Raw genomic sequence first — 115343 nt, 5'->3', positions numbered from 1 at the left:
AAATCCCATTTTTCTCCATAATCAATACGCTTTTGCAAAAAGTACGCGCTGCTCAGAAGGGTTTCCGGTAAGAATACATTTTCCTGATTCCTTTTTGTTTTCTAAAGGAATACAGCGAATCGTAGCTTTTGTCTTTTGTTTAATCTGCTCTTCCGTTTCAGAAGTTCCATCCCAGTGAGCTGAAACAAAACCACCTTTGTTTGCGATAATATCGGTAAATTCTTCCCAGGTATCGGCGTTATGCATATTCGAATCTCTGTAAGCGCGCGCTTTAGCTAGCATATCGCTTTGTATAGTTTCCAAAAGGCCTTCTACTGTGTCGGCTACATTTTCAAAACTAACATTTGTTTTTTCAAGCGTATCACGACGAGCAAGTTCTATGGTATTGTTTTCCAAATCGCGCGGACCCATTGCCAATCTTATCGGAACACCTTTCATTTCATACTCGGCAAATTTCCAACCCGGCTTGCGGTTATCATCATCATCAAAAACAACAGAAATTTTTCGCTTCTTAAGTTCAGCCACAAGTGGTTTAAGCTTATCTTGTAATTGCTCAAGTTGCTCCATACTTCGGTAAATAGGAACAATAGCTACCTGTATTGGCGCAAGTTTTGGAGGTAAAACCAATCCGTTATCATCGCTATGCGTCATAATCAATCCACCGATCAACCTGGTAGAAACACCCCAGCTGGTAGCCCAAACATATTCTTCCTTTCCTTCCTTATTTACATATTTAACATCAAAAGCCTTGGCAAAATTCTGTCCAAGAAAATGGGAAGTGCCGGCCTGAAGTGCTTTTCCATCTTGCATCAATGCTTCAATACAATAGGTATCCAAAGCACCTGCAAATCTTTCACTTTCTGTTTTTACACCTTTTATTACCGGCATCGCCATCCACTCTTCGGCAAAAGTTGCATATACATCAAGCATTTGTTCTGCTTCACTTATGGCTTCTTGCTTAGTAGCATGAGCAGTATGTCCTTCTTGCCATAAAAATTCTGCAGTTCGCAAAAAGAGACGGGTTCGCATTTCCCAGCGCACCACATTTGCCCATTGGTTTACAAGAATGGGTAAATCGCGGTAACTTTGAATCCATCCTTTATAAGTATTCCAAATGATAGTTTCTGAAGTGGGTCGCACAATGAGTTCCTCTTCCAGTTTGGCCGTTTCATCTACTACTACCTCACCCGTTTCGGGATCAGTTTTAAGTCTATAGTGCGTCACTACAGCACATTCCTTGGCAAAGCCTTCCACGTGGCTGGCTTCTTTACTGAAATATGATTTTGGAATAAAAATCGGAAAGTATGCATTTACATGACCTGTTTCTTTAAACATATCATCGAGGCTGCGCTGCATTTTTTCCCAGATCGCAAAGCCGTGCGGTTTGATTACCATACAGCCACGAACTTCTGAATGCTCGGCCAAATCTGCCTTTCCAACTAATTCGTTATACCAATTAGAATAATTATCTTCACGTGTCGTTAATTTCTTGCTCATCTTTTGAGTTTGGAATAATATTTGTTACTTTAAGGGTGCGAATTCAAGTTCGCAGCAAACTTCAATAAGGCTGCCGAAATTAATCTTTTTAACTTTAGCACAACCTTATTTTAAAAGGAGAAAGACATGAAAAATTTAAATCTTTACTTAATCCTGGCCTTTGCCACATTGTTGTCGGCATGCTCAAGCAACAAAGATCTGGCAACGCTAGGTGAATACGATGACATTTACTACACGGGCCAGCCTGCTTTAACAGCGAGTCTGAATTCTAATCCATCTGCAGAAAGCAATATGGATGGCGCTACGAGTGCTGAACGCAGCTATTACGAAAATGTGCCTTACGATGAAACAGAAGGAAGTTCTGATGAAGTTATTCAAAATGATGAGTCTGATTATTACGACGAAGATTATGCAAATAGGATTGATAATTTTCACGGGTCAAATCAGGGCGATTATTTATACTCTAACCCAGCCAACAATAATATCTCACCAAATATCAGTATGAACATGATGTACGGAATGGGATCTTTTGGTTCAGGTTTTGGCATGGGTCTCGGCTACGGCACTCCTGGTTTTGGTTTTGGAGGCTCTCCCTATTTCAGTCCTTTTTATATGAGACCATGGTATGCAAATCAGTGGTACAACCCATATCGTTTTAACGGCTTTGGTCCGGGCTTTTATGATCCTTTCTTTCCCACATACGGTTTTGGATATGGCTTAGGCTATGGTTATGGCGGTTATGGCGGTTACTACGGTGGTGGTGGATATTATGGCAATTACCCTCCTTATTACGGTGGAGGCGATTACCAGGGAAGTAACGGAATAACTAGTGCCCCACGTCAAAACGCAACTTCTGTAAGGCCATCAAGAGGTGGTACTATAAACCAAAACTCTGGAACCGACGGTAGAAAAAATGTAAGCGACGGCACTAAAAGCAATACAGATGAAAAAGCGCGAAGTGTTGATAACACGCGTCGATCGGAAGTAGCAGGTCGTACTGAAAATGTAGAATTGAGAAGAACTGAAGTGCAGAATTCTGAATCTAATTCACGTGAAAATTATACCCGTGATAATACAAGAGAATATACCAGACCGGGTACATCAAGAAGTGACTTTACACGCAGCGAGCAGCAAACCCGCGAAACGCGTCCGGTAGCATCTCCAACTTATGCACCTGACAGAACCGAAAACAGAAATGTAGTTTCACCTGCTCAGAGATCACGTTCTGTGGCACCTTCTAACGATCGTCAACGATCTACAGTAGCTCCTCAGTCACGTCCGGCCAGAACATCTCCTTCTAACAATAGAGGAAATACCAGATCTTCAAGCCCATCTTTTAATACACCATCCAGAGATTCATCACCATCGCGCAGTGTTTCTCCTTCGCGAAGTAATAATTCGGGAAGCAGCTCACCATCAAGAGGTAGTAGAAGATAGACCAAAATAGAATTTGCAAACAATTAATGGTTACTGTTCAGTTTTGAGAATCGAAATTAGAAAATTTTTGATTCTCAAAACAAAATTCGAATGCGAAGTTCTTTAAAAACGAAAGGAGCTTCTATTAAATCAAAATTATGAAACGATTCATTTTTAGCTCGGTATCTATCTTACTGGGGCTGGCAGCTACAGCCCAAAATGATGCCGACGTACTTAGATATTCTTCTCAATATGTATTGGGAACAGCCCGCTTTTCAGGACTGGGCGGCGCCATGGGTGCCCTCGGTGGTGATATGTCGGCAACACATATAAACCCTGCGAGTATTGCGCTTTATCGCTTTGGTGATATTTCATTTACACCATCAATGGAGTTCAACGTTATTGAAAGTGAGCTAAATGGAAACACAGCAAGCGCTGATCAAAATAAGCTGGTGATCAATAATATTGGTTTCGTTTTGGCTAACGAAACAAAAGACCCCTACTGGAAATCAGTAAATTTTGGCGTTTCTTATAATAGGCTTAATACGTTTAATGACAACCTGGTCGCTAAAAGTACGCTGCCGGTTGGGAACTCTATGATGCAGGATTTTGCAAATCAGGCATATGGATATGCGCCGGGTGACTTATCTGAATTTAGTTCACTCCTCGCCTACAACAGCTATGTAATTGACAGGATTGACACGATTAACGATATCTATGATGGCAGAGCTTTTACAGGAGATTTGACTCAGTTTCAAAATGCAGAAAGATCCGGAAGACTCTCTGAAACATCACTGAATTTCGGCGCCAACTATAATGACAAAGTATATATCGGAGCTTCGCTTAACTTTCAGTCGCCTTATTACAAATCAAAAGTGGAAACTACTGAAACCCCTTTGGACGTAGCGAATACAGATTTAGTAAAATATACGTACTCCGAAATACTTGAGACGACAGGACTTGGATTCAATTTTAAGCTTGGCGGAATTGTAAAAGCAGGAGACTATTTGCGATTTGGAGCTTCTGTGCAAACACCAACTACCTTTACGCTTACAGATAATTATCGTACAAAACTTACTAGCGAGCTTCGCGAACCGTCTGAAACATTTAGCGAGCAATCGTCACTTAGCGTTTTTGAATACCGCGTTAGAACCCCGTGGAGATTTATGGGAAGTATAGCCGGCATCCTGGGCAAAAAAGGGTTGGTTAGTTTCCAGTATGAATTTGCTGATTTTAGCGGTGGAAAGCTTAAAAATGCCAGCTCTTATGGCAGCAATGGCGATTTCAGTGATAGTAATGAATCCATTCTTAAGAATTTTTCAATTTCAAATATCTACCGCGCCGGAGCTGAATACCGCTTTACAAATGAGTTTTATGGAAGAGCCGGATTCGCTTATTTCTCAAATCCAAATAGAGCAAATGAATTTACAGATGCTGACCTCAACAGATACCAGTACAGCGGAGGTTTGGGATACCGCGCAGCCTCATGGAGTTTAGATATGACTTACCAATTAGCAAAGTTTCAGGAAGTTTATCAAACCAATAACTCGGCTGATATTACCACCCTTTCAAATAATCTCTCCAGTATAATTCTGACTCTTGGTTTCAGGCTGTAGCCGCGCCGATTTATCGAGAGGCAACGAACGCCTCGTCGATTGATCCTGAAAATATCACCGAACATTTCAAATGTTTTTTTGAATAATATTATTCGAAAAAAAGCCTCGTAAAAACGAGGCTTTTTTAAATATAGATAATAGGTTTTAGTCAACCAAATCTTCAAGTCGTTTTACAGCCGACAAAGTTTGCTGAACTTTAGCTCTTTGTTGGGTTAAAACCGTTTTTGCAGATCCGGTAACATAGGCCGATTCCAATTGATCTTTGTACTCATCTGCACTCGCTTTCTCTCCGCGTATACATTCTTCAAGTATTGATTCGTCCTTGTCTGATGAAAGTGCAGTCTTTACGTCAATCCATACGCGGTGAGCTGAACCGGCAAAACTACCCTCATCTCTGGGCTTCGCATTTAAAGTTCTCAACTCCTGGTCAATTTCATTGGCAAAGCCAGATCGCTCAACAGCTTTCTTTTGCAACCAATTTTTCAATTTGGGACTCTCTGCTTTTTGCATGACTTGCTTGAATCCTTTTTCAGCATCGTAATTCTTCTGAAGCAACTCCTGTAAGGAGCCTACTAATTTTTCATTGTGATTTGAATTTTCCATGGTATCGTTTTAGGGTTTATAAATACGCCAAAAGCAGCGTTCTAACTACCTATTTAACAGCTCCGGCTATTCAATTGTTTAGTACCATTTACTCACACTAACGCATCCAAAAGGGATAAAAATAGACTTACATGCCAATTTACTATCAGGTATAAAAATTGAAACATACCATAAATACGGGTATAAAAAAAGCCCCGAATCGGGGCTTTTAAATAGTATGTACGCCATACTCTATACTAAATACTCTATACTAAATACTCTATACTAAATACTCTATACTAAATACTCTAAAAAAATTATTTCAAAATCTTGGCGAGCATTGCCTCCATTTTTTCATTCTCCTCGATTGCCAATTCAGCATCTACCAGAATTCTTCCGCTGTGCTCATCAACTATAATTTTTTGACGGGCAGCAACATCAAGCTGACGTTGTGGTGGAATTTTAATATAAGAACCTGCAGAAGCCTCACGGTCAATCGGAACAACTGCCAATCCGTTTTTAGATCCTGTTCTAATTCTTTCGTAAGCCGTTACCAGACGATCGTCAATTTTAGCACGAGCCTCTTCAGATTTTTTCAAAAGGGCTTCTTCTTCCTTCTGCGTTTCGCCAACTATTTCGTCAAGCTCTTTGCGCTTAGTCTCCAAATCTTTTTTGCGGCCATCAAGCTCCGATTTTGTTTCGTCAAGGATTTGCTTCTTGCCGTCCATCTTTGCTTTGAACTCCTTAATTCGTTTCTCGGCAAGTTTTATTTCCAGATCCTGATATTCAAGCTCTTTGCTAAGCGATTCAAACTCGCGGTTGTTTCGCACATTGTCTTGCTGCTCTTTATACTTCTTAATTAAAGCTTTCGAGTCAGTGATCGCATTCTTCTTGCTTGAAACTTCATCATTCAACTCCTCTGCCTCATCTTGCATTTTCTTATAGCGGGTTTCCAATCCGGCTATATCATCTTCCAAATCTTCTACTTCGAGCGGAAGCTCACCGCGAACGGTTCTAATCTTGTCTATGCGCGAATCAATCAATTGAAGACTGTATAATGCGCGCAGTTTTTCTTCTGATGAAAGGGTCTTTTTCTTTGCTGCTGTTGCCATATATCAAATATAATGGATGGGATTTGTATTTACTTCCGTTAAATGGGTCGCAAAAGTACGAAATTTTTTGCTTAGTTTTTCGGCAATTAAGTCAATTGTAAATCGCTCGCTTTCATAATGTCCGATATCGGCAATAATCAATGCGTCTTCAGCGTCAAAAAATTCGTGATATTTAAAATCTGAAGTTACAAATACATCGGCTTTCTGGCGCTTTGCATCGTTTAATAAAAAACTTCCGCTTCCACCACACACTGCGATCGTTTCAACCTTTTTCGGCAAAAGCGCGGTACACTTTACAACCTGCAATCCCATTTTAGCTTTTAGGGTTTCTATAAATTCTTTCGCTTCCACAGGCTTTGCCAAAGTGCCAATCATTCCTGAACCAATTTCCTGATGTACATTTTCGAGATTGTGAAGAAAATAAGCTACTTCTTCATACGGATGGGCTTCTTTCATTGCCGTAAGAACCGACCTGCTCAAATAATCGGGAATTAAAACTTCGACGCAAATTTCATTTTCTTGGTGCGCCTCTCCCCTTTTACCAATCGTGGGGTTGGCATTGTCCATCGGCGTAAAGGTTCCAATACCTTTTGTATTAAAACTACAGCCTTCGTAATTCCCAATTTTTCCGCCTCCCGCATCAAAAATAGCTTCTCTCACATTTTCCAAATCTGCCTCGGGCACAAAAAATTCAAGTTTCTGAAGTCTTCCGCTTTTAGGAGCCAGAATGCGCGTGTTTTCCAAACCAAGTTTATCAGCTATCATTTTATTCACACCGGTATTTACATTGTCTAAATTGGTGTGAATAGCGTAGAGCGCAACGTCATTTTTAATCGCAAGCTCCACGGTACGTTCCACATAATTAGATCCGGTAAGCTTTTTCAACCCTTTAAAAAGTAATGGGTGATGGCTTATTACCATGTTGCAATTCTTCTCAATAGCCTCTTCCACAACCCTTTCTGTGCAATCAAGGCAAATCAATACACCAGTTATTTCGCGGTTATGGTCTCCTACCAATAAGCCCACATTGTCATACGATTCGGCTAAAGCTTGCGGTGCCCACTCTTCTAATGAATGAATTATATCTTTGATGCGCGTCATTTCATATACTTGTAAGTGGCAAAAATAAGCAATGCAAAAGATTCGAACTCTGCTTCTCCCCTTTTCCTTCGTCTATGGCTGGATTTTATGGCTCCGGAATGCGCTGTACAACAGAGGTATTCTAAAATCGGTAAGTCCTTCAATAAAAACTATAGCCATAGGAAATATTTCGCTGGGCGGAACCGGAAAAACACCACACATCGAATATATTTTGACCTTATTGGCACATAAAAACCTGGCCGTTTTGAGCCGAGGTTATGGAAGAAAATCTAACGGCACTCTTAATGTAAATGCAGAATCGAGTACCCTTGAGGCAGGTGATGAGCCACTACAGATAGCTCGAAAATTCCCAAATGCAAAAGTGGTTGTTGATGGAAATCGCTTACGCGGAATAGCGTACATTCAAAAGCACTACCCCGAAACAGAACTTATTTTGCTCGATGATGCATTGCAACACCGAAAATTAAAAGCTGGGCTTAATATTTTACTAACCACCATCGATCAGCCTTTTACAAAAGACTACTATTTGCCGTCAGGAAATCTCCGCGATCATAAAATACGAGCCAAAGATGCAGATATCATTGTAGTTACTAAATGCCCGAAAAACCTCCACATCACGCAAGTAGAATATTTAAAAAGCAAGCTGAGCAAATACAGCAAAAAAGTAATTTTTGACCATATTAATTACAAGAATATATCGGCGCTGACTGATGGAGGAGTGAAATCTATAAAAGATTATTCCAAAGTATTTCTAATAACGGGCATCGCCAAACCTGATTTTTTTCGAAAAAAGGCGATAGCACAATTCAATGTGGTAAAACATTTCGATTTTAGAGATCATTACCAGTTCAAAGAAGCGGATGTGGAGCGGTTTCGTAATTTTATTGGTAGCTTTGCGCCCGGAGAAATAGCCGCATTGACTACTGAAAAAGACGCCATGCGTTTATTAGACTTCAACAAAACCTCAAACCAATCTCAAATGCCCCTTTTTTACTGGGAAATAGGGATAGATTTTGGTGATTTTAAAATGGATTTTGATAACTTAATTATTGATTATGCCGAACGAACTTGATGCGATACTTGAATTCTTAAAACGCGAATTACCTTACACTCCTGAAGTTGGAATAATACTTGGATCGGGGCTTGGTACACTTGCCGACGAAATAGCCATTGATAAAACGCTGGCTTACAAAGATATTCCCGGTTTTCCACAATCTACCGTTAAAGGCCATTCAGGCGAACTGCTTCTGGGCAAGCTCGGCGGTAAAAAGGTTATTGCCTTTAAAGGTCGCTTTCACTTTTACGAAGGCTACTCTATGGATAAAGTAGTTATTCCCGTAAGGGTAATGGCGCTACTCGGTGCAAAATACATGGTCGTTTCAAATGCCTGCGGGGGTGTAAATCCTGCCCAGGAAATTGGCGAGATTATGCTCATTAACGATCATATAAATCTTTTTCCTACCAATCCTTTAATGGGGCCCAACAACGATAACTGGGGAACCCGCTTTCCCGATATGAGCAAAGCGTATTGCCCTACCCTATTGGCAAAAGCCGAAGCTGTCGCTAAAAAACTAAACATAAAAGTATCAAAAGGAGTTTATGCCGGGCTTACAGGGCCATGCCTTGAAACTCCAGCAGAGTATAAGTACGTGCGCATAATAGGTGCCGACGCTGTAGGAATGAGCACCGTACCAGAAGTAATTGCCGCTAACCATATGGGCATGAAGTGCTTTGGTGTAAGCGTAATTACCGACCTGGGGGTAGAAGGAAAAATCGTAAAAACTACGCATGAAGATGTGGTGAAAGCAGCGCAGGAAACCTCAAACAGACTAAAGCCCTTAATTAAAGGCTTAATCGAATCAATATGATCGAAGAGCGAAAAGAAATATTAGACAAATACCAGTTGGTAGTTGGCCTTGAAATACACACCCAGCTATCAACTCTTTCTAAGGCATACTCGGGCGACAAAAATGAATTTGGAAGTCTTCCCAATTCAAACACCTGTCCGCTCACCTTGGGTCATCCGGGTACGCTCCCGCGAATAAACGAGCAAGTAATAGAGTCTGCAATAAAGCTGGGACTTGCCACCAATTGCGCCATTTCGCGCGAAATGCACTTCGCCCGAAAGAATTATTTTTATGCCGATTTGCCGAAGGGATACCAGATAACCCAAGACACAACTCCTATTTGCACTGCCGGTAAACTGGTAGTAAAAGGAGCCGACAATACCGATAAAACAATTCGAATTACTCGGATTCATATTGAAGAAGATGCCGGAAAAAGTATTCACGATCAAGATCCATACAATACACTTGTTGACCTTAACCGCGCTGGAGTTCCCCTTCTGGAAGTGGTTTCTGAACCCGACATAAGAACACTGGAAGAGGCCTATAATTTTCTGGCAGAAGTACGTCGCCTGGTGCGCTACCTTGAGATTTGCGATGGAAACATGGAAGAGGGAAGTATGCGCTGCGATGCCAACGTATCTGTAATGCTTAAAGGCTCAGACACCTACGGAAAACGTTGTGAAGTAAAAAACATGAACTCGCTGCGTAATGTGCAGCGCGCTATTGATTTTGAAATGAAGCGCCAGATCAAAATCATTGAAGCCGGTGGGCAAGTGTATCAGGAAACAAGGAGTTTTGATGCTGTAAATGGCATTACTTTTACGCTGCGCGATAAGGAAGATGCGCACGATTATCGCTACTTTCCGGAGCCAGATATCCAGCCGCTAAGTGTGACGCAGGAAGAAATAGACGCTGTAAAAGCCGGTATGCCACCACTACCCCGTGTCCTTTTTGAAAAGTACACTTCGCAGTTAAAGCTTTCAGACTACGACGCCAATTTAATTATTGACGCAAAACCTATTGCATTGTACTTTGAAGAGCTTATTACGCTTACAAAAAATTATAAAGCAGCTGCAAACTGGATGATGGGCGAAATAAAATCGCACTTAAATCACAATGCAATTGATATTGAATCGTTTCCGCTTTCGCCAAAAAGAATTGCCGAATTAATTGAATTAATTGATCAGGACTTGGTTAGCAGCTCGAGTGCCGCCCAGCAGCTATTCCCTAAAATGCTTGAGAACCCGGAAAAATCGCCCAAAGAAATTGCAGAAGCAGAAAATCTTCTTCAAAAAAGTGATGACGATTGGCTTTTAAACCTGGCAAAACAGGCTTTAGAAAAATATCCTGACAAAGTGGAAGCGTACAAAAATGGCAATAAAGGATTGCTCGGACTGTTTATGGGAGAGGTAATGAAACTATCAGAGAGAAAAGCCAATCCAAAAATGTCAACTGAAATTCTAAAAAAATTACTAGACTCATGAAAAAATTAATTTTTGCATCTACAATCATCCTTTTAATAGCAAGCAGCTGTGGTTCTACATCAAGCAAAGAACAAACGGTAAGCGGAAAAATTGACAATGCCGAAGGGCAGCAGATTACCTTAATTGGTTACCCCAAAGGTCAACCCGATACACTTGGGTCAAAAACCCTAACCGCCGATGGTGCATTTTCATTTAATGTAAGTGGTGGAAATATAGCCTTCTACACTTTAAATGTAGGCAATGAAGGGTCTGTTGTACTCGCCTTTGATAGCACTCAGTCACCACAGGTTACTGCCAATTATCCCGAAATAAAAAAAGACTATCAAATTGCTGATTCTAAAGAAAGCAAGGAAATAAGAGACTTGTATGTAAAAAGTTACTACTATGAAACCACCCTCGACTCGGTAATGAAAGCGCTTCAGGAAGCGGCTAAAAACGAGCAAAATGCCGAGCGAATTGAGCTTAGTGCAGCGTACAACGAAATGCGTAAAGAGTACAAAGACTATCTTACCGGAACGATAGATTCAGACTCGACTAGTGTGGCCAATTTTTCAGTTTTGCAAAGGCTCAATGCCGACCAAGATTGGGAGTACTTCCTAAAAGTGCGCAATGGATTAAATTCCCGACTAAAGGGGAATCCGTTTTACGACCAGTTAGCGAACAATATCGCCCAGCTTGAAAATAAGAAAAAGGCTGAATCGGCGTTTGGACCTGGCGCTGTAGCTCCCGATATTGTATTACCATCGCCGGAAGGTAAAGAAATTGCACTTTCATCACTACGCGGGAATTACGTTTTAATAGACTTTTGGGCCTCGTGGTGCAAGCCATGCCGTATTGAAAACCCCAACGTGGTAAAGATGTACAACAAATACTCAGACGATAATTTTGAAATCTTTGGTGTTTCGCTTGATAAAGACAGAGCTAAATGGATTGAGGCTATAGCGGCAGACAAATTAACGTGGCCGCAAGTTAGCGATTTGGGTTTTTGGAATTCAGCGGCAGCTCAATTGTACAATGTTCGCTCTATTCCATATACTGTATTGTTAGATCCCGAAGGTAAAATTATTGCCACCAAATTGCGCGGGCAGGCTCTTGAAGCCAAAATGGAATCTATTTTCGGGCATTAAGTTTACGAGCTATCGCCACAAAAGGAAAATACTATTTTGCTTCTGACTTTCACCTCGGCGCACCCGATAAGGAGAGTAGTTTTGCCCGCGAAAAGCGCATTGTGGCATGGCTCGATGAAATTAAAAAAGACGTTACTGAATTATTTATTCTCGGCGATGTATTCGATTTTTGGTTTGAATACAAAACTGTGGTGCCTCGCGGATATGTACGCTTAATGGGCAAGCTGGCCGAAATAAGCGATTCGGGAATTCCGATTCATTGGTTTATTGGAAACCATGATATGTGGATTTTTGATTACATACCTCAGGAACTCAATGTTACCATGCACCGCCATCCCATTAGGCGCGAGCTGAATGGAAAGAAACTTTGCATCGGCCACGGCGATGGATTGGGTCCCGGAGATCACGGGTACAAATTTATTAAAAAGGTTTTTCGAGCACGTTTTTCTCAATGGCTATTCGCGCGGTTACACCCTAATTTTGGCGTTGGCCTGGCCGATTATTTTTCATCATCGAGCCGCAAAACAAGCCAGGAATCAGACAGGAAGTTTTTGGGTAAGAAAAATGAATGGCTTGCCATTTATTGCGAAGAGATTGCCGCAAATGAAGATGTCGACTATTTTGTTTTCGGTCACAGACATTTACCGATGCGTCTAAACCTCGATAATGGCGGAGAATATATCAATATTGGGGACTGGATTACCAATTTCTCTTACGGCGTTTTAGACGAAAGTGGTTTCGAAGTAAAAGGCTACGGCACTAATCCCATTGTTTACTCCAATACCTCACCAGGTCAATAAGGCGCGACGAGTAGCCAATTTCATTGTCGTACCAGCCTACCACTTTTACCATATTGCCTATAACCGATGTCAGCAGCGAATCGTACACACAAGAATGCGTATTGCCCACCACATCTACACTTACGATAGGTTTATCGGTATATTCCAAATATCCCTTCCACCTGCCGGCGGCCGCTGCTTCTTCAAACACACGGTTAACTTCAGCTGCATCGGTTTTTTTCTTAACAATATAAGTTATATCTGTTAACGAGCCATTTGGCACCGGCACCCGAATACCTGCACCTCCTAAACGACCATCAAGCTTTGGAAAAACTCGGGTTATGGCTTTTGCTGCTCCTGTAGTAGTAGGAATGATAGAAAGGGCAGCTGCTCTTGCTCTGCGAAAATCTTCGTGCGGTCTATCGTGCAGTGTTTGATCGCTTGTGTAAGAATGCACAGTGGTAATGTATCCACTTTCTATTTCGAAATTCCGGTCTATAATTTCAACCATTGGCGCGGCACAATTCGTAGTGCACGAAGCGTTCGAAATCACTTTTTCCGATCCATCAAGCAGCTCTTCGTTGGCACCGAGTACAATTGTTTTAATCTCTTCGCCTTTTGCTACAGCACTTATTATTACCCGCTTCGCACCTGCCGCAACATGCTTTAAGGCGGCTTCTTGGGTTTTAAACTTGCCGGTGCATTCTATTACCACATCAGGTGCATACGGCTTCCAGTTAAGTTTATCAGGATCTGAAATATGAGTCAGTGGTATTTCCAAACCATTAAATATAAGCGCATTTTCTGAAAACGTCACAGCTCCTGTAAACCGCCCGTGCACGCTGTCAAACTCAAATAAGTGAGCCAAAACATCAGCCTTGCCGAGATCGTTTATCGCTACGATTTCAATTTCATTGGCATATGGCGAAGCGAGAAGTTGCCGCATAAAGCCACGACCTATTCTTCCAAAACCATTGATTGCTACCCGAGTTTTTTCGTTCATATCATATAGATAGAAAAAGGCCTTCGAATGAAGGCCTTTTAATTAATAATTAGAAATTAGAATATTCAAAACGAACTTATCGTGTTTTAACGAACTTAGAAGTTTGAACAGTATTTCCGGCTTTAATTTGAAGCAGATAGGTACCTTGGGCAAGATCTGCTGCATTAAAGCGAAGTTCTTTTTTCTGACCCGGCTCCATTCTTTGCGCAGATCTTGACTCAACCAAACGTCCATCGAGTGAATAAATATTCATACTCACGTCGCCGCTCACGCCCAGATCAAACTGAACTGTTCCATTATTTGTAACTGGGTTCGGGAATATTTTCAATTTACCCAGCGCAGGAAGGTCAGCAATCTTATTGTCGTCAATTCCAGTGTTTAAGTTAAGCAGGTAGTCAGATCTAAATACACCACGCCCGTGAGAACCGGCATAAACTACTCCACTGTTTTGCACTTTCCATGCTTCTTTTTTCTGCTGTCTGAGATCAAAAACCGGAACGCGGTTCATATCACCGTTGTTTGCAGGAGACCAGCTTGCGCCACTATTATCAGAATAGTATATTCCAAATTCAGTACCGGCAAGAATCACATTGGGGTTGTTTTTGTCCATTACCACAGAGTAGCAAGGCATCCCTTCAATGCTGGCATCAACATTCCACGCATTAGTAAAACTAAAAGCGCCTGTAGCAGTTGCTGCATTATCAGAAATTCTGATTTTTCCGGAGCCGCCATAGTTACCTATTGAAACTGCAACTCGCTCGCTTGCGGGTCCATTTCCGGCAATAGTGCCTTGCCCTTGCGAGTAGTCAACTTCTATATCGGTAATCGTTCCAGGCGCATTTAAAATCTCTGTTGTGGTAAGTCCGAAAGTTGGAAAATTAAATGTAAGCTGTTCCTTAGTCCACGCACTGTTAAAACCAGAAAAACGCACTAGTTTACCATTGGTAAAGCCTACGTAGAGGTGATCTCCATCAGGCGAAAACTCAACAGAAGAAGGGATTACACCACTTCCTTGCCCCTGAGCAATTTTATACCATTTAATCTGACCATTCGTTTTAAGCGGTTTACGGGTGACGTAAACCCCATTAGAAAGTGCAGCAGCCAACATAAATTGCGAAAGCTCCTGAACCTTAGCAGTGTCGCCAATATTGTGATAAATAAATTCTTCGCCATCGACTGTTCTCACAAAGTAAGAATAGTAGTTCAAATCTTCAGTAAGCACTTTTGAGAATTCATAGGGGCTGTCATTAGCCGTAACTATAATTTGAGTGCCTGCGGGAACTTTTCCAATAATGGTATCGCCACTGCTTGTAAGCTCATAGCCTCCATCTGGAAGAAACTGAATATTTGGATCATCTTCTACCGGGAAATAATCAATATATACGGTCGAGAATTCATTGTTTTCATTTTCATGAAGAGCGATATCAGTGTTAAAGTCGTTGCCACCCCCTTGGGAAACTTCGAAAAGATCACCCACAGAAGTAACACCTTCACCACCAAGAGCCGATCTGAAAACTGAACCAAAATATAGGGTAGAGAACATATAATTTGGAAAAACTTGCGATATTTCAGTGGTAAAGCCATCTCCGCCGGTAAATTGTATAGCATCACCGGGATTGGCAGCATTTAATGACAACCAAGGAGTTCCATTGTCCTGTGTTCCTCCAAGCACCTGTCCGGTAGGAGTAAAAGCTATAGCGTAGTACTGGGTGGTAACATAATTATTGTTTAGGCTAACCCATGTAGCACCACGGTCGTTTGAACGGAATATTCCACCATCGCAGCCTATGTATAGTCTGCCATTGGCATCCCAGGCATACGCGTGAATATCAGAGTGCACATAAAATGGGCTTGGAGCCTGGCCCGGAGAAGATGCGAAATTGGCATTGATATTTTCCCATAGCGAAATACCGGGTGTACTGTTTTCTGGTAGCGTATATTTATAAAGTTTTATTCCACCCATTACAACTTCCATACTTCCATTTGCTGATGTACCCGGAGCTACAGTAATCATATTATCGTAATTACCCTGTGCGGATATGGATGTACTAAACGGAGAAAAAATCGCAGATTGACCATCATTACTCGAAGGCGCAATAACATACCAGTTTTGACCGGCATTTTCAGTAGCATAAATCCCTCTTAATGTACCGTTTTGTTTAGGAACAGATGCCACCATAAAGTCCTTATTGTCTGGAGATATAGAAAAGCTAATCGATCCTATAAAATCATTATTGCCTATAGGCGGGAAAATATTTTGGTTGGGACCATTTGTTCGAACGAAATTAGCGCCAAAGTCAGTAGAGACATATACACGCTCACTAATTGCAAAAATAATATTCTGTCCATCGCTTGAAATCGCTAAATCTTCTACACGACCCGGAGTTGCACCTGTTGGCATAGGTTCTAAATCTGCAGATTCGTGAATATATGGGAAAAGACCAAAGTTGGTTCCTATCCACAATCTGTTCGGATTGCTTCCGTCAGCAACTATTTTGTTTGTAACAGCCCATTGACTACCAGCGTTGAAATAGTTTGGCGCAAAATCGCTAACAAGAGACCAGTTTTCACCTTGATCTGTTGATACAAAAAGGCCACCGCCCATAAAACCTGACGATTCATTTCCAATAATATTCTCGCGCGAATTACCTGTACCTACGTATATGGCTCCATTGCCAATCATAGCGATGGTACTAACACATAGATTGTCGTCAAAGGTTTGGATTCGATTCCAGCTTTGCCCGGCATTGGTACTTTTAAAAAGTCCACCCGAAACACCTCCGGTAATAAGCGTATTTACATCATTTGGGAAAGGCAATATAGCCCTGGTTCGTCCACCAATATTGGTAGGCCCCATAGAAGCCCAGTTAACATCGGTATTCTTGGCAGAACCTTGGGTTTTTTCCAAAGTCTTTACAGCATTTTTGGCTTGTAAATAATCTTCCGACTCAATTTCGCCGGTATAGATATTCGATTTTATAGTTTTATAGTATTCAAAGGCTCCTTTTATGCCTTGGGCAGATTGAAACTGACTGCGCGGAATATATGCGTTTGCAAGATTACCATCGTTGCAGCATCCATTATAGCTAAACCAAGCCGCAGCCCCGATTGCTATTGTTGTGATTGAAAAAAGTAAAATTCTGAACTTCATCTGTTTATATTTAATTTCAAATAATTTGCAAGCTCTTTTTGCAAAGGCTAAAAATAGTTAATACAATTGATATCGGCTCATCTTCGTCCGATTCATTTTTTCAAATTCTTTACATCTCAAAACAAGTGCTTTTCGGCGTGATAAGACGAGCGCACCAAAGGACCACTCTCTACATATCTAAAACCTTTCTCAAGACCTATGTCTTTATACTCGGCAAATTTCTCTGGAATAATAAAGGAATCTACCGGCAAATGCTTACGTGTGGGCTGAAGGTATTGACCTAAGGTTAAGACATCTACACCAACCGAGCGCAGATCGTCCATGGTTTCAAGAACTTCGTTTTCAGTTTCGCCAAGACCAAGCATCACACCCGACTTTGTGCGCATTCCACCCTTCTTGAGTCGTCTCAAAACTTCGAGGCTTCTATCGTACTTAGCTTGTATTCTTACCTGCTTGGTAAGCCTTCTGACCGTTTCGAGATTATGCGAAACTATTTCGGGAGCTACATCTATAATACGCTGCAAGTTCTCCCATTTTCCTGCAAAGTCAGGAATCAGCGTTTCCATCGTAGTGTTTGGCGATTGGTACCGGATGGCATGAACCGTTTTGGCCCATATATCACTACCTCCATCTGTCAGGTCATCACGATCAACTGAGGTGATTACGCAATGCTTCACTTCCATAAGCTTTACTGATCGCGCCACTTTGCCAGGCTCAAATTCATCGACTGCTCCCGGCCTGCCCGTTTCTACGGCACAAAATCCGCAAGAGCGCGTACATATATTACCCAAAATCATGAAGGTTGCTGTTCCTGCTCCCCAGCACTCACCCATATTCGGACAACTTCCGCTTTCGCAAATGGTATGCAGCTGGTGCTCATCAACAATTCTTCTGACCTTCTTAAATGATTCACCAGTAGGCAGTTTTACTCTAAGCCATTTTGGTTTTTGAACCTTTGAAGGCCGCTCACTCACTATGTTTTCAAGCATTTACTTATTAAATTTTTTACCGAATTGTAAACATACATAAAAGTTGACAAAGAGCTGACGATTCTCAGCAAAAGCCATAATTTCCACCTCACTTATTGGGTAATAATCTACGGTAGCTCCTACTTCAATCCCCTTCAAACCCTCACGATTGGCATCGTATTCAAAGTTGAAGGCAAAGGCTCCGTAAATTCCGGGTTTTAACTTCAATTCATTGAAACCGCGCAAACCACCTGCGCGTCCTTTAATATCATCGTATTTATGAATTGAAGGATCATATTTTTCAACTATTACATCTTGGTAAGCGAAGGTACCGGGAACACCAATTTCCAGATAAACCGGGCGAGTAAAACCCAGCGATGGCCCCACACGCCAATTGTATCCCACAGAAACTCCCGACTTTCGGATTTTATCAAAACTCACAACGCGGTTTCCGATTGAAGGCCTAAAAATGAAGAAATAATTGAGCTTTCCGAAAACGTAGCTTCTCGTATGTTCCGAATAGGGATTGAAGCTGCGAATTTCTTTAGCATGCTTCATACCAACCATTTCAAATTGGAAGATCCGCGACTTAAAAACCGTTTTGCTATTTCCGAAAGTTATATGAGCGCCCCACCCGTTGGTGTGCAAAATAGCACCACCATAAATCGAATTTTTATATACAATGGTAGCTTCGTCAAATATTGTTTGCTCCTCTGTTTGGCTATACACCAGAAAAGGAGTCAGAATCAAAAAAATAAATATGTATAATTTCTCTTTCAAATTTTCAAACTGAAACAAACTGCTAATTTAGCAGATTCAAATATATAAAACTATGGCAACAGCGCATATTTCTTATCAGGGTAATTTAAGAACCCAACTTATGCATTACCAATCTGGCACAATAATCAAAACCGATGCGCCTACCGACAATCAGGGTAAGGGTGAGCTATTTTCTCCTACTGACCTTACCGCCACATCATTAGCCGCATGCATGATCACCTTAATGGGCATTGCTGCCAATGGGCACTCATTTATATTGGGCGAGGTAAGTGCCGATATTCAAAAAATAATGGCCTCTAACCCGCGCCGTATAGATAAAATACAAATAGACTTTGTTTTTCCCCAATCGAATTACGACGAAAAACAAAAAGAAATCTTGAAAAAGGCTGCTTTGAACTGTCCGGTGGCAAAAAGTTTGCATCCGGATATTGATCAGGAAATTACGTTTGAATTTGAATAAGAGAATCTATTCGCTTTGAAAGCTCACCTGGGCTGATGCCCATATGGCTTTTTACATCAATCATTACATTTCCATTAAATAAAAATGCTTGTGGAGATTCATGTTCAATACCAGTGGAAGCGGCCAGCGCATTGCTTACCTGCTTGTGGTTAATTACATCTATAATATAATAAGCAATCCGCGAATCGACTTTTCGCTCGAGACGGCTTTTTGCCATTGTACTAATTGCACAGCGGTTGCTGTGCTTTAAAATAAGGTAATACATTCCGGGTTCCAATTTAGAGCCAGAAAGCAGACTATTTAAATCTGCCTCAGTAGTTACAGATTGCCAAAGTTCAGACATTAGCTGTTTGATTGATCCTTAACGGGTTGCTCAACTTTACTATACGCAGCACAGGCTTGTTTTTGCGATCTGCATGATTGAGAAACGATAGCCGTTCCAAACAAAAGCATAAATATTAACGCGGTTCTTTTCATTTTTCTAAGGAATAAATATTTACAAAGATAGTGTAAACGAAATAAATGCCATTAAATTTGATTTATAGACCCTCACAATATCTTAAAAATTATTAGGTTATTCACAAAAGCATTCTTTTCTTTTGAATAAATCACTCTTAATAAGGTTATTCTGTACGCTGGGTTTATTCTGGACAGCGAGTCACTTTCTCGCAGCACAAAGTATTCCAATAATTATACAACCGGTTACAGATATTCCCGACAAATTAAATATTCCAAAAGATTTTAGTGCAAAAGACTCGGCAGATGCTTCTACTAAACTGAGAAATTTGAGATTTAACATTGTGGAAGCCGGCTATCTCACTGCAGGTTTTGACTCGCTTAACTTTGGGAAAGATACCATATATGCGTTTCTGAATTTCGGAAATAAATACAAGTGGGCAAACCTGGATAAAGGCAATATTCCCGAAGAATACCTTACTGCTATTGGTTTTAGAGAAAAACTATACCGCAACGAACCGTTTTCACCAAAAGCGCTGTCAAAAATTATGGAGCAAGCGCTAAAACTGGCCGAAAACAATGGTTTTCCTTTCGCATCGCTTACGCTTGACAGCCTAAAATTTCGCGATGGAGAAATTGATGCACAACTAAACATAGAGCTCAATCAGTTTACCCTAATAGACAGTGTTATTATTAAAGGAGGAGCAAATACAAATCGAAATTATTTGCAGAGTTATCTCGGCATTAAAACCCAGGTACCGTATAGCCAATCGGTACTCGACAAAATTCCCGGTAGGCTAAAAGAACTTTCATTTTTACGCGTCATAAAACCTTATGAAGTGGGGATGCGCCCCGGAAAAGCCGACATTTATCTTTATCTCGACAATAAAAAGGCAAGCAATTTTAACGGTATTATAGGAATATTACCTGACAGGGAAACCGGAAAAACACAAATTACAGGCGATGTGGAATTAAATTTACTCAACACACTCAAGCATGGCGAGACCATAAAATTGAAGTGGCAACGCCTGCAAACAAAAACACAGGAACTCAACCTGGAATTTGATTACCCTTTTCTTTTCAGCACACCTATTGGCATAGAAGCAGCATTAAATCTATACCGGCGCGATACTATTTTTAGTCAGGTCAATGCACTTGCAGGGCTACAATACTATTTTAAAGGTGGTAATTTTGCACGGATATTTTATGAAAATAATCAGGCAAATGTTATTTCGTCTGATGCCTTTTCAATAAATCAATATATTGATTCGCGCACAAATATGTACGGTGTGGGTCTTAACTTCAGAAGGCTCGACTATCGCTACAATCCTACCAAAGGCTTTTTTGTGGAAACATCGGTAGCAGCCGGACAGAAAACCATTCTAAAAAATCCCGAAGTTGACGATTCTGAGTACGATGACCTCAATTTAAAAAGCGATATTTACAACGCCAAACTCAATACCGGAAAGTATATTCCAATTGGAAATCGATCTACTTTTTTGCTGCGGGTGCGCGGCGCTTACCTGCTCAACGAGAATATGTTTAGAAACGAAATATATCGTATAGGGGGGCTGAAAACCTTGCGTGGATTTAATGAACAATCCATTTTTGCATCGGCCTACGCAGTTGGAACACTCGAATATCGCTTTATTCTTGAAGAAAATTCAAATGTTTTTGCATTCTTTGATCAGGGTATTTACGAAGATAGATCTACTGACAATACGATAAGCGATACCCCATTTGGTTTCGGTGCGGGAATAAATTTTGAAACGAATGCCGGTATTTTTTCGTTAACTTACGCACTCGGTAAACAATTTAACAACCCAATTGAAATCCGCAGCGGAAAAATCCATTTTGGTTTTATAAGTTTTTTCTGATGAAAAAGATTGTTTTTCTTATTGCCCTCACCATTCTATTGCCCGGTCTTTCGTCGGGTTATAAGACTTCTGTTTCGCACCCCGACCCTATGGTGTCTTTCCTTAAGGAATACCTTGACATTAAGTACAATGGCGCTCGATTTAATAAATTTATTTATGTGGCGGCAAAGCGGCAACGACTCTATTTAATTTGCAACGACACCATCGTAAAAACATTCATAATTTCTACCGGAGAAAAAGGAATCGGCAATCTTTCAGGAAGTTTTCAAACGCCAGAAGGCCTTCATAAAATAGCCGAAAAAGTAGGCGATGACCTGCCGATAAACACGGTGATAAAAAGTAAAATAGCTACAAGCGAGCAGGCCACGCCTATTCTCGAGGCCAAATCGAATAACCGCGATTTGATAACCACACGCGTACTGCATTTAAAAGGATTGGAAGATGGTGTAAACGCCGGTGATAACAAGGATTCCTATTCGCGTGGAATTTTTATCCACGGCACCCACGAAGAAGGTCTGCTGGGCATGGCCGCGAGCAAGGGTTGCATAAGAATGTCTAACAAAGATGTAATTGAGCTTTTTGATAGCGTTGAAGTTGGTACATTTGTAATTATCCTAAATAATTAGGGACAGGATTACAAAATGGATACAGCAATTTACTTTGCTCTGTTTTTTTGCGCAGGGGCAATCTTCGGTTTTATTCTACTTTATCTGGGCAATAGATCTAAAACTGCTTCCGCAAATAAGGTTGAAGAAGAGCGCAATGCACTGCAATCGCACGTATCGGGCTTGACCCAAAAAGCCGAAATTCTCGGCAACTCGCTAAATGAGCTCAAGACGAAAAATCAGGAATTGGAGTTAACAAACAATCAAAACCAGGCTAATTTGGCGCGACTTGGTGCCGAGAAAGCCGGATTAGAACAACATATAGCCCGGCATAAAGAAGATTTGGTAATGATGCGAGAACAGTTTACCAAAGACTTTCAAATCCTCGCCAACAAGATTTTTGAAGAGAAAAGTGAAAAGTTTACGCTTCAAAATAGATCAAATTTAGACCAGATACTCAATCCCCTAAAAGAAAAAATTGCCGACTTTCAGAAAAAAGTAGAAGAAACTCATACCAGCAATATCAAAGAATCTACCGGGCTTCGCGAAGAGCTCAAGCACCTCAAAGATATGAGCCAGCGAATGACCAATGAAGCTGAAAACTTAACGCGTGCACTCAAAAACGATTCGAAGGTACAGGGCAACTGGGGCGAAATGATTCTGGAAAGTATTCTCGAAAAATCAGGCCTTGCCCGCGATCGGGAATACTTTATTCAGCAGAGTTTTACCAATGAAGATGGACGAAGGCTACAGCCAGATGTGCTGATAAAACTTCCTGAAGATAAGTGGATTGTTGTGGACAGCAAAGTATCGCTAAAGGCTTATGAGCAGTACGCTGCTGATGATATTGAAACAGAATCCCAAGCGCATTTACGCGATCATCTACTCTCTGTTAAAACCCACATCAGAAGCCTGGCAGACAAAAAATATCAGGAACTTGGAAGTGGAAAAAATCTCGACTTCATCCTGATGTTTATTCCAATAGAGCCTGCTTATCTCCTCGCGCTTCAAAAAGATCATTCTCTGTTTCAAGAAGCATACGACCGGAATATTATTTTGGTGAGTCCCACCACTTTAATTGCCTCGTTAAAGATTATTTCATCAACCTGGAAACATGAATTTCAAAACAGAAACGCGATGGAAATTGCCGATAGAGGCAAGAAACTTCTCGAAAAATTTATAGGCTTTGCCGAAGATTTTGAAAAAATTGGAGAACATTTGAACCGTACTGAAAAAACATACTCAGACGCTATGAACAAATTACGTGATGGTCGTGGAAGCCTTGTATCGCAGGCCAAACAGCTTGAAGAGCTAGGCGTAAAAACCAATAAACAATTTAGTGAAAACCTATTAGCAGGTGAAGAATAACCGCAGCATGACTTGTAGCAAACCAATAAAATATTTCTTCACCCTCGTCGCATTAAGCGTATTAGTGGGGTGCGGCACTAAAAAAGCAGCTACCGACTCTAGCGTTCCCAGCGCCTATCAAGAAGATGGCACCAGAATAGAAGTGAAATACGAGCTCTTTCATTACAAACCGGATTCATCTCGCTTATATGTAAAAGTAAATACTGAACATTTGCTCTATGCACGCCGGGGTGACGCACCATCTGAAGCGGCTGTGGTTGTAGAAATAACTCCTGCTGATCAAGATATTCCGGCAAAATCAATCCGAATACTTGACGATGACAAGGCTAAAGCACCAAAGATGCTTATTGCATCAACCAACCTTTACATACCTTCGGGAAAGAATACAGAATTGAACATTACGCTAACCGACGAAAACAGAAGTCGCTCGCAAAAAATCAAACTTATTGCCGACAAAACAGATCTTTCTAACCGGCAGAATTTTTTGATTACCAAAGACAATAAGGATGTTCCGCTTTTTACCGACAGGGTAAAACCGTATACCAATTATTTTCTTCATACCAATGAGGCAATAACAGATAAGATATTAGTTCGGGTTTACAACCGCGAGTTTCCTATGCCCCCACCGCCTTTTGTGCTCTATGAGCCGCCATCATTTGATTACACAGCCGATTCAGTAGCCACCATACCGGTAAATAACGCCCGGCCAATTCAAATAAAAACTGGCCGTACGGGTTTTTATCATTTCCATGAAGACGACGAGAATAAAAAAGGTCTTACCATTTTCGTTTCCGACTCTGGATTTCCGGATGTAAAAACCGTAGAAGACTTGCTGAGCCCTTTGCGCTATTTAATGGGCGGGAGAGAGTATCAGAATATTATCGATGCTCCCGACAGAAAATTGGAACTGGAAAATACCTGGATAGGCTGGGCCGGAAGCCGAGACCGGGCGAGAAAGACGATAAAAACGTATTACCGTAGAGTAGAAAATGCAAATTCCTACTTTAGCAGCCACGTAGAGGGGTGGAAATCTGATCGTGGCATTATATACATTGTTTATGGTAAACCCAATAAAGTATATCGCACAGAGCAGGTAGAAACGTGGATTTACGGAGAAGAAAGCAATCCATTATCAGTTACCTTTCACTTTATAAAAGTTATTAATCCTTTCACTGACAACGATTACAGGCTAAACCGCGAAGAACTTTATAAACCCTCTTGGTACCGCTCTGTAAATGCCTGGCGTGACGGCAGAATATATTGAATATGAAAAAAGACCAATTAGTTTACGGAATTCACCCAGTGCTTGAAGCTTTGGAAACAGGCAAGAGCATGGAGAAAGTTATGATACAAAAAGGGCTGAATCCCGACACCCTTCACAAAATTTTGCCCAAGCTCAAAGAAACCGGTACGCCGTTTCAATTTGTACCGAAAGTTAAACTCGACAAAACTACGGGCAAGAATCACCAGGGAATTATTGCCATGATGTCGCCAATTGAATTTCAGGACTTGGAATGGCTTATCCCATCAATTTACGAATCGGGCGAAACACCGCTCTTACTCATCCTGGACAGAATAACCGATGTGAGAAATTTTGGAGCTATCTGCCGCAGCGCCGAATGTGCCGGTGTTCATGCTATTGTGATTCCTACAAAAGGTGCAGCACAAATGAACGAAGACGCCATTAAAACGTCTACCGGCGCCCTACTCCGCATTCCAATATGCCGGGCAGATTCTTTGGGATCAACAATTGATTTTTTAAATGAAAGCGGGTTTAAAACCATTGCCTGCCACGAAAAAGGAAAAGACATTTATTACGAATGTGACTTCACGACTCCTGTTGCTATTATAATGGGATCTGAAGAAGATGGAATTAGCAACAACGCCCGTGAATCATCTAATCACTCCGTGCGGATTCCAATGCTTGGCGAAACCCAATCGCTCAACGTATCAGTTGCCACCAGTATTTTGCTTTTCGAAGGATTGAGACAGAGAAGCGGACTGAAGTAATTTGCAAACAATAATTTTATACAGGAGAATTTGTAGATAGCTATCTATAGCTCCACCGTATCCAAGATTGGAATAAATGATTCTGATATCAGGTTGGATTAGTCCCCGAAAGGGAATGATCTACCTATATTTTATAACATAACATTCCAAGGAATCCTTCGTACAATATCTAATTGATTGACAGCGATACATTGAGAGAGTTATCATTAATCAATTTTTAAAAACTTGTTAAAATGAGCGAAACCGGTCTGCTTTCTAATGCTACTTTTAGACAGAATAGGCTCGCCTGTTTCAAATTGACTTGATAAAATAATCCCCCTTATGAATCACCTCAAAAGTCTGTTTGGTGCACTACTTTTTGTATTTACTACACTTGCCGTAGAAGCGCAAACAGAAACCCAACCGGTTTATTACAGATATTTCAGCGTTGAAGTTCAAGACCTCAACCAATCAGAATTTAATCAATTCGCGGCAGCGCGCACCGCAAATACTTCCCTCAAATTTGAAGAATACTGCAGCACTACCTCTAGCCTGTTAATAAGCTTTGACGCAGCGCAGCCCAAGCGGATTGAAGAGATGAAATCTGAAATTACCAGTGAGCTTCAATCAGCATTTCCAACCAAAACGATTTCAACCATATCAACTGTTTCTTATTCCAATCATTCAAATTTTTGCGAATGATTGCTTTAAATAAAATTGACATGATCCTTCGAAAACCGGTATGTATTATTGGTCTTTTATGCTTTGTTTGGAGCTTTTTCCCTCAAAATGCGAGCGCACAGAATATCGAAATATCAAATGGACACACTCCCCTTTCGCTTGCCGAAGAAATAACCGGTAGCGGTGTTCAGATTTTAAATCCTGTAATAAATTGCGCCGACAGTGCGATTGGAAAATACAATATCACTTCGGTTACCGGTTTTCCCGATGGACCAGGCGTAGTGCTTTCTACCGGAAATATATACGACACCAGAGGACCGAACACCAGCCAGAGCAACACCACAGAGTGGGGTACACCCGGAAATGGACTGATATCAACTATTACCAATCTTCCAAATTTTGATGCATGTGTTTTGGAGTTCGACGTAATTCCCGTGGGCGATACCCTTCGTTTCGATTTCACTTTTGCCAGTGAAGAATACAATGAATACGTGGGAACTCCCTTCAACGATGTTTTCGGATTTTTTATCAGCGGACCGGGAATTACCGGCGATCCCGGCTTAGGAGATCAACAAAATATTGCCTTGATTCCCGGTACTAGCCAGTATGTAGGAATTAACACCGTAAATCAGGGAAATCCTGATATTGGATTTCCTGCGGTGAATTCGCAATTCTTCGTAAACAATCCGCTCGGCTTCTCAAATATTATTCAATATGACGGCTGGACAAAGAATATATATGCCAAGAAAGTAGTAACCCCATGCGAAACTTTTCACCTGAAACTTATCATTGCCGATGTGGGCGACCGCGAGTGGGACAGCTCTGTATTTATTGAGAAAATAGAAAGTAACAGTGTAACCCTTAGTTCTACCACCATAGGCGAAATAGAAAATATGATAGAAGGGTGTAACGATGGTACAGTCACCTTTACACGCACGCCCGTTACTAATCAGCCTTTTATTGTAACTTATTTCATAGATGGAACAGCTATTAACGGCAGTGACTATCCGCTTATTGGAACCGATCCCAATCCCGCAACACCAAAGTTTATAACCATTCCGGCCAATTCGGCTACTGCAAGTATTAACATAGAGCCATTCGCCGATGGAATAACCGAAGGCGACGAAAGCGTGAAAATCTATATCGGAAATCCGCTTTGCGCGGGAACCGTTCAAGACAGTCTTACCTTTATTATTCAAGATTCTCTCAAGGTATTTATAGATCCTCCGCTCTCGTATGTTTGTCTCGGCGACAGCCTTAAATTTAATGTGGAAAGCGAGGGAGCTGCTTTTTCATGGAGCCCGGACAATTTCCTGAATGACCCAAATATTAAGGAGCCAACCACGACTCCCGATGCCAACACAAATTATACTGTAACTGCTACACTTGCAGGCTGTTCATCTGTGGCTACTGCCGATGTTGTAGTGTCAAACGTACAGCTCAATGCAGCCGTTACGCCCATAGTCTGCGGCGGAAACAACGATGGTTCAATAGATTTATCTATTTCTGGAGGCCAAACTCCTTATGAAATCAGCTGGGTGGGTCCAAGTGGATTTTCGTCAACAAATGAAGACATCAGCAACCTCATCCCCGGCACCTACGTGGCGCTCGTAACCGATAGAGAAGGTTGTACGGGAACCATTTCGGTAAATATTTCCGAAATAGCTCCAATTGCTATTTTACTTTCAAGCCCTACCTTTCTTGGCGGCGATAATACGTCCTGCTTTCAGGTTGCCGATGGTCAAATTACGGCTGCAGTAACTAGCGGCACACCTCCTTATACCTATTTATGGGATGATGTGGCCGCACAGACCACTCAAACTGCGGTAAATCTCACAGCCGGAACTTATACCGTAACGGTTACAGATGCAAACCTTTGCCAGCAGCAAGAATCGATTACAATTACCCAACCCGATAACGTTACAGGCAGTCTTGTATCAAGAACCAATGTACTTTGTAATGGCGAAAACACCGGCTCGGCCACCATTATTGCGGCGGGTGGAAACGTACCGTACACCTATTTATGGAATACAATTCCACCACAATCGGGGGTTACAATTGTAAATCTTCAGGCCGGTATTTACACCGCTACCATTACAGATATTAATGGCTGTACCGGAAATATTGTTGTGGAAATTGAACAGCCGGCAACACCTATTTCAGTGGCAGTATCAACAAATAATGTATTATGTCATGGCGATGCTACGGGCAGCGCTTCCGCGAATATTACCGGAGGAACACCACCTTACACTTATCAGTGGAATTCGGAACCCGGCAACAATTCACCCAATATTTCAAACCTTCAGGCCGGTAACTATTCTCTTACAGTTATAGACGACAACGGTTGCGATTTTGTGCTACCCTTTAATATCACCCAGCCTCCTGCCCTTTCGGTAAATATTGTTTCTCAAACAATCGTATCATGCGCTGGCGACAATTCGGGCGGCGCAACAGTAAGTGCATCAGGTGGTACTTTGCCCTATTCATTTGAGTGGAATACGATCCCCGCGGAAACTGGAAATACCATTTCATCTCTTTCGGCAGGAACTTATACTGTAACTGCAACCGATGGGAATGGATGTACAACAAACCTCGATATCGAAATTACAGAACCCGATACCCTCGAAATCGACCTTATTTCGCTCGACAACCCGCTTTGCGATGGCGCTGCAAATGGAAGCTTAGAAGTAAACGCTACTGGTGGAGCAACGCCTTATGCATATTCCTGGAATACAGTTCCACCCACTTCGGGAGCTTCGATTACCGGTCTGGTAGAAGGAAATTACGAAGTAACAATTACAGATGGAAACGGATGCACCACCAGTGAGACTTTTGAGCTGATTGCTCCAGACCCCATTATTATTAGTATTGATACCATTGAAAACATTCTCTGCAGTGGCGAAGCCACCGGTTCTGCAACAGTAAGCGTTGCAGGCGGAACACAAGATTACACCTATTTATGGAATGACCCTGCAAATCAAACAACTGCAACAGCGACCAATTTGGAGGCTGGAACTTATACCGTATTAGTAACAGATTTAAACGGCTGTACAGCCAGTCTCAACATCATCCTTACCGAACCCGCTTTGCCACTTAGCGCAATAATTATTTCAAGTACAGATGTTATTTGCTTTGGCGATAGCACAGGCTCAGCAGAAGTTGAAGCCTCTGGCGGAAGCGGATCTTACAGCTATTCGTGGAATGATATTGCCAATCAGCAAACCCCTGCTGCTTCAAATTTACCCGCCGGCACTTACACTGTTACAATCACAGATAATAATGGATGTGCTACTCCCTTATTATTAGATGTTACCATCGGCGAACCTGCCGCGGCATTGGGTTCAACCCTAACACCATCACTCTTTGCAGGTGGCACAAATGTGGTTTGCGCAAGCGACAGCACGGCAACAATTGATTTAGAAATTACCGGAGGAACTGCGCCTTACACCATCCTTTGGGATTTACCCGGATTAGATACCAGTACAGATGAAGATTTGACAAATCTCGCTCCGGGTATATATAGCGTAACCGTTACAGACAGCAACGGTTGCGAATCTACAGAAACCATCACCCTTAACGCTCCAGAGCCGATCGAGATTTCTTTCGAAATGACTCCAAGCCTTTGCTTTGGATTGCCTACAGGAACCATTGATCTTACTGTTTCGGGTGGAATTCCGGGTTATTCCATTCTGTGGAACGGACCTTCCGGATTTACCTCTACAGATCTTTCGCTAACCACCCTCGAAGGTGGAATTTACAATCTTACCGTAACTGATGCCAACGGTTGTATGTACTTAGACGCCGTAACCGTAACACAGCCAGAAGATTTGGTAATTACCGTAGATTCGCTTTCCGACTACAACGGCTTTAACCTATCTTGCTGGAATAGCAGCGACGGTGAAATTTACATTACTCCTTCCGGAGGAACCTTGCCTTATTCATACCAGTGGAATACTGCCGGAAATCCAAATTTCTCAAACCAGCAAGATTTGATTTATCTCGCTTCGGGAACATACGAAGCCGTATTATTTGATGCCAATGGATGTGTTCAAAACTCATTTATCGACGTTACAGCGCCAGATACGATAGCTATTGATTTCAATGTAAGCCTCTTCCCTAATGGATATAATGTAAGTTGCGCCGGAGCAAACGATGGTACTATCGAAGCTGTTCCATCGGGAGGAACTGAACCATATACCTATTTTTGGGTAGGCTCAAATGGATACGGCCCCGTAGCTGGAAACCCAATTGAAAACTTACCACCCGGCGAGTACAGTGTATTGGCTACCGATGCAAACAGTTGCTCTTTCGCAGAAACAGTAACGATAACTGGTCCAAAAGCTTTTAACATCAATCTGCAGGCTGCCGTGATAAACGGAAATAATATTAGCTGCAATGGCACCGCAGATGGTTCAATTAATTTAATAATTACCGGTGGCGAAAGCCCCATTTCCATAAACTGGACAGGACCAAATGGATTTACTTCAACCAACGAAGATCTGTTTGATTTGCCTTCCGGCGAATATTGTGTCTCGGTTGTTGACGCCAACGACTGCGAAAAAACGCAATGCATTGTACTTACCGAGCCTGATCCTTTAACTATTCAGCTCGATGCCACTTTCTATTCCAACGCGCAAAACTTAAATTGCGATGATTCGGCTGATGGAGAAATTCTGGCAACAATAGCAGGTGGTTCTCCTGGTTATAATTTTTCATGGACAGGCCCGAATAACTTTACTTCAACAAGCCTTAATCCTACCGGCTTATTAGAAGGTACGTATTGCCTCACCGCAACCGATTTAAATGGATGTACCATTTCTGAATGTGTAACACTTTCCGCTCCGGCCCCAATTAATATTGTACTCGAAAATATGGTACAATCGTCTTGCGGTGGTGCATCAACTGCGAGTATCGACGTGAGTGTATTGGGCGGAGACCCGGCTTACACTTTCAGCTGGACAGGACCGAATGGATTTACAGCATCTTCCGAAGATATTGCTGGTTTGGAAGCTGGTGTATATTGCCTGGCTATTATAGACGCCAACAATTGTACCGCGGAGGCCTGCTATACCGTAATAGCTCCGGCTCCGCTTAGCATTATCCTTTCGGCAAATACTTTTGCGGGAGGATTTGAAATAGATTGCAATGGAAACACCAATGGTTCCATTACATCTGCCGTATCGGGAGGAACAGCTCCTTATACATACACGTGGACCGGCCCTACCGGCTATAGCTCTGCACTTGCGGCGATTGATAATCTGGAGCCAGGAACTTACTGCCTGGATATTACCGATACCAATGGATGTAACATTCAGCAATGCATCGATATTGAAGAACCAGACGCCTTGTTAATCAACTCGTCTATTAACCAGCCCGATTGCGGTGATCAAACTCCGGCTACGATAGATTTAGGAATTACAGGTGGCACAACTCCTTATACATTCAACTGGAGCAATGGACAAACAACTGAAATAGTTTCAGTTCAAAACGGAAATTACTCTGTAATTGTAACCGATGCCAATGGCTGTTCTGCAAGTGAAAGTTTTGTTATAACTCTTCCTTCACCCATTCAGGTTATACCTACCGCACCTATTGCCGGTGCAGGATACAATATAGCCTGCAACGGAGGCAATACCGGATCTATTTCGCTATCCATTTTTGGCGGATCAGGTACTTTTTTACAAGAATGGACAGGGCCAAATGGATTTGTAAGCAGTGATGCTGACATAAGCGGATTGGAAGCCGGAGAATACTGCGTAACAGTTACCGACGACTTGGGCTGTACTGGCATTACCTGCATTACACTCACACAACCCGAAGCCATTGCGGTGAGCTTCCAAACTGCATCTCCTTCATGTGCAAGTGGATTAGACGGATCTATCACCGCAACTATTAGCGGAGGCGTTCCTACGTACACTCTATTGTGGACGGGGCCAAACGGCTTTACAGCCAATGGAACTACAATTTCAAGTCTTGAATCTGGTCAGTACTGCGCTACAATTACAGACTTTAATGGCTGCACTTACGTGGAATGCGTCGATGTATTGACCAATCCGGCAATTGCAATTGCTTTGTCAAGCCCTGAAACAAATGGATTTAACATCTCTTGCTTTGGCGATAATTCAGGCGAGATTAATGCCGTTGTTTCTGGTGGCGTGGGTGCCTACACTTACGCTTGGACAGGACCGGGCGGATACGCCTCAACAGATGAAAATCTGACTAACTTATACGTCGGTGAATACTGCCTCACAATAACGGATGCAAACAATTGTACATCAACTACGTGCATTACGCTCACTCAGGCGCCGGCAATTGCTCTGTCTATCAACAAGTTTATTTATCCAAATGGTTTTAATACCTCTTGTGGCGGAATTTGCGACGGATCGCTTACTGCTTCTTTTAGTGGTGGAGCCGCACCGGTTACCGCAGTCTGGACAGGGCCGGCCGGTTTTAGTTCAAACCAGCTGGCACTGACTGATCTATGCGCCGGGGTATATCAACTAACTCTTACAGACAACAGCGGCTGTATTCGCGATACTTCATTTACGCTTACCCAGCCACTACCTATATCTATTAATCTGGACAGCCCTGTTTTTCAGGGTGGCAACGAGATTGCCTGTTTTGGCGATAGCTCAGGATCGATTCTAACCACAATAACCGGTGGTATCGGCGCACTTAATATTGACTGGACAGGCCCTGGAGGATTTACGTCTTCGCAGGTTAATATTGACAATTTGGCCGCTGGAACATACGAGATTACAGTAACCGACGAAAATAACTGTTCTGCAACAGCAAGCGTTTTACTAAGCCAACCTGCAGAAGCACTATCGGCAACAGCCACACCGCTGGTTTATCCTTCAGGCACAAATATTAGTTGCAAAGGATCTACAGATGGATCAGTAACTACAGCGATAACCGGCGGCACCGCACCATACAGCTTTAACTGGAGCGGTACAGATGGATTTAGTTCTGACGATCAGAATATCGATAATCTGGCTGCAGGAGATTATACCCTCGTAGCAGAAGACGCGAACAGTTGCGTTTACACAATTAATCTTACGCTCACCGAGCCGGCAGATTCGCTATTCGCGGAAGCGCAAATAACAAGCGAAATACTCTGTGCAGGAGAAGCCACTGGAACAGCCGAGGTAAACGCTACGGGCGGTTCTGGGAATTATTCAATTGTTTGGTCCGGACCGGATGGTTTCACTTCATCATCACTGGCCATTTCCGGATTGGCTGCCGGAAGCTATACCTACATACTTCAAGATGATAACGGCTGCTCATTACTTGGCTCGATAAACTTAACGGCTCCGCAACCAATTGAACTATCAGCAGAGCTTGTAGCGGCAAATTGCGAAACAGCATCAGGTATTATCAATATTTCAGTCACAAACGGAACTGCGCCATACAGCTATTTGTGGAGCACTAACGCCACCACCCAGGATTTGATAAATGTCCCTGCCGGTGATTATAGCGTAGAAATTACAGATGCAAATGGCTGTGTGCTCACAGAAAACTTCACATTAACGTCAAGCAATACGCTTAACATTGATGCATCTATAACAGAACCCGCCTGCTTCGACGAAGCTAACGGAATGATTAATGCCTTTGTAGTAACCGGCCAAGAACCCGTAGTTTATTCATGGACGGGACCAAATGGTTTCGCCGCTGTCGGCTCTTCGATATTTGACATTGAAGCTGGCGACTATACTGTAACCGCTCAAGACGCCAATGGCTGCGAGATTACTGAAACTTATACCGTAGATCAGCCTGAAAGACTTGTAATAAAACCGCTCACAAGCCCTGTGTTTAGCAATGGATTTAATCTCTCAGATTTTCAATCGGGCGATGGAATTATTGATGGTCCAAGAGTAAATGGCGGAACCCCGTCACTCGCATACGTCTGGACTTCTGATAATGGCTACACTTCGCAGTCGGGTAATAATCAACTTAATCTTGAAGCCGGAACTTATATGCTCGTGGTTACCGATGCCAATATGTGTACCGATACAGCTTATATTACCCTTACGGAGCCTGAAGTATTGGAAATGCCAAACGGAATATCTCCAAATGGCGATGGCTTCAACGATTTCTTTACGGTAAGAGGTTTAGAGAATTACCCAAATAATCGATTATTGGTTTTTAACCGATGGGGAAATCAAGTATATGAAGAGCAAAATTACCGCAATTCAAACCCCTGGTATGGCACCAATCAAGACGGTGACGAGCTTGCAGAAGGAACCTATTTTGTAGTCGTTGAGCTCGATGGAGCAGACAATTTGAAAGGATATTTAGAAATTAGAAGATAAAATTGAATCCGATGAGAAAAATATTTTTGTTATTAGTCGGAATTATTGGAGCAATCCAGCTTCAGGCGCAACAAGAAATTATGGTAAGCCAATATATGTTTAGCGGCTTATTTATCAATCCTGCCTATTCCGGTACGCATTCATTCGCGGAAGCGACTGCACTGTACCGCACGCAATGGACGGGTTTTGAAGGCGCACCGACTACCCAGACATTTGGAATTGAAGGCCCGCTTAGCAATGAGTTAATGGGTGTGGGACTTACATTTACAAACGACAAAATTGGTGATACCCGCCAAACCGAGGTATTTGCAAATTACAGCTACCACTTATTTCTTAATGAAGCAGCTACAACGCGACTTAGTTTTGGTGTTCGCGCCGGATTTTCAGACTATACCGCCAACTTGAGCGAGACCAAAGTTTTTGATAATGGTGACCCCATTTTTTCGCAAAACCAAACAAACGCTTTTGTACCAAAAATTGGAGCGGGAGTGTATTTGTATTCAAACCTCTGGTATGCAGGCATCAGCATTCCAACAATCTACGCGGCAGATAAGAACGTACGGTTTAATATTAACGACGTTGGCGACAGGTATTTTGAACCTCATACCTATATTACAGCGAGTTACGTATTTATAAGAAGTGATAACTTTGCGATTAAACCTTCATTCCTGATTAAATATCAAAATGGAGCACCGTTACAGGCTGATATAAATTGTAACCTATTGATAAAAAATACGTTTTGGATAGGAGCGTCGTACCGCACGGGCGATGCTATTATTGGACTTTTAGAATATAATATCGGAACTAATTTTAGAGTCGGTTACGCCTATGACTTCACAACTACGGCATTAAGTGATTATAATAGTGGTTCTCATGAAATAATGCTTAGCTTTAAATTTGCAAAAGAAACCATTAAAACAAAATCCCCTAGGTACTTTTAATCAACTATCATGAAAGTAAAATTCTCCCTTTACACCCTGATTCTCATCTCTGCGCTTGCCTTTTTAGCTTCTTGCTCAAATGGTTATATAAAGAGTGGCGATAGAGAATACGAAAATCTCAGCTATTCAAAAGCAATCTCAAAATATGAGAAGGCGCTAAACGGCCAACCCGACAATCTTGATGTAAAACTCAAGCTTGCCAGTGCCCATCGCCAGCTCAATCAATCTGAGCAAGCTGAAAAATATTATCGCGAAGTAGCAGACTCTATTGATTTGCCAATGGAAGACAAGCTAAATTATGCTCAGGTACTTATGAAAAACAATAAGTATGATGAAGCAAAACCTTATCTTCAGCAATATATCGATGCCAATCCTTCAGATCAGCTCGCACGCGACCTGCTCGCTTCTACTACTTCGATAAAAGAACTAAAAGAAGATTCGCTGGCTTATATGCTTACGCCACTTCCACTCGATTTTACTGTTTCGATGTTTGGTCCAACGCTTTACGACAAAGGAATTGTTTTTGCCGGAGAAACGGAGATCACAAGCGCAGCAGCAACGAACCCCTGGACTGGTTACTCTTTTCTTGATATGTTTTATATAGAGAAAGATGGATCCGGAAACTGGGATATTCCGACAAAATTTGCCCCCGAACTAAACGGGCGTTTTCACGATGGTCCTGCTACTTTTAATGCAGCTCAGGATATGATTGTATATACCCGTAGCGCGATGAAAAATGAAAAGAAGCAGCTGTTAAATGAGAAAAATGAGAACCAATTTTACCTTTATCAAAGTGAAAAAGTAGATGGTAAATGGTCAGACCCTGCTGAACTTCCGTTTAATAGCACCTCGTATAGTGTAGGTCACCCGAGCCTTAGCGCAGATGGTAAAACACTCTATTTTTCGAGTAATATGCCCGGCGGATACGGCGGTAGCGACATTTATAAATCATCTTATGACGGCACCAATTGGGGAGAGCCAATTAACCTGGGCAAGACGATTAACACATCTGGTAACGAAGTATTTCCATATGTTTCTAAAAAAGGTAAACTCTACTTTTCAAGTCAGGGACACCAAACATTGGGCGGACTCGATATATTTATGTCAGAAAATCGTAGTGGAATTTGGTCTGCTCCTGTAAATCTGGCTTATCCTATGAACTCTAGCCAAGACGATTTTGCCATTGCGATAAACGATAATGATACCACCGGTTACATCTCTTCAAATCGCTCGGGTGTTGATATGATTTACGAATATACGCAGGTACCACCTACTTTTGTAGTAGAGGGAATAGCTTCGCTTAAAGCAAATACATTGCCTATTGATGGCGTAGTAATTACTCTTATCAACTTAACTGATGGTGACTCTGCTCGAGTTACAACAGGTAAAGACGGTAAATTCAGATTCAATCTTCTACCTTCGAAATCGTATGTTTTAAAAGGAAATAAAGAAGGTTACTTTAAGGTGTCTGAATCATTTCAAACCGGTAATAAACCCGAGGAAAAAACAATTAATCTAAAGTTTGATATTGACGAGATCGTAGAAAGCGACAGTGGAACCGGTAGCGGAAACCCCGCCGACGGATCTGGCACTGCTTCAAAAACTTATGATATTGGAGAAGTATTTTACGACTACGATAAATCAGAGATTCGTACCGACGCAAAACCCATTCTCGATAAGCTGGTAAAACTGCTAAATGATAATCCTAAGATTAATATCGAAATTCAATCGCATTCTGACAGCCGCGGATCTACAGGGTACAATCAGGGACTCTCAAACCGCCGCGCAGCTTCGGTCTTAAATTACCTAACCTCAAAAGGAATTGCGAAAACCAGACTTCAGTCAAAAGGTTTCGGCGAAAGCCAACCGGTAAATAAATGTGTGGACGGTGTAGAATGCTCGGATGCTGAACACCAGAAAAACAGACGTACCGAGTTTATTGTTCTTAGAGAGAATAAACTTTAAAGCGAAAATATTTTATTGAATTCTAGAGCCCCGATCTTTTGATTCGGGCTTTTTTCATTGAATAAATTCGAACTAATATGGTGGAAAAAAATGGCCACGAATACACGAATAAAATTGCCTAGCAATATATATTCAAGTAAAAAGGACTGCGAGTCCGCTCTGATTGGGGCTCTTTTCATTGATTGAATCTTTGATTAGTGTGGTGAGGAAAAGCAGGCCATGAACTTAGCCAAGCGATTTCACCAAGGGTACAAACGCTCGCCTCTGGCGAGGGTGCCTAACTCTGGCGTCTCGCCAGGCAAATATTTACGGAATTAGGTACTTCCCGCTCCGCAGCATATGCAATTATAAGTAACGTCAGGTTAATTATTTGAAATATAGGGATTTAATTTTTTGTAAAAACGGTCGTACCTACGATTGAAATGAGACCGTATGGTCGGCACTTTTGAAATCGCCGGTGTTTTAAAACCTTGGGTTAAACTAAGCGCAGCGGCATCACGACCAACGGGAGCCCGACGACCATAGGAAGGCCGCATGGCAGGGTGAACGAAGTGAATAAACCCACGGCTATAATAACGGTCGTCCCTACGACCAAAGGGAGACCGTATGGTCGGGACTGCAAAATATTTATTATTGAGTCTTTGGAATCGGTGGTTTTATCGACAATTCATATTTTGCTTCATATCTGATTCACGGCTGCCCCGCTCCGCAGCATTTATTCCCTGCGGTCATGAGATCGTTGCACTTAGTTGCAATGCTGCGGAATACACAAGTAAGTTGGCTGAGATACGATGGTATCTCAATTTTATTCCTGATTTTTATTTACCCAACTCAATTCGGTCAATTTAGGCCCGGCGAAACGCCAGAATACGCCACCCGTAGTTTATCAAGCCATAGGCGTGGCGAGACGCCACGCTAAAAAGCGTGGTACACTGAGCGTGTGTGATGGTGCTACAACATTCATTGTTTCTCTAGGAATCTTTCAAAACTACAAGAACCGATCTTACATCGCCACCACACTTTTATACTTCCTCTTCGCAGCCTCTTTAAACGAAACCCCTTCAAGTTTACTCTCAATCCAAACCGGGTAATTAAAGAATTCGAGAATGATTTGACCGGTTGAATTTTGAAGATATCCACTCAGATCATTTTTAAACTCCGCAAAGATATCAAGCTCCTCAGGCTTGCCGGCCATGCGCGACAAACGCTTCATATAGTTCAATATCATCACCTCCATTTCGTGGTCGCGTTGGCGTTTACTCAAATATCTAAACGTAGATTTAATAATGTATTCAAGCAGGTCGTAATTACCTAACTCATAATGAACCACAAGATTAAAAAGCCGCGCATAGCTGTAAATATCCTGGCGCAAATTGGGTTCATTGTCATTAAGTACCCTGTTTAGCCAAGCCAATGAGTCTTTGTATTTACCGGCGCCGAAATAAACAGATGCAATACTAAACATAAAAAGTAGCTCTTGTTCCTTATTGATCTTTCCGTCGCTCGCTTCAATTCCTTTTTCAATATCATCTACAAGCATAATCGCTTTATCAAACTCACCTTGCTTTTCATAAATACGCAACTCGGCAAGGTAAGTGCTTTTAAAAACCATTATCTCAATATCTTCAGTGCTAAAATGAGATTTTTTGGTAAAACTTCTCATTGTTTCAACCATTTCTAGCGCTTCGTCAATTTGGTTTGTATCTATCTGAATAGCGAGTAGATTACTCAATGTGCGGATATACCTTTTTGGTAAATCTTTTCGAATAAGGGGGTTGTCATCAAGAATTTCCTTAACACGCATAAACTTCAAAGTAGCCGTTTCCTTATCAACATTTGCCGTAGCACAAAATCCCTGAATATAATAGCATATTGTCGCTGCGCGTCTGCTTAATGCCGTATCGCGGCCAATAATGAGCGGGTGATGAGATATTTCTTCAACCAGCGACTTATCTATATCATTGCGCACATAACCGCCACTTCTAAACACATAATTAATTTTAGAGTAGAGAATATGATAAGCGGCCAGATTATTCAGTTTTTCAATTACATCTTGCTCCTCTCTTATCAGCGCATCAAGATCCTTATTGAACTCGCCCGCTTCGTAAGCTTCTTCAAGCAATAATTTCTCCCAGCTAAGTAATTCAAAAAGGTAATAAAACTTCTCATGCGTAACGGCCATTTTCTTGGCTCGTGTAAGAAACTTATTGCACTCGGGATAAAGTGCCTTTTTGTAAAGAATTTCAATATTTTTTATCTCCTGCTTCAGAATGCTACTCACCGAATTATCGGAATGATAAGCGCGAAGGCTTTTTAAGATAAGTTTGTACAGGTGGTTCTTCTCTGAAGGAAAATGTTTTATAAAGGTCTCCTTTTTAAATAGTTCTTTCAGGGCATCTTCATCATATTCATTTTGCTTATCAACAGCATCAAATATTTTTAGATAATTCTTGTCTCCTGCTTGGAGAGACGAGGAGAGCTTAAAGAACCTTTTTTCAGATTTCGATAATGACTTTATCAGATCAAAAAGGTCGGTAGATGGCTTCATAGGAATTCAATTAGTATTAGATAAAAAAACACGAACTACAAGGTGTACAAACGAATTTAACATCACCCTACCGCAAATATCAAAATAGCATTCCAATTAACCTATGCAATTGAAATAAACATCAAATAAATAAAAATGCCCCTGCTATTAGAGGCATTCTTGGATTCATAAAACAATCCCGTTACATTATACATCCCCTTCCAACTCAAAACCCTAACATATTAAATGAACCATTGTGTTCGAAGTCTAGCAGATTTGAAAATATGGAATCTATACTTTGTTGAATGGTTATAAAATAAACGTAAATCAGCTATCAGAAGCAAGAATCAACTCTTCACCGAGTATTGTGTTTAATATCAATGCACAGGCAATTTTGAAAATAAGGAGCCTATCCTTATAGATGACTGTCATGCCTAAAATGGCATGAGCTAAGATTTTCAAAACTGTTTGCGTAGATATCGAGCACTAGTCCCATCTCCTGACAGGACTATTGTGTTTGAGAGCAAGGCGCGAGCAGTTTTGAAAATAAGGAGCTTATCCTTATAAGTGACTATTTTCAAAACTGTTCGCAACGCGGGTATTGAGCACAAGAGCCTATCATGGCAGATAAATAAAGTCCGTACCCGGATAATAAGCCATCTTCCCAAGCTGCTCTTCTATGCGGAGCAATTGGTTGTACTTCGCTATTCTGTCTGAACGTGAGGCACTACCTGTTTTAATCTGTCCGGTATTAAGCGCAACTGCCAAATCGGCGATCGTTGTGTCTTCTGTTTCGCCAGACCGGTGACTCATTACACAGGTATATCGATTCATTTTTGCCATATCAACTGCACTAATCGTTTCGGTAAGTGTACCAATTTGATTGACCTTAATCAAAATTGAATTCGCTATACCTTCATCAATCCCGCGCTTCAGGCGTTTGGTATTGGTTACAAACAAGTCATCGCCAACGAGCTGAATTTTATCGCCAAGCTTATCGGTCAATTCTTTCCAACCCGTCCAGTCGTCTTCATCAAGACCGTCTTCAATACTCACGATTGGGTATTTCTTGCACCAGTCGCTCATCATAGCTACCATATCGCTTGAGCTTAATTTCTCTCCCGATGAAGCCAAATGGTACTTTTTATCCTTTTTATTATAAAATTCAGACGAGGCTACATCCAGAGCGATATAAATTTCTTCACCAGCTTTATATCCGGCTTTTTTTATAGCCTGCATAATAATTTGGAGGGCTTCTTCATTGCTTCCTAGATTAGGGGCAAAACCGCCTTCATCGCCCACATTGGTTGCCATTCCCTTGCTCTTAAGCACTGCCTTGAGATGGTGAAAAACCTCCACGCCCATCTGCAATGCCTGCGAAAAAGTTTTAGCGCCAATAGGCATAATCATAAATTCCTGCACGTCAACATTATTGTCGGCATGAGAACCACCATTGAGAATATTCATCATAGGAATGGGCAGCGTATTGGCGCTCACACCACCTATGTATCTGAAAAGCGATTGACCCGATTCAATAGCAGCAGCTTTGGCCACAGCCAAAGAAACTCCCAGTATGGCGTTGGCTCCAATTAGCCCTTTATTATCCGTGCCATCAATTCCTATCATTGCGCGGTCTATTAAATTCTGTTCGAAAATATAAGCGCCGTGCAGCTCCTTGTTCAGTATTTCATTTACATTGTGAATTGCCTTCGTAACCCCCTTGCCCATATAGCGCTTTTTGTCATCATCGCGCAGCTCTACCGCCTCGTGAATACCGGTACTCGCTCCCGAAGGAACTGCAGCGCGTCCCATTACACCGTTTTCGGTTATTACATCTACTTCTATTGTTGGGTTGCCGCGGCTATCGAGGATTTCTCTCGCCTGAATTTTTCTGATATACATTGTCTTAAAGTTAGTTGGTTACAGAGGCTTTTACTTCTTTCATATTACCTACAAAGGTATCAAACAAATACCGCGAATCGTGTGGCCCGGGAGATGACTCGGGGTGATACTGTACCGAAAATACAGGGTGGTTTTTATAGCGAATCCCTGCCAGTGTGCCATCATTTAAATGGGTATGCGTTACTTCAATCTCATCATTGCCTTGTGCCGATTCCATGTCAACTACAAAACCGTGATTTTGTGAAGTAATTTCACATTTTCCGGTAATGTTATTTTTAACCGGGTGATTAATTCCGCGGTGCCCATTAAACATTTTTACCGTCTTTAAACCGGCACGCAGCGCCAATAATTGATGTCCGAGACAAATACCGAAAACAGGCTTACCGATTTCAACAATCTCATCAACCAGTTTAATAGAATCCTTCATTACAGATGGATCGCCGGGGCCATTGCTCAGCATATATCCATCCGGATTCCAGGCTTCCATTTCTGCAACTGTGGCGTCCATTGGAAAAACCCTGCATAGACAGTCGCGCTCAACGAGACATCGGACTATATTCTTTTTTGCTCCATAATCTACCACCGCAACCCGAAAATCAGCATCGGGATTTCCAACATCATAAGCTTCCTTACAAGAAACACGTGACGAGAGCTCCAGACCGTCCATGCTCGGTACTTCGGCCAGGATTTTTTTAAGCTTTTCAATATCCGTTTCTTCAGATGAGATAATGGCATTCATTGCTCCCTTATTTCTTATATGCCGGATAATTGCTCTTGTGTCCACATCGCGAATAGCCACTTTACCATCGCGTTCAAAATAAGATTGAAGTGACTCTGTGCTACCCACGCGGCTAAAATTCTCTGAAAACTTCTTGACAACAAGTCCCGAAATTTTCACACTCTCAGATTCAATCTCGGCATCGTGGGTTCCGTAATTTCCGATATGCGATGCGGCCATGACCAAAATCTGTCCGTAATAAGAGGGATCTGTAAATATCTCCTGATAGCCGGTCATCCCTGTATTAAAGGCTATTTCGCCGGTGGTGGTTCCTATTGCTCCTGCGGCAAGACCGTGAAAAACGGTTCCATCTGCAAGCAATAATACTGCTGGGTTTGTTGGGAGTTTATTCATGTTACAAAAAGATTAAAAAAAAGGGATAATGCAAAAGCATTATCCCCAAATATGAGACGAGTTTTAAACAAGATATTATCCTTTTGAATCGGTATCAGGAGTTTTGCCCTCTGATTTTGGATCCTTAGCTGGAATTTTCTCTTTTGCTTCAATCGCTTTTTCTTCAGAAGCGAGTTCCTGCGCACGAACTTCTTTTTCTTTGGCTTCACGGGCTGCTTCTTCCGCAGCAAGTTCCTGTTTAGGCTCTTGCTTAGAATTATCAACCGTGGCATCTTTCTTATCTTCTTTAGCTGGTGCAGCTTTTGCTTCAACAGTATCAGTAGATTTTTTCTTTCCACCTCTGCGGCTTCTGCGTGTAGTAGATTGAGATTCTCCAAGCATTATTTCGTTGAAGTCAACCAATTCTATCATACACATTTCGGCAGCATCACCCTGACGTGTGCCAAGCTTGATGATTCGTGTATAACCACCTTCACGTGTAGCAACTTTTGGTGCTACTGCGCGAAATAGTTCGGTTACATGATCCTTACTTTTCAAGGTGCTAAATACTAGCCTTCTTGAATGTGTAGAATCTGTTTTCGATTTCGTGATTAATGGCTCTACAAATTTGCGTAGCGTTTTTGCTTTTGCAACTGTAGTAGTAATGCGCTTATGTTCTATTAGCGAGCATGCCATGTTAGAAAGCATAGCGCTTCTGTGGCTTGCTGTGCGGCTTAATGCGTTATTGCGATTCCCGTGTCTCATTGTATTTCAAATTGAACATCCTCCCGAAGGAGCGACGGTTCGGTTTACTCTTTATCAAGTTTATATTTAGCTACATTCATTCCGAATGTAAGCCCTTTAGCTTCAATTAAATCTTCAAGCTCAGTAAGCGATTTCTTACCAAAGTTTCTAAACTTCAATAAGTCATTTTTATTAAATGATACCAGATCGCCAAGCGTTTCGATATCGGCAGCTTTCAAGCAGTTTAGTGCACGTACTGAAAGATCCATATCCACAAGCTTCGTTTTCAAAAGCTGACGCATGTGTAGCGAAGTTTCATCAAATTCTTCAGTCTCCGATTTCTCTTCATTGTCAAGCGTAATGCGCTCATCTGAGAACAACATGAAATGGTGAATCAAAATCTTAGCAGCTTCCTGCAATGAGTCTTTTGGTGAAATAGAACCATCTGTAGTTACATCAACGATTAGTTTTTCATAATCTGTTTTTTGCTCTACACGGTAGTTTTCAATCGTATAATTCACTTTGCGGATTGGCGTAAAGATAGAGTCGATAAAAATGGTACCAATTGGTGCATTATTTACCTTATTCTCTTCACTTGGGCGGTATCCGCGTCCTTTACCAACATTGATTTCAATTTGAAGTTTCACCTTTTTATCCATGCGACAAATCACAAGATCAGGGTTCAACACTTGAAATGCAGAAGTAAATTTACCGATATCACCAGCTGTAAAAGCATCGGATCCACCGATATTAATAGTTACTTTTTCGCTGTCTGTGCTATCGATTTGTCTTTTGAAACGCACTTGTTTCAAGTTCAAAACAATTTCGGTAACATCTTCTACCACTCCGTCTATCGCAGAGAATTCATGATCTACACCTTCTATTTTCACAGAGGTGATTGCAAATCCTTCAAGAGATGAAAGAAGGATTCTTCGCAGGGCGTTTCCGACAGTGATGCCATAGCCCGGCTCAAGCGGTCTGAATTCAAATTTTCCCTGATTATTATCAGAGTCGATCATTACGACCTTATCCGGTTTCTGAAAGTCTAATATGGCCATTATAGGTTTTCCTTAAAAGGTTTTATTATTTAGAGTAAAGTTCAACGATAAGCTGCTCCTTGATATTCTCAGGGATTTGATCGCGTGTAGGATGCTGGATGTAAGTACCCGTCATGCTGCTGCGGTTAAACTCATACCAATCGTGTTTATTAGTTGCTCCTGAAGTAAGTGAATTTGTAATCACTTCCATCGATTTTGAGCGCTCACGAACACCAACTTTATCGCCGGGTTTCAGTGAGTAGCTAGGAATATTTACCATCTCACCATTTACGGTGATGTGGCGGTGACCCACCAACTGACGAGCTCCGCTGCGTGTTGGTGAAATTCCCATACGGTAAACTACATTATCAAGACGGGCTTCACAAAATTGTAGCAAAAGCTCGCCTGTAATACCCATTTTTCGTTGTGCTTTGTCAAACAAGTTAGCAAACTGACGCTCAAGGATACCGTAAGTGTATTTTGCTTTTTGCTTTTCGAGCAACTGAATAGAGTATTCTGACTGCTTAGATCTGCGTTTGTTAGGGCCGTGAAATCCTGGAGGATAATTTTTACGCTCTAGGGCTTTATCCGGACCAAATATTGGTTCGCGAAATCTTCGTGCTACTTTTGATTTTGGGCCTGTATATCGTGCCATAATTAATTTCTATTTTGTCTTTATCAGACGGTATTATTATACTCTTCTTCTCTTTGGTGGACGACAACCATTGTGTGGTATCGGTGTAACATCTACAATTTCGGTAACTTCAATTCCCGAGTTATGGATAGATCGGATAGCCGATTCGCGACCCGAACCCGGGCCTTTTACGTACACCTTTACTTTGCGCAATCCGGCCTCGTGAGCCACTTTCGCACAATCTTCGGCAGCCACCTGAGCTGCATAAGGGGTATTCTTTTTAGATCCGCGGAACCCTTGTTTACCAGCTGTTGACCAGCTTATAACTTGTCCACTTGCGTTCGTTAATGAGATGATTATATTGTTAAATGAAGCTTGAATATGCGCTTCTCCAACTGCATCTACTTTAACTACTCGCTTCTTTTTAGCATTCGATTTGGCCATACTTGATAATTTTAAAATCTAATCGATTATCGATTATTTAGTAGCCTTTTTCTTGTTGGCCACAGTTTTACGTTTACCTTTTCTTGTGCGTGAGTTGTTTTTCGTACGCTGCCCTCTAAGTGGAAGACCTGAACGATGACGAACACCACGGTAGCAACCTATATCCATAAGTCGCTTAATATTGGTTTGGATCTCTGAGCGAAGCGCACCCTCTACTTTGAACTCTTCTTGTAGTGCCTGACGAATTTTAGACAATTCATCATCGTTCCAATCCTGAACTTTCGTATCTTCACTTACCTCGGCTTTTGCCAAAATTTCTGAAGATCTGGAGCGGCCTATTCCAAAAATATAGGTAAGACCTATAACACCGCGCTTATTTTTTGGTAAATCAATACCAGCTATCCTAGCCATAAATTATTATCTTTTACTTATCCTTGACGTTGCTTAAACTTCGGATTCTTTTTGTTTATAACGTACAAACGTCCTTTGCGTCGTACGATTTTGCATTCTGCCGAACGCTTTTTTATACTTGCTCTTGTTTTCATAATCAATTTAGTTTCAGATGCAAAACGGAACCGTATTATCAGCCCCTCGCTTTACACTATTTATATCTGAATGTAATTCTTCCTTTTGATAAATCGTATGGCGACATTTCTACCTTCACTTTATCTCCCGGCAATATCTTGATGTAGTGCATCCGCATCTTTCCGGAGATGTGAGCTACGATCACATGACCGTTTTCCAGCTCTACCTTAAACATTGCATTACTCAATGCTTCTACAATAGTACCATCTTGCTCAATAGAGGCTTGTTTTGCCATAAAAGTTAATCCTTGTGTTTAACCGGCCATACCAAAGGTTGATGCTCTTCCGGCAAGCTTGCCTGTTTTCATCAATCCATCGTAATGGCGCATTAATAAATAACTCTCAATTTGCTGAAGGGTATCGAGTATAACCCCTACCATAATCAAAAGCGACGTTCCGCCAAAGAATATGGAAAAAGCTTGTTTTACACCTGCCTGCATTGCAAACACCGGTAAAATAGCTATAAAGCCCAGGAATATCGCTCCCGGAAGCGTGATGCGTGAAAGCACCGTATCTAAAAAGTCGGCAGTAGATCGGCCAGGCTTAACACCCGGTATAAATCCACCGTTTCGCTTTAGATCGTCGGCCATCTGGTTTGGATTTACAGTAATGGCTGTATAGAAATACGTGAAAGCCACTACCATCACAAAAAAGATAGCGTTGTACCAAAAGCCCGCAAAGTTAGCTAATTCTACGAAGAATCCACTGCTCGATTCAGAATATTGTGCAATATAAAGCGGAACGAACATAATAGCCTGGGCAAAGATGATTGGCATTACCCCTGCACTGTTCACTTTAAGTGGAATATACTGACGTGCACCTTCGCTGTACTGACGGTTTCCAACTTGTCTTTTTGGAAACTGTATAGGTACCCTGCGAACAGCCTGAACGAGTGCCACCGTAGCAGCAATAACAACAAGCAGCGCAATAAGTTCAATAAGCAACATTACCAATCCGTTTCCTTCTGAACCTAAAGATGCAATTACTTCCTGGAAGAATGCTCCCGGAAGACCGGCAATAATACCGATCATGATAAGAAGGGAAATACCATTTCCAACTCCACGATCTGTAATACGCTCACCGAGCCACATTACAAATAAAGTACCCGATGTAAGAATTACAATAACGGTAACCCACCAAAATGGCGTGTCGTATAGACGTGCACTTTCGGGAACCGAAGCTGCGATATAACCCGGAGCTTGAAAACCGGTAATTACGATTGTTAAAAATCGGGTGTATTGATTTATTTTCTTTTGACCGCTGGCACCTTCTTTTTGCATCTTTTGGATAGTAGGCACTGCTATACCCATAAGCTGCATAATAATAGATGCCGAAATGTACGGCATAATACCCAAACTGAATATGGAGGCTCTGTTAAAGGCACCACCGGTAAACAGGTTTAGCAGTCCGGCAAGACCACCACCACCTTCATTTGCCGCGGCAAGCGCCTGAGCATCAATTCCCGGAAGTACAATATACGATCCTATTCTAAATACCAATAGCAAAGCAAGGGTAGTAAGAATACGCGATCGGAGTTCTTCAATACTCCAGATATTTTTAAGGGTCTGAATAAAATTTTTCATGCCTGATTGCGATCTTTAAAAGTTACAGTTGAGTGGTTTCTCCGCCTTTCTCTTCAATAGCTGCTTTTGCAGTAGCTGAAAAAGCATGGGCTGTAACCTTTACTTTAGATTTCAATTCACCTCTACCAAGAACTTTTACAAGTTCGCCTTTGGTACACAAACCGTTTGCACAGAATACTTCCGGATTAAAGGTGTCAATATTTTTTTCTGAAGCGAGAAGCTCTAATGCATCCAAATTGATGGCTTTATACTCTACGCGATTCGGATTGGTGAAACCAAACTTTGGTACGCGACGCTGAAGTGGCATCTGCCCACCTTCAAATCCGCGTTTCTTACTGTATCCACTTCGCGATTTAGCACCTTTGTGTCCGCGTCCGGCAGTATCACCAAAACCAGAACCTTCTCCACGTCCCAGTCGTTTTTTATTTTTTGTTGAGCCTTTTGCCGGCTTTAGCTTACTAAGATCCATTTCTAAATTCTTTAGCTTTATTACTTATCTTCTACTTTAACAAGATGCTTTACCTTATTAATCATACCCAATACCTGCGGTGAAGCAGTTTTGTGAATAGGTACATTTAGTTTTTTGCATCCAAGGGCAATCAGGGTAGCCTTTTGATCTTTAGGCTTGTTGATTGCGCTACGTACTTGAGTTACTATTATTTCCTTTGCCATGATAGGTTTCGTATTGAAAAATTATCCGTTAAATACACGGCTCATTTTAATTCCACGTTGTTGTGCTACCGTACGGGCATCGCGCAGTTGAGACAAAGCATCAAAAGTTGCTTTTACTACGTTGTGTGGGTTTGATGATCCCTGCGACTTGGCAAGTACATCGTGAATACCTACACTCTCCAATACTGCACGCATACTACCTCCGGCTATTACTCCGGTACCGTTTGATGCTGGTTTCAGAAAAACCTTAGCCCCGGAAAACTTTCCGTATTGGCTATGTGGTACTGTACCATTTATGATAGGCACTTTCATTAAATTTTTCTTGGCATCGTCGATACCTTTTGCAATTGCCGTAGTAACCTCTTTTGCTTTACCAAGACCATGGCCTACTACTCCATTTTCATCACCTACTATTACAATAGCCGAAAAACTGAATGTTCTACCACCTTTGGTTACTTTGGTAACACGATTAATCGCTACAAGCTTATCTTTAAGCTCAATCTCGCTCGACTTAACGCGTTTTATATTTGCTTTTGCCATTTTTTCTTAAAATTTTAGTCCGCCTTCGCGAGCTGAATCTGCCAATGATTTTACTCTTCCGTGATACAAATACCCGTTACGGTCAAAGATCACTTCGGTAATACCCGCTGCGAGTGCTTTTTCTGCCAGGGTTTTACCCACTTCTTTTGCCTGCTCTATTTTATTTCCCTTGTGTGCAGCATCTTCTTTCAAAGAACCACAAGACAATAGGGTATTGCCGGCATTGTCGTCGATAATTTGCGCATAAATCTCTTTATTACTTCTGTAAACAGATAGTCGTGGGCGCTCAGCAGTTCCAAAGATATTCTTGCGAATGCTTTGTTTAATTTTATTTCTGCGTTGTAATTTGCTCTTAGCCATGATGTAATATTATTTACCTGCTGCTTTACCAGCTTTTCTTCTTACTTGCTCTCCAACAAAGCGAATACCTTTTCCTTTGTAAGGCTCAGGCTTACGCATAGATCTCAATTTGGCAGCTACCTGACCGATAAGTTGCTTATCGTGAGATTCTAAAGTAATAATCGGATTCTGACCTTTGGCCGTTTCTGAATTTACTTTAATTTCCGTTGGTACCTGCAGCACAATCGGGTGCGAAAATCCAAGAGACAACTCAATTTGCTGTCCGGTAACTTTGGCACGGTAACCTACACCTACAAGCTCTTGCTTGATGGTATAACCTTCGTTTACACCTATTACCATATTGCTGATCAGTGAACGGTAAAGACCGTGCAATGATTTGGTTTGCTTATCCTCATTGGCGCGAACCAGATTAATCTCTCCATCTTCTTCCTTTACGGTGATCAATGGATTTATTTCCTGTGTCAACTCCCCTTTGGGACCCTTTACGGTTACCACATTGTCCTTTACTCCGAAGGTTACTCCGGAAGGTATGGCAACTGGGGCTTTTCCTATTCGTGACATTCTTTTATTCTTTTATCTTTTTAATATACGTAGCAAAGAACTTCTCCACCTACGTTTTGTACACGTGCTTCTTTATCTGTCATTACACCTTGCGAGGTAGAAATGATAGATACACCGAGGCCGTTCAATACACGTGGAAGTTCCTTTCCTCCTGCATATTGACGTAATCCAGGGCGCGAAGCGCGTTCTAATTTCTTAATTGCCGGTATTTTTGTTACCGGATGATATTTAAGGGCTATTTTAATAGAACCTTGAATCTCATTTTCCTCAAACTTATAGTTAAGGATATATCCTTTGTCCATCAAAATCTTTGTGATTTCTTTCTTGATGTTTGACGAAGGTATTTCTACCACACGTTTGCGCGCCATGATGGCGTTGCGCACGCGGGTTAAATAATCTGATATTGGATCGGAGTACATAATTGCTCTTCTTTACTTGTAAATTACCAACTCGCTTTTTTAACACCCGGAATCAATCCTTCAAGTGCCATTTTGCGAAACTTAACACGCGAAATACCAAACTGACGCATATATCCACGCGGACGTCCGGTAAGTTGACAGCGATTGTGAAGGCGTACCTTCGATGAGTTTTTAGGAAGCTTTTGTAATGCGTCCCAATCTCCTGCTGCTTTAAGTTCTGCTCTTTTGTCCGCGTAGTGATCTACCATTCTTTGGCGTTTACGTTCGCGAGCTTTCATGGATTCTTTTGCCATCCTTATCCTAATTTTTTGGTAAATGGAAATCCAAACTCTGATAAGAGTGCCTTTGCTTCTTCGTCATTATCTGCCGAAGTAACGAAGGTGATGTCCATCCCGTTAATTTTATTTACTTTTTCGATATTGATTTCCGGGAAGATAATTTGCTCTTTCACACCCATCGTAAAGTTTCCGCGACCGTCAAATCCGGTAGCTTTCACCCCGCGGAAATCGCGGGTACGTGGCAATGAAACAGAAATTAACCTGTCTAGAAATTCGTACATTTTGTCTCCACGAAGAGTAACGCGGGCGCCAATTGGCATGCCTTTACGCAACTTAAAGTTAGAGATATCTTTTTTGGAATAAGTCGCAACCGCTCGTTGACCGGCAATTATTGACATTTCGCCAACTGCTGTGTCAACCAATTTTTTATCGGCTACTGCGTCACCCAAACCTTGATTTAAACAAATCTTTTGGATTTTGGGTACTTCCATCGGCGATTTGTATCCAAACTCCTTTTGAAGGGCTGGTACTACTTCGTCGAAATATTGTGTTTTTGCTCTCGGTGTATACATGACTTAAACCTGTTCTCCGGATTTTTTTAAATAGCGTACTGATTTACCGTCAGATTCTTTATATCCTATGCGGCTACCCTTTCCTGATTTAGGATCAACCACTAGCAGATTGGAGATGTGAATACCAGCCTCTTGCTTTGAAATACCACCTTGTGGATTCGCAGCACTTGGCTTCGTGTGTTTTGTAACAATATTCAAACCTTCTACAATCGCTCGGTATTTATCGCGATTTACAGAAATAACTCTCCCTTGTTGCCCTTTGGCAACGCCGGCAGTTACTACTACGTTATCGTCTTTTTTGATGTGAATTTTCATCTTTTCCGAACTTTGAAAATTTATAGTACCTCTGGGGCTAGTGAAACAATCTTCATAAATTGCTTATCGCGCAATTCTCTTGCCACAGGGCCGAATATACGCGTTCCGCGCATTTCTCCTGTTGTATTTAGCAATACCACAGCGTTGTCGTCAAATCGGATGTATGAACCATCCGCACGACGCACTTCTTTTCTGGTGCGAACTACAACGGCTTTTGAAACCATTCCTTTCTTCACGTTTCCAGATGGCATCGCGCCTTTTACCGACACAACGATCTTGTCGCCTATCGAAGCGTAACGGCGTTTTGTACCTCCAAGCACGCGAATACAAAGTACTTCTTTGGCTCCACTATTGTCGGCAACTTTCAGCCTGCTTTCTTGCTGTATCATCTTATAATATTATTTAGCTCTTTCAATAATTTCAACCAATCGCCAGTTTTTGCGCTTGCTCATTGGTCGCGTTTCCATTATGCGAACGGTATCGCCTATATTGCAATCGTTCTTTTCGTCGTGCGCTACGAATTTTGACGTGTTTTTCATAAACTTACCGTAAAGCTCATGTTTCATCCGGCGTTCTACTACTACTGTAATAGACTTCTCCATCTTGTTGCTTGCAACAACTCCGACACGTTGTTTTCTTAAATTTCTTTCAGACATGGTATAAATCTAGATCTGTTATTTTTCTGACAATTCGCGCTTGCGCATTTCCGTTTTCAAACGGGCAATTTCCCTACGCTTCATTTTAATCTGAACCGGATTCTCAAGAGCACTCACCTCGTGGTTCATGCGCATCTTGCTATAACTTTCCGACTCAATTTCAATTTTCTCTTTGACCTCAGCTGTAGTAAGATCTGCTATTTCTTTTGCTTTCATAATGTAATTATGATTCTACGTAATCTCTACGAACTACAAATTTGGTTTTCACAGGTAGTTTTTGTGCTGCAAGGCGCATTGCCTCCTGAGCTATTGCTACAGGAACTCCATCGCACTCAAACAACATACGACCCGGGCGTACTGTAGCTACCCAGTGACTTGGGGCTCCTTTACCTTTACCCATACGTACCTCTGCAGGCTTCGCTGTAATTGGTTTGTCTGGAAAAATGCGTATCCATACTTTCCCTTCACGCTTCATATAACGCGTAACCGCAATACGGGCCGCTTCTATTTGTCGTGATGTTATAAAGGATTCATCCATCGACTTAATTCCGAATGATCCAAAAGAAATGGCTGTACCGCGGGTAGCATTACCCTTCATGCGGCCTTTCTGCATTTTTCTGAATTTCGTTCTTTTAGGCTGTAACATCGCTCTATTATTATACTAATTCCTTAATTATCTTCTTCTACCGCTTCCGCCTCCGCGTGGTTTTCTTGCTCCCTGAGATTTAGGGGCTCCACTCTGAGTCTTGCCGGTTTCAATATTTGGCGATAAATCGCGCTTGCCATATACCTCTCCCAAACAAATCCAAACTTTTACACCCATCCGACCCATTTTAGTATGTGCCTCGGTAAGTGCGTAGTCTATATCTGCACGAAAAGTGTGCAATGGAATACGACCTTCTTTGTATCCTTCAGTACGTGCCATCTCAGCCCCGTTTAAACGGCCCGATACCTGTACCTTAATTCCTTCAGCTCCCATTCGCATGGTCGAAGCAATAGACATTTTTATCGCTCTACGAAAAGAAATACGACCTTCTATCTGACGTGCAATACTGTCGGCCACTAATTTGGCGTCAAGCTCCGGACGTTTGATTTCAAATATATTGATCTGAACTTCTTTATTCGTCAATTTCTTTAACTCTTCCTTCAGCTTGTCAACCTCTGTACCTCCGCGACCGATAATTACTCCCGGACGTGCAGTTTTAATGGTAACGGTTACCAGCTTTAGTGTGCGCTCAATGATTATTCTCGATACGCTTGCTTTCGCCAAACGAACATTTAAGTATTGACGAATTTTATCGTCTTCTACTAATTTGTCAGCGTATTTGTCTCCACCGAACCAGTTTGAATCCCAGCCACGGATAAAGCCTAATCTATTTCCTATTGGATTGGTCTTTTGTCCCATAATTATTTCGCGCTATCTAATATGATGGTTACGTGATTTGATCTTTTGCGAATGCGGTGTGCACGCCCTTGTGGAGCCGGACGTAGTCGCTTCAGCATTCTGGCGCTGTCAACGAATATTTCCTTCACGATCAAACCTTCTTCATCGGCATTTTTATCCTCGTTTTTGGCTTGCCAGTTTGCTAATGCACTCAGTACAAGCTTTTCTAATCTCTTCGCAGCATCTTGAGGCATGTGTTTAAGCATGTTAAGCGACTTTAGTACTTCTTCGCCACGTATTACATCTGCTACCAGACGCATTTTGCGTGGTGAAGTAGGCACATTGTTCAACTTCGCTATCGCGATAAGTTTGCGCTCTTCTTTTCTTTTGTCTGCTGCTATTTTCTTTCTCGAACCCATAGGTTATTTATTTTCGAGCCTTTTCGGGCATTTAGCGTCGTTTATCTTTCTTGTTACCGGCGTGTCCGCGGAAGGTCCGCGTAGGTGAAAACTCACCTAGTTTATGTCCTACCATATTCTCGGTAACATAAACCGGTATAAATTTATTTCCGTTGTGTACCGCTATTGTCATTCCAACAAAATCTGGAGTGATCGTGCTTGCGCGTGACCATGTCTTGATTACTGTTTTCTTGCCGCTAGCCTGTGCATCATCTACTTTAGCATTAAGCTTGTAGTGTACGAAAGGTGGTTTTTTGAGTGATCTGCTCATTTCTCAATTATTTCTTTCTGCGTTCAATAATGTGCTTATTAGACGCCTTTTTCTTGTTGCGCGTCTTAAACCCTTTAGCCGGAATTCCGTTTCTGCTGCGTGGGTGACCACCAGAATTCTTTCCTTCACCACCACCCATTGGGTGATCTACCGGATTCATTACAACCCCACGTACTCGTGGACGGCGTCCTAACCAACGGCTTCTACCTGCCTTACCTGAACGCTCTAGCGAATGCTCACCGTTTGAAACGGTTCCAACAGTTGCCATGCACGTTACCAATACCATACGGATCTCGCCAGATGGCATTTTAAGCGTAGCATACTTTCCGTCTCTTGCGTTAAGCTGAGCATAAGCGCCGGCACCACGAGCCAAAACACCACCCTGTGCGGGTCGCATCTCAACGTTGTGTACCACCGTTCCCAAAGGAACTTCACTTAGGTACATCGCGTTTCCTACTTCTACACTCACCCCTTCGCCACTGCGAATCGTCTGGCCTACTTTAATGCCTTCGGGTGCAATGATATAGCGTTTCTCACCATCGGTATATTTTACCAATGCAATACGCGCTGTGCGGTTTGGATCGTATTCTACGGTTTCTACTGTAGCATCTACTCCATGCTTATCGCGCTTGAAGTCTATTATACGGTAGCGTCTTTTATGACCACCTCCAATATAACGCATTGTCATGCGTCCCTGGTTATTTCTACCACCCGATTTGCTGATAGGAGCCAAAAGACTCTTTTCAGGTTTGTCTGTAGTGATTTCTGAGAACGTGCTCAGAATCTTATGTCGTTGTCCTGGTGTCGTTGGACGGAGTTTTCTTACCGGCATTACTGTTCGGTTTAAATATTACTGTAAAGATCAATCGTTTCGCCATCTGCGATGCTTATCATCGCTTTCTTGTAGGCTCCACTCTTACCTGTTATAAGTCCTGTTTTTGTAAAACGGCTTTTCGATTTTCCGGCGTAGCGCATTGTCCACACTTTCTCAACATTTACACCGTATAGCTTTTCTACCGCATCCTTGATTTGAATCTTATTCGCATCATTCTTAACAATAAAACCGTATCGGTTCATGTCTTCGGTAGTAGCCGTCATCTTTTCGGTGATTATTGGCTTAATTACTATCTGGCTCATTTGTTAAATCTGTTTAATGTGCTCTCAATTACCGGTAAAGCGCTTTCAGAAATGATAAGTGATTTATGACGTAAAATATCATATGTACACAAATCGCTAGCCTGCACTACTTTATGCCCCTGGCAATTTCGGGAGGACAAAGATAATATATTATCCTTCTCACTCAACACTAAAAGTGGTTTTTGATCAGCAACTTTTAATGCATTCATGATTGAAAGGTATTTTGAAGTCTTCGCAACATCCATTTTGATGTCTTCAACAACCACGATTTGACCGTCTTTAGCTTTGTAACTAAGAGCCGATTTGCGGGCTAGAATCTTTACCTTTTTATTTAGCTTGAAGCTGTAGTCTCTTGGTCGTGGACCAAAAACTCTACCTCCACCTCTAAACAACGGGTTTTTGATATCGCCGGCACGTGCAGTACCTGTTCCTTTTTGTTTCTTAATCTTTCGGGTACTTCCTTTTACTTCACTTCGCTCTTTCGCTTTGTGTGTACCCTGACGGTTATTGGCTCCATACTGCTTCACATCCAAATAAATGGCGTGATCGTTTGGTTCAATACCGAAGATTTCGTCGTTGAGCTTAACCTTTTTGGTTTCCTTGCCCTCTATATTTAATACTGATAGTTCCATTTAGTTTTTCTCTAAGATTAGAAACGAACCTTTAGGACCGGGTACAGAACCCTTTACAATAAGCAAAGACTGATCGGCAAGTACCTTCACTACCTGGATGTTCTCCAAAGTAACTTGGGTATTTCCCATTTGTCCGCCCATGCGCATTCCTTTAAATACACGTGCTGGATAAGATGCCGCACCGATAGATCCTGGCGCTCTCCCCCTGTTGTGCTGTCCGTGAGTTGCTTGTCCTACTCCTGCAAAGCCATGACGTTTTATAACGCCTTGAAAACCTTTACCCTTTGTTTTGCCAACGACGTCAATGTATTCACCTTCTACAAAGATTTCAACATTCACTTCATCGCCAAGTGTCAAGTCTTCCGCGTAGCCTGTAAACTCGGCTAGTCGTTGCTTGGGGGTAGTCTTAGCTTTCTTGAAATGCCCTTTTAGTGGAGCGGGAGTATTTTTCTCCTTCCTTTCGCCGAAACCCAATTGGATAGCTCTATAGCCATCCTTGGCTTCGGTCTTCACTTGTGTAACTACACAAGGACCAGCCTGTATAATCGTACAAGGGATGTTTTTTCCATCCGCATCGTACGTGCTGGTCATTCCGATTTTTTTACCTATTAAACCTGGCATTTTCTTGTTTTTATTCTATCAAACTTTAATTTCAACTTCTACACCGCTTGGTAACTCTAATCTCATTAGAGCATCAACCGTTTTTGAAGAGGAACTGTAAATATCGAGCAGTCGCTTGTAGGCGCAAAGCTCAAATTGTTCTCTCGATTTCTTGTTCACGTGTGGTGAACGAAGTACCGTGTAAATACGTTTGTGAGTAGGCAATGGAATTGGACCACTCACTACCGCTCCGGTAGTCTTAACTGTCTTAACAATCTTCTCTGCTGATTTGTCAACGAGATTGTGATCGTATGACTTTAACTTGATGCGAATTTTTTGACTCATCGTTATGAATGCTGCTTGTTACGCTTCTAATTTTTTACCTTTAACTTTTGCAATAACTTCTTCCTGTACACCTTTTGGCGCTTCCGCGAAATGCGAAAATTCCATTGTAGATGTAGCACGGCCAGAAGACATTGTTCTCAACTGTGTTACATAACCAAACATCTCCGAAAGTGGAACTTTGGCTTTGATAACTTTTGCTCCGGAACGGTCGCCCATTCCTTCCATTACTCCGCGACGTCGGTTAAGGTCACCTACGATGTCACCCATATTTTCCTCGGGAGTTAATACTTCTATTTTCATGATCGGCTCAAGAAGTACAGGCTTCGCTTTAGGCAATGCTGTACGATAAGCCAATTTGGCTGCAAGCTCAAACGACAACTGGTCTGAATCGACCGCGTGGAATGAACCATCGCGTAGTGTTACTTTCAAAGAATCTACTGGGTAACCGGCCAAAACACCGTTTGCCATTGCTTCTCTAAATCCTTTCTCAATCGAAGGAACAAATTCACGCGGAATGTTTCCACCTTTAATTACGTTCTCGAAAATCAATCCTGGTTTCTCCGGATCGCCTGGCTCTATTGTAACCAGAATATCGGCAAATTTACCACGACCACCCGTTTGTTTCTTGTAAGTCTCACGGTGATCTACAGTACCGGTAATAGTTTCTTTATAAGATACCTGTGGAGCTCCCTGATTAACTTCTACCTTAAACTCACGACGCAATCGGTCGATAAGAATATCTAAGTGAAGCTCACCCATTCCGCTAATAACTGTCTGACCAGAATCCTCGTCAGTATGTACCTTGAATGTTGGATCTTCCTCGGCAAGCTTAGCCAAACCTACACCAAGACGGTCAAGGTCAGCTTGTGTTTTTGGCTCAATGGCCAATCCGATTACCGGCTCTGGGAAATCCATTGACTCAAGCACAATTGGGTGTTTCTCGTCGCAAAGGGTATCTCCCGTTTTAATATCTTTAAATCCAACCAATGCACCTATATCTCCGGCACCTAGTGAATCAACTTGTTTTTGTTTGTTGGCGTGCATCTGGAAAATACGCGAAATACGCTCTTTTCTTCCGGTGCGCGTATTCAATACATACGAACCTGAATCAAGTGTACCAGAATAAACACGTGTAAAGCATAGACGACCTACAAATGGATCGGTAGCAATTTTAAATGCCAATGCTGCAAACGGTTCATCAAGACCCGGCTTTCTTTTTTCTTCCATCTCAGTGTCAGGATTAACTCCTATAATCGCTTCAACATCCACAGGCGATGGAAGCAATTCCATAACCATATCAAGCATCGCCTGTACACCTTTGTTCTTAAATGAAGAACCACACATCATCGGAACAACTTTCCCGGTGATTACCGCTGCGCGTAAAGCATCAAGAACCTCGCGCTCAGTAAGCGACTCCGGATCTTCAAAATACTTCTCCATCAACGTATCATCAAATTCAGCAACAGCCTCAAGCAATTTCTCGCGGTGCTCTTTTGCTTCCTCCATTATCTCATCAGGGATATCAACCGTTTCAAAGGTCATACCCAAATCTTCTGTATTCCAAACAATTCCACGGAAGTTGATCAAATCAACAACACCTCTAAAATCGTCTTCAGTTCCAATTGGAATTTGAAGCGCTACTGCGTGGCTGCCCAGCATATCTCTAACCTCCTGGCAAACTTTCAAAAAGTCGGCACCGGAGCGATCCATTTTATTAACGAATCCAAGACGTGGTACATTATAGTTGTTGGCAAGTCTCCAGTTAGTTTCAGATTGTGGCTCTACACCATCAACAGCACTAAAAAGAAAAACCAACCCATCAAGCACACGTAGCGATCTGTTTACCTCAACGGTAAAATCAACGTGGCCGGGGGTATCAATAACGTTAACGTGGTACAATTGCCCACGGTACAACCAGTCAAGGGTAGTCGCTGCCGAAGTAATGGTAATACCACGCTCCTGCTCCTGCGCCATCCAGTCCATAGTAGCGGCACCATCGTGCACCTCTCCTATTTTGTGGCTCACACCTCCATAATATAGAATACGCTCGGTAGTTGTAGTCTTACCCGCATCAATGTGGGCAGCAATACCGATGTTTCTTGTAAATTTTAAATCTCTTCTAGCCATTGTAATATTTCTTTACTGATCCTTTTATTTAGAATCTAAAATGAGAGAAAGCTCTGTTTGCTTCAGCCATTCTATGGGTATCTTCTTTTTTCTTAAAGGCAGCACCTTCTTCTTTTGCAGCGGCAATAATTTCATAAGCCAATCTCTGGCTCATTGTTTTTTCATTGCGCTTCCGCGAATAGCCTATCAGCCATTGCATAGATATAGCCATTTTGCGATTTTCGCGTACCGGTTGTGGAATTTGAAAAGTAGCACCACCTACACGGCGACTCTTAACCTCTACGGCCGGAGTAACGTTTGCCAGGGCTTTTTTCCAGACATCCAATCCTGTAGTATCTTCGCTTTTTTCATCAACTATAGCGATAGCATCGTAAAAAATATTGTACGCCAGGTTTTTCTTACCTGAAAGCATCATATTGTTTACAAACTTGGTAACAATGATCTCGTTAAACTTCGGATCTGGCAGCGTTATTCGCTTTTTAGCGGTCTTTCTTCTCATGACTTCGGCTAATAATTATTTTTTCGGACGTTTAGTTCCGTATTTTGATCTTCTTTGAGTTCTACCGTTTACTCCGGCAGTATCGAGTGCACCACGTACAATATGGTATCGTACACCCGGTAAGTCTTTTACTCTACCACCACGTACCAACACAATACTGTGCTCTTGCAGGTTGTGTCCCTCTCCGCCTATATAGGCATTGACTTCCTTACCATTGGTAAGACGAACACGCGCTACTTTACGCATAGCCGAGTTTGGTTTCTTAGGAGTAGTCGTATAAACACGCACACATACTCCACGTCTCTGCGGACATGATGCAAGTGCGGCAGACTTACTTGTTTTTGCTTTGGTAGTCCGCCCTTTGCGTACTAGTTGCTGTATAGTTGGCATAGTATTAAAATTGCTCTAAATCAGTTTTTTCGCGCTTAAAAATAGCCCCATTTCGCTAAATTGGGGGTGCAAATGTACGAGAATTAATGAATAAACCAACATCGAGATTTAAATTTTTTCGATAGTTTTCGTTTATAAACATTTGAGGGTTTAAAACGGCCGCAAATATAGGGTTTTTGCGTTGTGAATTTTGAATTGTGAATTGTGAATTGTGAATTTTGAATTGTGAATTGTGAATTTTGAATTGTGAATTTTGAAATGTGAATTGTGTATTACGAATTGTATTTCATGTTTTCAAAATGAATTATGACAGTTGTTGATTGTGTATAAATTGCCTACTGCTAATTGCAAATTGCCCATTGCTAATTGCCAACTACGAAGCGACCTCACGTGGTTATTGAGCGCAGTCGAAATGCAGCACAGCAAGTAATCGCTAATTACCCATTGCCAATTGCTAATTGCCAATTGCCAATTGCAAATTGCAAATTGCCTATTGTAAAAAGAAACACCTGCTGAAAATTTCCACACATCAGGAAGAATCTCAACACTTTTTCCCCACATCATTCATCGATTCCCTAAGAATTCACAAATCCCAAACCAACGAAATAACCGATTAAACTCTGACTAACAAGCCGTTAACACCGATTCATTGCTAACTCCATCAAATCTTTCCTCCAAACAATCCGAACATGGCTGTATATTTGCGCTCTTTAAAAAGCAAATCAGGGTAAAACTCCTGATAAAATCACGAAAATTATTTAAATACACAACATGAAAAAAAGAAGATTATTTACCCTTGCCCTATTAGGAGCCGCAGTAATATTTACAAGCTCTTGTGCTGATGATGAAGATCCTGAACCATTAGGTCCATCATTAAGTGTTACAGAAACACAGAATGCTTCGACCGGAGGAGATATTGAAACTACTCCAAATACATCCTTGATTTTTGCAATAGAAGCCAGAAAAGGTGAAAATGACTTGGATGTGTTCTCGATCGCTCGAAATGGTATCAATACCGGAACTTTTCCACAGAGCTATGAAGGTCATGAATTTCCTTACAGCTTTCCAAATGCAGACGACAATACATATGTTGATACAATAGCATTTACCTCAGGAAGCAATGTAGGAATTACAACATATTCATTTACAGTAACTGATGATTTCGGAAAAACACAAACTGTAAGTTTTGATGTGGACGTAGTTTCTGCTACCACAAACCTGACCGATCCTATGGCATTTACATGGACGCGTGTCGGTGGAGCTGATGGTATTGGTTTAGACCAGTTTGGTCTTAAATGGACCAACAACACTACTACAAGTGCTGTGGTTGCAATAGATGGCGAAACTACAATGGTATCTCTTGCAAGTTCTGAATGGACCAATATCGTAACTGAAGAAGACTTGGCAGACGCCATAGCTACAGGTGCAGAAATTACCCAATATACCGGTGTTTCTGCGACCGCAGACGGTACATATAACGATGTACTTGGTGTGACCCACGACGGAAAAAATTACCTTCTCCACATTACTGATGGAACTGTAACAACTATTTCTGGTGGTGGTACGAGCATTGTTATTGATGGTGATTATAAATCAGATCAATAATATTACCGCAAACCTTTAACAGGTTAAAAAGTTTAAGCGCGAATCCTACGGGGTTCGCGCTTTTTTTTGTTCCTAGAAATAATTGCACGGCTTAGTGCGGTTGACTCCCTTTAGATTTTATTAGCCCGTACGGATCTGCACATCAAGTATGCCGCCGCGGCTCCATCTAAACGAATGAGACAAGGCGTGCCTTGTCTTTACGGCACCAACGACAAACTTCACGGTCTGCTTATCTCCAAAACGCCGCTTCGCGGCATCTGCGCTGCTGCGGAATATGACGTATAGTAATACAAAACGATTTCTCCGCGTTCTCGGCGGCGCCTTTGCGCCTCCGCGGTAAAACCCATAAGCGCGCTAGCGCTCCCAGAATTGAAGTAAGTCCGTATGGACGAAGCAAAGATAAGAAATGCAACGCATCAGCACATCACAGCTATATGTTTCAAAAAACCAATCTCAATTACAAACGAAACACCCTCTTGGAGCTTGCAGCTTACGGCTTAAAGCCAATTTAAATCTTCAAACGCAAGCCCCACTCGCGCTGCGAAGCAAGTCCGTATGGACGACTCGAGACTTGAGACTTGAGACTAGCGACTAGAGACTAGAGACTCGAGACTCAAACCTACCTCCCAACAACAACAACCTTGCTTACAAGACTCTCCTCTCCGTCAATAAGGCGAATGAGATAAACGCCGCTGGCGTATCCAGACAGATCGATTTTCTTTAATACCTCACCATCGGCAGAAGCCAGACCTGAACGGTAGCGAATTGAACCCAGAATATCGCTGATCTCAACGACAGCTTCAGAAGAGGCAAGTCCACGGATATCGAGATTTACTTCTCCGTTCGCCGGATTGGGGAATATGAGCATCGCTAAATCCTGATCAGGTGAACTGCCCGTTACGGAATTTCGATCAAGCCCCGGTTTCTCACCTCCCGTTTCTTCATCCCATTCGGTTAATGGAGCTTCGAGGCCGCCAATCTCAAACCAACAGTTGCCGGGATCGGTGGCATTGGGATCGTAATTGGTTGCTGCGGGATCCATGCAACCAGTAATTTCCTGATCATCACAAACACCGTCGCCATCGGTATCGTCAACGCCGATGGTCATTTCTATCGCATCGCAAAGCCCAGCATCTGCCACTACAAATACTACTTCACCATCGGCTACAGCTAAATCGGAGGCTTCGTAGACCGTACCTTCCACCGCTTCGCCATTAACTGTATAGGGCGGCATTCCACCTGCAATTTCAAGAATAGCATTAAAACTCGTACCACCAGGATTACACTCCGCTTCTACCCCACTTGTAAAGGGCTCTGTGAAAGTAAGGGTGTAAACAGCCGACTGATCGTTACATGAAGGGATTGGAAGGAAGTAATCATAAGTACCCGAGTTTGACGGGATGGCCAAAATTTGAGAAATAGGAAATATCCCGTTTTGGTCAACATCGTCTGGAAGGAGATCGTATAAATCAATCATCTCGCCTGTGCCGCAGAGAATTATATCATAATCGTCGCCTGCACCCATACTTTCCGAAATGGTAAGCCACACTTCTACAATATCAGTACAGCCGGTTTCCAAGAGGTTGTAGTAGTAAAAAATTTGGACAGACCCGGGTTCAAACAGGCTAAGATCAATCAGATATGGTATAGAATTCCCTGACACATCGACCCACACACCTCCCGGAAACGGAAAGGAAGGCAAATAAATATTTAGATCAACACTTCCGTCAGATTGACAAACAGTATCTTCTATCTGTTGAGTATTTCCTACGCTAATAAATACGTATAAATCTATCAAGATCGGATCGCAAGGTGGAGCTCCCTGTATGTATTTAAGCACCACCGATGAACCGAAACTGTGCAAGTATTCGCCAGTAAAGTTTATATCCCCGTAAGGAAAATAATCCAGAAAAACAGTACCTGTAGAATCATAAAGAATCCAATTTCCTCCAACATATGGGTCGGTTATACCAAGGGCTTCAGCCGGGCGAAAATTCATTTCATCAATGCAAATCGTGACTGGTTCAACATCAGTATTACCCGAATATGCATTGTTGAAATTCACAAAAGTCTCAACTGTAGTCAAACAGCCTTCTTCGTAATAGACATAAGTGTAGATACCTGGTGCATACTGATCAGGATTTAGGTATTGATCGGTAATCGTATCCAAAACCTGAGGATACCCTGGCCCCATCCAAAACCTATCTTCTGTAGCTTCGTACCATTCATACAAATTTACTCCATCATCCGTGCAGGAAGTTAATCCGTAGAGAATCCCCAGCTCTATTGGCACCAGCGAAATCACAGCAGTATCTGCGCATTGATTTCCATCTGAAACGATATAGTAATAATCGCCTGGCGGACTCGAGGAAGGATCAACCAACCCGCAGCCGGCATCAACCCATCCGGGAGGACCTGCCCACACGCCACCGGTATCGGCATTTGCCAATTCATTAAAAAGACAGAAAGGCTCCGGCTGACAATGATCCATTTCGCCCGGACTCTCGCCTGCACTTACCGTGCATGTAGGCAAATAACCCCCTGAAACACTAAAATCGTTGCACGGACCGGCATCTGAAAGAGTAAACATATAAGATGTTCCAACCGGAATTAGCGAAGAAGTAAAATCATTGCCGATAACTGAAACTCCATTTATAGAGTAAGGAGCTAACCCGCCTGTAATCGCAAAAACCACGGTATATTCATTCCCATCATCACTAAGGGTGGTGGTAAGACCTGTATAGTTTAGGCTATCGCCAATATCGAGATTGAAAGAATACACCGCCTCACCGCAATTTGCGAAGTCAGTCGTATACGTATACGTTCCGGAATTTTGCGGAAGCAGAACCACTTCCTGCGATGGACTGAATACACCTCCAGAATCGGTGTCATCGGGCAAAAGGGTAGCCAGATCAAGCACCGAGCCGTCGCCGCATTCCACTACAGTATAATTGTCTCCGTCTCCGGAACTCGTAATAACCAACTCTACTCCAACACTGCTCGTACAACCTGATTCTAAGTCATAAGTATATAAAAAGCTATGTACTGATCCCACTGCGCAGGGCGTACAATCAAACACACTTTCCCAATCTTCCACATAATTTGTCCAGAAACCACCAGTTGGAGTACCGGGTGGCAAATAGGGTTCCAAATCAATAATCCCCGCACAGGCTGTACCTGTAACTCCTTCAGAGTATTCACCAACAGTAACCGTAAGCGTATCCAGACTTATACCACATTCAGTCGAGCCCAGAAGATAATTAAAGTATAGCTGACTGGCGCCATAACCTTGCATAGCAGCGTAATCCAAACACATATCACTAGAAGGGAGAAAATCCAGAAAATTTCCGGCATCGTCATATACTATCCAGTTACCACCTTCAGTAACTTCTATTCCTGGAGGCTGCAGCGATTGAAAAACATCAAAAGGGCAAAACGTTCCGCTGTTTTCGCAAATTACTGTGCTTACTGGCATTCCCGAAGTCTGAGTTACAAAAGCCTCAACGCCCAAGGTCCTCAGGCAACCCGTTTCTGAAAGGAACTGATATTCATAAATTCCCAATCCATCTACTGCAAACTCTGCAATTCCATCTACCACCACTTCACCTGCCGGATTGTACCAGGTGCCGTCATCTGGATATTCATCGGCTATTGCTTCATTGAGATAGCCATATTCGCCGCTGCATGTAAACACTTCACCAACGACACCCAGGTCAGTATCAATGACCGTAATTGTGGACGATTGCAAACACATACCTCCCTCAACGGTGTAGGTATAATCGCCCGAAACATCGACATTCACATCAAAGTAGCCACAACCCAGAACATCGGTATAACCGGCCGGCCCCGCCCACACACCTTCAGGATATGCACCTTCCAAAAGGTCAAATAAACACTGAGATTCACAAAGAGCCACCGTACCGGGGCTGTTTCCTGATGATACCCCGCAACAATTAAGCGAGAGATTATCCAAATCAGGTTGCACATATATTGGATTGGGGCAAGGCGATGGAAAATCACCAAAATAGTCATCAGACACGATTCTAATATAGGGAAACAGATTTTCTTCATCGCTCGGGCAATCTCCTGCAAGGGTAATGTCAAAGCAGAAGGTCATGTTTTCGGGCGTGATCGCACATGCATCTCCAAAATTATTACAAAAATTCCCATCTGAATTTCTATCGAAATAAAATCCCGGACCGAAAAAGTATGGGGCGCAAGCAAGTGTATCCAGGTAAACCCATTCACCATCTCCGGCCGAGCAGGGTTCGGGAATCGACACAACGTTAAGGGTAGACAATTCCCACGCCGGCGGAAAATCAAGCTCCAGACCACTTAGCCACGCTCCACCTCCCGGGGCATACAATACCAGGTCAACGCAGACTTCCACAGTAGCCCCAAGCTCAAGCTGGCCATTAACAGGTGGAGGGTCAAAAGTCCAGTTAGCATGAGCCAGACAATCTTGCGCTTCCGCTTCCGCGAATGAAAAAACAAAAAGAAAAATGAGAGCCGAAAAAGATTTGATAAACGAGGATTCCATAGCCGTAGGTTAAAATTGGTTAATAGGGAATCAATGTAGGGAATTCCCTTGTTTTTGGCAAATAATTTAAGTGTAAGGTTCTAAATACAGGTTCCTTTCCCACGGGTTAAACCTCCACCTGCATATTGCCGATATCGGGATATGAGCCTTTGGATTCAAAACACATGACTATTGAAACCTGAAATAAGTTGCCTGATCTTGACGTAGTCTATGTCTAAACTCCGCTCCGCAGATCAAGGTTGCTGCGGCCGCTCTATATAAACCAATGAGACGTCGATCTATATAAAACAAAGAGACAAGGCATGCCTTGTCTCAACGGCATTTAATGACAAACATCAGGGTCTGATTATCACCAAAACGTCTCTCTGATAGGTGGCAAACTGCGCATCAGTTCTTTACAATATCCATGGACGAATTTAAATAGTGCAACGGATGGGCGGAGTGCCTAAAATTTAAAAATGCCTAATTTAAAAACACAAGAAATCTTTGAAATATTGGGTTGGTCCTAGGCTGAAGTATGGCGACCAGATATAATTGCAAATGGGTAATGGCGCATCCAAACGAAAGTAGAAATGAAGCCTTGATTAAAAAAAGGTTAAAGGTGCTAATCTTTATATTTAGATCGTTAATAAAGGTAAGCCACAAATAATATCCCAGAATATGCCACAGATAAATCCACAGTGAATTAGATGAAAGCCAGATGATTATATTATTCGCCCTATTGCTTTCAACGTTCAGATGGCGAGAAATAATGTAATAAATCAAGTTTATGCAGAAAAAGGCATAAGCGAGATAATATAAAGTGGGAGGATATTTATAGACCTGTGTAGGAACAAAGGTGCCAGCATCCAGATATTTATGAAGAATTAAAGATACTGTTAAGACAAGTGATGAGAAAATTATAATTATCAAATTTCTATCGCTTAGGGTATGTAATCGAAGGCCATAAAAATAAAGAACAGAGTAAGGGATGACCACCAAAAATGTATTACTCACCGGTTCTCTGAAGGCTTCAGGAATATAATGAAAGAAAAGAGTAATAAACAATTCATATCCCAGGTAAATAAGAGAAATCAACCAAAAATATCTTTTATTATTGATAGCGGTTGATTTGCTAATACTTAGGGCAAACGGAGTTAGAAGAGCCAGGATAATATACACTTTCAAAATCCAGACGAAGCCAATTCCCGCATAAAAGTTGTAAGAGTTTATGATACCAATAGTTGAAAAGGGAAACTCTTTATTTAAGCTTTGGGATGCAACATAAAAAAGTAGAAAGAAAAATGTCAAAAATATCCATGCCGGAATGATTAATCTTTTGAGTCTTTTCTTGAAAAAGTAATTCTTATCTTCAATATTCTTTGATTTATATATAAAAGCATAGGTTAAAGCAGATCCCAGAATCAATAATGGTGTTCCAAAATTTCTCAAATTAAAAATCCACTCGGGGGGATCGGCATGAGCCACCATTATTACTAATACGCCTAATAAGCGTAATAAATCCAGTTTAATATTTCTTTTGGAGAGGCTGGGAGTTCTCAATTTCTGTTTATTAAAAGTTAATGGCTGGTTTTTATACCAGAGACTTTTCTATTACGGAAGAAATTTCAGGAAGTTATTCCGGTGAAACAGATCGGAGGATTCAAACAAAGAGACAAGGCATGCCTTGTCTCAACGGCATTTAATGACAAACATCAGGGTCTGATTATCACCAAAACGCCATCCCGCCCTTATACAGTCCTTTGCAAGGGCTCCTCCAAACAGCGCGTTTCGACAAGCTTAATAACCACTCAATGCAACCTATAAGCAAATCCGCAATTGAAATCCATCATTTTATTTTTCAATTAAATAATCTACTTTTATTGCCTAATCACTTCCATTTTCTTAAAACAAAGAAACTTTGTCTACGTATCGTATTCTTTATCATTAACATCCTAAAATGAAATTTGTCGGTTAACCCGTTCTCAATGTTATGAATGACCCTAAAAGTCTCGAATCTCACGTAGGAATTAAGCACACGCTTTTAAGTTTATTTCCACCTTTTATCCTCGCGTTAATCTTTTTTCCCCTTTTTGCCGGTTTGTACTTCAACTATAGACTGGTAGAGTTTGCCGAACCGGTCATTACCCTTTCGTTTATCACCATTTTGATTATTCTTCGCTACTTATCGGGCAAGAATATTTTTTACTTCCTGGCAGCCATTCTCTCGTTTATAAATGGATTTATACTTCTCTCGCATTGGATTATGCTGAAAGGTCCTATGACCTCAAACAGTCTTTACGTTGCCTTAAATACAAATTACGATGAGGCGGTAGGTTTTCTGCATCTAAAAAGCGGGTATGAATTCTTGCTGATCATTCCCTATATTATTCTATTCCTTCTTGCACTCATTTACACTTTTAACTATCCGCGCAAGCAAGACAAAAAACATACTTATATCCTCATTGCCACGGTGTTGCTAATATTGGTCTTTCTTTCTACCAGGGTTTATGAAGGTGGTTTTCGCTACGGCACTCCTGAACTTGTGCGCTCGTCTATTTTATTTTATAAGGATGCTACGGCTTTTAAAAAATTGAAAAGTGAGAGGCAAAAGCGCAGCGCCGAAATAGACGCAAAACTTATAGCTCCAAACAATCCGGCGGTGGTGGTATTGATTGAAGGTGAATCAACAAATAGAAACCACATGTCGCTATACGGCTACTACCGCGATACTAGCCCGCTATTGAAACAGGCCGAGGATATTATAGTGTACACCGACGTGGTGAGCGGCTACCATTCTACAATGACATCTATTACCGGTGCGCTTACAGAATCAAACTTAGAAAATAAGCGAAAATCGTATGAATGTTTTAATATTATGGATGTCTGCAGGGCCTCGGGTGTAAAGTCTTATTGGCTCTCAAACCAGTCTCCGATTGGCTTTTTAGATAATATAATCACCATTCTAGCCCAGCAATCAGACAAACAAGAGTTCCTGAACTTAACCAGCGGACTTTCGCTTAGCAAGAATGAGAAACCCTCTTACGACAGCGTTTTGTTTAGTGCATTAGAAAAGACCCTGCGTGAAGAAGGCGATCAAAAATTTATAGTTCTTCATCTTCTGGGTTCACACGGGCGCTACATTCATCGTTACCCTTCTGAATACAAACGCTTTAGCGGAAGCACTAAAAAAGAAAAGGTGATTGCTCAATACGACAACTCGGTGCTCTACAATGATTTTGTGGTTGACAGTATTCTTAAAATCTTGCGCACTTATGCAGAAGTGAGTAATACCCCCACTGCGGCCATTTACCTATCTGACCATGGCGAAAATGTATATGACGATGCCGATTACGCGGGCCACGATTATTCTGTTATCCTATACCCGAGTATTGTGGAGATACCTTATGTGGTGTGGCTTTCTGAAGAATATCAAAATACATACCCCGATAAATCGGCGGTGATTCGCTCACATCGCGATATGCCCTATATTACCGACGACAATTTTCATTCGCTGATTGATCTGCTGAATATTGAAACCAGTGTGCTGGATGCAAAGAGGAGTGTATTTAATGAAAATTACAACGATAAGCGTCGCCGGGTAATGGCTGATGGAAGAGAATACCCGCCACACTCCCGCGAAGAATAGAATATTTGAAAAAGCTTACTCTGATGCAACCACTCAATTAAAAAACAGGAAAAAAACTGATGGCTTGAAACATCTATAAGGTAGATGAGTAAAGATAAAGGCAAACTACCCTGTATATTCATAAAAAAATTAAATTAGCCAAAAAATATCTTCATAATCTTCTAGAATGATTCGCAAACAGACCCTCACCATTAGAGACACCAATATCATGAAAGGCATTTCGATGCTGATGATTATGTTCCACAATTATTTTCACCAGATAACCCCTAAAACGGGTGAAAATGAGTTTAACTTTTCGGTAGATTATTTCCAGCGCTTTATTGGCTTCCTGGCCAGTGAGCCGCTTCACGCTGTGCGACACATATTTTCGTATTTCGGACATTATGGGGTGCAGATTTTTATTTTAGTGAGTTCTTATGGACTTTATATTTCCTACAAGGATCGCGATATTGAATGGTTGCGTTTTATGAAAAAGCGGATTCTAAAGCTTTACCCCACTCTGCTTATCGGAATCGTATTTGTAATAATACTTTACATCTTCTCATCCAGTCGTTTTCCAAGCGTATTTTTGGTCAAAGAATCTCTTATTAAACTCACATTGCTTTATGGTTTTATACCGGGAAGTGCACTTTCGGTAAGCGGCCCCTGGTGGTTCTTCTCGGCTATCATTCAGCTATACGCCTTTTTTCCGCTGCTAAAGCGAATAGTAAAGAAGTACGGCCCAAATAGTATGCTAATCACGGCGTTTATTTTCATAGGTCTCACCATTGCCTTTAATACTTTTGCAGATATCGCTAACTTCAGCATTTACTATACTTTTGTGGGTCAGATTCCGGTTTTTGCGCTCGGTATTTACTTCGCCGCCCGTTCTGAAATAAAAATTTCTGTATTGGTCTTTTTAGCGGCACTGATAATGTTTGCTGCCGCCAATTTTTATGAAATGGCGTACTATTTCTCTTTTATTTCTGTAACCATCCTATTGCTTACGGTTATGATATGGCTCCTACCCTTTATTCAACGCTTTAAAAAGCTGGCTACTTTCCTAGCCTTTACAGGTGGTATATCCTTGTTCCTATTCGTCATTCACGGTTCACTGCGTTTCCCTTTTATCACTTTGGCAGAGGCTCACCCCAACCCTTTTCTCACCATAGCCCTCTCTATTGTTTTTGTAACACTTTCTTATATCATGGCGCTTTGGGTACGGATTATCGAAAAGCAAATACAGGAATTTATCGCCTCGGGGTATTCGTTTAAAACACTGCTTACGCGGATTAAGGAGAATGATTTCTAAGACTCGCTGTAAGCTTCTAGCTGCAAGCTTCTAGCTGTAAGCTTCTAGCTGCAAGCTGCAAGCTGCAAGCTGCATGACTTAAAGCTTGAGGCTTAAGGCCAAGAAACGGCCTCTTGCAGCCATGCTTTTAGCTTGGTCGAAGGACTTAAAGCTTGCGGCTTGAGGCTTAAGGCTAACAGCTAAGAAACTCCCTCTTGCAGCAACCCTCCCCGCGCCCCAGCCCTAAAGGGAGTCCACCGCACACCCCCGACCCCTAAAGGGGAGGCCACAGCACGAATCGTTGTTTCAAAAGCTAATTTGAATCTACAAACGCAGGCCCCACTCGAGACTCGCGACTAGAGACTCGCGACTAACTGACTCATCATCATCTTACAGCTTGCGGCTTAAGGCTAACAGCTAAGAAACTCCCTCCCGCGCCCCACGTGCGTTCCTCTTTGCGAAAGGCCTCGTCGGATGCAGAAAGGGAGTCCACCGCACACCCCCGACCCCTAAAGGGGAGGCCACAGCACGAATCATGGTTTCAAAAGGTAATTTGAATCCTAAAACGCAAGCCCCACTCGAGACTCGCGACTAGAGACTCGCGACTAACTGACTCATCATCATCTTACAGCTTGCGGCTTGAGGCTAACAGCTACGAAACTCCCTCTTGCAGCTTCATCCGCACATTTCGACTGAGCTCAATACATCGCATCCACAAATCCTCAAAATAAATACCTTTACCCGGTCAAAATTAAAAATGTCAAAGAACTACCCTTACGAAGCGCTCCAATACAAAGAGTTTCGTCTTTTTCTATTTCTGCGGTTTGCCATCGTTTTTGCGTGGACTATGCAGTTTGTGGTTATTGAATGGGAGGTTTATCGACTGACTAAAGATCCCCTCTCCCTCGGACTCATCGGCCTCATGGAAGTCATTCCGGCGGTTTCGATGGCCCTCTTTGCCGGACATTTCGTAGATCAGCTCGAAAAGCGAAGCCTGCTCATAAAATGTCTTCTGGGGTTTTTCACCATCAGCACCGGCCTCTTCCTTTTTACCTGGCCCCTCATTACCGATAGCATGGAAACCACCTGGGTGGTGCGCTCCATTTATGCGATGGTCTTTCTCGGGGGCCTCGTACGCGCCTTTATGAGCCCCACCATTTTCTCACTCTTCTCGCTCGTTATTCCCAAAAAGTCGTACCCCAACGGAGCCACCTGGAGCAGTGGCGTATGGCAGCTGGGCGCGGTAACCGGTCCGGCAATCGGCGGAATAGCAATCGGTTTTATGGGCACCCACCACGCCCTGCTGATCATTGTAGGTGTGTCGATTGTTGCCTTTTTAGTCCTTTTGCGCATTGAGAAGAAACCCATCCTCAACACCAAAAAAGGCGAACCCATTTTCCAAAGCCTCCGCGAGGGTCTCCGCTTTGTATTTAGCACCAAAGTTATATTGGGCGCCCTCACACTCGATATGTTTGCAGTGCTCTTTGGTGGCGCGGTGGCCCTTCTGCCCATCTTTGCAATGGACATTCTCAAAGTCGGATCAACCGGATTTGGAGTGCTGCGGGCAGCCCCTGCCGTCGGTTCGCTAATTACAATGATGGCCGTTGCCTATTTTCCACTCCACCGCCATGCCGGCTACAAGCTACTCGCCGCCATTTTCGGATTTGGCGTCAGCATCATCGTCTTTGGACTCTCCACCATATTCTGGGTATCCGTCGCAGCCCTGTTCTTCAGCGGAGTCCTTGACGGGATAAGCGTGGTAATCAGACAAACCATTCTTCAGCTTAAAACGCCCGATGCTATGCGCGGCCGCGTAGCCTCCGTAAACTCCATGTTTGTTGGCTCGTCAAATGAACTCGGCGCATTTGAAAGCGGCCTCACTGCGCGACTTTTTGGCACCGTAAACGCGGTAGTTCTTGGTGGCGTGCTCACCATCCTCACCGTAGTGGGCACCGGCGCGGCATTGCCTAAGTTGAGGCGGCTTGATTTTAGTAAAGATTTGGAGGAGGAAGAGGTTAATTTGCAATAGGCAATAAATAATAGGCAATGAGCAATAGGCAATAAGACATAGCGGATGATAATTAATGTGTGAATTCAATAAGAAGTTCTAAGATTAAGCCGACTAGCGTGTGGAGTTTGCCGCAAGCCGCACACGCTCGCATCTTGCCTTGCCCGTAAACAGCGAAGTTGGGGGCGAGGGTGGTCTACTCTGGCGTCCCGCCAGGACTCCAAAAATCCAAAGGGAATCCAATACACAAATTGATGTTTCAAAAGCTAATTTGAATCCTCAAAGGCAAGCCCTCTCGAGACTCTCGACTCGCGACTCGGGACTCGAGACTCGTGACCTCTTACAGCAAGACCCTCTTACAGCTTACGGCTTACGGCTTACGGCTTAAAGCTAATTTAAATCCTCATATTCAAGCCACCCTCGCGACCTTTCCCATCAGCACACCGACAAATCATAAATCATAAATCCTAAATCATAAATCTGAAATCAAAGGAATCTGAAATCAAAGGAATCTGAAATCAACTAAATCAATAACTCTATCTTTGCTGCCTCAACCACCAACCTAAGATGGAAAAAGATACGCTCGTAACTGTAGAACACGTCGCCAAGAAATTTTGCCGCGACCTGAAAACCAGCCTTTGGTATGGTGTAAAAGATCTCGGTTCAGAATTTATTGCACGCAAAAAAAACGATGATATTCAGCTGCGCGAAAAAGAATTCTGGGCCGTAAAAGACATCAACTTTGAACTCAAACGCGGCGAGTGCCTGGGGCTGATAGGACGAAATGGAGCCGGTAAGAGTACCTTGCTTAAAATGCTCAGTGGATTAATCAAACCCGATAAAGGAAGAATAGAAATGCGCGGTCGCGTAGGCGCGCTTATTGAATTGGGAGCTGGCTTTAACCCAATTCTCACAGGAAGGGAAAACATATACAATAACGGATCTGTACTCGGTCTTAAAAAAAAAGAAATTGATGCCGTTCTTGATGAAATCATTGACTTTTCTGAACTCGAAGCATTTATAGATACGCCTGTACAATATTATAGCTCAGGAATGCGGGTGCGCCTGGGTTTCTCTGTTGCGGTCCATATGAAGCCTGATGTTCTGATTTTGGATGAAGTGCTCGCAGTGGGTGACTCAGGGTTTAAGACCAAATCATTCAATAAGATCAACGAAGTTATCCAAGATGCAGCCGTAATTTTTGTAAGTCATTCCATGCCAAATATTGCCACTATCACCAACAAGATTCTTCTAATGGAAAATGGATACGTAGAATATTACGGAGACAACATTTCCGACGGTATTGAGCGCTATTTTAATCTTTTTACGGGTGACGAAGCAAATGTGGAATTTAACCAATATGCGCAGGTAGAAGACATGACCATTCATCCTTCTCCTATCTATTCCGGGAGCTCAACTTCAAGCATTCCCAAAATCGATTACCGCGACCCGATAATCGTAGATTTGAGTTTAAAAGTAAGTGATGAGATTGAATCGTTTCACGTTAAGCTACAGATTACAGACAAAGACCTCAAGATAATCGGTATATACGACAGTGTTCAGTTTCAGGAATCTATTAAAAATAATCGCGAATTGCATCAGTTGAAATTTACCCTGCCCGAAAGTATTTTCATAGATGGTGAGTACGCTATGAGTGTTTTTGTTACCCAGTATGATAAAACCATTTCCAAATCCAAACATCTGGCTGCCTACCGCTACTGGCGTAAATTTAATATGAAAGCCAGCAAAGAATTGGGTTTGGTGCCGGCGGTAGTATATTTGCCCGGCATTACCGAAAGCGTTTAAACGGATAAACCTATTATGAGAAATTCCAGATTCCGGTCACTGGTAAAATCATTGGATAAGATATACTACAGCAATCAGTTTCCCCATTTAAAATTAGAAAGAGAGGAAATAAGCTTTCGGAATGGTTTCAAGCACGTCGCAAGGTTAATTGAGTTGTACAGAGGACCTTTTAAAGATTCACAAATTCCGGTGCCTGCTATTAATAGAAAAGTGCTCATTCTCGTGCAAACCGAAAATCAACGAAATGCCCTGATCCCATTGGTCAAAAGATTTGGAAATGAGGTACAACTCCTCGACCTAAGAGCCGAAAGTAGTGAAACGAAACCCACGCAGGAACAACTCCAATATCTCGCTTTACTGCACAGTTGGAATATGCTCCTTTCGTTTTTCACCGTGAGGGGAAATGATCGCATCATATACCGCAAACGATTTTACAATCTGCATACTGTGTTGGGATATTACGAATACGCTAAAAAGCTTATCACCCAAAAAAATACTCCACTTAAACTAGTGATTGCTTCAAATGACCATTCCGGGATTTCAATTTCAGTTTTCTTAGCATGCAACAGTTGCAAGTTAGAATCCTTATACGTTCAGCACGCATCGGTTAACCAGGGTGTTACACCTCTAATTATGACTTATGCATTTTTAGATGGTAAAGATGCACAAGATAAATACCACAACGCCGGATCATCAAATACCAAAATTTCGCTCACCGGAATAATGAAGCTAGATCCCTACCTTGCCTTGCCCGCCATCAAAGAGCTCGGCAAATATGTCTCCGTCGGCATTTCAACCTACTTCTGTGACATCGACAAAAACTTCAACCTATGCCAGGAACTTGAGTCAAGAAATATCCCATTTATTGTGCGCTTTCACCCCAATGTGCCGCCCCATATAAGAGAGAAATTCGCCGCACACAGCTGGAAAATTTCAGATAATCGCGAAACCGCTCTCGATCACATTCTAAATACTAAAGCGGTTATTTCAGGCGATAGCACCATCCTATTAGAAGCCATTATGCTCTATCGTCGACCTGTATATTTCGCATCTGAAGGAGTTGTAAATGATTTTTACCATTACCTCAAAAACGGGTTAATCGACAAAGCATACACCGATATCGAAGAATTGGTAAACGGGCTCGAACAGGATTTTGATATGAACCTCCACCGCAAGAAAGCAAAATACTATAATGATGCTCTTTACTCTGACTACGAAGGGCAATCGGTAGAAAGAACCGCAGAGCTGATTCTAAAAATCATGGTTGAGAAATAGCAATCCGGCAAACAAACGATGAACAGGCTGGCGCAATGCAAAGCCCTTGCCTGCGCCGGCTACATTCTCCAGCGTATCAAGCACGTCCTCATTCCCGTGGTATTACAATCATTTCAAACCAACCCTTTCTCACTCAAAAACGCACACCACAAAAAATCCAGCTCCTCATCAATATCCACCGAATACCGCGCATCCATCACAAAAGGCAAAATCTTGTCAAAAGCTCCAATCCCTTTACTCTCCAGCCGCTCAACATTCATAATATAAACCGATCCGTTAAACTCAAATATCTTAGGACAATCTTGCCTGCGCGTAAACTTGCCCGGCTTCGACTTTTCCAGGTACCCATCTTGCCTGAATTCAAACAAAGTATAATACGGATTGGCCTGACTCAAACTGCCCGATACCACCATATCAATGTCGTTGTGGTATAAATCAAACATGTTCTTTAAATCTTCATCGCGGCGAAAGGGACTCGTGGGTTGCAACATGATAATCCGTTCAGCATCAAAATCTTTATTCTCACGGTAGTAGCGGAGCGCATGTTTCAGTACATCTTCACTTGTAGCATCTGAGGTAGCCAGAGAATCTGGGCGCACAAACGGAACGTCTAGACCCTCTGCCTCAACTAGATCGATAATCTCTTTATCATCTGTACTCACACAGATTAGACTATCGGGAAAATTCTTGCGGGCAAAATCTACGGTATGAAGTATGAGTGGTTTTCCTGCTAAAGGCCGTTTATTCTTGCCTTTTACACCCACAGATCCCTCGCGTGCAGGTATTACTACTAAATCTTTCATTAGCTGTTTTTATAATGTGCGGCATAATACAATATCCGCTCGCAGATAAATTTCACCTCCTCTTTTTCCAATATCGGCGAGCTCGGCAGGCTTATTCCCGTTTTGGAAATGGCAATAGACCGTGATAATTCAGACGCTTTCCCGTATTGGGTATAGGGCGGCATTTCGTGCAATGGATAAAATACCGGTCGCGATTCTATTCCATTTGCCGCAAGGAAAGCAATCAATTCATCGCGACTAAACGGGCTATCAGCCTTTACCAGAAAAGTATAAAGCCAGTACGAGTTCTTGCTACCCACTTCTTCGCCCAAAGGCAAAACAAAATGCGCTGACTTAGTCAGTTCTTCATTGTACAAGCCTGCAATTCTGCGCTTGGCATCGACAAATTCGTCCATCCTTTCCATTTGGGCCACACCAATAGCGGCTTGAAGATTGGTAAGCCGGTAATTGAACCCCACCTCATTATGCCAGTATCGCTTTGTTTTAGACATACCGTGGTCGCGCAGCACAGCAGCCCTTTCATAGGCAGCTTCATCGCGAAAAATAACCATCCCGCCTTCGCCGGTTGTAATGGTTTTGTTTCCAAAAAAGCTAAAAGTAGCTACATCGCCAAAGGTACCTACTGGGCGCGATTGATAAAGGCTTCCCAGAGCTTCGGCTGCATCTTCAACAATCAGCAAATTATGCGCGCCAGCAATCTCAATAATGGGCTGCATATCACACGGCTGCCCATACAGATGCACGGGCATAATAGCCTTTGTGCGTGGCGTAATCAGCCTCTCAATTACCTCTGGGTCAATATTCCATGAGTCGGCATCCACATCAGCAAGTACCGGCGTGGCACCCGTATAGAGTATGGCGTTTATGCTTGCTGCAAAGGTCAAATCGGGAACAATCACTTCATCGCCTTCTCCAATTCCCAAAGCTACAAGTGCCAGGTGGAGTGCCACCGTGCCATTGCTCACCGCCAGAGCTTTATACCCATCGTGGTATTCGCTAAATTTAGCTTCAAACTCTCTTACATATTTCCCCTGCGACGAAATCCAGTTGGTGCGAATGCAATCTGTAACATAAGCCAGCTCATTGCCGCCTAAACTTGGTGCAGCAACAGAAATGCGCCGTATTTTCCGAATGGAAGCATAGTCTTTCAACACTCCGCTTTCGCTTACAAGCGGAATAACCTTGACCTTATCCGAAAGTACTTTTAGTATATCTACATTGCTCGTGGCCATGGGCAGCGATACAAAATTGCGATTCATTGCCACCCCTACCTCATCGCTTATGGTATGCCCTTTAAGTAAGGCGCGGCGAATATCTCCATCGGTTACCGTACCCGTAAGCTTCCCGTCGCCATCTACCACAAATCCTATACCCATAAGGGTCTTATTCAGCACCTCCATGGCGCTGCGAATTGTGGCATCGCCGCCAATACTAAAATCACGAATTTCCATACTTCTCAAGCAGATTTAATTGCAATTCAATAGATTCGATACTCTGCCGCTTTACCTCAAGCACGTGAGGGAGCGATCGATAATCTCTTATATAGGGCAAAAACCAATACGTGGCATCAATGCGATCATTGGTATCAGTAAGCCCATCGTTGTCACTGTGGTGAATAGCGCGGATATAGGGCTTTATGCGTTCCAATTCGGAAGCCACATCAAAACCAAGCGTACCGCATGATACTTTAAAGTGAGCCGTGTCTAGCAAAAGACCAAAATGATCTTCACCCTTAAACGCCTCTGCCATACGCAGTATATCTGCACTCTCGCAGCAGAGCAACGGATTTACTTCATCTTTATAATTAAACCCGGCCAGTACATTGTTTTCTATGTAAAAGTCGAGTTCCAATTTTTTGGCTTCCGCCAATATTGTTTTAAGCGATTGGATAAAATGTGCCCAATAAATTTCTTTATCAGCTATGGCGCCATACGAAATCGGCCTGCCCAATTCATTGGGGTCTGGATCGATGCAAAAGCCTGCGTGGGCAGCGAAAAAGGTAGCACCTACAGCCCTTGTAAGTTTAAGTCCTTGAATGCAGTGAGCTACCGATCGCTCGCGAATACTTGCATCGGCACTAGCCAGATTAATTACAAACGGATTTTTTGGTGCCGGGAAATAATTATGGGCTATTCTTTTTACAGGGGCTTCCGCGAATACGGTTTGCATATCTTCCCTGTAAGGCAATCCCGAACTGAACTCCACATTAAGCCCATGGTCTTGCGCCATCTGTACCACTTCATCTACATCAGAAGTTTGAAAAGCCAATGTACTTACATAAACGGTCATGCAATCGTTAATTTCATTAATTGAACTTTTTCATTCAGCAGACCTGCCTGCGCAAATCCAAATGACAAATATAAGTGAATGGCAGGGGTATTGGTTTTATCAACCGACAATTGCACACTTTCAACGCTCAAATCCTTTGCTCGCTTCACCAAAAAACTCATTATCATTTTCCCCAGTCCTTTGCCACGCGTTTCTTCGGCCACAGCTATTCCCAGCCATACCGTATCGCCATCCTTATCCAAATGTCCGTAACCCACATAATTATGGGCTTCATCTCTTATCAGGCAGGTTACCAAATGATTTTCAATAATGCTTAGCGGACGCTTATCGAAATACCGAAAAGAGTTAACCGAGTTGCCTGCATTATTAAGAAAAGCCGAAATATCAGCAGTTCCCGGATTGTCGAATATAAGGTATTGCGACTCCATCAGGCCTCCCACACTATCGAGTGCATCTGCAGCGGTTCATCTGCGCTTATCGCTTTAGCGGCTTTCTTGCCGATAACCGAGTTGTACATATTTACCGCCAATCCATTTTCAGGTCGTTTAAAACCCAGCATCGACCCTTCTATAACTGTTCCTTTGGCAATATCGGCAGCAGCTACCAGGCTACGCTTCATACCAAAAGTATTTTCCTTTTCTGCCTCCGAAGGCACTTTCAATCCGTTGCCCAGAGCCGCTTCAATTTCACGTATTCCCTTTACCAGCGTTCGAAAACCATCCGTATCAAGCGACGAACTATGATCAGGCCCTTTGGCATTGCGATCAAGTGTAAAATGCTTTTCAATAACACTGGCACCGAGTGCCACAGCCGCATACGTTGCGTAATTGGTTTCCACATGGTCAGAATAACCAACCTCAACCTTGCATGCATCGCGAATAGAACACATAGCCAGCACATTGGCATCTTCAACCCGCGAGGGATAGTTGGTAGTGCACTGCAGAACCGTCATTTTTTCATTTCCCTCATCGCGTATAGCTTCCACCGCTTCAAACACCTCGGCCATATTGGCCATACCGGTAGATAAGATCATTGGCTTTCCCATTCGGGCAATGTAGCGCAGAAAAGGAAGTTCGGTAAGCTGTCCTGAAGCAATTTTAAAAGCCTCAACACCCAGCTCATTGAGAAAATCGGCATCGTCAAATCCGTAGGGCGTTGACATAAAACCAATTTCCAGCTCTTTACACTTCAGCAAAATTTCTTTGTAGTGGCCATAGTCGAGCTCCAGCGCTTTTAGCATATTCAACTGCGACTCTTTTGGATCAGTTACTCCTAGCTGATATTTCGCTTTTGGCGACGATTGGGTAGCCACCTGATTTGCCTTAAAAGTCTGAAACTTGATAATATCTGCACCAACCTCTTTTGCTTTTTCAATAAGCTTTATAGCCTGCGCGATATCGCCATTGTGATTTACACCCGCCTCTGCAATTATCTGAACACACTTACCTTTTTCCATCCAAAAACCTCTTCGTTTTCTACTGTGAATTTAAAAAACAAAAGTATCTAAATTGAAAGACATACCTACCACCTATTGCAACATCAATGATCTTATCAGCTTCAAGTCAGCTTCAAGTCAGCTTCAAGCTTTATGCCGAAAGCTTCAAGGCCTTATCTTAAGTGAACGGGATGACCAACAACATGACCACTGAGAGTCGGTTAAACCCATAAGCGCACCGCTACTTGCAAACACATAAAGCGCAAAGACCTCAAATCTCGGATCAAGCAGAATGCATGAGGAGAGAAATACCTTATCAGCAAATCAGCACATTTCGACCCATCTCGGCTTCGCATTTCGACAAGCTCAATAACCACTCGATAACCACCGCTCAACTTAGTGAAACGCTCTCAGGATCGAAGTGACTCCGTATGGACGCAGCGAAGCAAGTAATGCATCGCATCGGCATATCTAACCCTTCACCCCCACAGCAACCAAAGTATCCGAATAATCCTTATCAACAAGCATTTCGGCGTAAGCCTTATCAAGCGCATCGGTACTCAGGTCATTCCATTTAATATGTCCGCCGGGTTTTTCACGTGCCAACCAATGCAAATGATTTGCAAAACGATACCGCTGAAAACCATCAACCACAACATCTTTAAAACCAACAAATTGAAGCAGTTTTTCAATACTCTCCCGCGTATGTAAAATCAAGTGCTCACTCCAAAAGGTAAATTTCTTAAATGACTCCAAGTCTAGAAATGAAAGTAAAAAATCGCGCGCATGAGGCACTTCAATTATCACCTTACCACCCGGCTTCAGTTTTTCATACACCTTTTTTAATTCTTCAATGGGATCTATAAAATGCTCCAAAACATGAAAAAGAGTAAATACATCTACTGAATTATCATCGAGTTCGGCAATCGAACCACGCACATCGTATCCCAGATCGGTTAGGCATTTACGCGCATGGATTTGCGGTTCCACGGCACCCACCTTTTTGGCATTACCGCCAGCGATATCTAAAACACCACCTAGCCCGGTTCCAATATCTACCCAATACTTCCCGGCTATCTCATCCGCAAACTGCATTGCTCGTCTGGTATCATCTTCCAATGTCGTTTCCAGCGACTGCTCTCTGCTTCCCTTTCCCCAGTATTCCAAATCAGACATCTCTTCATAATGATTCATATGCATATGATCTGACCGCGAAAGAAAAATCACACCTGACTCTTCACATTTCATAACCCCAACATCTTCTCTATCGCGCACTCTGGGAAAATATTCGCGGACACGCTCAGGATCAACAACCCCAATCTTCACCAAATCATCCTGTATTTTATTTCCTTGACTCATATTCCTAATTCCAAAAATTTTTCGAAATATAAGTAATGCTTTGCTGCCCAAAGGCACGGGTAGCTAATTTATCTTCACCACCCCACATATCCGGACACCAATCAATCTCCTCCACCCACTTGTACAAATCTTGTGATCATTGAGGCTCTCGAATGTGGTCATTGAGGCTCTTGAAGTGACGTTGTGCCTGATGAAATGGGTAATAACTGTCGTGCCTACAGCACTTCGGAGAATTGTGCTTTATTTATCCACGGGCTAAAGCCCGTGGCTACAATAACGATCGTGCCTACAGCACTGCATCGTTATTTAGCCTTAATAAATTCTAAAGATTTCATTTAGAAAACGAATGATGGACAACTATCACAAAACGCCTAACACCTTCTGCACAAACTCTATCCACGTATCAGTCCCGTAGGGACGGGAGTTATTGTAGCCTTGGGTTTATTCACTTCGTTCACCCTTCGGGCTCCCGTTGGTCGTGAGGACGCTGCGCTTAGTTTAACCCAAGGACCACATATAACGGTATTTATCAAAGTGCCGTAGGTACGACCGTTTTTACGCTTATTGACAGAGCAAAATATTGATTTTGATCCGAAGTATTTATTTGAATCATTGCAATGAACGCGGCTTCTTTTGGGCGTTGTGCCTTATGAAATGGGTAATAACTGTCGTGCCTACAGCACTGTGGAGAATTGTGCTTTATTTATCCACGGGCTAAAGCCCGTGGCTACAATAACGATCGTGCCTACAGCACTGCATCGTTATTTAACTTAGTAAATTGTAGAGATTTCATTCAGAAAACGCTCGAAGGAGAAATATCGCAAAACACCTAACACCCCCTACACAAAACCTATCCACGTATCAGTCCCGTAGGGACGGCAGTTATTGTAGCCTTGGGCTTATTCACTTCGTTCACCCTTCGGGCTCCCGTTGGTCGTGAGGACGCTGCGCTTAGTTTAGCCCAAGGACTACAAATAACAGCTTTTATTAAAGTGCCGTAGGTACGACCGTTTTTACGCTTATTGACAGAGCAAAATGTTGATTTTGATCCGAAATATTTATTTGAATCATTGCAATGAACGCGGGTTCATTTGGACGTTGAGCCTGATGAAATGGGTAATAACTGTCGTGCCTACAGCACTTCGGAGAATTGTGCTTTATTTATCCACGGGTTAAAACCCGTGGCTACAATAACGATCGTGCCTACAGCACTGCATCGTTATTTAGCCTTAATAAATTCTAAAGATTTCATTTAGAAAACGAATGATGGACAACTATCACAAAACGCCTAACACCTTCTACACAAACTCTATCCACGTATCAGTCCCGTAGGGACGGCAGTTATTGTAGCCTTGGGCTTTAGCCCAAGGACTACATATAACGGTATTTATCAAAGTGCCGCAGGTACGACCGTTTTTACCCCGTTTCGTCCACCCTTCAAACATCATCTCATCATCACATCATCATTTCATCAAATACCCAACAAAAAATAAAAACCGTATTTTTGGATATCAATCAAAACCCTTAACAAAATGGCCAATGCATTCTCCAAACAATACGTCCACGCAATATTTGCTGTGAAATACAGAAAATCCACTTTCAGTCCCGAAATCAAACCAACCGCTTTCGCGATAATAGCCCAACAAGTAAAAGACACCGGCTGCGATAGCCTTATCGTAAATGGGGTTGAAGACCATGTTCATTGTTTATTCAGTATTCCACCCAAATTCTCAACCTCCGAAATCCTTCAAAAGATAAAAGGGAATTCATCCAAAGATTTTAATAAGCTGGAGATGTTTGACACTCCATTCAGATGGCAAACCGGCTACGGGGCTTTCTCCCAGTCATACAGAGAATTGGATATGATTTACAAATACATCGAAAATCAGGAAGCGCATCATAGAACGGAATCGTTTCCCGATGAGTTTTTACGCTTATTGACAGAGCAAAATATTGATTTTGATCCGAAATATTTATTTGAATCATTGCAATGAACGCGGCTTCTTTTGGGCGTTGTGCCTGATGAAACGGGTAATAACTGTCGTGCCTACAGCACTTCGGAGAATTGTGTGTCATTTATCCACGGGCTAAAGCCCGTGGCTACAATAACGATCGTGCCTACAGCACTGCATCGTTATTTAACTTAGTAAATTGTAGAGATTTCATTTAGAGAACGAATGATGGACAACTATCACAAAACGCCTAACACCCCCTACACAAAACCTATCCACGTATCAGTCCCGTAGGGACGGAAGTTATTGTAGCCTTGGGCTTTAGCCCAAGGACTACATATAACGGTATTTATCAAAGTGCCGTAGGTACGACCGTTTTTACGCTTATTGACAGAGCATGATATTGATTTTGATCCGAAGTATTTATTTGAATCATTGCAATGAACGCGGGTTCATTTGGACGTTGTGCCTGATGAAATGGGTAATAACTGTCGTGCCTACAGCACTTCGGAGAATTGTGCGTCATTAAACCACGGGCTAAAGCCCGTGGCTACAATAACGATCGTGCCTACAGCACTGCATCGTTATTTAACTTAGTAAATTGTAGAGATTTCATTTAGAAAACGAATGATGGACAACTATCGCAAAACACCTAACACCTTCTGCACAAAACCTATTCACGTATCAGTCCCGTAGGGACGGAAGTTATTGTAGCCTTGGGCTTTAGCCCAAGGACTACATATAACGGTATTTATCAAAGTGCCGCAGGTACGACCGTTTTTACGCTTATTGACAGAGCAAAATATTGATTTTGATCCGAAGTATTTATTTGAATCATTGCAATGAACGCGGGTTCATTTGGGCGTTGAGCCTGATGAAATGGGTAATAACTGTCGTGCCTACAGCACTTTGGAGAATTGTGCTTTATTTATCCACGGGTTAAAACCCGTGGCTACAATAACGATCGTGCCTACAGCACTGCATCGTTATTTAACTTAGTAAATTGTAGAGATTTCATTTAGAAAACGAATGATGGACAACTATCACAAAACGCCTAACACCTTCTGCACAAAACCTATCCACGTATCAGTCCCGTAGGGACGGAAGTTATTGTAGCCTTGGGCTCTAGCCCAAGGACTACATATAACGGTATTTATCAAAGTGCCGTAGGTACGACCGTTTTACGCTTATTGACAGAGCATGATATTGATTTTGATCCGAAGTATTTATTTGAATCATTGCAATGAACGCGGGTTCATTTGGACGTTGGGCCTGATGAAATGGGTAATAACTGTCGTGCCTACAGCACTGTGGAGAATTGTGCGTTATTTATCCACGGGTTAAAACCCGTGGCTACAATAACGATCGTGCCTACAGCACTGCATCGTTATTTAACTTTGTAAATTGTAGAGATTTCATTTAGAAAAGCCTTTAATGAGAAAAATCGCAAAACACCTAACACCCCCTACACAAAACCTATCCACGTATCAGTCCCGTAGGGACGGAAGTTATTGTAGCCTTGGGCTTTAGCCCAAGGACTACAAATAACGGTATTTATCAAAGTGCCGTAGGTACGACCGTTTTTACGCTTCACATCAAATTCTCCATCAGCACATTTCGACAAGCATTTCGACAGGCTCAATAACCACTCAATGCATCGCATGGAACATCCTGTCGACCAGAGTGAGTGCGTGTAACGTAGCGTCAGTAAATTCATCGTCACTATCATCAACTCCGCATCCTATCATCTTGCGGCTTCCGGCTTAAAGCTAAATCAGCCACAAAACCAGAACCGTGAAGCCCCGCCCTCGCGACCCGAGACTCGAGACTCGCGACTTAATTAACGACAACAACCCGCTTAACAACCTCCTCACCCAAGAAACCATACCGAATAAAATAAACCCCTTCAGAGAAACCGGAAAGATCATAATCCTTCAAACTATACCCCTTACCAAGACCATAAGAAAAAGAATCAACCTCCCGCCCCGAAGAATCAGAAATACGCAAAGAAACTCTCCCAGCCGAAGGCAAAACAAACCCCAACTTAACAAACCCCGAAGTAGGATTCGGATACGGATCAATAAAAACAGCCTTCTCCTTCTGCAGCCCGATACAAAGCGAATTATTCTCCAAATCAACCTCAACCAAAGGCTCCAACCCCACCACCATACAAACATAAGGCAGATCGCGTGAAGCCAGATATTCAAAATCTTGCGGAAGCGTAAACTCCTTCACCTCGCCCGGCGCAATCTCAAAATCCATCACCTGATCCGTATTCCCACTCAAACCCAGCTGCACAGCCATCCGAAACTTCCGGATAGCCACATTCCCATTGTTGGAAAGCACAGCCCGCAAAGCCAACCGACTCCCAGAAACCGAATACCGAATATCAACCAATCCCAAATCATACACCGGATTGATCACCGCCACCTCTTGCGCTGTGGTGTCGTTGCAACCCAGACTATTCGTCGCCACCAGCATCACCACATAAACCCCCGAATCGGCAAAAGCCAGCTCCGGCTCCGCATCCGTACTCACCACCTCGCCATTCATCAGCCACACATACCCTTGCGCATCGGTGCTCGTATTCTGGGGCACCACCACAAAGGGCGGCGCAACCTCAGGCACCGGCAAAGTAAACGAAGCCTCGGGCACCCCCAGCACATCCACATTCGCGGAAGCGGAACCCGTACAACCCGCAGCGGTCTCAAAATTTAATTGCACCAAATAACTACCCGCTTCAGCGCCAACCCACACCTGCACACTATCTCCGCCAACTGTGATAGGGCCCTGGCCGTAGCCGAAAGGCAATACCCATTCGCGCGTATCCATAGTGTCTGCCACACCGCCCTGCACCGCCGGCTGGGTTAAATCGGTAAAGAGTACCCCATCGCCCAGGCATCCATCGCTTGTTACAACAGCACCTGTAGGCGCATCGTACACCCGCACTTGTTTAATAATCTTGTCAACACATCCGGCACCGCCAAAGTCATTGCCCGTAGCCGTAAGCTGCACATTATACAGCCCCGCCTGCGCATACACATGGCTGGTATTGGGAAAATTGCTAAAAAACCCGTCGCCAAACTGCCAGTTGTAAAACACCGCCCCCGATTCTGACGTATCCACATCTTCTTCAAACACCGTAGGCATCCCCACACACACCGGGTCAAAACTAAACTCGGCCACAGGGCTGCCCAGCACCACCACACTGCGCATCAGCGAGTCCACACATCCTGCCAGGGTGGTTACAGTAAGCTGGACCGTATTTACACCCAGATTTTCAAAAACCGTAGTCCCCACAATCCCGGTATCGGTACTGCCATTGCCAAACAGCCAGCTATACCCCGTTATGGTGCCATTGCCGGGCACGCCGCTCTGGCTTTCATAAGCTACCTCATTGCCCGCGCAGGGTATCACAGCATCATCATTAAAGCCCACCAGCGGCAGCGGATTCACCACCACCGTATCGCGCCCAGTACCAGAGCATCCATTGGCAAGAAGTACTGTAAGTTCTATAGGGTAGGCGCCCGTTTCCGGGAATGTGTAGGCAACCGTTTGTCCTTGCACGGTGTCCGGACCTTGAGGCCCCTCGAAAGGTCCGAAAACCCATTCCTGATCCACAATCCCACTCCCTTCATCAAAAGTCATATCCGTAAATACCACCGCATTGTTTTCACAAGCCGTGCCGGTATTAAATTCTACAAAAGGTGCCGCCCCCGCAATGTCCACATCTACCGTATCTCTGCCCACACACCCATTGGCATTGGTGGCTTCTACCCAGTATTCGCCGCTTTCCGAAGGCGCTATAAAGGCCGTTTCTTCGCCCGTGCTCCAGGTGTAGGTTTCCGCTTCCGCGAATCCGGAATTTAAATAAAGTTCGTTGCCGAGGCAGAAGACTGGGTGCTCTATGAGTTCCACTTCGGTGGAATAAAAGTCTTCGGTTACGACTAGGGTGTCGCTTTGATAAGTGCAGCCTTCGCTGTCGGTTACGGTTAGGGAATATTCACCACCTTCGGTGATTAGGTAGTTGGGATCTGTACTTCCGTCTTGCCAGGTTACCTCGAAGGATTCTAGGTTTGGGGTGTAGAGGGAATCTGTGTTTGTGCAGAGGTTGAAAGAATTGATGAACGTACCAGGGAAGGTAACAGTGAAGGTATCCGCCTTAGAAGTATTGAAAGTTGTCGTTGCCTGTACAGAATATGTTCCGCTGTTAGAAATGAAAATCGAATCAGATGTTTCTGATGTCGACCAAGTATAATCTAAAAATCCCGAAGCACCAATTTTAACAGGACAGAAATCTGATACATTAATTTCATTAGGAATATCAATCGAAGGGCTATATTTTTCCTGAAGGTAATCGTCAATTGCTTGAATTTCTTCTGGATTCAGGTTATAATCAAATATGATTAATTCAGCAACCCCACCTTTCCAGTTGCGGCCATTGTTGTTTCGATCCCTGCCAATAACCAAAGCCCCCAACTCTAATATATTAGATGGTCTTGACAATCTGGATATCTTCCATTGATCAAAAGGTGAATAATTAGTTCCTATGAAATCATTATGCTGCTGATTTGACGGAGAAAAATAAGTGCCGTAAAAGACTGATGTGCCACCTTGCCCTACAAGCAATAAACTATTTGAGCTACCACCATTCAAAGCTGAAAGAAGGCCTTTGGGACTAGAAAAAGTATTTTCAGCCTGGTCGTATTGCGCCACTATAAATACAGTCCCTATCATAAAAGTATCAGGTACTACTAGAAAATCATCAACCCCATCAAAATAAAGGAAATTTTGATCATTTAAAATCGAGGTCGATTGTTGAATAGGTTGATTTAACGAACTCCCTTGAAATGCATGCCTATCATTCCCTGAGAGATCAAACCATGTAAAACCTTCACTGGCCGCGGCGTAAATACTGTCTGCAGAGTACCATGCCGCAAGACCATCAACAATTGGCATCTGTGAGAAAACATTACAGACCGAAATGATATTAACACAAAAAAATACTAGTAATATTCTTGAATTTCTCAATATCGATAAATGCAAATGAAATGAATTAGGTGTAAGCAAATGTAAAAAACTATTTTTGACAAAAATTCAGAGTATGAGAGCATTATTCGGCGCAATAAAGGATTTGGTTACAAAACGTAAGGAAATTTTTAATATTTGGGGCGGCGCATTCAATGGACAACAACAGAGACAACAGGTTTTCAAAGAAATAATTTCACAATCAATAATCGAATTTATTGTGGAAACTGGCACATTCAAAGGAAATACTACCGCATTTATGCATAATGTCTCGAATCTACCGATACTGTCAGTCGAATTTGATAAGCGAAACTATTATTTCGCCAAATTTCGTTTTATGTCAAATCCCGCAATACGCATTTTTCAAAACGATAGTAGGATTTTTTTGGAAGGAATTAACAAACATCTCAATGTAAATAGACCAACATTGTTTTATTTGGATGCTCACTGGAATGAAGATCTACCTTTAAAAAAAGAAATTCAATTAATATTAGAGAAATTCACTGACCCTATAATAATTATCGACGATTTCAAGGTTCCGCACGACATCGGATTTAAATTCGATAAATACGGAGAAATTGAACTTTCTACAGACTTGATTTCTGAGGATTTAGAGTCTAATAAACTAAATCTTTTTTTTCCCAAAGACAGTAAAAATGAAACTGGAGCTAAACGAGGGTATATTATAGTTTCAGGTAATTCTGATATTACAAAGAGTCTTAGAAATAATCAATACCTTATCGAACATCAGATTAATGATCTTCTATTATGACATATAAAGCAAATGTGCTTATTACGGCATTTGATCGACCTGAATTCTTCCGTCAGGTTCTATATGAAATAGTTCAATATTCTCCTGATATTATTTACATTTCTATAGACCTGTATGATGGAGGAGATAAAATAAAAAAGGAAGAAAACAAATCAATAATTGGTATCGCCTCGTCGTTTAAATTGAAGAATTTAACGATTAAACTTAATATTTTTGAAAAAAATCAGGGTTGCAGGGAAGCAATGCAGCGCGGAATTAATTGGTTTTTCGAAAACGAAAGTCAAGGAATTATAATCGAAGAAGATTGTTTACCAAACCAAGACTTTTTCATCTTTTGTAGTGAGCTTTTGCAATATTATAAGAATGATACAAGGGTGATGCATATAAGTGGTTCAAATTTTCAATCTGGTTATAAAAGAACGAACTTTAGCTATTATGCAACGGCAACTCCTCATATATGGGGATGGGCAACATGGAAAGATGCATGGACCAAGTATGAGAAGTATATAGATTTGGATAATTTGAACAAATTAACTGGTTATATTGAAAATAAAGATTTTCTGGATTATCACAAACGGCTTTTTGAAAAAACCAATAGTGGCGAGATTAACACATGGGATTATCAATGGTTTTATACAATATGGAAAAACAAAGGAATTTGTTTAACACCAAATGTGAATTGTATTTCTAACTTAGGGTTTCATCCGAATGCTCGAAACACAAAAGATATCCATAGCAAATTGTCAAAAATACCAATTAATGTAATGGAATTCCCCTTGCAACACCCCAAGGAATTATTATTAAATGAGACTGCTGACAACTATTATTTTAGAAGACATTTAAAACCCGTTCCATCAATTTTTCAAAGATTTAAATCATTATTAAAAAAGACTATTTCGAATTAAATGGAACAACGCATCACTCCCCCTTCTAAATTCTCACTCGGCTTCGCTGAACTCTGGCAATACCGTGAGCTTTTCTATTTTTTCACTTGGAGGGATATTAAGGTTAAATACAAGCAGACTTTTCTTGGTTTTGCATGGGCAGTGCTGCAACCTTTTATTATGATGGTTATTTTCTCCATTTTCTTTGGCAAAGCACTTAATGTTCCAAGTGATGGAATACCTTATCCTCTTTTTGCGTTCTCGGGCTTAATGCTTTGGAATGTTTTTAGCTCGGGACTTAGCGGGGCGGGAAACTCCATGGTCTCCAATGCAAATATTATTAAGAAAATCTATTTCCCCCGTCTCATTATTCCCATGAGTGCCATACTCGTTGCAGTTTTTGATTTCTTTATGGCTTTTATCGTTTATATTGGTTTAGTGCTTTATTACGATTATTCGCTGAGCATTAAATTGCTCTATCTCCTGCCAATCTCACTTATCCTCACCATAATCGCATCCTTTGGGCCTGGCTCTTTAATAGCTGCTATGAATGTAAAGTACCGCGATTTTCGATACCTATTGCCGTTTATTATTCAGGTAGGACTTTTCGTGACTCCTGTTATTTATCCGATCTCCATGCTTGGCGACAAGCCCTGGCTTACAAAATTACTTGCAGTAAATCCGATGTATGCCCCTATATCTCTTATCAGGAACGCATTGGTTGATAAACCTCTTGATTTAAACATGATTGGAATTAGTGTGGTTTCTGGATTATTGTTTTTGGTGATTGGCATTTATTACTTCCGAAAGACGGAAGGATATTTTGCGGATTTGGCGTAATGAAAAACGATCTCATTAAATTTTTTAATTCCTTTGGTACTGCAAATAGATTCGCTTCTTACTTTAATGTGAATAGAATAAAAAACCGTAATAAGCTACAAGTTCACTCTTAAACAAGGAGGAAAATGATAAAATCCATTTTAAAAAGCACTCTTCAAAGCATGGGCTTGACCGTTTACAAGACGCGTTCCATCTCCGTAGGCAATGATCCATTTATCGATATCAAAAATCATTTTGGTAATATCGAATTATCTACCTTTTTTGATGTGGGAGCCAATACTGGTCAAACTGTATCAAGGATAAAAGCAGAAAAACCTACTTCAACTATTTATGCCTTTGAGCCGATTAAGGATACTTTCGATAAATTATATGCCGCCACCAAACACTTTGCGAAGGTACATTTAGAAAATATCGGTTTTGGTGCGGAAGTTGGAACCTTAACTATTGGCATCGCAAAAAACAGTTTGTGGAATAGTTTCAAAAATCTTCCAAACGTGGAAAACACTATTTCAAATGAAACTGTGACTGTTGAAACCATTGACAACTATCTCTCTAAAAATGACGTGAAGCGGATAAATTTTTTAAAAATAGACGTTGAAGGGTTTGAAATTCCTGTTCTCATTGGAGCAAAAAATACACTCTCTTCTGATAAAATAGATTTTATATATTGCGAGGTGGGTATCAATAAAAATGACAAACATCATACTCCTTTTATCGAAGTTATTCATTTGCTTACTGAATACAATTTTAAATTTGTGGCGTTTTATGATCACTCACTAATAAACACAGATGCACATTACGCAAATGCGCTCTTTTTTAACGCGAATATTTTAACTTACCAGTAAATTTTAGCGAAATTTTCCCGAAGTGCAAGAGACCAAAATGAAACCAATAATTGAAGTAAAGAATATATCGAAGGAATATAGGCGCGGAGCTCAAAAAGAGCAATATCTAAGCTTACGTGATCAGGTTTTTAAATCTTTTAACCCTTCCCGCAAAAAAGAAACCTTCATGGCGCTTGAAGATATTAGTTTTGAAGTGTATCCGGGGGATAGTTTGGCTATTATAGGTAAAAATGGTGCGGGGAAATCTACGCTTCTCAAAATTCTATCAAGAATTACTCCACCAACTAAAGGTGAGATTATTCTAAGAGGTCGGCTGGCTAGTCTTCTAGAAGTGGGAACGGGCTTTCATCCTGAACTTACCGGGCGTGAAAACGTTTTCTTGAATGGTTCAATTCTTGGCTTGGGAAGAGCAGAGATAAATCGACAGTTTGATGCCATAGTCGACTTTTCAGGGGTCGGTCCTTTTTTAGACACTCCCTTAAAACACTACTCAAGCGGAATGCAGCTCAGGCTGGCATTTGCGGTAGCTGCTCATTTGGAACCTGAGATTTTGGTGATTGATGAGGTCTTGGCGGTAGGAGATTCTGCATTTCAGCAAAAGTGCATTGAAAAAATGACCGAAGTGAGCAAAAGTGGAAGAACAATTCTATTCGTCAGCCACAATATGCAAGCGGTACGCAATCTCTGTGAAACCGGTATTCTTCTCGAAAACGGAATAATGAGCCAAAAAGGAAAGATAGACGATATTATCAGTTCTTATCATAACGACCTGATAAAATCTGAATCTGTGACGCGTTTAGACAATATTGAGTCAAGAAAAGGAAAAGGTCACTTGATATTTCAGAAGATACTTATTCCAAATCAAATTAACAAACCGGGAGAAAAAATTAAATTAGGCCTTCAATTAAAAACCATTGTCCCGGGACTATACCAAAATTTGGATTTCGGTGTGGCCATAAAAGACTTCTTAAACAACACATTAATACATGTTTCAAACAAATACATCAGCTACGAGATAGATCATCAAAACGATTCGGATATTTATTGGTTCGAAATAGAAAACGACCTAAAATCAGGAAATTATAGTTTGACGTTGTTTATAAGGGCTTCTGATGAAATTGAAGATTGGATTAGTGATAAGATATTCATAGAAATCGGCGAAGGGAATAGTTATGGATATTCAAACACTGATGAAATTCAAGGAATGATACAACCCGGTTTTAACTTTTACCTGAACTACCATGGAAAATGAACGATAGCGCCGTCAAAATAGCAAGGTTCTTTGGTAAACTTTTAGGTAAAAAAAATGCCACCTCTATAATTACATTTTTGCATAAAGCGGCTGATGCTCCAATTATGTATATCGCCTTAAACCATTATGGTATTCTAAAAGGTACAGATATGAAAAACTCGGGTGAAGAGTTTGCTATCGCGTCTTTGTTTAAGAAGTTTATTGATCCTGACGATATAGTTATTGATATTGGTGCGAATACGGGAGAATATTCTTTGACACTTAGAAAACATTTACCCTTACATCGAATATGGAGTATAGAGCCCAATACAGACACTTTTAATAAGCTGGTCAAAAATGTGGATACCGAATGTTTTAACTTTGCAATCTCTACTATCGAGGGTAAACAGTCCTTTTTTGTTTCTAACGAAAACCCAATATCCACTTTAGGATCACTTTCTAAAAACAGCATTCCAACCAATGAGACTTTAAAAGAAATATCCGTTAATTGCATTACCCTCGAGCGTTTAATTAAAAATGAAAATATCAAATCAATAGGGGTTCTTAAGGTTGATACAGAAGGGTATGATTTCAACGTTCTAAAAAGCGGTGAGGCTTATTTAAAGGATATTAAGTTTATACAATTTGAATTCAATGAATTTCACGTTTATACCAGATCGTTTATAAAAGATTTCCATGATCTTTTAAGCAGCACCCATGCTCTCTTTAGACTTGACACAAATTTTTTACATGATTTGCGCGTTTATGATCCGAAAATGGAAATATTTAGGTTCCAAAATATTCTGGCAGTGCGCAACGATTTAGTTTATGAAATTTCAAAATATATTAAGCGTTAAATGATTCTATTTAAGCAACTAAGAAAGAAGAGGTATATATTCTTAACCCGGAGAAGTTTAAGAAACAATATTGCCATATTGAGTGAAAAGAATAAGCTTAAACTCAATATAGGAAGTGGCATACTTTCTTACCAAGGCTGGACGGACTTGAATTTACCTTTTTTTGATTTGACAAGTGATAAATTATGGGTTTATTTCTTTCAAGGCTCGCCGATCAATAATATTCTATTAGAACATGTTCTGGAACACTTGACTGTAGATGATGTAAGACACTCATTGAAACTGGCAAAAACTTATTTAGTGAAAAACGGTAGAATTCGGATCGCTGTTCCTGACAAAAATCATCCGAATCCGGAGTACATAGAGTATGTGCGCCCTAACGGATCAGGACCTGGAGCAGACGACCACAAATCTTTTTGGAATTATTCTGATTTTCTAAATCTGGCAAAAGAACTTGGCTACAATTACGAACTATTCGAATATTACAAAGAAGACGGAGAACTAATAATGAATGAGTTGGATGAAAAGAATGGAATCGTCACCAGGACTGCTAGAAATCCTTCAAAGGGCTCAATTGAAGATTACAGTTCTTTAATCGTTGATCTAATTGCTCCATGAGTATCAAAATTTAAATACTGTTTATTTATTTCAGGTCAATCTTAAATGAAAAATTTCAAGCTTATAGAAAATTATACAGTTGCCAGGGTCAAACCTGTCAACTACAATTCTGAAGACTTGAATCTATTTCAACATGAATTTCTAAAGAGTTTTAAGAAAGTTGATGGATATAAAATAAAACATGCCTGGATAGACTCAGGTGGAATTATCGCAAATTTCTTTATGGCAATTTACCGTAGTTCACTTGTGAATCTCCGAGTTTCCAAACCATTTCCGTTTCTTCTAAACCATTTCCCCAGAATGGTATTGAAACTACCACAACTAAAACGAAAAAAATATATTTGGATTTCGGAAAGATGGAGTCATGGTTACTTTCATTGGATATGCGATGCACTACCGCGATATTTTATTCTAAACGAGCAGTTGAGCGATCATATCATCTTGTTGCCCAGCCATTATTCAAAGTATAAGTATGTCACAGAATCTTTGGAATTTTTGGGTCTGGAGTATGAATATATCCCAAAAGGCAATAAATTTCTGACGTCCGAAATTCTGTTTTCAGAACCGGTATGTTCTACCGGAAATTTTTACCCACCAATAATGGATAAAATAAGAAATGCTATCCACTCAAAATCCCAATTGAAAAACGGTGGTAAAAGAGTCTATATTAGCAGGAAATTTGCAAAGGTACGGAGGATAAATAACGAGAATGACTGCATTACAATTCTCGAAAAGTTCAATTTTGAAACCATATATTTGGAAAACCTCACTTTCGCTGATCAAATGAAGCTCATGGCAGCAGCGGATGTAATTATCGGAGTTCATGGAGCAGGACTTACAAATATGATAGCTGCACCGGAACATTGCTCTGTAGTTGAAATAAGAGGAGAATGCGATGATAAGAACAACTGTTTTTATTCTCTCGCAAATGCTCTTAATCTTAGTTACTATTATCTTTTGGCTGTGGAAAACCCAACAGAAAGTGATCGCGTGGGGGATGTTGATTTGTCACCCGTTAAATTATTTGAGTTCTTAAATAAATATTTCCCAGTCTAAAATGAGTTTCAATCAAAAGACGATTTTAATTACAGGCGGCCTGGGATTTATAGGTAGCCATCTAACGCGTTCTCTTCTGAAAGAAAAGCTGGCGCGTTTAATTATAATTGATGATCTCTCCAACGCTGATACGAACAATTTAAAAGAATTTGGACATTCTTCAAACTTTCATTTCATAGAACACGACATAGCTAATCCGCTTCCTATTCTGGAATTTAAAGTTGATTATGTATTTAACTTGGCTGCTCTGGTAAGTGTCCCGGATTCTTTTACGAAACCACTGCGCACTCATCAGGTAAATGAAACCGGATTTATTAACGTATTAGAGTTCTGCAAAACACACAAAGTAAAAAAGCTAGTTTATGCATCGTCATGCGCGGTATACGGAGAATCAGATAATCTCCCTCTTCAAGAAGCTGAACTTGTCACCCCAACGTCACCATATGGCCTAACCAAACTAAACAATGAGCGATATGCTAGATTCTTCAACCAGGCTTATGGTCTAAATTCAATAGGACTCCGCTTTTTTAATGTTTTTGGTCCTGGTCAAAAGGCTTCGTCGGCTTATGCAGGAGTAATCTCAATATTTATGGATCGGGCAATCAAAAATCTTCCCATTACAATTTATGGTGATGGCGAGCAGGTTCGTGATTTCGTATTTGTACAAGATATTGTAGATGCATTGGTAGCTTCGGCCAATAGCGATACTGAAATTGATGTTTTTAATGTTGGAACTGGAATACAAACTTCGGTAAATGAATTGTTCCGCGAAATAGCCCAAGTTACCGACTATAAGCAAAAACCAATATACGCGCCGACTCGAATGGGTGATGTATTAATTTCTTTAGCTGATCCATCAAAGCTTGATAAACAAATAAGTTATAAACCCGGTACTACACTTACCAATGGAATTGAAGCGCTCTATAAAAGTATCAGTTCTTAATGACAATGAATACTCTGCCCAAAATATCAATTGTTACACCTTCATTTAATCAAGGACAGTATCTTGAACAAACAATTGATTCGGTGCTTAGTCAGGATTATCCAAATCTTGAATACTTTATCGTCGATGGCGGGAGCACAGATAATTCTAAAGAGATCATCGAAAAATATGCAAAACACCTTACCTGGTGGGTGAGCGAAAAAGACAATGGACAAAGTCATGCAATAAATAAAGGTTTGTCCAGAGCTACCGGTGAAATAATAAACTGGATTAATAGTGATGATTACTACGAACCCGATGCACTGAAAACGGTGGCTAAAGCATTTGAAAATCCGAAGATTACGATGGCCACTTTTCGAGCCAATGTTTTCGGTCTTCAAAATAGAAGAAGCCGTGGCACAGATTTATATCAGGACAATCTTCCAAAAGCCATTGCATACTCCCGCATAGATCAGCCTGAGACATTTTTTCGCAAGTCTGCCATTGACCATATTGGTTTGCTCAATGAAGATCTTCACTACTGCATGGACAAAGAATGGCTAATGAGGTATTTTCTGTTTTTTGGGAATCAAAGGACGATGAGTATTGATTCAACGATTCTAAATTTCAGATACCATGAAGATTCTAAATCCACCTTGCATCAGACAAAATTTGAACAGGAAGCAGATCGAATTTACTTGAGCCTTGCGACAAAACACAATTATGAACCAGCTGTAAATGCAATTAAGGCCATCAATCAAAATAGCTTAGCAGAACTTGAATTCACTCTGAAATTCACCAATAACGAAACGATTCATTACGCTTTGAATTACTACCTTTTCAAAAGGTATTGCGAAAAATATGAAGCCTTAGAATGGAGCGCTTGTTCAAAACTCGCTAAACAAATCAACTTATATTGGCTTGCTCGTATCGATAGGAGTTTTCTTGTTAAACTTGAACGAAAAAGAAAATTACTTCCCACATCAATTATTAAACTCCTCCGCAAAGGGCGTCGGTAACTCATCTTTAAAATACCCCAAATAAGTTCCGGTAAAAAGGATATAGTGAACCACTTTTCTGTAAAGCAAACCATAAGCAGCTTTATTCTCAATTAACCTAAGCAGAGGTAGAAACAGAGTTCCCAATTCCCCTTTTATTTTCTCAGTACCATTAAATTGAACCCCCAAATCTTTGTGCCCGCGTAACGCAGCTATTCTTCTTGTCAGTGCTCCTGTACGATACCGATTAAAAAGTTTATCCGCCTGAATGCGATTCGCCTCGTTTTGAAACACTACCTGATCTTTTACTAAAAACACCTCTATCCCAATACGCTCTAATTTCCGAAACAAAAGTAAGTCCTCAATACCAGCATATGGTATTGAATCGTAGCCGCCAACTTCATCAAGCCATCTTTTCTCGATAGAGAAATACTGACTTGTCAGCCCTTTCTGCTTCGTCAACTTGGGTAGTTCATCATATTTACCTTCGAGCCTGTGCTGGTTAGAATATAAACCTTCATGGAGTACATACTTGCCAAACTTTGTTTCCGGCAGTTCCCGCATCAAATCTTCCGGATACACCCAGTAAAAATTATATGCTTTTTTACTTGATTCTTTATGAAGCTGAAGTGTTTCGAGAATGTGATTTTCAGAAATCAGTATATCATCATCCAGAAACAAAATTAAATCACTTTTAGCGTGTTTCAATCCCTCGTTCCTGGCATTGGATGCCCCTTTTCCATAACTGCGAACCACTTTTAATCTCGGGTTATCTACCTCAACAATTCCATCCGCAGAATCATCAACCAGAATTATCTCTGTTTCTATAGTTTGTGTTGCTAAAAGAACCGCATCCAACGTGCGTGTCAAAATAGCCATATCACCAACAGACGGAATAATAATGGTAAGCTCCATAACGCGAAGTAAAGAATTTAATGGCTTTATTATCTTTAAGCCACAAGAAAACATAGTTTTGCCATCTGAAAACAGCATCAGTGAATATTCTATTCTATTTCCCATCCAGCCAAAACAGTAACTCGTTAGAAACTCTAATGGAAGAGTTTTCTAAAATGGGGCATAAGGTCCATCTCTTAAGTCAGGAACCAAAAGGGGATATTCAAGCGGTGGTTGAAAAATCCGGTGTAAAAACAGATTCTTTTGTTCTCCCTAAATCATCATCATTTGTATTTTATATCAAGCATATTCGCTACCTGACGAAATACGTAAAAAAGAATAAAATCGATCTGGTTTATGCTCATACCCAACCTGCCAATATTATAGCTGTTTTTGCTCAATATTTTTCAACTGCTCGTTTTATCATTTGCCGCCATCACAGTGATTATATAATGAATGGCACTAATAGAAACGCAAAAATATTTGATAAAATAATCAACCGACTAGGTAAAGAATTTATCGTCCCATCTAAAAAGGTTTTTCACCAACTCACTGAAGTTGAAGGCGTAAATCCAAGCAAGGTACGTCTGATTAACTACGCGTATAGGTTTGAGAATTATCCGGAGCCGAAAATTGAATCACTGTTTGCTATTTCAAGAGACTTTCCATGTTCGCTTCGCCTGGTTACTGTATCACGCTTTATTCCGTGCAAGCGATATGGCCTTCTTATCAGTGTAATTAAAGCTCTGGTTGATAAACAACTCGATGTAAAGCTCCTTATTTTGGGTGGCGGACCGCTGGAGCCAGAACTAAAAGCGCAAGTGAAAGACTTAGAATTGGAACGACATGTTTTTTTTATTGGATTCACCCGTGAAGCAATAACCTACATGGCAGCAGCAGATGTAGTCGTTCATACTTCCGACTCTGAAGCAAGCAACAGTGTTATAAAGGAAGCCGGAATATTAGAGAAATTAATTATCGCTTGTGCAGATGTTGGAGATTTTGATGACTATATTGAAAATGGCGAAAATGGATTCCTTATCTCAAAAGAAAATACAGAACAAGAATTGACCGAACTACTTCTTAAAATCTATGATGATAAATCGAAGTACAACCATTTTGGCCCGGCATTAAAAAAATCAGTCTACAAGCATTTCTATGTTGAGAATGTGATCGACAAATACCAGGAAGTAAAATGAGTCAATCTCCTTTTTTCTCGATCATTATACCAACTTACAATAGGCAGAAGCTCATAGCCGATACCATATCTTCAGTTCTCAACCAAACCTTTTCTGATTTTGAAATTATAATAGTAGATGACGGTAGCACTGACAACACAAAAACCTTTATTGAGAAAACATTTCAAGATAAAGTTCGCCTAGTCTCTATACCAAACAGCGAAAGAGGTAAAGCCAGAAATACAGGAACTGCCATTGCTAAGGGTAAGTATATCTATTTTTTAGATTCCGATGACTTAATTTATCGCACCCACCTTCAGGAAGCGTTCTCATTTATTCAAAATCACAATCAACCTGAATGGATATTTCAGGAGTATGAATTCTTAAACAAATTAACAAGAAGGAAGAGTCCAATTCAATACGATAGAGAAACTGCTATCAAATCTTTGGTTTCTGAAGGTAATTTCATGAGCTGCCACGGAGTTTTCTTGAGAAAAGACATTGCAGACGCCCATCCATTTGAAGAGAATCGTGAAATGGCAGGTTCTGAAGATTATGCGCTCTGGCTCCGCCTTGCTGCCCGATATCCATTGCTAATTAACCACAAGGTTACCTCTGCCTTAGTTCAGCATGATGATAGATCTGTTTTTAATTTCGCTCCCGAAAAATTGATAAAGAGAAAAGAGTTAATGCTAAAAACAGTATTAGACGATAAAGAAGTCCAATCTCAATTTGGTACGTTTATGCCCGCTTTGAAAAGCAATACTTATAGCTACATCTCTCTACACCTCGCAATGATCAAATCAAAGCGTAGATCAATTTCTTACTTTATTAAGTCTTTGAAAGCATCACCCGGTTCAATTCTTAACAGGCGCTCGCGTGCTATACTCAAACATTTAATCAGCTAAAAATATCATCTTTGTAGCCAATGGCCAATATTCTCTACCTATCTTATGATGGATTAACTGATCCCCTCGGTCAAAGTCAGATCTTACCCTATATTGAAGGTTTATCTAAGAAGGGGCATAAATTTTCTCTCATCTCATTTGAAAAACCAGAACGATTTAAAGAAGGCAAGCGAAGGATTGAAAAGAGATGTGCTGCAGCAAATATTGATTGGCACCCCCTTGAGTACACAAAGAACCCCCCGGTTTTATCCACCCTATACGATATCGATAAACTTCACAAAAAGTCGGAGGAGCTACATAATAAAGAAAACTTTGCGCTGGTTCATTGCCGCTCTTATATCACTAGTTTGGTAGGCTTGCGCCTAAAGGAAAATAATAAGCTCCCTTTTATATTTGATATGCGTGGTTTCTGGGCTGATGAACGCGTGGACGGGAAAATATGGAACCTCAGCAATCCCGTTTATAAATCCATTTACCGCTACTTCAAAAAAAAGGAGCGTAAATTTCTGGAAAAAGCAGATGCAGTGGTAAGCCTCACCGAAGCGGGGAAATCAGAAATTGAAAACTGGTTTAATAATGATCCTATATTCGGAGGTAATGAGAATTATTACAACTATGACCGTGCCGCGGCGGTATTAAAGAAAACAACGATTATTCCTTGTGCTACGGATCTAAACCATTTCGACTTTACACGCATATCAACCAATAAGCGAAAGTGGCTCGGTGCTGTTTACGGCATCGATACAGATCGGGAATATCTCGGCTACGTTGGTTCACTCGGTACTTGGTATATGGCGGAAGAAATGCTCGCTTTATACCATCACCTTCTGCAATCACGTCCAAAACTTCGGTTTCTTATCCTCTCTCACGATAACTTGGACAAGCTTCGCGAAAAAGCAGATAAACGCGGAATTCCACGTTCATTCCTCGTTCAAATTGCTGCAGAAAGAAAAGACGTACCTGCCCTTATGAGTATGATGGCTGCATCTGTTTTTTTTATTCTTCCTGCGTACAGCAAAAAAGCCTCTAGCCCCACTAAGCAGGGAGAATTGATGGCTATGGGTATTCCTGTGATTTGTAATGACAATGTGGGTGACACAGGAACTATCGTTCGGAAATATAATTCAGGATACGTAAATACTGACTTTAATTCTGTAGATTTTCAAAAAATATCTGATAATTGGGATGAAATCATTCATTTGAATCCCGAAAATATCCGCCATGGAGCTGAAGATTATTTTTCGCTTGAAAAGGGAATTGAGGCCTACAGGAGGATTTATGAAAGGATTCTCGATAACCAAGCAATTGATGCTTAGCTTTTAGTTGCCAGAGTTTCGAGATAAACCTGTTTAAAGGCTTCAACAGAATAATAATCTTTAACTCTTTTGCGGCCTTTTTTCCCCAATCTCAATCTCAATTCTTCATTCTTCAATAATTCCAATAAAGAACTTTCCCAAATAAGATAATCTTCACCACCTCTACTTGTAACTGGCTCTGCAATAAGCCCGGTTTCCATTTCAATTACGATTTCTGAATTGACCCCCACTCCACTAACCACCGCAGGTATCTCCAATGCCATATACTGCAAAGCCTTAAATCCACATTTACCTCTCTCCCAATCTGTATTGTACAGCGGCATAATACCTATATCAATTTCAAGTAAATCGGTGATCTCGGTTTGCTTATTCCATTTTCGGAATTCAACAAATTCAGGCATTATTTCCGGCGCAATATCCGCAATTAACAAAAACCGAAATGGTAGTTGGGCATAAACCTTCTCCAAAAGTGGAAACAGTGGCGTTAATTGCTTTAATGTACTATGCGTCCCAGTCCAGCCGATAGTTGGTAGTGAGTCTTGAGTATTGAGTATTGAGTTAGATTCCGTTTTATTATTCGGCTTAGGTTTCGCTAATAAATTCGGGTCATGGAGATTGCAGTCTATAGTAGTTGGTACAATTTTTACGTTGTCACAAAACTGCTTTGCGTATGATGCCAAAAAGGAATTGCCTGCAAAAACTGTTTCCGACCAAGAGATTATCTTTCCGGTCTTCCCATGGTTCTTGAGATTACCGACGAGCTTTGCATTTGCCTGTGAGCTATTTGGTAGCCACACAGCATCGTCAAAATCGTAAATCAATCTTTTTCGGAAGATCTTTGCCGCGCACCACTCCCACCATGGTGGACCAAGAGGGGCAGCCTCGCGATGAATAAAAACTGTTTGGTATTTATGTAGTGAAAAAAGTAAAAAGAATCGCTTCACAAATGCCATCACAGTACTCAATACCCTATACACAACACTCATCCCCCCATAAATCGCAGGCCATTGTTCATTCGTCCAAAAAGATGCAACAGAAACCTCCAACCCATTCGCTCGCAAATACGGCAAATACTGCTCAAATCGAAAGCGCTGACTTGGAGCTTTCCCTTCAGGATACGGACAAACAATTAAAACTCTTTTCACATCTTACAACTCACTACTCTATACTAACTACTCTATACTCACTACTCCATACTAAATACGCACTACTCATCTCGCAAAACCAGGTACAGCTTGGCTTCCTTCCCGAAATTCTCTTTTTTGACGAGCCTTGACATATCCAACCATTTTCGCTTCACGAGCTTTGTGTCGGATAATAAATAAAGCAGCAATAAAAAACGGCACAGCTGGAATCTTATATCTCGATAAGGCACCAAAATTATAAGAGGAAAATCCTACTGCGAATCCAAAGAAAATCGCAAATACTACACACATCAACAAGAAAGAATCATTACTTATATAACGGTAAACCTTTATAGGCCCGGTTTTTAATACCGCAAAGAGTGTAAATAAGAGAAAAACGAGACTTTCAAAAGCTTGCGCTAACATACCTGCATTCTTTACTTCCCAAATATATGGTCTGAAAAAGGTAACGTTTACTGCAGCCGGAAATATCTTTAGCATACCTTGCCAGGAATTTTCGTCGTACGCCCCTAGCGTATAACTTGATCCGCGACCGTGATTATCTCCAGAGTTTTCTCCTTCAACATAATGCCACCCTTGCATACTCTGGGCGGTATCTACAAAACTGTCCATAGAATACGTTTTATTATACTGTGCCATAAAATTAAGAGTGTAAACCATTGCAAAAATAGAAACTGCCCCTACCAAGGGCAGAATCGCAGCGCGTATATAACTGTTTTTAATTTTATCCCTTAAGTGCAGCGTTCTCCACAAAATAATTGCAGGCAATAAAGAGATCAAAACATAAGCTTTAACCACAAACATAAAATAAGATGCGCCCCCAATGATGAGTAATGACCCAAACTGCCAAAACTTTCCCGATGCAATCTGATTTACATGATATAATATTAATCCCACTGCACATAAGATTAAGGAATCTTTGCTAATTCCCGAACCCCAAAAAAACACTGAAGGAATAAACAACACGGCAAATGCCATTTGCTTTTCAATCTTTGGAAATTTTTCTACCAACAACAAAAAGAAATGCCAAACTCCCCAGTAAGTAAAAAGTGCTACTAATAACGTCATTGAGAAATAACTACCAAAGCCAAGGAAATTAAAAATAGAAACAAAATTCACTACATAATATTCCCGGGGATCGTGAAATAACATTCGCCTTAATACATCCAGCGCTTCGGCACTAATATTCTCAAAACTATGTTGCATTACGTCCCAATATATAGCTGGACTTATAAATAATGCCTCAACCAGTTTCCCACTATCCCGAAAATAAGACCGAGTATCGCCTCCGTATTCATAATAGAAGGTATATACAAGCGCAAAGGCAAGCCCACCAAGCAGTTTCGCCCACAACCCCTTCATAAACCATTTTTGATACAATGGATTATTCCGATGCTTATTCTTTATCTGCTTCCCAATAAAAAGGCAAAGCGGCAAGTACAGGATTATTAAGAGAATATCTAAAAATGACATTACCTATTCTTTTTAGTCAACAAACTTAAACTTCGTTTTTTACTCATAATAAAAGAAATCAAAAGACTGAATGCAAATATCTGAATTGGATAAACAGTACTGAAAAATCTCAATTCAATAAAACTAAGCACCACGCAAAATAATACAATAATATAGACAGGCATCAAAAAGGAGAAAACGGCTAATCTCTTTTTATCATTTCTCCACAAAATAAAAAACATCGGTAACAAACTAAAGAGTCCGAAATAATATAAGAAGGACTGAAGAACCTTATCAAAAGCTGTAATTATTGATCCACAGCTTCTATCTGAAAAAGAGACAGGATAAAACCAGGAACCACTGTGAAAAAGGAACTTATCAGCTAATAAAAAAGATTTTCCAATACTGCTTCGAAATTTAAATTCCTCATCAAATTTCTCTGAAAGATTTCCTATTTCTATTGTTAGTTTATCATCTTCGAACCCCAAAACATTAATAGAATCCATAAAATATTGATACTCGGATTGTAAACGTACTAATTGAGCATGATTATCCGACTTTTTCAGAAAATTAGGTAAAGCATATTGAGAATTAGAATAACGCATATAATTCCCAAAGGATTTCTTATCCCAAGGCTCATAAACAAGACCCAAACCCGTACTCAAAGTTCGCATTTCAAGTTCGCTTTTTGTATAGGCATATCCCGAGTATGGTTCTGTTAGTGGAATTACTTTTCCCATAACCTCAAAATTACGGAATGTCCAACTGCCAATTATAAGAATTAACGGTAGCCACAGTTTAAATGAGAGAAGCATCTTGTTTTTTAGTATCATTCCTCTTTCTCGGAAAATTAAAAGTGTGAAGGGAATAAGAAGAATCCCGAAATAAGGCTTAAACATGACAAGTACTGCCAAAAGTAAACCGATTAAAACGGGATAATTGAAAACCTGTTTTCTAGCAAAAAGTACAACTGAAATTAGAACAAAACTTGTCGCAAAACTCTCCGGCTGAATCTTTAAGGACCAGAAGGTTTGATTTGCACTAATCAACATCAGCACAAGAAACAATATTGGCAGAGCTCTAAAAAGCTTCTTTGCTGCTAAAAACTTTGTAAAGTAACTGATAGCAAATGCTTCCAGAGCTAACTGAACCAGAACAATTACTAGAAAGCCATTTCCAAAAGAAATGAGATTCAGAAAATAATAAATCAAACCGTAAGCAGGCATTCTACCGGCATACACTATATCTCCCCAATCGTTTAAATAAAAATACGAGCCAGTTTGAAAGAAATTATTTATTGGTTCAATATAACTTCTAGTATCACCACTTACCACCGCCAGTGTTTGCAAAATAAAACTAGGTGCATCACAAGATATAAGTGAAAAAAGAAAAAACGAATAAATCACCTTCACAAGCAGTATAACCAGAAAAAGCATCCACATTTTGCGGATAGCCAATTGATTGAACGTATCGTATAATTTGTTCAACTTCATTTTAATTCAAGATCCCTTCTAAAACACGAATTATATCCAGTTCATAATAAAACGGTAATCTCACTAATGAATCACTATATTCTTCGGATTTCCGCAGTGAAATCTCCTTTCCTTGAGACAAATAAAAAGGAGAATTGTGTAAGCTTTGGTAGTGAAACACCAAATGAATATCAGTTTGACGCATTTTATAAATCAATAATGAACGCTCCTCTAAGCTTGGCATAATCAAATAAAACATATGCGCATTATTGGTCGCAAAATCCGGTATCTTAGGTAGGCGAATCCCTAAATCTTGTAGTTCTGCCAAACCGTCATAATAGGTATTCCAAATAACTTTCCGTCTGGCTTGAATCTTATCCAGTGCCACAAGCTGCGCCCAAAGAAAAGCTGCAATAATCTCAGAAGGCAAAAACGATGAGCCCACATCAATCCAGCCATACTTATCAATATCTCCCCGAAAGAAAGCTGCCCTGTTCGTTCCCTTTTCCCAGATGATTTCAGCCCGCTCAATAAAACGTTCATCATTTACCACAAGCATTCCACCCTCCCCTGAAATAATATTCTTTGTTTCATGAAAACTAAAAGCCGCCATGTGTCCAATGCTGCCAAGTGGTCGCTTTACTCCATCTTCTCCTGTGTAAAAACTGTCAATTGCTTGTGCGGCATCTTCAATAACCAGTAAATTATATTTATTTGCAACAGCCATAATTACATCCATGTCGCAAGCCACGCCCGCATAATGCACGGGCACGATAGCCTTTGTACGTGGAGTAACAAGTGATTCAATTAAACTTTCATCCATTCCGGGATGATCTGATCGGCTATCACAAAACACAATTTTTGCTCCCCTCAATACAAAAGCATTTGCGGTACTCACAAAAGTAAAACTTGGCATAATTACTTCATCGCCCGGCACAATCTCTGCAAGTATGGCCGCCATTTCAAGCGCATCAGTACAGCTGGTGGTCAAAAAGCATTTCTTAAAACCATATCGATTCTCAAAGAAGGTCTGGCATTTTTTGGTAAACTGGCCATTGCCGGAAAGATGCAGTCCACTAATTGCTTCTTGAATATAAACTTGTTCGTTTCCTGTCAAATAAGGCTTATTAAATCCTATATGCGCTTTACTCAAAATCCAAGACTTTATTTGTATTCATATTGTGCCGAATCTTTTTAATTTGGCAATCCATTTAAATCATACACATCGATGAATTCCTTCGAAATCGCACCAGGTACAATTTTACAACAAACATATTTAAGAAAAAGAATAAATGGCCTTAAAAATAAACCTCTTTCTTTTCTTGATATAGGTGCAGGTACCGGAATATTTTCAAATATTCTATTAGAATTAGGACTTGAAGGAATAGGTATTGATCTAAATACTTCGTCATGCGATCGCAACAATAAACACAACCAAAAATATGTTGATTCTAACAAATATAGTGTAGTAAATCAAGATTACTTTGAAATTGAGATCCATTCTAAATTTGATATTATTTTTTCTTCAATGGTAATAGAACATTTACCCAACAATAAAGTGGATGATTATTTTGCCAAAGCAATCTCTTTGTTAAAACCAAATGGTAGAATAATCACATTAGTTCCTGCTCAAATGAAATACTGGGGTATTGAAGATGAAATTGCTGGTCACTTTAAAAGATATACCAGAAACTGTTTTCACGAAATTGCGAAAAAAAATAATTTAGAGGTGGCTCAACTGGCAGGGCTTACCTATCCCTTATCGAATTTACTTTTGCAGTTAAGCAATAAAATTATCACCAAAAACGAATCGCAAAAAGCAAATTTTACAATGGAGTCCAAAACGATACAATCAAGTAATCGTCAAGTCTATTTAAAGACTGAGTTTCCAAAGTATTATAAAATGGTTTTGAATCCAATTGTGTTATATCCGTTTCATTTACTTCAAACGGCATTTAGGAATTCAGATAAATCTATGATTCTATACTGTGAATTTACGGTCAGATAATTCTAATTCCGCAACTCCAAAGCCAGTTTTACCAAACTCATTTCCGTTGTATAGGATAAATACAGTATTTTCAAAAATAAAAAACGAGCCGTAAGATTGAGATTTTTCATCCCATAAACCTGTAGATTCGATCTCCATTTTCTTTAAATCCCAATCAATTTCATTGATAGTTTGTGCTTGCCAAATACCATAATTATTATTTCCATCTTTAATGCTTAATAAAAGAATGGTTTTATCTGAAGTTCTCAAAGCGGATGGTCGTGACATGGCTGTCATATCTTTTGTCAACTGAAATAAATCTGCGCTATTTCTTACCCATTGTTTCCCGTCTACGCTATTTGCACGTTTAATCACATGTAGCATATCTTGTTTAGATTTACCCCAAACAAGATTTGAACCGTACCACATCTCATACCTATCATTGACTTTTTCTACCCATGGATAAGACATGGAGAATGGATCTTCCTCAGACCGATCCATAACAGGTACACGACCCGATTTTGTAAATGACTTGCCAAAATCATCTGAAAGTGCTAAACCTATCGTATTGATCCAAGGTACTGATTTTTGTAATTGCCAGCCAACATAATACAGCCGTAAAACTTCTTCATCCATTACAACAGATCCGACCGAAATGCCATCACAATCAAAAAGTCCGGGTTCTCCAGGTGATAAGATTGGTTTTATTGACGTGCTCAAAAGTCCAAACTTCCTATTCTCAAATTTATAGTCTGCAGAAAAGACATGCGATTTACCGGATGTATCACGGGAAGAAAAAAATATTCTTATTAAACTTTCACTCCCGGGAACCACTATTCCAACAGGATTTGAGGCATGTGTATAACCTGTGGGAAGATCATTGGCTGGGTCAAAAATACGACCATAGGAAACCGAAGTCATTATTTTTTATTCATTCTTTTGAGCCTATAATCATTCACAGATACCGAGGATTCATATTTATACCCCAATATCTTTCTACTAACAGCGTCCTCAATATTCTCCTTGGTTAAAAATCTTGGTAGATCAATTTGCTGAGAAATAATCGGAACTGTATAAACATGATTTATTCCAAATCTGTCCATATTCGAGACGTTTTGACCAGCCCGATGCAACAGCATTGAATTAAATATAATTACATCCCCCGGTTCAGCAATTAGCGTTTTGGCATGTTTATCCATAAACTCTTTACTCGGAATATTTTCGGAAAGATGAGAACTTTCAATAAATTGGGTCCCACCCGTTTCAATATTGAAAGGGGTCAAACAAAAGAAAGCATTTATAGAAAGAACCTTAGAACAAACCCAATTTTGATAAGGTAAATCTCTATGCCATGCAGATTGATGATGCTGACTATTTGCTCTGTTTATAACTGCATTTTGTAAGTGCAATTGAAACTCTTTACCTATTACGCTTTCAACAATATTCAGGATTGTCTCATTTAAAGCCAACTTCAGAAAATCATTTTTATAGCCCAAAGGACATCTAACAATATTTAATTCATTTATTAACTCCAGCTCTTTAAGTCCAAATTCCTCACACTGTTTCTCATAAACGGATTCTAATAAATTGCAAAAATCAGCGGCAGCATCAGAAGTAATTAAAGACTTTAGCAACGAATATCCCTTTCTTTCTATATCTTCAAAAAGGAGTCCCTGTTGAGAACCACTTTCTATATTAAAACCGTATGATCTCATTGATTCGTTATCTCTTTAATAATGAACTTTGGCCGATCTTTGACTTGATCAAAAATCTTTCCTATATAAATGCCTAGTATCCCTACACTTATGAGTAAAACACCCAGCATAAAAAACAATGTTACAATCATACTGGTCCAGCCACTCAAAAATCCTTGTGTAAAATAAAGTATAATTATAATGAGTCCAGCCAGAAAGGCTACAGTCGCAATAATAAAGCCCACCGTTATATTGAGTCTAAGCAACTTGTCACTCTGATAAGTAATTCCATTAATAGCGTGTAAGAGTAATTTACCGAAAGTATAAGAGCTTCTTCCGGTTTTGCGCTTGTTGTGACTTATAGTTATTGTACTACTATCGAATCCGAGCCATCTTAAGGTCATAAGGTAATGACGCTCGTAATCGTTCACTTGGCAAAATGCATCTACCACCTTTCTGCTGAGAATACTATATGTTCCTACATCAGAACTGGATGCCTGCTGTGGAGAATCAATTAGATAATTGAAGACTTTATTAAACAGAAAAGCGAATACATTCTTATTACGCGAATGTCCAATGCGCTTTTTAGAAGTATAAACCAGATCAAATCCTTTTTGGATTTCTAAGAAAAGCTCAGGGATAAATTCCGGATTGTCTTGAAGATCGCAGTCCATTGCAACTACGTAATCGCCTTTTGATAACTGCAAGGCACACAATAAAGCCTGATGCTGACCGAAATTCCTGCTTAAGTTGATTCCTTTTACTCTTTGATCTAAATTAGCTTCAGCTCTAATTTCCTCCCATGAATTATCTGGACTTCCGTCATTGACCAGAAGTATTTCATATTCCTCTGTAATCTCAGAAAGTGCTTTTTTCGTTCTTGAAACCAGCTCGGCAACAATTCCTTCGGCCCTATAAACAGGCGACACAACACTAATGAGAGGTTTGTCTATCACAGTTTGAATGCTGTACTTGGTTTATCTAATTTTATTGTTCTTGGAGCAACATAGACACCGTCAAGATCAGTATCTTTTGTGATTATTGCACCCGCTCCGATCAAACTCCCTTCAGCAATTTTCACATTATGTGCCAAAGTACTGTTCACACCTAAAAAGCAGTACGAACCAATTTCACAATGTCCTGATATAACAACGTGTGAACTTATAAAATTATGACTATAAATTTCGGAATGATGTCCGATATGATTTCCACTCCAAAGAGTGACATTATCCCCAATTTTCACGTACGGCTGAATGGTATTATCTTCAAATATAAAACAATTCTTGCCACAGGCATATTTACTTAAATAAGTGGCTTTGGGGCTAATGTAAGATGGGAGATTATAACCTTTGGCCAATGCCTCATCAAATTTTCGTTGTCTCAGTCGGTTCATCTCAGTATAACTCAATGCTATAAACATGTCATGTGCATCAGGCGGATATACTTCTTCTATGTTTTCAAAAGCTACCAATGGCCTTTCTTCATAGGTTTCATCTTGTATAAAATCTTTGTCAAGACAAAATGCAACAACCTTATACTCTGTATCACACTCAAAATAATCTTTGGCAATCTGTGCGATATCACCCGTACCGAAAAGGATTAGCTTTTTACTCATTTTCGCACAATTATAGTGAATTCATATAAGTTGTAGTCGTGAAGTAGTGAAACATTTCTCGAAAATTCCTTTTTACAGAACGCAAACACCTCTTCCGGTTCAGCATAATAAAGATAGTCTCTCCTTTTATCAGCGTCTGAATAGGCAGTCAAAATATTGAATGCAAACCCTTTCTTCACAATGCCATTTATTTCATTCAAGCTCTCCCAAATATATTCCTTCCATTGCCCATCACTTATAGATTGCCGCACATTGTAAATTCCGCTGGCAACAGCATAATCAACTTTTTCTATCTCTGAAATTGTGTTGATTAACTTAAAAAGACCTTCTTGATTTTTATGTTTTTCTTTTGCGGCTTCTATCATGGGTTGAGAAAGATCATAACCCGTATAGGCTAAATCTTTACCTCCTATAACAGACAGATAATCTAAAAACGCTCCATACCCGCAACCAATATCCGCACAAGTTCCTTCAAAAGAAGAAAAGACTTTTGCCAATTGAGCAAACCGCACAAATTGAGATTCCTCTCCATTCCAATCAACTCCTTTTGGATTGGCTCCATGCTCAAGAATCTTTTTGGTATAGTAATCTGAAGTTAATTTTAGCTCGTCTCTCATTTTTGTAGAATAAGGTCTCTATTAAATCCAGAATTGAGCACTAAATCGATAATACTAACCCTATGCTCAAATCCATTATGGAGCTGCCGATACGCGGGATAAGCTCCGTAATTCATCCATTCCACTTCAATATTGCGTTTTGCAAATTCGTCCATTTCCATATAATCTTTGGCCGCAGGTCCGGAAATATAAGTATCCACATTTCCAATCTGTTCCAATACCGAAATCAATGCATCGGTTTTAGAGCCCTTGATATCATATTTTGACGAATTTACCAATTGAGTTTGAATACCGAACTGATTACACACATTTTCAAGAAAAAAATGGCTGACTTCACTTAAAAATTCAAAGTTTTCTACTTCATTGTACCAACTCTCGATAATTGGAAAAACAGAATCGAAACAAGCAGCCTTTTTATAATTTAATTCAATCGATCTTAAATGCTTCTTTGCCCAACCTGGTTCAGAAATTCGAGTCTCACTAATTTTTTGATAATAATTCCCTTTCACATTAACAGGAATCGTAAGCCAAATCAATCCATTTGGTGTTTTTATTTTATTTCTGTTTCGCCAATCTCTTTTGGTGTATTGCATGTCGTCATAGAGTACGAAGACATCACTTTTCCCAATCATGTCAAAATATCCCTTCCAGGGTATGTAGTTTGATTGAGAGATAGCTACTTTCATAGATTCGTGTTTTTACACATGGTGCGAGGCGTCTTTGTCTTAGACCAGAGGCATAGGGGGAAATAAATAAGGTTAAGGAGTCATTCCCAAAAATCCATTGAGCGAAAATAGGGTTTTAGTTTTTAGTTCTTGGTTTTTTGTTTTTGGACAGCTCAATGCTTCATGACGTACATTGACATTTTCCAACAATAGTAACGATACCTAATTTTCTGAATCTGGAACAAACCTCTTCTTTTAAATACAACTCCAGCTTTACCGCCGTCTCATCAATCTTTCACTAAAGTAGAACCTTTCCAATCAGTTCGATCACCGGCCGCTCAAAACATAAGGAATAGCTAACCCGCGGGTTTGCCGGTGGTGCCTTTAATAAAAATCTCACTCGTACTGCCCCATCATTCGAGTTACCGGGATGGGTGACGTAAGCCTAATATGCTGCTTTTCCAGACCGTTCATATTGCTACCCCCGGCAGATAATCATTCCGCCTGCTTTCCGAGACACTGCTCCGCTTGGTTTTTAAGGTTATGCCAATAGGATTTTGGTTTAGGCTGATTGGCTTTTGCACTCGTCCATTCCACGCTTGCAAAATGCTGGTTGTCATTTTGGTTTTGTCACTTGGTTTTTTGGTTTTGTGTGTTGTCGATTTGTTTTTGTGTGTTGTCGATTTGTTTTTGGGTATTGGCTTTTTGCTTTGATGCGTTGACATTTTGATTAAGGCGCTTAGCTTTTTGGTTTGGGGTCATGTCGTTTTGCTTTTTGATATTGGGTTTTTGCTTTGGGGAAGTCCCTTTTTGGTTTGGGTAACTTAGCGTAGCGATTTCACGTGGTCATTGAGCGCAGTCGAAATGCAGCGAAGCAAGTAATTGCCTTTTCTGTTTTCAAAAGTGGATTTTTGGAACTTCCGACCGGATTTTAATTCAAATGGGCACCAAGGTTCGCTTTTTAGAAATCGGAGTCCTGGTTCGGAAAGCAGGTACAGATGCGCTGTACCCCATACCAATCAGCCGGTTCAGGAAAGGTTGCGTTTTTGCACGTCGCTACCCCTAAATTTCTCTAATAAAAGCATTGAAACCTGTTTTATGAGCTTTACATGCTTAACAAGCAATGACTTAGATCAAATGTTAAATCTGATGGCTGATTTTAGTTATTAACAATTTTGAAACCGGAATGCCGGAATCGCTAAAAGTTCCAGTATTTACTGTGGAAAGCGGTTTTAAACTTTTTCTATTTTAAATTAAAATCCAAACAATTCCTTTATGGATGTTTGGTAGGCATAAAATCTATCATTTATTTATATATCTAACTATCAGACTATTATAATCTCTTAAAAAACTTATACACATTGCCGTGTAAATCAAAAATCGAAACTTCGACTGGTGGAATAGGGTATATAATGTCGAGCAAGGCGCTCAAACGTTCTTGAAAATTGTGATAGTCTTTTACGCTGTTTAGGGTCTGTTAGTCAGGCCTTATACAACCGAAGAAATTCTAGATAAAAAGGCTGGATTGGCAACTGTGGGTATACACGCGGTGGCGATGAAGGCAAATTTTCGGCAGCAGCAAAAGAGGAAAGAATCGATTAAGAGGACAGAAACATTTAATTATATTAATTATTTATTATGAAACGATTAAAAATAGGCTTAGACAGACTTAAGCCAAGTGATTTGCTTGCAAAAGCAATCGATGTAGAAACAAAGTTGACGGGCAATCCCGTGTTTAGCAACCCAGTACCCGCACTGGCAGATTTAGCAGCCGCCAGTACGGAACTGGAGATCAGAATTACGGCTTCGAATATGGGCGACCGCAGTGCGATAGCGCGCCGCAAGGAGCAGGAAAAAGAGGTAAGATACATTCTGCGTAAATTGGGGAGCTACGTACAGCTCACATCAGAAAACGACTCAGACATATTGAGTTCGGGATTCGAATTGAGTAAAACGCCGGTACCACTTACCTCATTGAGTCGTCCTGCCGCGTTGAAAGCAATGAGAAGCGACATGGAGGGAAGGGTAAACCTCACCTGGGCAGTAGTTCGCGGAAGCAATCAATACGTCGTGGAGGTCAGCTCGCAAGATCCGATCAACCAAACGGCCGACTGGATTCACACCGCCTACACTTCGCGCTCCAATCACCAAATCGACAACCTGCAACCGGGAAAATACTACTGGTTTCGTGTGCGTGCCCTGGGCGCCTCCGGAATGAGTCCGTATAGCGATCCGGCTATGGTCATGGCAGCCTAAACTGCCCGATTTGGCTAACCCTCACCTCTATGTGTAGATAGAGGAAAAAAGCTCCGTTTTTTCGCGGAGCTTTTCTTTTTTGGTTTTGGTAGGTTTGGTTTAGCTGTAAGCTTTAAGCTGCAAGAGAGTCGCGAGTCGCTAGTCTCTAGTCTCTAGTCGCGAGGGAGAAAAGAGTCGCGAGGAAAATTATGGGGAGAAAAAGTCGCTAGCTTTGAGAGAGTACC

103 protein-coding genes and 1 pseudogene (1 of these 104 running past the window's edge) are annotated in these 115343 nt (G+C 41.3%); 39 read left to right on the top strand and 65 right to left on the bottom strand.

From position 1 onward, the window contains the following. Together G3O08_RS08320 and proS are read right to left on the bottom strand one after the other, a co-directional pair. Positions 1-19, bottom strand: partial view of a hypothetical protein gene (locus tag G3O08_RS08320; protein WP_163284798.1) — the 5' end (the start) only. The gene continues 677 nt to the left of window position 1, outside the view; the window shows 19 of its 696 coding nt (coding positions 1-19); it begins with the start codon at positions 17-19; its stop codon lies beyond the left edge, outside the window. A gap of 2 nt (positions 20-21) precedes the next feature. After that, positions 22-1497, bottom strand: a complete 1476-nt coding sequence (gene proS / locus G3O08_RS08315; protein ID WP_163284796.1) for a proline--tRNA ligase — start codon at positions 1495-1497, stop codon at positions 22-24. Between the two features lie 126 nt (positions 1498-1623). Here proS and G3O08_RS20885 point away from each other — a divergent pair, with 126 nt between their 5' ends. Together G3O08_RS20885 and G3O08_RS08305 are read left to right on the top strand one after the other, a co-directional pair. Then, entirely contained in the window at positions 1624-2934 is a 1311-nt protein-coding gene (locus G3O08_RS20885; protein ID WP_204336816.1) for a hypothetical protein, read from the top strand. Between the two features lie 137 nt (positions 2935-3071). Next, a complete protein-coding gene (locus G3O08_RS08305; protein WP_163284794.1) occupies positions 3072-4529 on the top strand; it encodes an OmpP1/FadL family transporter in 1458 nt (485 codons plus the stop codon). Positions 4530-4673: 144 nt separating this feature from the next. Here G3O08_RS08305 and G3O08_RS08300 read toward each other — a convergent pair whose 3' ends face one another. The 3 genes from G3O08_RS08300 to G3O08_RS08290 all read right to left on the bottom strand — a co-directional run bounded on the left by G3O08_RS08300 (position 4674) and on the right by G3O08_RS08290 (position 7324). Then, a complete protein-coding gene (locus tag G3O08_RS08300) occupies positions 4674-5132 on the bottom strand; it encodes a ferritin-like domain-containing protein (RefSeq protein ID WP_163284792.1) in 459 nt (152 codons plus the stop codon). A gap of 296 nt (positions 5133-5428) precedes the next feature. Beyond that, positions 5429-6223 (bottom strand): zinc ribbon domain-containing protein, encoded by a 795-nt coding sequence (locus G3O08_RS08295; RefSeq protein ID WP_163284790.1) that lies wholly within the window; start codon positions 6221-6223, stop codon positions 5429-5431. Between the two features lie 3 nt (positions 6224-6226). Continuing rightward, positions 6227-7324: a Nif3-like dinuclear metal center hexameric protein gene (locus G3O08_RS08290; protein WP_163284788.1), complete on the bottom strand. Its 1098-nt coding sequence runs from the start codon at positions 7322-7324 to the stop codon at positions 6227-6229. A gap of 31 nt (positions 7325-7355) precedes the next feature. Between G3O08_RS08290 and lpxK the strand changes: the two genes are divergently transcribed. From lpxK to G3O08_RS08265, 5 genes are read left to right on the top strand one after another with little or no spacing between them, the layout of a single operon-like run. Beyond that, complete coding sequence (gene lpxK, locus G3O08_RS08285) at positions 7356-8396, top strand: tetraacyldisaccharide 4'-kinase (protein ID WP_163284786.1); 1041 nt, start codon at positions 7356-7358, stop codon at positions 8394-8396. After that, entirely contained in the window at positions 8380-9192 is an 813-nt protein-coding gene (locus G3O08_RS08280) for a purine-nucleoside phosphorylase (RefSeq protein WP_163284785.1), read from the top strand. Before lpxK ends, G3O08_RS08280 begins: the two co-directional genes overlap by 17 nt. Further along, the gene (gene gatB / locus G3O08_RS08275) at positions 9189-10655 is read left to right on the top strand and encodes an Asp-tRNA(Asn)/Glu-tRNA(Gln) amidotransferase subunit GatB (protein WP_163284783.1); all 1467 of its coding nucleotides are present in this window, start codon (positions 9189-9191) and stop codon (positions 10653-10655) included. Before G3O08_RS08280 ends, gatB begins: the two co-directional genes overlap by 4 nt. Further along, positions 10652-11782: a peroxiredoxin family protein gene (locus tag G3O08_RS20880; RefSeq protein WP_204336815.1), complete on the top strand. Its 1131-nt coding sequence runs from the start codon at positions 10652-10654 to the stop codon at positions 11780-11782. The genes gatB and G3O08_RS20880 overlap by 4 nt, the downstream gene beginning before the upstream one ends. Before the next feature lie 11 nt (positions 11783-11793). Continuing rightward, positions 11794-12582: a UDP-2,3-diacylglucosamine diphosphatase gene (locus tag G3O08_RS08265; RefSeq protein ID WP_163284808.1), complete on the top strand. Its 789-nt coding sequence runs from the start codon at positions 11794-11796 to the stop codon at positions 12580-12582. Here G3O08_RS08265 and gap read toward each other — a convergent pair. The 4 genes from gap to G3O08_RS08245 all read right to left on the bottom strand — a co-directional run bounded on the left by gap (position 12542) and on the right by G3O08_RS08245 (position 18463). Further along, complete coding sequence (gene gap, locus G3O08_RS08260) at positions 12542-13564, bottom strand: type I glyceraldehyde-3-phosphate dehydrogenase (protein ID WP_163284781.1); 1023 nt, start codon at positions 13562-13564, stop codon at positions 12542-12544. The genes G3O08_RS08265 and gap overlap by 41 nt on opposite strands. A 76-nt stretch (positions 13565-13640) precedes the next feature. Next, on the bottom strand, positions 13641-16715 hold the full coding sequence (locus G3O08_RS08255; RefSeq protein ID WP_163284779.1) for a T9SS type A sorting domain-containing protein: 3075 nt from the start codon (positions 16713-16715) through the stop codon (positions 13641-13643). 116 nt (positions 16716-16831) lie between these two features. Further along, positions 16832-17704, bottom strand: coding sequence for a lipoyl synthase (gene lipA / locus G3O08_RS08250; RefSeq protein ID WP_163284777.1), 873 nt, complete (start codon positions 17702-17704; stop codon positions 16832-16834). Further along, on the bottom strand, positions 17705-18463 hold the full coding sequence (locus tag G3O08_RS08245; protein WP_163284775.1) for a hypothetical protein: 759 nt from the start codon (positions 18461-18463) through the stop codon (positions 17705-17707). A 52-nt stretch (positions 18464-18515) separates the two neighbouring features. Here G3O08_RS08245 and G3O08_RS08240 point away from each other — a divergent pair, with 52 nt between their 5' ends. Next, a complete protein-coding gene (locus G3O08_RS08240) occupies positions 18516-18923 on the top strand; it encodes an OsmC family protein (protein WP_163284773.1) in 408 nt (135 codons plus the stop codon). Here the strand turns inward: G3O08_RS08240 and ytxJ are convergent. After that, positions 18904-19266: a bacillithiol system redox-active protein YtxJ gene (gene ytxJ, locus G3O08_RS08235; protein WP_163284771.1), complete on the bottom strand. Its 363-nt coding sequence runs from the start codon at positions 19264-19266 to the stop codon at positions 18904-18906. The genes G3O08_RS08240 and ytxJ overlap by 20 nt on opposite strands. Positions 19267-19522: 256 nt before the next feature. Between ytxJ and G3O08_RS08230 the strand changes: the two genes are divergently transcribed. From G3O08_RS08230 to G3O08_RS08190, 9 genes are all read left to right on the top strand, one after another. Beyond that, positions 19523-21256: a BamA/TamA family outer membrane protein gene (locus G3O08_RS08230; RefSeq protein ID WP_163284769.1), complete on the top strand. Its 1734-nt coding sequence runs from the start codon at positions 19523-19525 to the stop codon at positions 21254-21256. Further along, complete coding sequence (locus G3O08_RS08225; protein WP_163284767.1) at positions 21256-21882, top strand: L,D-transpeptidase; 627 nt, start codon at positions 21256-21258, stop codon at positions 21880-21882. The genes G3O08_RS08230 and G3O08_RS08225 overlap by 1 nt, the downstream gene beginning before the upstream one ends. A gap of 15 nt (positions 21883-21897) precedes the next feature. Continuing rightward, positions 21898-23229 (top strand): DNA recombination protein RmuC, encoded by a 1332-nt coding sequence (locus G3O08_RS08220; RefSeq protein ID WP_163284765.1) that lies wholly within the window; start codon positions 21898-21900, stop codon positions 23227-23229. Beyond that, entirely contained in the window at positions 23219-24493 is a 1275-nt protein-coding gene (locus G3O08_RS21690; protein ID WP_163284763.1) for a GWxTD domain-containing protein, read from the top strand. Before G3O08_RS08220 ends, G3O08_RS21690 begins: the two co-directional genes overlap by 11 nt. Positions 24494-24495: 2 nt before the next feature. Further along, positions 24496-25239 (top strand): 23S rRNA (guanosine(2251)-2'-O)-methyltransferase RlmB, encoded by a 744-nt coding sequence (gene rlmB / locus G3O08_RS08210; protein WP_163284761.1) that lies wholly within the window; start codon positions 24496-24498, stop codon positions 25237-25239. A gap of 321 nt (positions 25240-25560) precedes the next feature. Next, positions 25561-25920, top strand: a complete 360-nt coding sequence (locus tag G3O08_RS08205) for a hypothetical protein (RefSeq protein ID WP_163284759.1) — start codon at positions 25561-25563, stop codon at positions 25918-25920. 20 nt (positions 25921-25940) lie between these two features. After that, on the top strand, positions 25941-34211 hold the full coding sequence (locus G3O08_RS08200) for a choice-of-anchor L domain-containing protein (RefSeq protein ID WP_163284757.1): 8271 nt from the start codon (positions 25941-25943) through the stop codon (positions 34209-34211). A gap of 11 nt (positions 34212-34222) precedes the next feature. Continuing rightward, a complete protein-coding gene (locus G3O08_RS08195) occupies positions 34223-35152 on the top strand; it encodes a PorP/SprF family type IX secretion system membrane protein (RefSeq protein ID WP_163284755.1) in 930 nt (309 codons plus the stop codon). Between the two features lie 9 nt (positions 35153-35161). Next, entirely contained in the window at positions 35162-37117 is a 1956-nt protein-coding gene (locus tag G3O08_RS08190) for an OmpA family protein (RefSeq protein WP_163284753.1), read from the top strand. 1003 nt (positions 37118-38120) lie between these two features. Here the strand turns inward: G3O08_RS08190 and G3O08_RS08185 are convergent. The 35 genes and pseudogenes from G3O08_RS08185 to rpsL form a co-directional block, all read right to left on the bottom strand. After that, complete coding sequence (locus G3O08_RS08185) at positions 38121-39665, bottom strand: hypothetical protein (RefSeq protein ID WP_163284751.1); 1545 nt, start codon at positions 39663-39665, stop codon at positions 38121-38123. A gap of 597 nt (positions 39666-40262) precedes the next feature. Then, positions 40263-41546, bottom strand: a complete 1284-nt coding sequence (gene eno / locus G3O08_RS08180; protein ID WP_163284749.1) for a phosphopyruvate hydratase — start codon at positions 41544-41546, stop codon at positions 40263-40265. A 10-nt stretch (positions 41547-41556) separates the two neighbouring features. After that, positions 41557-42678 (bottom strand): glutamine-hydrolyzing carbamoyl-phosphate synthase small subunit, encoded by a 1122-nt coding sequence (gene carA / locus G3O08_RS08175; RefSeq protein ID WP_163284747.1) that lies wholly within the window; start codon positions 42676-42678, stop codon positions 41557-41559. A 273-nt stretch (positions 42679-42951) separates the two neighbouring features. Beyond that, positions 42952-43422, bottom strand: a pseudogene (rplQ, locus tag G3O08_RS08170) (50S ribosomal protein L17); the annotation flags it as partial. 44 nt (positions 43423-43466) lie between these two features. Then, positions 43467-44459, bottom strand: coding sequence for a DNA-directed RNA polymerase subunit alpha (locus tag G3O08_RS08165; RefSeq protein ID WP_163284743.1), 993 nt, complete (start codon positions 44457-44459; stop codon positions 43467-43469). A gap of 25 nt (positions 44460-44484) precedes the next feature. Next, entirely contained in the window at positions 44485-45093 is a 609-nt protein-coding gene (gene rpsD, locus G3O08_RS08160; RefSeq protein WP_163284741.1) for a 30S ribosomal protein S4, read from the bottom strand. A 36-nt stretch (positions 45094-45129) separates the two neighbouring features. Continuing rightward, positions 45130-45516: a 30S ribosomal protein S11 gene (gene rpsK / locus G3O08_RS08155; protein WP_163284739.1), complete on the bottom strand. Its 387-nt coding sequence runs from the start codon at positions 45514-45516 to the stop codon at positions 45130-45132. A 33-nt stretch (positions 45517-45549) separates the two neighbouring features. Then, positions 45550-45927: a 30S ribosomal protein S13 gene (rpsM, locus tag G3O08_RS08150; RefSeq protein WP_163284737.1), complete on the bottom strand. Its 378-nt coding sequence runs from the start codon at positions 45925-45927 to the stop codon at positions 45550-45552. Between the two features lie 17 nt (positions 45928-45944). Continuing rightward, complete coding sequence (rpmJ, locus tag G3O08_RS08145) at positions 45945-46061, bottom strand: 50S ribosomal protein L36 (protein ID WP_163284735.1); 117 nt, start codon at positions 46059-46061, stop codon at positions 45945-45947. Between the two features lie 56 nt (positions 46062-46117). Continuing rightward, positions 46118-46336, bottom strand: a complete 219-nt coding sequence (gene infA / locus G3O08_RS08140) for a translation initiation factor IF-1 (protein ID WP_163284733.1) — start codon at positions 46334-46336, stop codon at positions 46118-46120. 18 nt (positions 46337-46354) lie between these two features. Beyond that, positions 46355-47683 carry a preprotein translocase subunit SecY gene (secY, locus tag G3O08_RS08135; RefSeq protein ID WP_163284731.1) on the bottom strand — a complete coding sequence of 443 codons (1329 nt, stop codon included), beginning with the start codon at positions 47681-47683 and terminating at the stop codon, positions 46355-46357. A gap of 22 nt (positions 47684-47705) precedes the next feature. Then, entirely contained in the window at positions 47706-48152 is a 447-nt protein-coding gene (gene rplO, locus G3O08_RS08130) for a 50S ribosomal protein L15 (RefSeq protein WP_163284729.1), read from the bottom strand. A gap of 20 nt (positions 48153-48172) precedes the next feature. After that, complete coding sequence (gene rpmD, locus G3O08_RS08125) at positions 48173-48355, bottom strand: 50S ribosomal protein L30 (protein WP_163284727.1); 183 nt, start codon at positions 48353-48355, stop codon at positions 48173-48175. A 21-nt stretch (positions 48356-48376) separates the two neighbouring features. Continuing rightward, complete coding sequence (gene rpsE, locus G3O08_RS08120) at positions 48377-48895, bottom strand: 30S ribosomal protein S5 (protein ID WP_163284725.1); 519 nt, start codon at positions 48893-48895, stop codon at positions 48377-48379. A 6-nt stretch (positions 48896-48901) separates the two neighbouring features. Continuing rightward, positions 48902-49255, bottom strand: coding sequence for a 50S ribosomal protein L18 (rplR, locus tag G3O08_RS08115; RefSeq protein WP_163284723.1), 354 nt, complete (start codon positions 49253-49255; stop codon positions 48902-48904). A 9-nt stretch (positions 49256-49264) separates the two neighbouring features. Then, positions 49265-49816 (bottom strand): 50S ribosomal protein L6, encoded by a 552-nt coding sequence (rplF, locus tag G3O08_RS08110; protein WP_163284721.1) that lies wholly within the window; start codon positions 49814-49816, stop codon positions 49265-49267. Between the two features lie 20 nt (positions 49817-49836). After that, on the bottom strand, positions 49837-50235 hold the full coding sequence (gene rpsH, locus G3O08_RS08105) for a 30S ribosomal protein S8 (RefSeq protein ID WP_163284719.1): 399 nt from the start codon (positions 50233-50235) through the stop codon (positions 49837-49839). Positions 50236-50258: 23 nt separating this feature from the next. Further along, positions 50259-50528: a 30S ribosomal protein S14 gene (rpsN, locus tag G3O08_RS08100; RefSeq protein WP_163284717.1), complete on the bottom strand. Its 270-nt coding sequence runs from the start codon at positions 50526-50528 to the stop codon at positions 50259-50261. Positions 50529-50530: 2 nt separating this feature from the next. Further along, a complete protein-coding gene (rplE, locus tag G3O08_RS08095) occupies positions 50531-51085 on the bottom strand; it encodes a 50S ribosomal protein L5 (protein WP_163284715.1) in 555 nt (184 codons plus the stop codon). Positions 51086-51088: 3 nt separating this feature from the next. Next, on the bottom strand, positions 51089-51400 hold the full coding sequence (rplX, locus tag G3O08_RS08090) for a 50S ribosomal protein L24 (RefSeq protein ID WP_163284713.1): 312 nt from the start codon (positions 51398-51400) through the stop codon (positions 51089-51091). A gap of 20 nt (positions 51401-51420) precedes the next feature. Then, the gene (gene rplN, locus G3O08_RS08085; protein ID WP_163284711.1) at positions 51421-51789 is read right to left on the bottom strand and encodes a 50S ribosomal protein L14; all 369 of its coding nucleotides are present in this window, start codon (positions 51787-51789) and stop codon (positions 51421-51423) included. A gap of 9 nt (positions 51790-51798) precedes the next feature. Then, on the bottom strand, positions 51799-52056 hold the full coding sequence (gene rpsQ / locus G3O08_RS08080; RefSeq protein WP_163284709.1) for a 30S ribosomal protein S17: 258 nt from the start codon (positions 52054-52056) through the stop codon (positions 51799-51801). 18 nt (positions 52057-52074) lie between these two features. Next, a complete protein-coding gene (gene rpmC / locus G3O08_RS08075) occupies positions 52075-52272 on the bottom strand; it encodes a 50S ribosomal protein L29 (protein ID WP_163284707.1) in 198 nt (65 codons plus the stop codon). 7 nt (positions 52273-52279) lie between these two features. Next, on the bottom strand, positions 52280-52702 hold the full coding sequence (rplP, locus tag G3O08_RS08070) for a 50S ribosomal protein L16 (protein ID WP_163284705.1): 423 nt from the start codon (positions 52700-52702) through the stop codon (positions 52280-52282). 27 nt (positions 52703-52729) lie between these two features. Next, the gene (rpsC, locus tag G3O08_RS08065) at positions 52730-53461 is read right to left on the bottom strand and encodes a 30S ribosomal protein S3 (protein WP_163284703.1); all 732 of its coding nucleotides are present in this window, start codon (positions 53459-53461) and stop codon (positions 52730-52732) included. 2 nt (positions 53462-53463) lie between these two features. Next, complete coding sequence (gene rplV / locus G3O08_RS08060; protein ID WP_163284701.1) at positions 53464-53859, bottom strand: 50S ribosomal protein L22; 396 nt, start codon at positions 53857-53859, stop codon at positions 53464-53466. Positions 53860-53890: 31 nt separating this feature from the next. Further along, positions 53891-54169, bottom strand: a complete 279-nt coding sequence (rpsS, locus tag G3O08_RS08055; protein WP_163284699.1) for a 30S ribosomal protein S19 — start codon at positions 54167-54169, stop codon at positions 53891-53893. A gap of 7 nt (positions 54170-54176) precedes the next feature. Beyond that, the gene (rplB, locus tag G3O08_RS08050) at positions 54177-55001 is read right to left on the bottom strand and encodes a 50S ribosomal protein L2 (protein ID WP_163284697.1); all 825 of its coding nucleotides are present in this window, start codon (positions 54999-55001) and stop codon (positions 54177-54179) included. An 11-nt stretch (positions 55002-55012) separates the two neighbouring features. Continuing rightward, the gene (gene rplW / locus G3O08_RS08045) at positions 55013-55306 is read right to left on the bottom strand and encodes a 50S ribosomal protein L23 (RefSeq protein ID WP_163284695.1); all 294 of its coding nucleotides are present in this window, start codon (positions 55304-55306) and stop codon (positions 55013-55015) included. Continuing rightward, positions 55303-55938, bottom strand: a complete 636-nt coding sequence (gene rplD / locus G3O08_RS08040) for a 50S ribosomal protein L4 (protein ID WP_163284693.1) — start codon at positions 55936-55938, stop codon at positions 55303-55305. The genes rplW and rplD overlap by 4 nt, the downstream gene beginning before the upstream one ends. Further along, positions 55939-56559 (bottom strand): 50S ribosomal protein L3, encoded by a 621-nt coding sequence (gene rplC / locus G3O08_RS08035; protein WP_163284691.1) that lies wholly within the window; start codon positions 56557-56559, stop codon positions 55939-55941. It lies immediately after the preceding gene. Positions 56560-56577: 18 nt separating this feature from the next. Further along, positions 56578-56883, bottom strand: a complete 306-nt coding sequence (gene rpsJ, locus G3O08_RS08030; RefSeq protein ID WP_163284689.1) for a 30S ribosomal protein S10 — start codon at positions 56881-56883, stop codon at positions 56578-56580. Between the two features lie 18 nt (positions 56884-56901). After that, positions 56902-59010 (bottom strand): elongation factor G, encoded by a 2109-nt coding sequence (fusA, locus tag G3O08_RS08025; RefSeq protein ID WP_163284687.1) that lies wholly within the window; start codon positions 59008-59010, stop codon positions 56902-56904. A gap of 28 nt (positions 59011-59038) precedes the next feature. Continuing rightward, positions 59039-59509, bottom strand: a complete 471-nt coding sequence (rpsG, locus tag G3O08_RS08020) for a 30S ribosomal protein S7 (RefSeq protein ID WP_163284685.1) — start codon at positions 59507-59509, stop codon at positions 59039-59041. A gap of 15 nt (positions 59510-59524) precedes the next feature. Further along, complete coding sequence (gene rpsL, locus G3O08_RS08015) at positions 59525-59899, bottom strand: 30S ribosomal protein S12 (RefSeq protein ID WP_163284683.1); 375 nt, start codon at positions 59897-59899, stop codon at positions 59525-59527. 771 nt (positions 59900-60670) lie between these two features. Here rpsL and G3O08_RS08010 point away from each other — a divergent pair. Continuing rightward, positions 60671-61504 (top strand): hypothetical protein, encoded by an 834-nt coding sequence (locus G3O08_RS08010; RefSeq protein ID WP_163284681.1) that lies wholly within the window; start codon positions 60671-60673, stop codon positions 61502-61504. Between the two features lie 619 nt (positions 61505-62123). Here G3O08_RS08010 and G3O08_RS08005 read toward each other — a convergent pair. Further along, positions 62124-66044 carry a T9SS type A sorting domain-containing protein gene (locus G3O08_RS08005; RefSeq protein ID WP_163284679.1) on the bottom strand — a complete coding sequence of 1307 codons (3921 nt, stop codon included), beginning with the start codon at positions 66042-66044 and terminating at the stop codon, positions 62124-62126. Positions 66045-66506: 462 nt separating this feature from the next. After that, the gene (locus G3O08_RS21845) at positions 66507-67586 is read right to left on the bottom strand and encodes an acyltransferase family protein (protein ID WP_163284677.1); all 1080 of its coding nucleotides are present in this window, start codon (positions 67584-67586) and stop codon (positions 66507-66509) included. 430 nt (positions 67587-68016) lie between these two features. Between G3O08_RS21845 and G3O08_RS07995 the strand changes: the two genes are divergently transcribed. From G3O08_RS07995 to G3O08_RS07975, 5 genes are all read left to right on the top strand, one after another. Then, positions 68017-69672 carry a phosphoethanolamine transferase gene (locus G3O08_RS07995; protein WP_163284675.1) on the top strand — a complete coding sequence of 552 codons (1656 nt, stop codon included), beginning with the start codon at positions 68017-68019 and terminating at the stop codon, positions 69670-69672. 166 nt (positions 69673-69838) lie between these two features. Continuing rightward, positions 69839-70963, top strand: coding sequence for an acyltransferase family protein (locus tag G3O08_RS07990; RefSeq protein WP_163284673.1), 1125 nt, complete (start codon positions 69839-69841; stop codon positions 70961-70963). Between the two features lie 736 nt (positions 70964-71699). Then, positions 71700-72971 carry an MFS transporter gene (locus G3O08_RS07985; RefSeq protein WP_163284671.1) on the top strand — a complete coding sequence of 424 codons (1272 nt, stop codon included), beginning with the start codon at positions 71700-71702 and terminating at the stop codon, positions 72969-72971. Positions 72972-73517: 546 nt separating this feature from the next. Beyond that, positions 73518-74756: an ABC transporter ATP-binding protein gene (locus G3O08_RS07980; protein ID WP_163284669.1), complete on the top strand. Its 1239-nt coding sequence runs from the start codon at positions 73518-73520 to the stop codon at positions 74754-74756. Between the two features lie 51 nt (positions 74757-74807). Further along, positions 74808-76031, top strand: coding sequence for a hypothetical protein (locus tag G3O08_RS07975; RefSeq protein WP_163284667.1), 1224 nt, complete (start codon positions 74808-74810; stop codon positions 76029-76031). Between the two features lie 113 nt (positions 76032-76144). Here G3O08_RS07975 and G3O08_RS07970 read toward each other — a convergent pair whose 3' ends face one another. From G3O08_RS07970 to G3O08_RS07945, 6 genes are all read right to left on the bottom strand, one after another. Beyond that, entirely contained in the window at positions 76145-76834 is a 690-nt protein-coding gene (locus G3O08_RS07970; protein WP_163284665.1) for an acylneuraminate cytidylyltransferase family protein, read from the bottom strand. Continuing rightward, positions 76834-78285 carry an aminotransferase class I/II-fold pyridoxal phosphate-dependent enzyme gene (locus G3O08_RS07965; protein ID WP_163284663.1) on the bottom strand — a complete coding sequence of 484 codons (1452 nt, stop codon included), beginning with the start codon at positions 78283-78285 and terminating at the stop codon, positions 76834-76836. Before G3O08_RS07965 ends, G3O08_RS07970 begins: the two co-directional genes overlap by 1 nt. Beyond that, positions 78272-79123: a sugar phosphate isomerase/epimerase family protein gene (locus G3O08_RS07960; protein WP_163284661.1), complete on the bottom strand. Its 852-nt coding sequence runs from the start codon at positions 79121-79123 to the stop codon at positions 78272-78274. Before G3O08_RS07960 ends, G3O08_RS07965 begins: the two co-directional genes overlap by 14 nt. Beyond that, a complete protein-coding gene (locus tag G3O08_RS07955) occupies positions 79120-79551 on the bottom strand; it encodes a GNAT family N-acetyltransferase (RefSeq protein WP_163284659.1) in 432 nt (143 codons plus the stop codon). Before G3O08_RS07955 ends, G3O08_RS07960 begins: the two co-directional genes overlap by 4 nt. After that, positions 79551-80579, bottom strand: a complete 1029-nt coding sequence (gene neuB / locus G3O08_RS07950; RefSeq protein WP_163284657.1) for an N-acetylneuraminate synthase — start codon at positions 80577-80579, stop codon at positions 79551-79553. Before neuB ends, G3O08_RS07955 begins: the two co-directional genes overlap by 1 nt. A 450-nt stretch (positions 80580-81029) precedes the next feature. Then, on the bottom strand, positions 81030-81917 hold the full coding sequence (locus G3O08_RS07945; protein ID WP_163284655.1) for a class I SAM-dependent methyltransferase: 888 nt from the start codon (positions 81915-81917) through the stop codon (positions 81030-81032). Positions 81918-83449: 1532 nt separating this feature from the next. On the opposite strand from G3O08_RS07945, the gene tnpA reads away from it, so the two are divergent. Next, on the top strand, positions 83450-83911 hold the full coding sequence (tnpA, locus tag G3O08_RS07940) for an IS200/IS605 family transposase (RefSeq protein WP_163284653.1): 462 nt from the start codon (positions 83450-83452) through the stop codon (positions 83909-83911). A 1794-nt stretch (positions 83912-85705) separates the two neighbouring features. Here the strand turns inward: tnpA and G3O08_RS07935 are convergent. Continuing rightward, positions 85706-88828, bottom strand: a complete 3123-nt coding sequence (locus G3O08_RS07935; protein ID WP_163284651.1) for a PKD domain-containing protein — start codon at positions 88826-88828, stop codon at positions 85706-85708. Positions 88829-88973: 145 nt separating this feature from the next. On the opposite strand from G3O08_RS07935, the gene G3O08_RS07930 reads away from it, so the two are divergent. The 10 genes from G3O08_RS07930 (at position 88974) to G3O08_RS07885 (ending at position 97941) form a co-directional block, all read left to right on the top strand. Then, positions 88974-89669: a hypothetical protein gene (locus tag G3O08_RS07930; RefSeq protein ID WP_163284649.1), complete on the top strand. Its 696-nt coding sequence runs from the start codon at positions 88974-88976 to the stop codon at positions 89667-89669. Further along, positions 89666-90574: a hypothetical protein gene (locus G3O08_RS07925; protein WP_163284647.1), complete on the top strand. Its 909-nt coding sequence runs from the start codon at positions 89666-89668 to the stop codon at positions 90572-90574. Before G3O08_RS07930 ends, G3O08_RS07925 begins: the two co-directional genes overlap by 4 nt. Further along, positions 90575-91393 carry an ABC transporter permease gene (locus G3O08_RS07920; protein WP_163284645.1) on the top strand — a complete coding sequence of 273 codons (819 nt, stop codon included), beginning with the start codon at positions 90575-90577 and terminating at the stop codon, positions 91391-91393. 125 nt (positions 91394-91518) lie between these two features. Continuing rightward, complete coding sequence (locus G3O08_RS07915; protein ID WP_163284643.1) at positions 91519-92238, top strand: FkbM family methyltransferase; 720 nt, start codon at positions 91519-91521, stop codon at positions 92236-92238. Between the two features lie 37 nt (positions 92239-92275). Beyond that, positions 92276-93490 carry an ABC transporter ATP-binding protein gene (locus G3O08_RS07910; RefSeq protein WP_163284641.1) on the top strand — a complete coding sequence of 405 codons (1215 nt, stop codon included), beginning with the start codon at positions 92276-92278 and terminating at the stop codon, positions 93488-93490. Beyond that, entirely contained in the window at positions 93487-94326 is an 840-nt protein-coding gene (locus G3O08_RS07905) for an FkbM family methyltransferase (protein WP_163284639.1), read from the top strand. The genes G3O08_RS07910 and G3O08_RS07905 overlap by 4 nt, the downstream gene beginning before the upstream one ends. Further along, positions 94327-94944 (top strand): class I SAM-dependent methyltransferase, encoded by a 618-nt coding sequence (locus G3O08_RS07900; protein ID WP_163284637.1) that lies wholly within the window; start codon positions 94327-94329, stop codon positions 94942-94944. 45 nt (positions 94945-94989) lie between these two features. After that, positions 94990-96000: a glycosyltransferase family 61 protein gene (locus G3O08_RS07895; protein WP_163284635.1), complete on the top strand. Its 1011-nt coding sequence runs from the start codon at positions 94990-94992 to the stop codon at positions 95998-96000. 1 nt (position 96001) lies between these two features. Next, positions 96002-96943, top strand: a complete 942-nt coding sequence (locus G3O08_RS07890) for an NAD-dependent epimerase/dehydratase family protein (RefSeq protein ID WP_163284633.1) — start codon at positions 96002-96004, stop codon at positions 96941-96943. 5 nt (positions 96944-96948) lie between these two features. Further along, positions 96949-97941: a glycosyltransferase family 2 protein gene (locus tag G3O08_RS07885; protein WP_204336814.1), complete on the top strand. Its 993-nt coding sequence runs from the start codon at positions 96949-96951 to the stop codon at positions 97939-97941. Here the strand turns inward: G3O08_RS07885 and G3O08_RS07880 are convergent. After that, complete coding sequence (locus G3O08_RS07880) at positions 97906-98835, bottom strand: glycosyltransferase family A protein (protein WP_163284629.1); 930 nt, start codon at positions 98833-98835, stop codon at positions 97906-97908. The genes G3O08_RS07885 and G3O08_RS07880 overlap by 36 nt on opposite strands. 80 nt (positions 98836-98915) lie before the next feature. Here G3O08_RS07880 and G3O08_RS07875 point away from each other — a divergent pair, with 80 nt between their 5' ends. From G3O08_RS07875 to G3O08_RS07865, 3 genes are read left to right on the top strand one after another with little or no spacing between them, the layout of a single operon-like run. Continuing rightward, complete coding sequence (locus G3O08_RS07875; protein ID WP_163284627.1) at positions 98916-100013, top strand: glycosyltransferase; 1098 nt, start codon at positions 98916-98918, stop codon at positions 100011-100013. Then, positions 100010-100900 carry a glycosyltransferase family 2 protein gene (locus G3O08_RS07870; RefSeq protein ID WP_163284625.1) on the top strand — a complete coding sequence of 297 codons (891 nt, stop codon included), beginning with the start codon at positions 100010-100012 and terminating at the stop codon, positions 100898-100900. Before G3O08_RS07875 ends, G3O08_RS07870 begins: the two co-directional genes overlap by 4 nt. Positions 100901-100920: 20 nt before the next feature. Continuing rightward, the gene (locus G3O08_RS07865; RefSeq protein WP_163284623.1) at positions 100921-102216 is read left to right on the top strand and encodes a glycosyltransferase family 4 protein; all 1296 of its coding nucleotides are present in this window, start codon (positions 100921-100923) and stop codon (positions 102214-102216) included. Here the strand turns inward: G3O08_RS07865 and G3O08_RS21685 are convergent. The 4 genes from G3O08_RS21685 to rffA all read right to left on the bottom strand — a co-directional run bounded on the left by G3O08_RS21685 (position 102213) and on the right by rffA (position 107438). Continuing rightward, a complete protein-coding gene (locus G3O08_RS21685) occupies positions 102213-103361 on the bottom strand; it encodes a glycosyltransferase (RefSeq protein ID WP_163284621.1) in 1149 nt (382 codons plus the stop codon). The genes G3O08_RS07865 and G3O08_RS21685 overlap by 4 nt on opposite strands. Before the next feature lie 66 nt (positions 103362-103427). Next, the gene (locus G3O08_RS07855; RefSeq protein WP_163284619.1) at positions 103428-104834 is read right to left on the bottom strand and encodes a hypothetical protein; all 1407 of its coding nucleotides are present in this window, start codon (positions 104832-104834) and stop codon (positions 103428-103430) included. Then, the gene (locus tag G3O08_RS07850; protein ID WP_163284617.1) at positions 104834-106306 is read right to left on the bottom strand and encodes a glycosyltransferase family 39 protein; all 1473 of its coding nucleotides are present in this window, start codon (positions 106304-106306) and stop codon (positions 104834-104836) included. The genes G3O08_RS07855 and G3O08_RS07850 overlap by 1 nt, the downstream gene beginning before the upstream one ends. A 1-nt stretch (position 106307) precedes the next feature. After that, complete coding sequence (gene rffA, locus G3O08_RS07845; protein ID WP_204336813.1) at positions 106308-107438, bottom strand: dTDP-4-amino-4,6-dideoxygalactose transaminase; 1131 nt, start codon at positions 107436-107438, stop codon at positions 106308-106310. A gap of 75 nt (positions 107439-107513) precedes the next feature. On the opposite strand from rffA, the gene G3O08_RS07840 reads away from it, so the two are divergent. Further along, positions 107514-108293 carry a class I SAM-dependent methyltransferase gene (locus G3O08_RS07840; RefSeq protein WP_163284615.1) on the top strand — a complete coding sequence of 260 codons (780 nt, stop codon included), beginning with the start codon at positions 107514-107516 and terminating at the stop codon, positions 108291-108293. Here the strand turns inward: G3O08_RS07840 and G3O08_RS07835 are convergent. Genes G3O08_RS07835 through G3O08_RS07810 form a run of 6 tightly spaced genes read right to left on the bottom strand, consistent with a single transcriptional unit; the run spans position 108267 to position 112884 of the window. Further along, complete coding sequence (locus G3O08_RS07835) at positions 108267-109193, bottom strand: glycoside hydrolase family protein (RefSeq protein ID WP_163284613.1); 927 nt, start codon at positions 109191-109193, stop codon at positions 108267-108269. The genes G3O08_RS07840 and G3O08_RS07835 overlap by 27 nt on opposite strands. Beyond that, positions 109193-109987, bottom strand: a complete 795-nt coding sequence (locus G3O08_RS07830) for a phytanoyl-CoA dioxygenase family protein (protein ID WP_163284611.1) — start codon at positions 109985-109987, stop codon at positions 109193-109195. Before G3O08_RS07830 ends, G3O08_RS07835 begins: the two co-directional genes overlap by 1 nt. Then, on the bottom strand, positions 109984-110922 hold the full coding sequence (locus G3O08_RS07825) for a glycosyltransferase family 2 protein (RefSeq protein ID WP_163284609.1): 939 nt from the start codon (positions 110920-110922) through the stop codon (positions 109984-109986). Before G3O08_RS07825 ends, G3O08_RS07830 begins: the two co-directional genes overlap by 4 nt. Next, complete coding sequence (locus G3O08_RS07820; protein WP_163284607.1) at positions 110919-111581, bottom strand: acetyltransferase; 663 nt, start codon at positions 111579-111581, stop codon at positions 110919-110921. The genes G3O08_RS07825 and G3O08_RS07820 overlap by 4 nt, the downstream gene beginning before the upstream one ends. Further along, positions 111578-112198 carry a class I SAM-dependent methyltransferase gene (locus tag G3O08_RS07815; RefSeq protein WP_163284605.1) on the bottom strand — a complete coding sequence of 207 codons (621 nt, stop codon included), beginning with the start codon at positions 112196-112198 and terminating at the stop codon, positions 111578-111580. The genes G3O08_RS07820 and G3O08_RS07815 overlap by 4 nt, the downstream gene beginning before the upstream one ends. Then, positions 112195-112884: a WbqC family protein gene (locus G3O08_RS07810; protein WP_163284603.1), complete on the bottom strand. Its 690-nt coding sequence runs from the start codon at positions 112882-112884 to the stop codon at positions 112195-112197. The genes G3O08_RS07815 and G3O08_RS07810 overlap by 4 nt, the downstream gene beginning before the upstream one ends. Positions 112885-114501: 1617 nt before the next feature. Here G3O08_RS07810 and G3O08_RS07805 point away from each other — a divergent pair. After that, complete coding sequence (locus tag G3O08_RS07805) at positions 114502-115119, top strand: fibronectin type III domain-containing protein (RefSeq protein ID WP_163284601.1); 618 nt, start codon at positions 114502-114504, stop codon at positions 115117-115119. Positions 115120-115343: the final 224 nt, after the last annotated feature.

The sequence above is a fragment of the Cryomorpha ignava genome, assembly GCF_010686655.1.
GTDB classification, from domain to species: domain Bacteria; phylum Bacteroidota; class Bacteroidia; order Flavobacteriales_D; family Cryomorphaceae; genus Cryomorpha; species Cryomorpha ignava.
The sequence above is the reverse complement of the archived record's forward strand: the minus strand, read 5'-3'. Positions and strand labels throughout refer to the sequence as shown.

Bases quoted from the DNA above. Each gene is read 5' to 3' on its own strand.
- G3O08_RS20885 (WP_204336816.1), top strand. From the start codon at position 1,624: ATGAAAAATTTAAATCTTTACTTAATCCTGGCCTTTGCCACATTGTTG.
- G3O08_RS08300 (WP_163284792.1), bottom strand. From the start codon at position 5,132: ATGGAAAATTCAAATCACAATGAAAAATTAGTAGGCTCCTTACAGGAG.
- G3O08_RS07855 (WP_163284619.1), bottom strand. From the start codon at position 104,834: ATGTCATTTTTAGATATTCTCTTAATAATCCTGTACTTGCCGCTTTGC.
- G3O08_RS08200 (WP_163284757.1), top strand. From the start codon at position 25,941: ATGATCCTTCGAAAACCGGTATGTATTATTGGTCTTTTATGCTTTGTT.
- G3O08_RS07870 (WP_163284625.1), top strand. From the start codon at position 100,010: ATGAGTCAATCTCCTTTTTTCTCGATCATTATACCAACTTACAATAGG.
- G3O08_RS07980 (WP_163284669.1), top strand. From the start codon at position 73,518: ATGGAAAAAGATACGCTCGTAACTGTAGAACACGTCGCCAAGAAATTT.
- G3O08_RS07910 (WP_163284641.1), top strand. From the start codon at position 92,276: ATGAAACCAATAATTGAAGTAAAGAATATATCGAAGGAATATAGGCGC.
- G3O08_RS07955 (WP_163284659.1), bottom strand. From the start codon at position 79,551: ATGGAGTCGCAATACCTTATATTCGACAATCCGGGAACTGCTGATATT.
- G3O08_RS07925 (WP_163284647.1), top strand. From the start codon at position 89,666: ATGACATATAAAGCAAATGTGCTTATTACGGCATTTGATCGACCTGAA.
- rpmC (WP_163284707.1), bottom strand. From the start codon at position 52,272: ATGAAAGCAAAAGAAATAGCAGATCTTACTACAGCTGAGGTCAAAGAG.
- G3O08_RS08165 (WP_163284743.1), bottom strand. From the start codon at position 44,459: ATGGCCATATTAGACTTTCAGAAACCGGATAAGGTCGTAATGATCGAC.
- rpsN (WP_163284717.1), bottom strand. From the start codon at position 50,528: ATGGCAAAAGAATCCATGAAAGCTCGCGAACGTAAACGCCAAAGAATG.
- G3O08_RS07810 (WP_163284603.1), bottom strand. From the start codon at position 112,884: ATGAAAGTAGCTATCTCTCAATCAAACTACATACCCTGGAAGGGATAT.
- rplP (WP_163284705.1), bottom strand. From the start codon at position 52,702: ATGTTACAGCCTAAAAGAACGAAATTCAGAAAAATGCAGAAAGGCCGC.
- G3O08_RS07960 (WP_163284661.1), bottom strand. From the start codon at position 79,123: ATGACCGTTTATGTAAGTACATTGGCTTTTCAAACTTCTGATGTAGAT.
- rpsE (WP_163284725.1), bottom strand. From the start codon at position 48,895: ATGGCAAAAGCAAATATAAAACGCGTTAAGTCGAGCGAGATTGAGCTT.
- gap (WP_163284781.1), bottom strand. From the start codon at position 13,564: ATGAACGAAAAAACTCGGGTAGCAATCAATGGTTTTGGAAGAATAGGT.
- rpsC (WP_163284703.1), bottom strand. From the start codon at position 53,461: ATGGGACAAAAGACCAATCCAATAGGAAATAGATTAGGCTTTATCCGT.
- G3O08_RS07850 (WP_163284617.1), bottom strand. From the start codon at position 106,306: ATGAAGTTGAACAAATTATACGATACGTTCAATCAATTGGCTATCCGC.
- G3O08_RS07915 (WP_163284643.1), top strand. From the start codon at position 91,519: ATGATAAAATCCATTTTAAAAAGCACTCTTCAAAGCATGGGCTTGACC.
- rplE (WP_163284715.1), bottom strand. From the start codon at position 51,085: ATGTATACACCGAGAGCAAAAACACAATATTTCGACGAAGTAGTACCA.
- rpmD (WP_163284727.1), bottom strand. From the start codon at position 48,355: ATGGCAAAGGAAATAATAGTAACTCAAGTACGTAGCGCAATCAACAAG.
- rplF (WP_163284721.1), bottom strand. From the start codon at position 49,816: ATGTCACGAATAGGAAAAGCCCCAGTTGCCATACCTTCCGGAGTAACC.
- fusA (WP_163284687.1), bottom strand. From the start codon at position 59,010: ATGGCTAGAAGAGATTTAAAATTTACAAGAAACATCGGTATTGCTGCC.
- rpsS (WP_163284699.1), bottom strand. From the start codon at position 54,169: ATGAGCAGATCACTCAAAAAACCACCTTTCGTACACTACAAGCTTAAT.
- G3O08_RS08205 (WP_163284759.1), top strand. From the start codon at position 25,561: ATGAATCACCTCAAAAGTCTGTTTGGTGCACTACTTTTTGTATTTACT.
- rplN (WP_163284711.1), bottom strand. From the start codon at position 51,789: ATGATACAGCAAGAAAGCAGGCTGAAAGTTGCCGACAATAGTGGAGCC.
- rpsG (WP_163284685.1), bottom strand. From the start codon at position 59,509: ATGAGAAGAAAGACCGCTAAAAAGCGAATAACGCTGCCAGATCCGAAG.
- rplV (WP_163284701.1), bottom strand. From the start codon at position 53,859: ATGGGTTCGAGAAAGAAAATAGCAGCAGACAAAAGAAAAGAAGAGCGC.
- G3O08_RS07815 (WP_163284605.1), bottom strand. From the start codon at position 112,198: ATGAGAGACGAGCTAAAATTAACTTCAGATTACTATACCAAAAAGATT.
- G3O08_RS07970 (WP_163284665.1), bottom strand. From the start codon at position 76,834: ATGAAAGATTTAGTAGTAATACCTGCACGCGAGGGATCTGTGGGTGTA.
- G3O08_RS07905 (WP_163284639.1), top strand. From the start codon at position 93,487: ATGAACGATAGCGCCGTCAAAATAGCAAGGTTCTTTGGTAAACTTTTA.
- rplD (WP_163284693.1), bottom strand. From the start codon at position 55,938: ATGGAACTATCAGTATTAAATATAGAGGGCAAGGAAACCAAAAAGGTT.
- rpsQ (WP_163284709.1), bottom strand. From the start codon at position 52,056: ATGTCTGAAAGAAATTTAAGAAAACAACGTGTCGGAGTTGTTGCAAGC.
- secY (WP_163284731.1), bottom strand. From the start codon at position 47,683: ATGAAAAATTTTATTCAGACCCTTAAAAATATCTGGAGTATTGAAGAA.
- rplO (WP_163284729.1), bottom strand. From the start codon at position 48,152: ATGGATCTTAGTAAGCTAAAGCCGGCAAAAGGCTCAACAAAAAATAAA.
- rpsL (WP_163284683.1), bottom strand. From the start codon at position 59,899: ATGCCAACTATACAGCAACTAGTACGCAAAGGGCGGACTACCAAAGCA.
- rpsH (WP_163284719.1), bottom strand. From the start codon at position 50,235: ATGTACTCCGATCCAATATCAGATTATTTAACCCGCGTGCGCAACGCC.
- G3O08_RS07865 (WP_163284623.1), top strand. From the start codon at position 100,921: ATGGCCAATATTCTCTACCTATCTTATGATGGATTAACTGATCCCCTC.
- rplR (WP_163284723.1), bottom strand. From the start codon at position 49,255: ATGGCTAAGAGCAAATTACAACGCAGAAATAAAATTAAACAAAGCATT.
- G3O08_RS07840 (WP_163284615.1), top strand. From the start codon at position 107,514: ATGAATTCCTTCGAAATCGCACCAGGTACAATTTTACAACAAACATAT.
- G3O08_RS08195 (WP_163284755.1), top strand. From the start codon at position 34,223: ATGAGAAAAATATTTTTGTTATTAGTCGGAATTATTGGAGCAATCCAG.
- G3O08_RS08190 (WP_163284753.1), top strand. From the start codon at position 35,162: ATGAAAGTAAAATTCTCCCTTTACACCCTGATTCTCATCTCTGCGCTT.
- lpxK (WP_163284786.1), top strand. From the start codon at position 7,356: ATGCAAAAGATTCGAACTCTGCTTCTCCCCTTTTCCTTCGTCTATGGC.
- rpsJ (WP_163284689.1), bottom strand. From the start codon at position 56,883: ATGAGTCAAAAAATTCGCATCAAGTTAAAGTCATACGATCACAATCTC.
- rplW (WP_163284695.1), bottom strand. From the start codon at position 55,306: ATGAGCCAGATAGTAATTAAGCCAATAATCACCGAAAAGATGACGGCT.
- G3O08_RS07835 (WP_163284613.1), bottom strand. From the start codon at position 109,193: ATGACTTCGGTTTCCTATGGTCGTATTTTTGACCCAGCCAATGATCTT.
- G3O08_RS08220 (WP_163284765.1), top strand. From the start codon at position 21,898: ATGGATACAGCAATTTACTTTGCTCTGTTTTTTTGCGCAGGGGCAATC.
- infA (WP_163284733.1), bottom strand. From the start codon at position 46,336: ATGGCAAAACAAGCCTCTATTGAGCAAGATGGTACTATTGTAGAAGCA.
- eno (WP_163284749.1), bottom strand. From the start codon at position 41,546: ATGTATATCAGAAAAATTCAGGCGAGAGAAATCCTCGATAGCCGCGGC.
- G3O08_RS07805 (WP_163284601.1), top strand. From the start codon at position 114,502: ATGAAACGATTAAAAATAGGCTTAGACAGACTTAAGCCAAGTGATTTG.
- G3O08_RS07990 (WP_163284673.1), top strand. From the start codon at position 69,839: ATGATTCGCAAACAGACCCTCACCATTAGAGACACCAATATCATGAAA.
- neuB (WP_163284657.1), bottom strand. From the start codon at position 80,579: ATGGAAAAAGGTAAGTGTGTTCAGATAATTGCAGAGGCGGGTGTAAAT.
- G3O08_RS07900 (WP_163284637.1), top strand. From the start codon at position 94,327: ATGATTCTATTTAAGCAACTAAGAAAGAAGAGGTATATATTCTTAACC.
- G3O08_RS08005 (WP_163284679.1), bottom strand. From the start codon at position 66,044: ATGGAATCCTCGTTTATCAAATCTTTTTCGGCTCTCATTTTTCTTTTT.
- carA (WP_163284747.1), bottom strand. From the start codon at position 42,678: ATGAATAAACTCCCAACAAACCCAGCAGTATTATTGCTTGCAGATGGA.
- G3O08_RS08240 (WP_163284773.1), top strand. From the start codon at position 18,516: ATGGCAACAGCGCATATTTCTTATCAGGGTAATTTAAGAACCCAACTT.
- rpmJ (WP_163284735.1), bottom strand. From the start codon at position 46,061: ATGAAAACAAGAGCAAGTATAAAAAAGCGTTCGGCAGAATGCAAAATC.
- G3O08_RS08010 (WP_163284681.1), top strand. From the start codon at position 60,671: ATGAAAAAAAGAAGATTATTTACCCTTGCCCTATTAGGAGCCGCAGTA.
- lipA (WP_163284777.1), bottom strand. From the start codon at position 17,704: ATGCTTGAAAACATAGTGAGTGAGCGGCCTTCAAAGGTTCAAAAACCA.
- rpsM (WP_163284737.1), bottom strand. From the start codon at position 45,927: ATGGCTAGGATAGCTGGTATTGATTTACCAAAAAATAAGCGCGGTGTT.
- G3O08_RS20880 (WP_204336815.1), top strand. From the start codon at position 10,652: ATGAAAAAATTAATTTTTGCATCTACAATCATCCTTTTAATAGCAAGC.
- G3O08_RS07935 (WP_163284651.1), bottom strand. From the start codon at position 88,828: ATGCCAATTGTTGATGGTCTTGCGGCATGGTACTCTGCAGACAGTATT.
- rpsD (WP_163284741.1), bottom strand. From the start codon at position 45,093: ATGGCACGATATACAGGCCCAAAATCAAAAGTAGCACGAAGATTTCGC.
- G3O08_RS08280 (WP_163284785.1), top strand. From the start codon at position 8,380: ATGCCGAACGAACTTGATGCGATACTTGAATTCTTAAAACGCGAATTA.
- G3O08_RS07890 (WP_163284633.1), top strand. From the start codon at position 96,002: ATGAGTTTCAATCAAAAGACGATTTTAATTACAGGCGGCCTGGGATTT.
- G3O08_RS08305 (WP_163284794.1), top strand. From the start codon at position 3,072: ATGAAACGATTCATTTTTAGCTCGGTATCTATCTTACTGGGGCTGGCA.
- ytxJ (WP_163284771.1), bottom strand. From the start codon at position 19,266: ATGTCTGAACTTTGGCAATCTGTAACTACTGAGGCAGATTTAAATAGT.
- G3O08_RS07985 (WP_163284671.1), top strand. From the start codon at position 71,700: ATGTCAAAGAACTACCCTTACGAAGCGCTCCAATACAAAGAGTTTCGT.
- G3O08_RS07920 (WP_163284645.1), top strand. From the start codon at position 90,575: ATGGAACAACGCATCACTCCCCCTTCTAAATTCTCACTCGGCTTCGCT.
- gatB (WP_163284783.1), top strand. From the start codon at position 9,189: ATGATCGAAGAGCGAAAAGAAATATTAGACAAATACCAGTTGGTAGTT.
- G3O08_RS07830 (WP_163284611.1), bottom strand. From the start codon at position 109,987: ATGAGATCATACGGTTTTAATATAGAAAGTGGTTCTCAACAGGGACTC.
- G3O08_RS07895 (WP_163284635.1), top strand. From the start codon at position 94,990: ATGAAAAATTTCAAGCTTATAGAAAATTATACAGTTGCCAGGGTCAAA.
- rpsK (WP_163284739.1), bottom strand. From the start codon at position 45,516: ATGGCCAAATCGAATGCTAAAAAGAAGCGAGTAGTTAAAGTAGATGCA.
- proS (WP_163284796.1), bottom strand. From the start codon at position 1,497: ATGAGCAAGAAATTAACGACACGTGAAGATAATTATTCTAATTGGTAT.
- rplX (WP_163284713.1), bottom strand. From the start codon at position 51,400: ATGAAAATTCACATCAAAAAAGACGATAACGTAGTAGTAACTGCCGGC.
- G3O08_RS07945 (WP_163284655.1), bottom strand. From the start codon at position 81,917: ATGAGTCAAGGAAATAAAATACAGGATGATTTGGTGAAGATTGGGGTT.
- G3O08_RS08185 (WP_163284751.1), bottom strand. From the start codon at position 39,665: ATGAAGCCATCTACCGACCTTTTTGATCTGATAAAGTCATTATCGAAA.
- G3O08_RS07820 (WP_163284607.1), bottom strand. From the start codon at position 111,581: ATGAGTAAAAAGCTAATCCTTTTCGGTACGGGTGATATCGCACAGATT.
- G3O08_RS08225 (WP_163284767.1), top strand. From the start codon at position 21,256: ATGAAAAAGATTGTTTTTCTTATTGCCCTCACCATTCTATTGCCCGGT.
- rplB (WP_163284697.1), bottom strand. From the start codon at position 55,001: ATGCCGGTAAGAAAACTCCGTCCAACGACACCAGGACAACGACATAAG.
- tnpA (WP_163284653.1), top strand. From the start codon at position 83,450: ATGGCCAATGCATTCTCCAAACAATACGTCCACGCAATATTTGCTGTG.
- G3O08_RS07965 (WP_163284663.1), bottom strand. From the start codon at position 78,285: ATGGAAATTCGTGATTTTAGTATTGGCGGCGATGCCACAATTCGCAGC.
- rlmB (WP_163284761.1), top strand. From the start codon at position 24,496: ATGAAAAAAGACCAATTAGTTTACGGAATTCACCCAGTGCTTGAAGCT.
- G3O08_RS08255 (WP_163284779.1), bottom strand. From the start codon at position 16,715: ATGAAGTTCAGAATTTTACTTTTTTCAATCACAACAATAGCAATCGGG.
- G3O08_RS07880 (WP_163284629.1), bottom strand. From the start codon at position 98,835: ATGGAGCTTACCATTATTATTCCGTCTGTTGGTGATATGGCTATTTTG.
- G3O08_RS07995 (WP_163284675.1), top strand. From the start codon at position 68,017: ATGAATGACCCTAAAAGTCTCGAATCTCACGTAGGAATTAAGCACACG.
- rplC (WP_163284691.1), bottom strand. From the start codon at position 56,559: ATGCCAGGTTTAATAGGTAAAAAAATCGGAATGACCAGCACGTACGAT.
- G3O08_RS08295 (WP_163284790.1), bottom strand. From the start codon at position 6,223: ATGGCAACAGCAGCAAAGAAAAAGACCCTTTCATCAGAAGAAAAACTG.
- G3O08_RS08290 (WP_163284788.1), bottom strand. From the start codon at position 7,324: ATGACGCGCATCAAAGATATAATTCATTCATTAGAAGAGTGGGCACCG.
- G3O08_RS07930 (WP_163284649.1), top strand. From the start codon at position 88,974: ATGAGAGCATTATTCGGCGCAATAAAGGATTTGGTTACAAAACGTAAG.
- G3O08_RS07885 (WP_204336814.1), top strand. From the start codon at position 96,949: ATGAATACTCTGCCCAAAATATCAATTGTTACACCTTCATTTAATCAA.